This window comes from Xenophilus arseniciresistens (assembly GCF_028023875.1).
Taxonomy (GTDB): Bacteria; Pseudomonadota; Gammaproteobacteria; order Burkholderiales; family Burkholderiaceae_C; genus Xenophilus; species Xenophilus arseniciresistens.
This window is the reverse complement of the sequence record NZ_JAQIPB010000011.1, coordinates 1-115,343: the sequence shown is the minus strand read 5'-3', so window position 1 is coordinate 115,343 and position 115,343 is coordinate 1. Positions and strand designations below refer to the sequence as shown.

90 protein-coding genes and 1 pseudogene (1 of these 91 running past the window's edge) are annotated in these 115,343 nt (G+C 70.1%); 36 read left to right on the top strand and 55 right to left on the bottom strand.

Annotated features, from left to right (window positions below; all coding sequences use genetic code 11):
* Positions 1–566 carry the 3' portion of a glycosyltransferase family 25 protein gene (locus PGB34_RS20405; protein WP_271429951.1) on the top strand. Its footprint begins 331 nt before the window's first position, so 566 of the gene's 897 nt are visible here — the last part of the coding sequence; its start codon lies off the left edge, out of view; the stop codon is at positions 564–566.
* Here PGB34_RS20405 and PGB34_RS20400 read toward each other — a convergent pair.
* The 5 genes from PGB34_RS20400 to PGB34_RS20380 all read right to left on the bottom strand — a co-directional run bounded on the left by PGB34_RS20400 (position 563) and on the right by PGB34_RS20380 (position 12,393).
* Positions 563–5,857 (bottom strand): beta strand repeat-containing protein, encoded by a 5,295-nt coding sequence (locus tag PGB34_RS20400; protein ID WP_271429950.1) that lies wholly within the window; start codon positions 5,855–5,857, stop codon positions 563–565. The genes PGB34_RS20405 and PGB34_RS20400 overlap by 4 nt on opposite strands.
* An 8-nt stretch (positions 5,858–5,865) precedes the next feature.
* Positions 5,866–7,632 (bottom strand): ShlB/FhaC/HecB family hemolysin secretion/activation protein, encoded by a 1,767-nt coding sequence (locus PGB34_RS20395; protein WP_271429949.1) that lies wholly within the window; start codon positions 7,630–7,632, stop codon positions 5,866–5,868.
* A gap of 5 nt (positions 7,633–7,637) precedes the next feature.
* Complete coding sequence (locus tag PGB34_RS20390) at positions 7,638–9,686, bottom strand: CHAT domain-containing protein (protein WP_271429948.1); 2,049 nt, start codon at positions 9,684–9,686, stop codon at positions 7,638–7,640.
* 294 nt (positions 9,687–9,980) lie between these two features.
* The gene (locus PGB34_RS20385; protein WP_271429947.1) at positions 9,981–12,188 is read right to left on the bottom strand and encodes a catalase; all 2,208 of its coding nucleotides are present in this window, start codon (positions 12,186–12,188) and stop codon (positions 9,981–9,983) included.
* Positions 12,189–12,246: 58 nt separating this feature from the next.
* Positions 12,247–12,393 carry a hypothetical protein gene (locus PGB34_RS20380; RefSeq protein ID WP_271429946.1) on the bottom strand — a complete coding sequence of 49 codons (147 nt, stop codon included), beginning with the start codon at positions 12,391–12,393 and terminating at the stop codon, positions 12,247–12,249.
* 306 nt (positions 12,394–12,699) lie between these two features.
* Here PGB34_RS20380 and PGB34_RS20375 point away from each other — a divergent pair, with 306 nt between their 5' ends.
* Positions 12,700–13,521: a transglutaminase-like domain-containing protein gene (locus PGB34_RS20375; protein ID WP_271429945.1), complete on the top strand. Its 822-nt coding sequence runs from the start codon at positions 12,700–12,702 to the stop codon at positions 13,519–13,521.
* 10 nt (positions 13,522–13,531) lie between these two features.
* On the opposite strand, the gene ligD is transcribed toward PGB34_RS20375, so the two are convergent.
* The 3 genes from ligD to PGB34_RS20360 form a co-directional block, all read right to left on the bottom strand.
* Complete coding sequence (gene ligD / locus PGB34_RS20370; RefSeq protein WP_271429944.1) at positions 13,532–16,138, bottom strand: DNA ligase D; 2,607 nt, start codon at positions 16,136–16,138, stop codon at positions 13,532–13,534.
* Between the two features lie 9 nt (positions 16,139–16,147).
* A complete protein-coding gene (ku, locus tag PGB34_RS20365; protein WP_271429943.1) occupies positions 16,148–17,134 on the bottom strand; it encodes a non-homologous end joining protein Ku in 987 nt (328 codons plus the stop codon).
* A gap of 135 nt (positions 17,135–17,269) precedes the next feature.
* A complete protein-coding gene (locus PGB34_RS20360; protein WP_271429942.1) occupies positions 17,270–18,247 on the bottom strand; it encodes a succinylglutamate desuccinylase/aspartoacylase family protein in 978 nt (325 codons plus the stop codon).
* Between the two features lie 133 nt (positions 18,248–18,380).
* Here PGB34_RS20360 and PGB34_RS20355 point away from each other — a divergent pair, with 133 nt between their 5' ends.
* Entirely contained in the window at positions 18,381–18,656 is a 276-nt protein-coding gene (locus PGB34_RS20355; protein ID WP_271429941.1) for a hypothetical protein, read from the top strand.
* A gap of 24 nt (positions 18,657–18,680) precedes the next feature.
* On the opposite strand, the gene rpe is transcribed toward PGB34_RS20355, so the two are convergent.
* On the bottom strand, positions 18,681–19,367 hold the full coding sequence (gene rpe, locus PGB34_RS20350; RefSeq protein ID WP_271429940.1) for a ribulose-phosphate 3-epimerase: 687 nt from the start codon (positions 19,365–19,367) through the stop codon (positions 18,681–18,683).
* A 51-nt stretch (positions 19,368–19,418) separates the two neighbouring features.
* On the opposite strand from rpe, the gene apaG reads away from it, so the two are divergent.
* From apaG to PGB34_RS20330, 4 genes are all read left to right on the top strand, one after another.
* Positions 19,419–19,835 carry a Co2+/Mg2+ efflux protein ApaG gene (gene apaG / locus PGB34_RS20345; RefSeq protein WP_271429939.1) on the top strand — a complete coding sequence of 139 codons (417 nt, stop codon included), beginning with the start codon at positions 19,419–19,421 and terminating at the stop codon, positions 19,833–19,835.
* A gap of 112 nt (positions 19,836–19,947) precedes the next feature.
* Positions 19,948–21,936, top strand: coding sequence for a site-specific recombinase (locus PGB34_RS20340; RefSeq protein WP_271429938.1), 1,989 nt, complete (start codon positions 19,948–19,950; stop codon positions 21,934–21,936).
* A 43-nt stretch (positions 21,937–21,979) separates the two neighbouring features.
* A complete protein-coding gene (locus PGB34_RS20335; RefSeq protein ID WP_271429937.1) occupies positions 21,980–23,251 on the top strand; it encodes a cation:proton antiporter in 1,272 nt (423 codons plus the stop codon).
* A gap of 80 nt (positions 23,252–23,331) precedes the next feature.
* On the top strand, positions 23,332–24,450 hold the full coding sequence (locus PGB34_RS20330; RefSeq protein ID WP_271430007.1) for a YbdK family carboxylate-amine ligase: 1,119 nt from the start codon (positions 23,332–23,334) through the stop codon (positions 24,448–24,450).
* A 29-nt stretch (positions 24,451–24,479) separates the two neighbouring features.
* Here the strand turns inward: PGB34_RS20330 and PGB34_RS20325 are convergent, their stop codons facing one another.
* The gene (locus tag PGB34_RS20325) at positions 24,480–26,870 is read right to left on the bottom strand and encodes a hypothetical protein (RefSeq protein WP_271429936.1); all 2,391 of its coding nucleotides are present in this window, start codon (positions 26,868–26,870) and stop codon (positions 24,480–24,482) included.
* A 91-nt stretch (positions 26,871–26,961) separates the two neighbouring features.
* Complete coding sequence (locus PGB34_RS20320; RefSeq protein WP_271429935.1) at positions 26,962–28,092, bottom strand: helix-turn-helix transcriptional regulator; 1,131 nt, start codon at positions 28,090–28,092, stop codon at positions 26,962–26,964.
* Positions 28,093–28,187: 95 nt separating this feature from the next.
* Between PGB34_RS20320 and thiL the strand changes: the two genes are divergently transcribed.
* On the top strand, positions 28,188–29,171 hold the full coding sequence (gene thiL / locus PGB34_RS20315) for a thiamine-phosphate kinase (protein ID WP_271429934.1): 984 nt from the start codon (positions 28,188–28,190) through the stop codon (positions 29,169–29,171).
* On the opposite strand, the gene PGB34_RS20310 is transcribed toward thiL, so the two are convergent.
* Complete coding sequence (locus PGB34_RS20310; RefSeq protein WP_271429933.1) at positions 29,159–30,076, bottom strand: LysR family transcriptional regulator; 918 nt, start codon at positions 30,074–30,076, stop codon at positions 29,159–29,161. The genes thiL and PGB34_RS20310 overlap by 13 nt on opposite strands.
* 96 nt (positions 30,077–30,172) lie before the next feature.
* Here PGB34_RS20310 and PGB34_RS20305 point away from each other — a divergent pair, with 96 nt between their 5' ends.
* Genes PGB34_RS20305 through PGB34_RS20285 form a run of 5 tightly spaced genes read left to right on the top strand, consistent with a single transcriptional unit; the run spans position 30,173 to position 34,373 of the window.
* The gene (locus PGB34_RS20305) at positions 30,173–31,183 is read left to right on the top strand and encodes a Bug family tripartite tricarboxylate transporter substrate binding protein (protein WP_271429932.1); all 1,011 of its coding nucleotides are present in this window, start codon (positions 30,173–30,175) and stop codon (positions 31,181–31,183) included.
* An 11-nt stretch (positions 31,184–31,194) separates the two neighbouring features.
* A complete protein-coding gene (locus PGB34_RS20300) occupies positions 31,195–32,907 on the top strand; it encodes an FAD-dependent oxidoreductase (protein WP_271429931.1) in 1,713 nt (570 codons plus the stop codon).
* A 24-nt stretch (positions 32,908–32,931) separates the two neighbouring features.
* Positions 32,932–33,477, top strand: coding sequence for a phosphatidylglycerophosphatase A family protein (locus PGB34_RS20295; RefSeq protein WP_271429930.1), 546 nt, complete (start codon positions 32,932–32,934; stop codon positions 33,475–33,477).
* Positions 33,478–33,488: 11 nt separating this feature from the next.
* Positions 33,489–34,025 (top strand): CinA family protein, encoded by a 537-nt coding sequence (locus tag PGB34_RS20290; RefSeq protein WP_271429929.1) that lies wholly within the window; start codon positions 33,489–33,491, stop codon positions 34,023–34,025.
* 30 nt (positions 34,026–34,055) lie between these two features.
* Complete coding sequence (locus PGB34_RS20285) at positions 34,056–34,373, top strand: GNAT family N-acetyltransferase (protein ID WP_271429928.1); 318 nt, start codon at positions 34,056–34,058, stop codon at positions 34,371–34,373.
* 33 nt (positions 34,374–34,406) lie between these two features.
* Here the strand turns inward: PGB34_RS20285 and PGB34_RS20280 are convergent, their stop codons facing one another.
* Together PGB34_RS20280 and PGB34_RS20275 are read right to left on the bottom strand one after the other, a co-directional pair.
* A complete protein-coding gene (locus PGB34_RS20280) occupies positions 34,407–35,207 on the bottom strand; it encodes an SDR family oxidoreductase (protein WP_271429927.1) in 801 nt (266 codons plus the stop codon).
* A gap of 71 nt (positions 35,208–35,278) precedes the next feature.
* On the bottom strand, positions 35,279–36,157 hold the full coding sequence (locus PGB34_RS20275; RefSeq protein WP_271429926.1) for a class I SAM-dependent methyltransferase: 879 nt from the start codon (positions 36,155–36,157) through the stop codon (positions 35,279–35,281).
* Between the two features lie 115 nt (positions 36,158–36,272).
* Here PGB34_RS20275 and PGB34_RS20270 point away from each other — a divergent pair, with 115 nt between their 5' ends.
* The gene (locus PGB34_RS20270; protein WP_271429925.1) at positions 36,273–36,971 is read left to right on the top strand and encodes a winged helix-turn-helix transcriptional regulator; all 699 of its coding nucleotides are present in this window, start codon (positions 36,273–36,275) and stop codon (positions 36,969–36,971) included.
* 35 nt (positions 36,972–37,006) lie between these two features.
* Here the strand turns inward: PGB34_RS20270 and PGB34_RS20265 are convergent, their stop codons facing one another.
* Positions 37,007–37,789 (bottom strand): YecA/YgfB family protein, encoded by a 783-nt coding sequence (locus PGB34_RS20265; RefSeq protein WP_271429924.1) that lies wholly within the window; start codon positions 37,787–37,789, stop codon positions 37,007–37,009.
* Positions 37,790–37,856: 67 nt separating this feature from the next.
* Between PGB34_RS20265 and PGB34_RS20260 the strand changes: the two genes are divergently transcribed.
* The 4 genes from PGB34_RS20260 (at position 37,857) to mtlD (ending at position 45,340) form a co-directional block, all read left to right on the top strand.
* Positions 37,857–39,527 carry an FMN-binding glutamate synthase family protein gene (locus PGB34_RS20260; RefSeq protein WP_271429923.1) on the top strand — a complete coding sequence of 557 codons (1,671 nt, stop codon included), beginning with the start codon at positions 37,857–37,859 and terminating at the stop codon, positions 39,525–39,527.
* 56 nt (positions 39,528–39,583) lie between these two features.
* Positions 39,584–40,477, top strand: coding sequence for a BUD32 family EKC/KEOPS complex subunit (locus PGB34_RS20255; protein ID WP_271429922.1), 894 nt, complete (start codon positions 39,584–39,586; stop codon positions 40,475–40,477).
* Between the two features lie 234 nt (positions 40,478–40,711).
* On the top strand, positions 40,712–42,925 hold the full coding sequence (locus PGB34_RS20250) for a TonB-dependent siderophore receptor (RefSeq protein ID WP_271429921.1): 2,214 nt from the start codon (positions 40,712–40,714) through the stop codon (positions 42,923–42,925).
* 213 nt (positions 42,926–43,138) lie between these two features.
* Positions 43,139–45,340, top strand: a complete 2,202-nt coding sequence (gene mtlD / locus PGB34_RS20245; RefSeq protein ID WP_271429920.1) for a bifunctional mannitol-1-phosphate dehydrogenase/phosphatase — start codon at positions 43,139–43,141, stop codon at positions 45,338–45,340.
* A gap of 31 nt (positions 45,341–45,371) precedes the next feature.
* Here mtlD and PGB34_RS20240 read toward each other — a convergent pair whose 3' ends face one another.
* The 9 genes from PGB34_RS20240 to argS all read right to left on the bottom strand — a co-directional run bounded on the left by PGB34_RS20240 (position 45,372) and on the right by argS (position 56,141).
* Positions 45,372–45,791, bottom strand: coding sequence for a PIN domain-containing protein (locus PGB34_RS20240; RefSeq protein WP_271429919.1), 420 nt, complete (start codon positions 45,789–45,791; stop codon positions 45,372–45,374).
* On the bottom strand, positions 45,788–47,062 hold the full coding sequence (locus PGB34_RS20235) for a THUMP domain-containing class I SAM-dependent RNA methyltransferase (protein WP_271429918.1): 1,275 nt from the start codon (positions 47,060–47,062) through the stop codon (positions 45,788–45,790). Before PGB34_RS20235 ends, PGB34_RS20240 begins: the two co-directional genes overlap by 4 nt.
* A 131-nt stretch (positions 47,063–47,193) precedes the next feature.
* Positions 47,194–49,365, bottom strand: coding sequence for a TonB-dependent receptor (locus tag PGB34_RS20230; protein ID WP_271429917.1), 2,172 nt, complete (start codon positions 49,363–49,365; stop codon positions 47,194–47,196).
* Between the two features lie 234 nt (positions 49,366–49,599).
* The gene (locus PGB34_RS20225; RefSeq protein WP_271429916.1) at positions 49,600–51,210 is read right to left on the bottom strand and encodes an RNA polymerase factor sigma-54; all 1,611 of its coding nucleotides are present in this window, start codon (positions 51,208–51,210) and stop codon (positions 49,600–49,602) included.
* Between the two features lie 19 nt (positions 51,211–51,229).
* Complete coding sequence (gene lptB, locus PGB34_RS20220) at positions 51,230–52,036, bottom strand: LPS export ABC transporter ATP-binding protein (RefSeq protein WP_271430006.1); 807 nt, start codon at positions 52,034–52,036, stop codon at positions 51,230–51,232.
* Between the two features lie 2 nt (positions 52,037–52,038).
* Positions 52,039–52,749, bottom strand: coding sequence for a lipopolysaccharide transport periplasmic protein LptA (lptA, locus tag PGB34_RS20215; RefSeq protein ID WP_408647932.1), 711 nt, complete (start codon positions 52,747–52,749; stop codon positions 52,039–52,041).
* A gap of 136 nt (positions 52,750–52,885) precedes the next feature.
* Positions 52,886–53,533, bottom strand: coding sequence for a thiol:disulfide interchange protein DsbA/DsbL (locus tag PGB34_RS20210; RefSeq protein WP_271429915.1), 648 nt, complete (start codon positions 53,531–53,533; stop codon positions 52,886–52,888).
* Between the two features lie 134 nt (positions 53,534–53,667).
* Positions 53,668–54,426: an SPOR domain-containing protein gene (locus PGB34_RS20205; RefSeq protein WP_271429914.1), complete on the bottom strand. Its 759-nt coding sequence runs from the start codon at positions 54,424–54,426 to the stop codon at positions 53,668–53,670.
* A gap of 14 nt (positions 54,427–54,440) precedes the next feature.
* Positions 54,441–56,141: an arginine--tRNA ligase gene (gene argS, locus PGB34_RS20200; RefSeq protein ID WP_271429913.1), complete on the bottom strand. Its 1,701-nt coding sequence runs from the start codon at positions 56,139–56,141 to the stop codon at positions 54,441–54,443.
* 130 nt (positions 56,142–56,271) lie between these two features.
* On the opposite strand from argS, the gene PGB34_RS20195 reads away from it, so the two are divergent.
* Positions 56,272–56,658 (top strand): PsiF family protein, encoded by a 387-nt coding sequence (locus tag PGB34_RS20195; RefSeq protein ID WP_271429912.1) that lies wholly within the window; start codon positions 56,272–56,274, stop codon positions 56,656–56,658.
* A 73-nt stretch (positions 56,659–56,731) separates the two neighbouring features.
* On the opposite strand, the gene PGB34_RS20190 is transcribed toward PGB34_RS20195, so the two are convergent.
* From PGB34_RS20190 to PGB34_RS20170, 5 genes are all read right to left on the bottom strand, one after another.
* Complete coding sequence (locus PGB34_RS20190) at positions 56,732–57,184, bottom strand: DUF2214 family protein (protein ID WP_271429911.1); 453 nt, start codon at positions 57,182–57,184, stop codon at positions 56,732–56,734.
* Positions 57,185–57,283: 99 nt separating this feature from the next.
* Positions 57,284–57,907: a DUF3016 domain-containing protein gene (locus PGB34_RS20185; protein ID WP_271429910.1), complete on the bottom strand. Its 624-nt coding sequence runs from the start codon at positions 57,905–57,907 to the stop codon at positions 57,284–57,286.
* Positions 57,904–58,932, bottom strand: a complete 1,029-nt coding sequence (locus tag PGB34_RS20180; protein WP_271429909.1) for a LysR family transcriptional regulator — start codon at positions 58,930–58,932, stop codon at positions 57,904–57,906. Before PGB34_RS20180 ends, PGB34_RS20185 begins: the two co-directional genes overlap by 4 nt.
* A 30-nt stretch (positions 58,933–58,962) precedes the next feature.
* Positions 58,963–60,156, bottom strand: a complete 1,194-nt coding sequence (locus PGB34_RS20175) for a CaiB/BaiF CoA transferase family protein (protein ID WP_271429908.1) — start codon at positions 60,154–60,156, stop codon at positions 58,963–58,965.
* Complete coding sequence (locus tag PGB34_RS20170; RefSeq protein WP_271429907.1) at positions 60,149–61,171, bottom strand: hydroxymethylglutaryl-CoA lyase; 1,023 nt, start codon at positions 61,169–61,171, stop codon at positions 60,149–60,151. Before PGB34_RS20170 ends, PGB34_RS20175 begins: the two co-directional genes overlap by 8 nt.
* A gap of 123 nt (positions 61,172–61,294) precedes the next feature.
* Here PGB34_RS20170 and PGB34_RS20165 point away from each other — a divergent pair, with 123 nt between their 5' ends.
* The 6 genes from PGB34_RS20165 (at position 61,295) to PGB34_RS20140 (ending at position 69,033) form a co-directional block, all read left to right on the top strand.
* Positions 61,295–62,038, top strand: coding sequence for an IclR family transcriptional regulator (locus PGB34_RS20165; protein WP_271429906.1), 744 nt, complete (start codon positions 61,295–61,297; stop codon positions 62,036–62,038).
* A 308-nt stretch (positions 62,039–62,346) separates the two neighbouring features.
* Positions 62,347–63,432, top strand: coding sequence for an ABC transporter substrate-binding protein (locus PGB34_RS20160; RefSeq protein WP_271429905.1), 1,086 nt, complete (start codon positions 62,347–62,349; stop codon positions 63,430–63,432).
* Between the two features lie 10 nt (positions 63,433–63,442).
* A complete protein-coding gene (locus tag PGB34_RS20155) occupies positions 63,443–64,345 on the top strand; it encodes an ABC transporter permease (RefSeq protein ID WP_271429904.1) in 903 nt (300 codons plus the stop codon).
* Positions 64,342–65,142 (top strand): ABC transporter ATP-binding protein, encoded by an 801-nt coding sequence (locus tag PGB34_RS20150; protein WP_271429903.1) that lies wholly within the window; start codon positions 64,342–64,344, stop codon positions 65,140–65,142. Before PGB34_RS20155 ends, PGB34_RS20150 begins: the two co-directional genes overlap by 4 nt.
* A complete protein-coding gene (locus PGB34_RS20145) occupies positions 65,139–66,680 on the top strand; it encodes an amidohydrolase family protein (protein ID WP_271429902.1) in 1,542 nt (513 codons plus the stop codon). The genes PGB34_RS20150 and PGB34_RS20145 overlap by 4 nt, the downstream gene beginning before the upstream one ends.
* A gap of 160 nt (positions 66,681–66,840) precedes the next feature.
* The gene (locus tag PGB34_RS20140; protein ID WP_271429901.1) at positions 66,841–69,033 is read left to right on the top strand and encodes a malate synthase G; all 2,193 of its coding nucleotides are present in this window, start codon (positions 66,841–66,843) and stop codon (positions 69,031–69,033) included.
* 75 nt (positions 69,034–69,108) lie between these two features.
* Here the strand turns inward: PGB34_RS20140 and PGB34_RS20135 are convergent, their stop codons facing one another.
* Positions 69,109–69,525, bottom strand: coding sequence for a surface-adhesin E family protein (locus PGB34_RS20135; protein ID WP_271429900.1), 417 nt, complete (start codon positions 69,523–69,525; stop codon positions 69,109–69,111).
* A gap of 110 nt (positions 69,526–69,635) precedes the next feature.
* On the opposite strand from PGB34_RS20135, the gene PGB34_RS20130 reads away from it, so the two are divergent.
* Positions 69,636–69,896, top strand: a complete 261-nt coding sequence (locus PGB34_RS20130) for a cysteine-rich CWC family protein (RefSeq protein WP_271429899.1) — start codon at positions 69,636–69,638, stop codon at positions 69,894–69,896.
* 10 nt (positions 69,897–69,906) lie between these two features.
* Here the strand turns inward: PGB34_RS20130 and PGB34_RS20125 are convergent, their stop codons facing one another.
* Positions 69,907–71,202: a zinc-binding metallopeptidase family protein gene (locus tag PGB34_RS20125; protein ID WP_271429898.1), complete on the bottom strand. Its 1,296-nt coding sequence runs from the start codon at positions 71,200–71,202 to the stop codon at positions 69,907–69,909.
* A gap of 130 nt (positions 71,203–71,332) precedes the next feature.
* On the opposite strand from PGB34_RS20125, the gene PGB34_RS20120 reads away from it, so the two are divergent.
* The 4 genes from PGB34_RS20120 (at position 71,333) to PGB34_RS20105 (ending at position 77,254) form a co-directional block, all read left to right on the top strand.
* A complete protein-coding gene (locus PGB34_RS20120) occupies positions 71,333–72,832 on the top strand; it encodes a DHA2 family efflux MFS transporter permease subunit (protein WP_271429897.1) in 1,500 nt (499 codons plus the stop codon).
* Positions 72,833–72,944: 112 nt separating this feature from the next.
* Positions 72,945–74,087 carry an ABC transporter substrate-binding protein gene (locus tag PGB34_RS20115; RefSeq protein ID WP_271429896.1) on the top strand — a complete coding sequence of 381 codons (1,143 nt, stop codon included), beginning with the start codon at positions 72,945–72,947 and terminating at the stop codon, positions 74,085–74,087.
* A 63-nt stretch (positions 74,088–74,150) separates the two neighbouring features.
* Positions 74,151–74,924 (top strand): class II glutamine amidotransferase, encoded by a 774-nt coding sequence (locus PGB34_RS20110; RefSeq protein ID WP_271429895.1) that lies wholly within the window; start codon positions 74,151–74,153, stop codon positions 74,922–74,924.
* Between the two features lie 131 nt (positions 74,925–75,055).
* On the top strand, positions 75,056–77,254 hold the full coding sequence (locus tag PGB34_RS20105; protein WP_271429894.1) for a TonB-dependent receptor: 2,199 nt from the start codon (positions 75,056–75,058) through the stop codon (positions 77,252–77,254).
* A 66-nt stretch (positions 77,255–77,320) separates the two neighbouring features.
* Here PGB34_RS20105 and gshB read toward each other — a convergent pair whose 3' ends face one another.
* The 10 genes from gshB to putA all read right to left on the bottom strand — a co-directional run bounded on the left by gshB (position 77,321) and on the right by putA (position 93,303).
* Positions 77,321–78,274, bottom strand: coding sequence for a glutathione synthase (gene gshB, locus PGB34_RS20100; protein ID WP_271429893.1), 954 nt, complete (start codon positions 78,272–78,274; stop codon positions 77,321–77,323).
* Positions 78,271–79,536 (bottom strand): benzoate/H(+) symporter BenE family transporter, encoded by a 1,266-nt coding sequence (locus PGB34_RS20095; RefSeq protein ID WP_271429892.1) that lies wholly within the window; start codon positions 79,534–79,536, stop codon positions 78,271–78,273. The genes gshB and PGB34_RS20095 overlap by 4 nt, the downstream gene beginning before the upstream one ends.
* A gap of 52 nt (positions 79,537–79,588) precedes the next feature.
* Positions 79,589–81,457, bottom strand: coding sequence for a potassium transporter Kup (locus PGB34_RS20090; RefSeq protein WP_271429891.1), 1,869 nt, complete (start codon positions 81,455–81,457; stop codon positions 79,589–79,591).
* Between the two features lie 149 nt (positions 81,458–81,606).
* A complete protein-coding gene (gene gshA, locus PGB34_RS20085) occupies positions 81,607–82,890 on the bottom strand; it encodes a glutamate--cysteine ligase (protein WP_271429890.1) in 1,284 nt (427 codons plus the stop codon).
* A gap of 164 nt (positions 82,891–83,054) precedes the next feature.
* Entirely contained in the window at positions 83,055–84,521 is a 1,467-nt protein-coding gene (locus PGB34_RS20080; protein WP_271429889.1) for a TrkH family potassium uptake protein, read from the bottom strand.
* Positions 84,522–84,540: 19 nt separating this feature from the next.
* Positions 84,541–86,004, bottom strand: a complete 1,464-nt coding sequence (gene trkA, locus PGB34_RS20075; RefSeq protein WP_271429888.1) for a Trk system potassium transporter TrkA — start codon at positions 86,002–86,004, stop codon at positions 84,541–84,543.
* 33 nt (positions 86,005–86,037) lie between these two features.
* On the bottom strand, positions 86,038–87,321 hold the full coding sequence (locus tag PGB34_RS20070; protein ID WP_271429887.1) for a glutamate-5-semialdehyde dehydrogenase: 1,284 nt from the start codon (positions 87,319–87,321) through the stop codon (positions 86,038–86,040).
* An 82-nt stretch (positions 87,322–87,403) separates the two neighbouring features.
* Positions 87,404–88,405 (bottom strand): isopenicillin N synthase family dioxygenase, encoded by a 1,002-nt coding sequence (locus tag PGB34_RS20065; protein WP_271429886.1) that lies wholly within the window; start codon positions 88,403–88,405, stop codon positions 87,404–87,406.
* A gap of 63 nt (positions 88,406–88,468) precedes the next feature.
* Entirely contained in the window at positions 88,469–89,275 is an 807-nt protein-coding gene (proC, locus tag PGB34_RS20060) for a pyrroline-5-carboxylate reductase (protein WP_271429885.1), read from the bottom strand.
* 50 nt (positions 89,276–89,325) lie between these two features.
* Positions 89,326–93,303, bottom strand: coding sequence for a trifunctional transcriptional regulator/proline dehydrogenase/L-glutamate gamma-semialdehyde dehydrogenase (gene putA / locus PGB34_RS20055; protein ID WP_271429884.1), 3,978 nt, complete (start codon positions 93,301–93,303; stop codon positions 89,326–89,328).
* Between the two features lie 442 nt (positions 93,304–93,745).
* Between putA and PGB34_RS20050 the strand changes: the two genes are divergently transcribed.
* The 3 genes from PGB34_RS20050 to PGB34_RS20040 are packed head-to-tail and all read left to right on the top strand — an operon-like array spanning position 93,746 to position 96,103.
* Entirely contained in the window at positions 93,746–94,609 is an 864-nt protein-coding gene (locus PGB34_RS20050) for a transporter substrate-binding domain-containing protein (RefSeq protein ID WP_271429883.1), read from the top strand.
* Positions 94,610–94,625: 16 nt separating this feature from the next.
* Positions 94,626–95,300, top strand: a complete 675-nt coding sequence (locus PGB34_RS20045; RefSeq protein ID WP_271429882.1) for an amino acid ABC transporter permease — start codon at positions 94,626–94,628, stop codon at positions 95,298–95,300.
* Positions 95,297–96,103: an amino acid ABC transporter ATP-binding protein gene (locus tag PGB34_RS20040; protein WP_271429881.1), complete on the top strand. Its 807-nt coding sequence runs from the start codon at positions 95,297–95,299 to the stop codon at positions 96,101–96,103. The genes PGB34_RS20045 and PGB34_RS20040 overlap by 4 nt, the downstream gene beginning before the upstream one ends.
* Positions 96,104–96,175: 72 nt before the next feature.
* Here PGB34_RS20040 and PGB34_RS20035 read toward each other — a convergent pair whose 3' ends face one another.
* From PGB34_RS20035 to PGB34_RS20010, 6 genes are read right to left on the bottom strand one after another with little or no spacing between them, the layout of a single operon-like run.
* On the bottom strand, positions 96,176–97,627 hold the full coding sequence (locus PGB34_RS20035) for an aldehyde dehydrogenase (RefSeq protein ID WP_271429880.1): 1,452 nt from the start codon (positions 97,625–97,627) through the stop codon (positions 96,176–96,178).
* A 28-nt stretch (positions 97,628–97,655) separates the two neighbouring features.
* Positions 97,656–98,375, bottom strand: a complete 720-nt coding sequence (locus tag PGB34_RS20030; protein ID WP_271429879.1) for an ABC transporter ATP-binding protein — start codon at positions 98,373–98,375, stop codon at positions 97,656–97,658.
* Positions 98,368–99,123 (bottom strand): ABC transporter ATP-binding protein, encoded by a 756-nt coding sequence (locus tag PGB34_RS20025; protein ID WP_271429878.1) that lies wholly within the window; start codon positions 99,121–99,123, stop codon positions 98,368–98,370. The genes PGB34_RS20030 and PGB34_RS20025 overlap by 8 nt, the downstream gene beginning before the upstream one ends.
* A complete protein-coding gene (locus PGB34_RS20020; RefSeq protein WP_333909039.1) occupies positions 99,120–100,037 on the bottom strand; it encodes a branched-chain amino acid ABC transporter permease in 918 nt (305 codons plus the stop codon). The genes PGB34_RS20025 and PGB34_RS20020 overlap by 4 nt, the downstream gene beginning before the upstream one ends.
* Positions 100,038–100,039: 2 nt before the next feature.
* Positions 100,040–100,915: a branched-chain amino acid ABC transporter permease gene (locus PGB34_RS20015; protein ID WP_271429876.1), complete on the bottom strand. Its 876-nt coding sequence runs from the start codon at positions 100,913–100,915 to the stop codon at positions 100,040–100,042.
* Positions 100,912–102,150 carry an amino acid ABC transporter substrate-binding protein gene (locus PGB34_RS20010; protein ID WP_271429875.1) on the bottom strand — a complete coding sequence of 413 codons (1,239 nt, stop codon included), beginning with the start codon at positions 102,148–102,150 and terminating at the stop codon, positions 100,912–100,914. The genes PGB34_RS20015 and PGB34_RS20010 overlap by 4 nt, the downstream gene beginning before the upstream one ends.
* Before the next feature lie 190 nt (positions 102,151–102,340).
* Here PGB34_RS20010 and PGB34_RS20005 point away from each other — a divergent pair, with 190 nt between their 5' ends.
* On the top strand, positions 102,341–103,315 hold the full coding sequence (locus PGB34_RS20005; protein ID WP_271429874.1) for a helix-turn-helix domain-containing protein: 975 nt from the start codon (positions 102,341–102,343) through the stop codon (positions 103,313–103,315).
* Here the strand turns inward: PGB34_RS20005 and PGB34_RS20000 are convergent.
* The 8 genes from PGB34_RS20000 to PGB34_RS19965 all read right to left on the bottom strand — a co-directional run bounded on the left by PGB34_RS20000 (position 103,308) and on the right by PGB34_RS19965 (position 112,247).
* Positions 103,308–104,264: an arginase gene (locus PGB34_RS20000; RefSeq protein ID WP_271429873.1), complete on the bottom strand. Its 957-nt coding sequence runs from the start codon at positions 104,262–104,264 to the stop codon at positions 103,308–103,310. The two genes, PGB34_RS20005 and PGB34_RS20000, sit on opposite strands and share 8 nt — an antisense overlap.
* Positions 104,265–104,278: 14 nt before the next feature.
* The gene (locus PGB34_RS19995; RefSeq protein ID WP_271429872.1) at positions 104,279–105,361 is read right to left on the bottom strand and encodes an ornithine cyclodeaminase; all 1,083 of its coding nucleotides are present in this window, start codon (positions 105,359–105,361) and stop codon (positions 104,279–104,281) included.
* Between the two features lie 154 nt (positions 105,362–105,515).
* Positions 105,516–105,992: an Lrp/AsnC family transcriptional regulator gene (locus tag PGB34_RS19990; protein WP_271429871.1), complete on the bottom strand. Its 477-nt coding sequence runs from the start codon at positions 105,990–105,992 to the stop codon at positions 105,516–105,518.
* 19 nt (positions 105,993–106,011) lie between these two features.
* Positions 106,012–107,061: a DNA polymerase III subunit delta gene (holA, locus tag PGB34_RS19985; RefSeq protein ID WP_271429870.1), complete on the bottom strand. Its 1,050-nt coding sequence runs from the start codon at positions 107,059–107,061 to the stop codon at positions 106,012–106,014.
* A gap of 5 nt (positions 107,062–107,066) precedes the next feature.
* Positions 107,067–107,594: an LPS-assembly lipoprotein LptE gene (locus PGB34_RS19980; protein WP_271429869.1), complete on the bottom strand. Its 528-nt coding sequence runs from the start codon at positions 107,592–107,594 to the stop codon at positions 107,067–107,069.
* A gap of 2 nt (positions 107,595–107,596) precedes the next feature.
* On the bottom strand, positions 107,597–110,227 hold the full coding sequence (gene leuS, locus PGB34_RS19975; protein ID WP_271429868.1) for a leucine--tRNA ligase: 2,631 nt from the start codon (positions 110,225–110,227) through the stop codon (positions 107,597–107,599).
* 116 nt (positions 110,228–110,343) lie between these two features.
* Positions 110,344–111,336 (bottom strand): tripartite tricarboxylate transporter substrate binding protein, encoded by a 993-nt coding sequence (locus PGB34_RS19970; protein WP_271429867.1) that lies wholly within the window; start codon positions 111,334–111,336, stop codon positions 110,344–110,346.
* Complete coding sequence (locus PGB34_RS19965) at positions 111,333–112,247, bottom strand: LysR family transcriptional regulator (protein WP_271429866.1); 915 nt, start codon at positions 112,245–112,247, stop codon at positions 111,333–111,335. Before PGB34_RS19965 ends, PGB34_RS19970 begins: the two co-directional genes overlap by 4 nt.
* A gap of 125 nt (positions 112,248–112,372) precedes the next feature.
* Between PGB34_RS19965 and PGB34_RS19960 the strand changes: the two genes are divergently transcribed.
* Positions 112,373–115,090 (top strand): tannase/feruloyl esterase family alpha/beta hydrolase, encoded by a 2,718-nt coding sequence (locus tag PGB34_RS19960; protein ID WP_271429865.1) that lies wholly within the window; start codon positions 112,373–112,375, stop codon positions 115,088–115,090.
* Between the two features lie 86 nt (positions 115,091–115,176).
* Positions 115,177–115,343: pseudogene (locus PGB34_RS19955) on the top strand (tripartite tricarboxylate transporter substrate binding protein BugD); the annotation flags it as partial.

The window sequence follows — 115,343 nt, the reverse complement described above, 5'->3', positions numbered from 1 at the left end:
TGTTCCTGGAGTGCATGCCCTACACCTCGGCGCCCGCCCTGCTGCCCTTGTGGCGCAGCCTCAGGCAGCACCTGCCGCCGGCCGCTGCCGGCGCGCCGCGCGAGGCGCTCGCGGGCATCGAGATCCTGGAAGCCAAGGGCCTGTACAACTGGGGCGCCGTGGCCTACCTGGCCACCCCGCGCGGGCTGCGCAGCCTGCCGGGTCTGCTGCGCCAGGCGCTGGCCGCCGGCCCGGCCCAGGCCCTGGACCTCACGCTGAGCACGCTGATCGAGCAGGGGCGCCTGCGCGCGGCGGTGCTGGCCCCCTTCCTGGCCACGCCGCGCCAGGGCGAACTGGGCCACAGCACCATCACCGACCGCGACCGCGCGAGCGAGAACGAGGTGCTGGGCCACGCGCTGCGGCGCCTGTTCTTCGCCGGCCCGGTCGACGGCCTGGAGGCCGAGGTGGCGCCCTATCGCCATGCGCCGCTGACCGACGACCCGCAGCTGCGGCTGCTGGCCGACCTGATGGCGCAGCTGTTCGTCATCACGGCGCGCCAAGGCAGAGAAGGCGCGCCGCGTGACTAGAAGTCCGCGCAACCGTTCTTGCGCTCGGTGTCCACGCAACTGGTGAGGTTGGGGCGCGAGCGCACGCGCGACCATTCGCGCGCCAGCAGGTCGCTGCCGCCGCGGGCCTGGTCCGAACCCAGTGCGCCCGTGGCAAAGCACATGGGCAGCGGGCCGATGTTGCGGTCGAAGGTGTAGGTGTTGGGCATGTCGCGCACCACGTCGGGCACGGGCATGACCGGGCGCACGAAGGTCGGCGGCTCCGGCTGTGGCGTGACGACCGGTGGCGTGACGACCGGCGGCGTGACCACCACCGGCCCTGTGGCGTAGATGAACTGGCTGCTGTCCCCGATGATGCCGGCGCACGCGCCCGGGTAGGGGCAGCGGAAGACATCGGGCGCCGTGCCCGCCAGGCCGCCGCGCGACTCGCCTTCCCAGGTGTAGGCCCAGATGCGCCAGGGCGCACCGCTGATGCTGCCGCCGCCCGGGTTCTGGAAGCGCGAGGCCGCCACCAGCTCGGTGCCCGAAGCGGTGGTGATGGGCGTGTCCAGCGTGAGATCGCCCGAGAGCGTGCGCACGAAGACCGTGTTGGCCGACATGGAGGTGGCCGACACCACCTGCGACTGGTTGGCCGCCGCATCGAAGCCCGTGACCGACACGCTGCCCAGCCGCACGGCGTCCACGTCCTGGTAGCGGAAGTCGCCGGAGGCGCCGCCGCCCAGCGTGTTCTCGCTCACGTTGTTGGGCGCCTGGTCCAGCAGCACGCTGCCGCCGCCCGAGCGCGCCAGCAGGTGCTGGGCCACGATGGGCGCCTGCGCCGTCTGCCTGATGTCGCCCCACGACAGCAGGCCCAGCCGGTCCGCCGTGATGCCGCCGTTGAGCACGATGCCGCTGGCCGCGAGGCCGCCTGCGCTCACGCCCTGGTTCTGCAGGGTCAGCGCACCGGCCCTGGACACCGGGCCGGCCACGGTGATGGTGGCCGCATGCGTGTTGCTGCCGATCACCACCGAGGGCGCGTTCAAGCGCGCCAGCATCGCGTCGGAGACCGTGAAGCCCGACCCCGCCGCGCCGCCCACCGTGATGGGGGTTTCCGTGGCGTCGAAGGTGGTCAGCGAGCTGTCGTCGAGGCCGCCCGGGCGCAGGTTGATGGTGCCTGCGGCGCTGACGGGCGCATCGATCACCAGGGCCTGCCCGCCGTTGCTGGACGCGCGCAGGATCAGGTTGCCGCCGGACTGCACCACCGGCGCCGCGCCGGGCAGCGAGGGCGTGCCGCCTGGCTGGATGGACAGGCCGGGGGTGTCCGTCGTGGAGCTGCCGGTCAACTCGATGTCGCCACCGCGCGTGATCAGGCTGGCGCCCTCTTCCAGGCGCACGCCGCTGTCGGTGCCGTCGAAGCTCGTTCCGCCGAAGGAGCCCTGCAGGCGGATGCTGCCGGCGCCCGTGGTGATGCCGCTGCCGCCGCCCACCACCACGCCATGGCTGGCAAAGAAGGCCGACGACGGGTTGGCGCGCACCACGCCCTTGACTTCGACATTGCCGCTGGTGGTGCTGATCTGGCTGTCATTTCTGATCGACACGCCGGGACTGCCGTCGAAGCTGCCCGTGCCGACGATGGACACATTGCCGGTGGCCGTGGCGATCTGCGTACCCGACAGCGTCACGCTGCCGCTTTCGATGGTCAGCGCGCCGCCCGCGCCCGCGTCGGACTGACCCACGCGCGTGTCGATCTGCGCACCGCCGATGTAGACCGTGCCCGAAGGCGCGTCGGTCTGGCCGGTGAGGATGGACACCGCGCCGCCGTTGGTCGTGAGCTGGGCGCTGGAGCTCAGTTCGACGGAGGAATTGGCGCCGCCATAGGCCGTGATGGAGGCATTGCCGCCGCCGGTCGTCACTGATGCGTCCAGATAGACGCGCGAAGAGTCCCCAGCGACACCTGCAGTGCCGCTTTGCAGATCGAGGTTGCCGCCACCGGTGTTGATGCTCGTGTCGTAGACCGATATCGAGGACGAAGTGCCCCCGGCCCGCATGATCACATTGCCACCCTGCGTGGAAATGGTGGCCCGGTCGGCCGCCGACGAGCCACCGAAGTCGATGGAGCCGAACTTGCCGCCCAGGCTGGCATTGAAGATCACGTCCATCGGCCCCGTGGTGGAGCGGATGGTGGGCGCCGCCCAGCTCGATGAGAAGGTCTTGCCGATGTTGTTGGCTGCGTCGAGCTGGAAGGCAACGCGGTTGGACCCCACCGTGCGCTCGATCACCACGCCGCTGCCGAAGCGGATGTCGCCCGGGTCGGTGCCGCTGGTGCCGGTGGTGAGGGTCACGCTGGTGCCGCTGTCCAGCGCGGCGTTGATGTCGCCGTCCTGCACGAAGGAGGTGAACACCGGATCGAAGGGGTTGGAAGGCAGCGAGCCGCTGGCATTGCCATCCACGATGGTCACGTCGTAGGGGTCGATCGTCCACTTGCCGGCCTGGCCCGTGCCGGAGGGCGCCGAGGCGTCGATGCGCACGCCGCTGATGTCGAAGCTGCCGCCCGAGGTCTCGATGCTGCCGCCATTTCCGCCGGCCGAGCCGCCTCTGGCTTCGAAGCGGCCGTGGGCGCGCAGCGAACGCTGGCCCACCACGCGGATGGTGCCGCCGTTGCCGGTCTCGCCCGTGGTGTTGGCGCTCAGAAGCACGTCGGAGCCGATCGCGACCACGCCGGTGTTCTCATTGCCCGCGCCCGCCACGGCGTTGCCTTCGAGGGTGATGCTGCCGCCGCCGGTCTTGCCGCTGGCATCGGCCAGCCAGGGCAGGTCGGCCGCGGAGTCGACCAGGATGTTGCGGCCGCTGACGTGGATCTTGCCACCCAGGCCCGTGGTGCTGGCCACGTTGAGCACCGGCGTGTCGTACAGCCCGGCCGTCAACCGCAGGTCGCCCGTGCCGCCGACGAGGGTGATGGCGCCGCCTTCGGCCGCCAGGCGCGAGCCCGCGCCCACGCGCACGGCCCAGGCCTTCATGCGGTTGTCCACCGGGCCATAGGTCAGCGGGTTGCCGCCGCTGTCGAAGCCGAAGCCATCGCTGCCGGCCGTGCCCGTGATGCTGATGCTGCGGCCCGCGCCCGCTTCCACGCTCGTGCCCTCGATCACCACGCCCTGCGAGGCCGCGACCTCCGCATTGAAGACCGCGCCCGAGGCCGCCGCGCGCTGCAGCTCGGGGGCCATGCCCGAGAGATCGCCTCCCGTGCCCGTGATGCTCACGTCGCCGCCAGCCTGGACCGTGGTGTTGCCGATGTGGACCCCCGCGCTGGCCCCGCTGCCCGCGGACAGGTTGCCCACGGGCTCGCCCGTGGCCCAGTCGCGCGTGGAGCCCACGACCGTGATGTTGCCGCTGGTGGTCTGCAGGCTGGTGAGGCGCCCGTCGCCCAGCACGCGCACGCCCGTCGCACCCAGCGCGCCGGCTCCGCTCAGGCTGATGGCGCCCGCACCGCTCTTGAGCGTGCTGGTGCCCTCGATGCTCACGCCGTGCGTGGCGCTGTAGACGCCGCTGCCCACCGAGGCGATGCCGCCCGTGCCCTTCATGGCGATGACGCCACTGCCGGTGGTGCTCAGCTGGCTGTCGCTGATGAAGATGCCGCTGCGCACGTCGCCCACGCCGTCTGCCTCCAGCCCCTTGACCTGGCCGCCGACGGCGCTGCCGTCGAGCTTGCTCTGGCCGAAGAAGAGGATGTCGCCGCCGTTGGCGTTGATGACGGCGTTGTCCAGCCGGATGGCCGCGGCGGCGCCGCTGGGCAGGCCCTCGTCGAGGATGGCCAGGCCCTGCGCGTCGGCGTTGAATTCGACGTTGAGCTTGCCGGTGGTGGAGCTGATGCTCACGCCACCGGGAACGCCCGTGTTCGCCAGTTCACCGTCGAAGCGCATGTCGATGTTGCCCACCGAATTCACGCGCAGCGTGGCATCGGGCCCGCCGTCCTTGACGATCTGCGCGCCGCCTTCGAAGAACACGCCGTCGTTGACCTGCGCTCCGGTGCCGGAGGAGCGCGTGGTCAAGGTCACGTCGGTGCCCTGGCTCAGCGCGGCCCCGATGGTCGCGGCCGACACACTGCCCGTGCGGTTCGCGCCCACGACGCTGAGCGTGTTGCCTGATTCGGCTGTCCAGCGACCGTTCGCGCCGCCCGCGCCGCCACCGGCCTTGATCTTGGCGTCCGGCGCCACGTACAGATTGCCGGCCGTGGTGCGGATGCTGCCGCCGGCCACGCCGGCTTCCACGGCGCTCGCATCCAGGGAACCGCTCACCGAGAGGCCGGCGCTGCTGTCCACATTGGCGCCCACGGCCTCCAGCACGATCTCGCCGCCGCGGCTGGCCAGCGAGCGCGCGCGAATGGTGCCGCTGTGGTTGACCACCTGCTGCGCCACGCCCGACGCGCCCATCAGCACGATCCGGCTTCCATCGCCCGAGATGCTGCCCGCGTTCATCACCTGCGCCGTGGTGCTGGCGTTGAGCGCGGTTTCTTGCGCGTTGGTGCCGGAGCTGGTCTGAACGTCGGCCACCGAGATGTTCATCATGCCGCCGGGCACCGAGAACTTGGTCAGGCCGTCGCCCTCGAAGTCCAGCGTGACGCGCGAGCCCGACACCAGGCCCACCGAGCCCTGGGCCACGCTGATCTGCCCCTCGTTGCGCACGAGTCCACCGATCAGTCCCACGGTGCCCTTCTCGCCCACCTCGATGAGGGCATTGGGTTCGAGCCTCACGCGCGCCGTGCTGTTGGCGTCGCTGAGGCCGCCGCCGAAGACCAGTTGCTTGCCACCGGCCATGAAAGTGGCGTTGCGCCCGGCTTCGTCCGGGCCCTCGATGTCCAGCGTAGAGGCGATCAGCCCGCCCGTGCTGACGCTGGAGCCGGCCGAGAACACCACGCCCGAGGGGTTGATCAGGTAGACCGAGCCGCCCGAGCCGGGCACGCTGGAGCCGGCCAGCGTGCTGGTGAGCTTGCCCTGGATCACCGAAGCGGTGCCGCCGGTCACGCGGTTGAGCAGCACGCTGGCCACGCTGGGCTGCACCACGTTCACGGTGTTGTTCGGGGCGATGGAGAAGCTGCCCCAGTTGACGATGCCGCGCTGCGAGGCCTGATTGATGGTCATCAGCCCGCCCGCGGGTGTGCCGATGGTCACCGTGCCGCCGCCCACGGGCACGGATCCGTTCATCGGGAAGCCCGCCACGTTCTGCGCCAGGGCGGGCGCCATGCCCATGCAGGCCAGCGACAGGGCCAGGGGCCGCAGGCGCCAGTGCCGCGGCAGGGTCTTCTTGGTCTTCAACGCATCAATGTGACGGTGTCTCATGGCGGCTCTCAGAAGGTCTTTTGCGCCTGCACGTACAGCCGCGGGTTGCGCCCGCCGCCATCGGTGCGGCCGGGTTCGGTGCCGGCGCGCCAGGCCAGCGTGGCGTTGATGGCGAAGTTGCCCGGGCGCGTCCAGCTCAGGCCGATGCCCGCGCCGCGCAGGCTGCGCGAGTTGGGCACCGCGTCAAAGATCGTCGGGTCCTTGACCTGGCGCCCGCGCGCGGCGTCGTAGAACACGAAGGGCGTGAATTCGTCGTTGAGTGCCCAGCGCCACTCCACCATGCCGATCAGGCCCTGGTCGACCAGCACCTCGCCCGAGGCATAGGCCCGCACGGCGCGCGCGCCGCCCAGAGAGAGCTTTTCGGACGCGTCGAGGTTCTTGTTGGCCCACTGCCCGCCCAGCGAGAGGTACAGCGAATGGCCCGGGAACATCCCCTGCAGGCGCGAGAACTGGAAGGTGGCCTTGCTGAAGCCGCCGGCCGTGTTGTGGCCGCCCACGCCGGCGTCGAACTGCTGGCTGTCGAAGTCGCGCAGCGAGAGCTTGCCGTGATAGAGCGTGCCGGCGCTGGCCCAGTAGCCGCCGCCCAGGAAGTCGTCGCGCAGCTCCCAGGCCCAGCCCAGGCCCAGCCCCCGCACCCGCTTGCGGGCCTGGAAGTACAGCGCCGTGTATTCATCGGTCAGCTGCTTGCTGTCGGCCGCCAGGCGCAGGTACAGGTTCTGGCGGCGCTGGCGGATCAGCGGGTAGCTCAGCGAAACGTCGAAGACGTCGGCCTTGCCCTGCGCGCCGAGTTCGGCGAACTCGCCGCCCACGTCGTAGCTCACGCGCGCCGCGCCCACGCCCATGCGCAGGCCGCTGCCGCCCAGCGGCGCCTCGTAAGAGACGCGCCCGAGGTTCAGCGCATTGCCGTTCGAGACCAGCAGCCGCACGTCGAGGTTGTCGCCGATGCCGAAGGGGCTGTTCAGGCGGGCCGTGCCGCCCACCCTGAAGCGCCCCGATTCCTTGGTGCCGTGGTTGTCGGCCTCGGCGCTGAACTGCCAGCGCGGGCCGGGGTTGACTTCGACGTTCAGGTCGCTGGTGCCGGGCGTGGAGCCTTCGGACAGCGTGGAGCCCACGCGCAGGCCGGGCTGGTCGGCCAGCAGCAGCATGGCGCGCTCATAGGCCGGCGCGTTGATGACCTGCCCGGAGGCGACGGGGGCCAGCAGCGCGCGCACGCGCGCCTCGCTGATGGGCGCATCGGGCGCGACGATCACCTCCACATTGCCGATGCGGCCTTCGATGATGCTGATCTCCACCACGCCGTCGCGCACGGTCTGCACCGGCACCACGGCCTGGGCCAGGAAGTAGCCGCGGTCGCGGTAGCGCTGGGTGATGGCCTGGGCCAGCGCCTCCAGGTCGGCCAGCGCCACGTCGCGGCCGATGTAGGGCGCGGTGGTGCTGCGCAGTTCCTCGGCCGACAGCGCTTCGGCGCCGTTCAGCCGCAGGTCGTTGAGGCGGAAGGTGGCGCCGGCACCGGCAGCGGCGGCGGCCGGCTGGCCTTGCGGCACGGCGGGCGCGCCCTGGCCCGTGGGCGCGGCGCAACTGCTGCACGGGTCGGCCGTGGGCAGCAGCGGCGTGCCGCCGGGCAGGCTCTGCGAAGGGTTCTGGGCCCAGCCCGGCAGGGCCATCAGCGCGCACAGGGTGCCCGCGGCCCAGGCCAGGGAGTTTCGGTGGCGCGGCTTCATGGTCGGCTCGCTCTGGCTGTGGGTGGTGCGGTGGCTCGGGTGGCGGGGGTTCATGCGCGTCATGCCCCGGCTCCCACGGTCAGGCGCCAGTTGCCGATGAGGTTGAACGGGGCCCAGAAGAAGGGATGGGCCATCTTGGGATTGCGCAGCACGGCCAACTGGCCGGCCTGCATGGCTTTCTGCAGGTCACGGCCCTTGGCCAGTTCGCCGTACAGCGTGGTCATCAGCACTTCGGTGGCGTCGTCAGACACCGGCCACAGCGAGGCGATCAGGCTGGAGCTGCCGGCCGTGAGGAAGGAGCGCGTGAAGCCCAGCACCTCGTCGCCCTGCGCGATGCGGCCCAGGCCCGATTCGCAGGCCGAGAGGGTGACCAGCGCGGTGCGCTGCATGGGCATCTCGAGGATCTCGTGCGCTTCGAGGAAGTTCTGCTTGCCGCCTTCGTTGGCCAGCAGGATGCGCGAGTACAGCGGGTCGACCTCGTCGGCCTCGGCATGGGCGGCCACGTGCATGATGGGCGCGCGGCTGGCCACGTCGCGGAACTGGGTCTTGGTGGCCTGCGCGCCCATGAACACGTTGTTGCTGGGGAACAGCTGCGCCAGGCGCTTGACCTCGGCCTCGGAGCCCGGCAGGTCGTACTTGGCCTCGATCAGCGGGTTGCCGAAGGCCGTGAGCGTGGGCGGCACCTGCGGCGAGCGCTGGGCCAGCTGCACCGCCAGGCTCATCGATGGCGCCACGGCCACGGGGTGATCCTCGATCAGGTAGCGGCCGTTCAGGCGCAGGGCCTGGAAGGGCAGGTAGTGCAGCGCGCCGTGCGGCACGAAGATCAGGCGCTGGCCGCTCTTGAGGCCCAGCGAGCCCAACAGGCCCTGGCCCATGCGCTCGGCGTTGGTGACGGCCACGCGCCGGCCACGCACCACCGAGTTGCGGAAGGTGTCGACCAGTTCCACCAGCTCCTCGCGCTTGATGGGCAGGGTCTTGGCCTCGAGGCTGTCGGGGCCGATCACCCACACGCGCAGCTGCTGCGGCAGCGAATGGAACTGCACCACGCGCTCGTCGGGGCGCAAGGTGCGCTGCAGCTGGGCCAGCTCGACGGTCTGCGCCGCATCGGTGGGCACGGCGGCGCGGCCGCGCACGGCGTCCAGCAGCGCGCGGGCGCGGCTGCGCTCGCTCACCTCCAGCGCACGGCGGGCGTCGCCCATGTCGCTGTAGAGGTCCACCGCGCGCTCGAAGACCGACTGCAGGTCGGAGAACACGCCCATCTTGAATTCCTCGCTGCGAAAGCGGGAACGCACCTTGTCGAAGCCGTCCAGCGCGCGCTGCATGGCGGCGGCGGCTTCGGTCTTGTTGCCCAGCGCGAGTTCGCTGCGCGAGACGCCGTCCCAGGCCCACAGCCGGTAGTACTCGGTCTCGGTGTCCACGCGCCGCTCGGTCAGGGAGCGAAACAGCGCCAGCGCCTCGGCGGGCCTGGCTTCGGCCAGCAGCAGCCGGGCGCGGGTGCGGTCCATCTGCGCGGCCAGCGTGGCCTCGCGCGGCGTGGGCAGGCCGTCGAGCAGGGTGCGCGCGCGTGCGGTGTCGCCCTGGTCGATCAGCGCGCGCACCAGCGAGGCCTGCACCAGCGGCGCGTAGCGCGGCGAGCTGTTGGCCAGCGCGGTTTCGTAGCTGGCCACGGCGCCGGCCGCATCGCCGCGGCGCACCTGCACGTCGCCGATGACCTTGTGGGCGGGGCCCACGACCAGCTGCGGCTCGCGTGCCTGATGGCGCAGAGCCTCGCGCGCGAACTGCTCGGCTTTCTCGGACTGGCCCGCGTAGCTGAAGACGATGGCCAGGTCGCGGTTGGCCAGGGCCAGCAGGTTCGGGTCTTTGGTGGTGTTGGCCAGGTGCAGGGCCTTGCTGGCCGCGCGCACGCTCTGGCGGAACTCGCCCTTTTCGGCCAGCGCGACGGCCTGGCTGCAATACTGGTAGCCGCTGAGCTTGACCTTGTCCTGCGCGTAGAGCACGGCGCCTTCGTTGGTCAGCGCCAGCAGCGTGTCGCTGTCTGCCAGCCGCGCCTCGGACTGGCGCGTGGCCACGGCCTCGGCATCGGCCGGCACGGCCGGTGCCTGGGCCATCGCTGCCGTGCAGCCCGCCCACAGCAGCCAACCGATCCACTTGCGCTTGAACCCCGGCCGCGCTGCGACCAGCCCCTTTTCTTGCCCACTTGACCCGTGCATTCGACCCCCGCGATACCGTTCGTGGCGGGGCATGCCACAGTCATGCAGCAGCACTCCGGCGGCGCCGGCGCCCGGATGAACGATGGGCGGGAGTCTAGGAATGGGCGGGCGGGCGGCCCATTCTCAAGATGGCCTAGATGCGGGGGATGCGGGCTAGTGCGAAGGGCATAGGGGATGTCTCAGAACCTGTTCTCAGGCCGCCACGCGGTCCACGCCGGCCCGCTCCCAGTGGCGGTGCCGGCCCAGGGCCTGCACGAACTGCTGCACGATCAGCGCGGCGGCCTCGGTGTCACCCGTGCTCACGGCCGGCGTGGGGCAGATCAGCACGCCGGCCGGCGCTTCGCGCGCGTCGGCGGTCACGCCCAGCCCGGCCAGCAGTTGCGCGCCCTCGCCCACGGCGCACACGGTCTTGCAGTGCTTGAAGGCCTCATGCACGAAGTGCACGGCCTCGCCCATGCCCAGCAGCGCCTGCGCGGCCTGCGCGCCCGCGGGCAGCAGCACGGCGTCGAACATCACCGAAGGCATGCCGGCGAAGGTGGCGTCCACTTCGAGCTTGCGCTGGCTGGCGCTGCGCACCGCGCCCAGCCAGGGGCCGACCACGGTGCACTGCGCGCCCGCGGCCGTCAGGCCCTCGCGCAGCACCTTGAGCGAGGCGGAGTCCACGCCATCGGCCGCCAGGATGGCGATCTGGCGCGTGCGCACCGAGCCGTCGCCCGTGCCGACCATGCGCAGCGAAGGCGCTTCCTCCAGCGGCAGCTCGGCCTTGCCGTGCCTGAAGCCCGCGCGGCCCGCGGCGGCCTTGGCGTCGGGCGGGTTGATGCCCAGCGCCTCGGCCACGCGACGCGCGAACTTCTCGTCCACATGGGCCAGGTTGTCCACCACGCGCTGCCGGATCGCCGGCACGCTCACCTTGCCCAGCTCGAAGCGGAAGGCCGCGACGATGTGCTCGCGCTCCGCGGCACTCTGGCTGGCGAAGAACAGGCGCGCCTGCGAGAAGTGGTCGTCGAAGCTGCTGCTGCGCACGCGCTGCTTGGGCGACTCCACGGCCTCGGGCCAGCTCACGAAGCCCTCGCTGTCGCCATCGACGCGGAACTCGCCGCCGTTGCCCAGGGTGTTGGGTTCATAGGCCACGTGGCCCTGGGGCACGCTTTGCTGGTGCATGCCGTCGCGCTGGAAGTTGTGCACCGGGCACACGCCGCGGTTGATGGGCAGCTGGTGGAAGTTGGGGCCGCCCAGACGCGAGAGCTGGGTGTCGGTGTAGCTGAACAGGCGGCCCTGCAGCAGCGGGTCGTTGCTGAAGTCGATGCCCGGCACCACGTGGCCCGGGTGGAAGGCCACCTGCTCGGTCTCGGCGAAGAAGTTGTCGGGGTTGCGGTCCAGCACCAGCTTGCCCACGGGCGTGATGGGCACCAGTTCGGCCGGCACCAGCTTGGTGGGGTCCAGCAGGTCGATGCCCAGGCTGTGTTCCTTGTCCTGCGGAATCAGCTGCACGCCCAGCTCCCATTCGGGGAAGTCGCCGCGGGCGATGGCGTTCCACAGGTCGCGGCGGTGAAAGTCCGGGTCCTTGCCGGCGATCTTCTGCGCCTCGTCCCACACCAGGGCGTGGCTGCCCAACCTGGGCGTCCAGTGGTACTTGACGAAATGGGCCTCGCCGTGGGCGTTGACCCAGCGGAAGGTGTGCACGCCAAAGCCCTGCATCATGCGCAGGCTGCGCGGGATGGCGCGGTCGCTCATGGCCCACATCAGCATGTGGGTGGTTTCGGGCATCAGCGAGACGAAGTCCCAGAAGGTGTCATGCGCGCTGGCGGCCTGCGGCATGCCGTGGTGCGGCTCGGGCTTGACGGCATGGATCAGGTCCGGGAACTTCATCGCGTCCTGGATGAAGAAGACCGGGATGTTGTTGCCCACCAGGTCGTAGTTGCCGGCGCGCGTGTAGAACTTGACGGCGAAGCCGCGCACGTCGCGCACGGTGTCGGCCGAGCCGGCGCCGCCGGCCACGGTGGAGAAGCGCACGAACACGGGCGTCTTCTGGCCCGGCTCCTGCAGGAAGTCCGCGCAGGTGAACTGCGACATGGACTTGTAGACCTGGAAGTGCCCATGCGCCGCGCTGCCGCGCGCATGCACGGCGCGCTCAGGAATGCGCTCGTGGTCGAAGTGCGTGATCTTCTCGCGCAGGATGAAGTCTTCGAGCAGCGTGGGGCCGCGCGCACCCGCACGCAGCGAGTTGTGGTTGTCGGCGATGCGCACGCCCTGGTTGGTGCTCAGGTGCGGCAGGGGCAGCTCGCTGCCCTGGCTGGCCTGGGCCAGCTGGGCCTGCTTGGCCTGGGTGGCGTCGGCCGGCGCGGCCGCGGCGCGGCGCGAGGATGAGGGGCGGGAAGGGGAAGCGCTGCTTCTGGGCATGGATGGGAAGAGGAATCAACAGGCCGCGCCCAGCGCAGCGGAACACGGGATCAGCGGATCAGGACATCTCGCTGTCGAAGAAGATCTCCAGCGCATTGACCAGGGCCACCACGGCGATGCAGGCGGCGGCACCGGCCACCCCCCAGATCAACCATTCGTCGAGGTGCGGGGGCCACTGGGAGAAGAGGCTGGCAGCGAAGTCCATGGGGGCTCCTGGAAAGATGGACATGTACAAGGACGTTGAAGAGGCGCCGCGCTTCGTTGTGCCGGTCAGGCCGGTTGCCCTGCTGCTGCGGTGTGACCGGAAGCTTAGGGGCGCCGCGCTCGCGCGCCCGTAGTGGCGGCGCGCCCGCGACCGTGGGAAACGCCGACTGCCCCAAGTAGGAAAACGCCGACCCGGGGGCCGCGCTGCCTACGCGCACCCGGGCCTTGCGAGTGCAGGCCGCAGGCCCGGGCTGCGCCAAGATCGGGGGCGCCTCACTTTCTTTCTTCTTCATCCGCAGGCACCAGCATGCTCATTCGCATCGGCTACGACATCGAACTGCAACTGCAGGGCCCCACCGCGGTGGTGGCGCTGCTGCAAGTGCATGGCTCGCGCGCGCACGATCTTCTGCAAGGCAGCGATGCGCCGCAGCTCGATCCGCCGCTGCCGCGCGAGCACTACGAGGACAGCTTCGGCAACCGTTGCCTGCGCGTGCAGGTGCCTGCGGGCGTGAGCCGCCTGGGCCTGCATGCGCGGGCCACCCTGCATGACAGCGGCCAGCCCGAACGCCTGCCGCTGGGCCTGGCCGCCTGCGCGGTCGAGCAGTTGCCGCCGCACACCCTGGGCTTTCTGCTGCCCAGCCGCTATTGCGAGGTGGACAGCGAACTCATGGCCCTGGCCTGGGCGCGCTTCGGCCACCTGCCGCGCGGCGGGCCGCAGGTGCAGGCCGTGTGCGACTTCGTGCATGCGCACCTGCGCTTCGACTACCAGCGCGCCCACGCCCAGCGCAGCGCCCTGGGCGCCTGGCGCGAGGGCGTGGGCGTGTGCCGCGACTTCACGCACCTGGCGCTGACGCTGTGCCGCTGCCTGAACATCCCGGCGCGCTACGTCACGGGCTACCTGGGCGATATCGGCGTGCCGGCCGCGCCCTACCCGATGGATTTCAGCGCCTGGTTCGAGGTCTGGCTGGACGGCGCCTGGCATGCCATGGACGCGCGCCACAACCGCCCGCGCATCGGCCGCATCCCGATCGCGCATGGGCGCGACGCGGCCGACGTGCCCATCACCATGGTCTTTGGCGAACACCAGCTGCGGCACTTCTCGGTGCTGACCGAGCTGGTGGCGCCTTGAGCCCGGCGCGTCAATCCGCGCCGGGCGTGTAGCCCAGCACGCGCATCGCGCCGCCCAGGGCGCGGCTTGAACGCGCCATCGCCGCCCAGGGGGTGTTGCCCACGGCCAGCCGGGCCGGCGCGTCGCGCAGGCCCCAGTGGGCGCCGCTGCGCAGCTGGGGCAGCTCGTCCCAGCCCACGGGCACCGACACGCCCAGGCCGGGCCGCGCGCGCACCGACCAGGCACAGGCCGTGGTGGCGCCAAAACCGTTGCGCAGGTAGTCCACGAAGATGCGGCCCACGCGGTTGCGCGGGCCGCTCTTTTGCACGAAGCGATCGGGCAGCGTGCGCGCCAGATGCGCCACCACGGCCTGCGCAAAGCCCTTGGCCGTATCCCAATCCGGGCCGCGGCGGATCGGCACCACCACATGCAGGCCCTTGCCGCCACTGGTCTTGAGGAAGGGCACCAGGCCCAGCTCCTCCAGCATCGTGCGCAGCAGCAGCGCGCCTTCCTGCACGCACTCCCAGGCCACGCCTTCGCCCGGGTCCAGGTCGAAGCACAGGCGGTCGGGCTGGGCGATGCGGTCTGAGCGCGCGTTCCAGGTGTGCAGCTCGATGGTGTTGAGCTGCGCGAGCTGCAGCAGGCCGGCGGCCTGGTCGATCTGCAGCAGCGGCGCGTGGCCCGGATCCAGCGCCGGGTCGAGCTGGCGCACGCCGGGCAGTTGCTGTTCCTTGGCATGCTTCTGGAAGAAGACCTCGCCGCCCACGCCCGCGGGCGCGCGCAGCAGCGCCACGGGCCGGCCCTTGAGGTGCGGCAGCATCTGCGCGGCGGCCTGGGCATACCAGGCCACCAGTTCGCCCTTGGTGGCGCCACTGTGTCTGTCGATCACGCGCTCGGCATGGGTGATGCGCGGGGCATGGCGGACCGTGGGCACGGCCCTGGCCTGCGCCGGTGCCGGCGCCGCAGCGGGCTCAACACCGGGCGCCTCGCGCACGATCTCGCGCGCAGGCTTGTCCTCGCGCAGGCCCTGGAACACGGCATGGCGCACGCGGCCCTCGCGCGTCCACTGCCCGAACGCCACCTCGGCCACCAGCACGGGCCGCACCCAGTGCGCGCCGCGCGCGTGCATGCCGGCCGGCGGCGGATCGAAAGGACAGCGGCTGCTTTCGTGCGCGCGCAGGCGCTGGTGGATCACACCCAGCTGCCGCGCATCGAAGCCCGTGCCCACGTTGCCGCACCAGCGCAACACGCGGCGGCTTCCCTCTTGCGCATGCACGCCCAGCATCAGCGCGCCGAAACCGCTGCGCGCGCCCTGTGGCTCGGTGTAGCCGCCGATCACGAACTCCTGGCGCAGCCGGTGCTTGAGCTTGATCCAATGAGGCGAACGCTGCGACTGATAGGGCGCGTCCACGCGCTTGCCGATCAGGCCCTCGAAGCCCAGCTTCGCGGCCGCGGCCAACAGTGATTCGGGCGGCGCGTCGAAGACTTCGCTCAGGCGCAGAAGGGGCGGCAGCGGCACCGCCTGCATCAGCGATTGCAGCTGCGCGTGGCGCAGCGCCAGCGGCTGGTCGCGCAGGTCCTCGCCCGCCAGGAAGGGGGCGTCGAAGAGCCAGTAGACGATCGCCTCGGTCCGGCCCTGGTCGAAGGCGTTCTGCAGGGCCTGGAAGTCGGGCGCGCCCTGCTCGCCCTCGACCACGATCTCGCCGTCCAGCCAGCACGCGCGCACGGGCAGTTGCTGCAGCGCGCGCACCAGCGGCTGCAGCCGCGCGCTCCAGTCATGGCCGTTGCGCGTGAAGCAGCGCACGCGGCCGGCCGCATCGATGTGCGTGAGCAGGCGGTAGCCGTCGTACTTGAGCTCCCACAGCCAGTCGGCCCGCTGCGCGGCGGCGGGCGGGTGATCGGCCGGTGTGGCCAGTTGGGGCTGCAGGGTGTCGGGCAGGGCTGCGCGGCGGCTGGCCCTGGCGGGTTTGGGGGCGGTTTCCGGCGCGGGTTCGGGTGCAACCGCCCCCGGCGCCGCCGGCAGGCTGCGCACGCTGTCGGGCTCGGCCTCGGTCAGGTCGTACTCGTCCAGCGGGCGGGCCTGCGCGTCCTGCTCCTTGATCAGCAGCCAGGCCGGCTGGCGTTCCTCCTGCCGGGCCTTGCCGTGCATGCGCACCAGCGTCCAGCGGCCCTGCAGCTTGTGGCCGCGCAACTCGAACTTGAGCTTGCCGCTGCGCAGGCCGCTGCGCGCATCGCCCTCGGGCAGCCACTGGCCCTTGTCCCAGACGATCACGTGGCCCGCGCCGTACTGCCCGGGCGGGATGTCGCCTTCGAAATCGCCATAGGCCAGCGGATGGTCTTCCACCTGCACCGCCATGCGCTTGACCTTCGGGTCCAGGCAGGGGCCCTTGGGCACGGCCCAGCTCTTGAGCGTGCCGTCCAGCTCCAGCCTGAAGTCGTAGTGCAGGCGGCGCGCATGGTGCTTCTGAACGACGAAGCGCAGCCCGCCCACGCCGGCATCGCCGCCCTGGGCGGGCTCGCGGGTCTTGGCGAAATCGCGCTTGCGGCGGTAGGGGTCCAGCGCGGCCTTGACGGCTTGTTCTGCGGCCGTCTTGGCGCTGCCGGCCGTCGTGGCGCTGCCTTTGGCTGCCCTGGCCATCGCGCAGCCTCAGGCCGCCTTGCGCGCGGGCGTGCGCGACGCGCTGCTGCCGCTCTTCTTCTTGCGCGCGGCGGTGGAGGTGCTTTTGCGGGCGGGCGCGCGCCTGGCCGGCGCGGCTTTTTCGGGTTCGGCCTTGTCGGCGGCCGCCTTGGCCGGCGTGCGCTTGCCGCCCCGCAGGCTGCGCTGCAGCAGCTCGGTCAGGTCCACGATCTGCGCGCCGGCCGGGGCCTGGCCCTCGGCGGCTTCGGGCTGGGTCACGGCCTCGGTCTGGCCAGCCTTCACCTTGCGCGCCACCAGCGCCAGGATCTGCTCGCGGAACTCGTCCTCGTAGTCGTCGGCGTTCCAGTCGGCCGCCATGTCGTCGATCAGCGCCTGCGCCATCTTGAGTTCGCGCTCGCTCAGGCCCGCCTTCTTGATGCCGTCCGCGGGCAGCGGCAGACCTTCCCAGGGCCGGATCTCGGCGCCCCAGCGCAGCAGGTTGAGCACCAGCCCTGGCCCCATGGGCACGAGCGCGGCCAGGTGCTGGCGCGTCTGGATCACCACGCGCGCCACGCCGATGCGGCCCGACTTGCGCAACGCCTCGCGCAGCAGCGCATAGACCTTGGCGCCCTTGTGGATGGGCGCCACGTAATACGGCCGTTCCAGGAACAGGAAGGGGATGCCGTCGGCCGGCACGAAATGCTCGATCTCGATGGTCTGCGTGGTGCGCGGATAGGCGGCCTTGATCTCGGCGTCGCTCAGCACCGCGTAGTGCCCGTCTTCCTGCGCCACGCCGCGCACGATGTGCTCGCGCGAGATCTCGCGGCCCGTGCGCTTGTTGATGCGCTTGTAGCCCACCGGGTCCATGCTGCGCTTGTCCAGCCAGTCGAAGTCGATGCCGCTGTCCTGCGTGGCCGAGTACAGCGCAACTGGAATGTGGACCAGGCCGAAGCTGATCGCGCCCTTCCACAGCACGCGCGGCGCGGGGGCGGAAGTGTGGGTGGACGAGGAAGCCATGGGCATGCTTGAAGAGGGCGAAGGGCAGCCCCCGGGGGGCACCTTGTTGCACCCTAGTTCATGCGCGGCAGGCCCCGCTGTAGGAGTGCCCGCGTTCGCGGCGTGAGTGGCAGCCGCAGCGCCAGCGGCTGTGGTCTATTCGTCGTCCAGCCGCCGCTCGCTGGCCGTGGCGAAGTAGAACCATTCGGCGCCCGGCAGCGCCAGCGTGTTGGGGAACACGATGAAGCCGTCGCCCGGGGCGGCCACGGGCGTGCCGTCGGCGCGGTGGCCCACGGTCTGGCCGGCGTGCACGGCGTCGAAGGTGGCCCATTCGCGCACGAAGCGGTCGTCGGCATGCAGGCGGTCTACCACGCTTTGCAGCTGCAGCACGCGCGGCGTGCGCGGCCGGGCCTGGGCCAGCGCGGGCGGCAGCGCGGCCATGCCCAGCAGCGCCAGCGTGCGGCGGATGGCCTGCCAGGCCACCTCGGGCGCCTGCGCATCCAGGTGCTGGCCGCATTCCAGCGTCACGGCATAGCCGCCGCAGCTGCGCATGTATTCGTTGGTGCCCAGGCCGAAGGCCAGTTGCTCTGGCGTGGGGGCCTTGCCGCCGCTGCGCTGGGCCAGGCCGTCGGCGTAGATCTGCAGCCAGCCTTCGACGATGGTGGGCGTGCCGATGTGCCAGGCCAGCCGGCCTTCTTCCTGCGCGCGGGCGAAGGGCTCGAGCGGGCCCGGGTTGTCGCGCGGGCCGATCATCGAGAAGGCCTCGCCCGGGCTTTCGAAGGAATGCAGGTCCAGCAGCACTTCGTGGCGCGCGATCACGGGGGCCAGTTGCTGCGTGAGCCGGTCTTCGTTGTCCTGCGGCTGGGCGGTGGGCGCGAAGCTGCGGTTGAGGTTGCGTTCGCCCTCGCGCGCCAGGCGCCGGCGCGCCAGCGGGTTGGCGATGGGCACCAGCGTGAGCTGCCCGCGCTGCAGCGCCAGCGCGCCGCTTTGCAGTTCATCCAGCAGGCGTTCGATGCCCGCGGTGCCGCAGGTCTCGTCCCCGTGCACGCCGCCCATCACCAGCAGCCGCGGCCCGGGCTGCAGGGCGTGGAAGCTCAGGACACGCAGGGTGTCGTCAGTGGGCGTGCGCGGCATGCGGCCATTATGGGGTGTGGCATCCGCCGGCACGGCTGACAGGCGCTGCCCGGCAAGTCCTACCGGCGGCATGCGCCCGCGGCGCCAGCATGGGAAGCCAAGCCCTTTTCACATCCAGGACAAGGAGGCCGCCATGAGCGACAGACCCCACCCGCCACATCCCGTGCCCACCGACCCCGCCCACAAGGACGACGAAGCGGTCAAGAACGGCGACACGCGCGCCGAACAGGACGGAGACCCCGCGCCGCGCCTGCCGCACGAGCACGACCAGTCGGCCGACAGCCAGAGCCCGACCGACGGCCAGCCCACGCGCGTGGGCCGCCAGGCCCATGAGGACGTGGAGCGCGGCCTGCAGGACACCGACCGCGGCCCCGTGATGGACAAGCTGCGCCGCAAGCTGGCGCCTTGACGAAGGCGCCGTGCGCGCGGCGGATCAGCCCGCCAGCTGCGCGCGCATGGCGCTGATCACGCCCGCGTAATCGGGCGCATTGAAGATCGCGCTGCCGGCCACGAAGGTGTCGGCCCCTGCGGCGGCCACGCGCGCGATGTTCTCGGTCTTGATGCCGCCGTCCACTTCGAGGCGGATGTCGCGTCCGCTCGCCTCGATGCGCTTGCGTGCCTGCTCGATCTTGCGCAGCGCCGAGTCGATGAAGCTCTGGCCGCCGAAGCCGGGGTTCACGCTCATGATCAGGATCAGGTCGATCTCGTCGATCGCCCAGTCCAGCGCTTCGAGCCCCGCGCCGGGGTTGAACACCAGCCCGGCCTTGCAGCCCGCGGCCTTGATGGCCTGGATGCTGCGGTGCGTGTGGGCCGAGGCGTCGGGGTGGAAGCTGATGTAGTCGGCGCCGGCCTTGGCAAAGGCGGCGGCCAGCGCGTCCACCGGCTGGATCATCAGGTGCACGTCGATGGGCACGGCCTGACCAGCGGGCGTCTTGGCATGGGGCTTGAGGGCTTCGCACACCATCGGGCCGAAGGTCAGGTTGGGCACGTAATGGTTGTCCATCACGTCGAAATGGATCCAGTCGGCACCGGCGGCGATCACGTCGCTCACTTCGGCGCCCAGGCGGGCGAAGTCGGCCGACAGGATGGACGGCGCGATGCGGAAGGTGGGGCTGCTCATGGGCGCGGATTCTCGCAGGCAGGCGCGAAGGCGGTTGTTAACATCGCCGCCATGTCCACCCCACCCCTGCGCATCGAGGTCGAACCGCGTTATCTCGCGGACCAGTCCGCGCCCGAGGCGGGCCTGTACACCTTCTCGTACACCATCACCGTGACCAACGTGGCCGCCGTGGCCATGCAGCTGATCGCGCGGCACTGGCTGATCAACGACGCCTCGGGCCATGCGCAGGAGGTCAAGGGCCTGGGCGTGGTGGGGCAGCAGCCGCTGCTGGCACCGGGCGAATCCTTCCGCTACACCAGCGGCTGCCGGCTCAAGGCCGCCAGCGGCACCATGCACGGCAGCTTCTTCGTGGTCAGCGAGCATGGCGAGCGCATCGACGTCGACGTCCCGCTGTTCCTGCTCGAGGCCGAAGCCCTGCACGGCAGCGGCGGCCATGGCGGCGGCAGCAGCCCGCGCGTGCTGCACTGAAAGCCTGAACCCGTTCTGAGGCCCCTGCCGAGGGCCGTGGCCGGCCAGGGGCCTGCCGCCTTGTTCTTCCGGGTCTTTTTCCCGCCCTCTTCTTCAGGAGCCCTGCCGAGCCATGCCCGCCGCCGCGCGCGACCTTTCCAGCCTGCTGAGCCAGATCGACCCCGAGGCCAGCCTGGCCCGGCGCCACCTGTGGCTGATCGGGCTGTTCGACTGGATCCGCGGCGACGGCAAGGCGCCCGAGGCTGCGGCGGGCCGCGTGGAGCTGCTGCTGGACGCGCTGGAAAGCCGCCCCGAGCTGGGCCCGCGCGTGCGCCGCTGGTGGGACCGCTTCACGCGCGAGGTGGACCTCACGGCGCTGCTGGCCGACCACGGCTTCGCGCCGCGCACCGCCTTCGTCAGCGAGCTGGCGCTGCGCCTGCGCCGCAAGCTGCTGCCCGGCACGCCCGAGACGGCCGACGCCAACGAGCTGTTCCGGCTGGTGCTGCCCGGCGAGTTCGACGCGCGCTGGATCGCGCTGCTGCCCGAACGCCAGCTCGCGCGCATCGGCACGCTGCTGCGCGAGCCCGAACCCGCGGCCGGCACGGGCGAGGCCCCGCGCTGGCGCCACATGCTGGTCGATGCGGTGCTCTACTGCACCAGCCAGGTCGCGGCCGCGGGCTTTTCGCCCGAGCTGCGGCTGCGCATGAGCGAGGCCGCGCGCCAGGCCCGCCCCTTCCATGCGCTGATGAACGACCTGGAACGCCTGCACCACGAACTGCTGCGCAGCCCCGTGGACGAGGCCGCGCTGCAGGCCGCCTTCACGGCCTTCAGGGAACGGCTGGAAGCCTGCCGCGCGGCTTCCGCCACGGTGTACGAGCACTTCGAGGACAACGGCATCTCGGTGGGCCTGGTGTTCCGCCTGCGGCAGCTGCGCGAGCGCATCCTGCGCATCCGCGAACTGCTCGATGGCCTGATCGCGCCCCAGCCCGGCCCCAGCGTGGCGCGGCTGATCACGCGGCTGATCGCCGCCGGCGGCGAGCGCCACAGCGTGCGCGCGCTGATCGCCAGCAACTCCTCGCTGCTGGCGGCCAAGGTGGCCGAGCGCAGCGCCGAAACCGGCGAGCACTACATCACCCGCGACCGCGCGGCCTACGGCCGCATGCTGCGCCAGGCCGCGGGCGGCGGCGCCATGACCAGCCTCACGGTGCTGATGAAGTTCGCGCTGCTGGCCTTGGGCCTGTCGGCCTTCTGGGGCGGGCTGGCGGCGGGGCTGATGTACGCGGGCAGCTTCATCGCCATCCAGCTGCTGCACCTGACGCTGGCCACCAAGCAGCCGGCCATGACCGCACCCGCCATGGCGGCCAAGCTGCGCGACCTGCACGATGACGCGGCCATCGAGGACTTCGTCAGCGAAGTGACGCACCTGGTGCGCTCGCAGGTGGCGGCGGTGCTGGGCAACGTGCTGGTGGTGGTGCCCGCGGTGCTGGCGCTGGCCGGGCTGCTGCACCTGACGCTGGGCCGGGCCATGGTCGAGCCGGCCTACGCGCACAAGGTGCTGCACAGCCTGTCGCTGGCCGGCCCCACGGCGCTGTTCGCGGCCTTCACGGGCGTTCTGCTCTTTTCGGCCAGCATCGTCGCGGGCTGGGTCGAAAACGCCTTTGTCCTGCACAGGCTGGACTCCGCGCTGCGTTACAACCCCCGCATCGTGCGCCTGCTGGGGGAGGCACGTGCCGACCGCTGGGCCACTTTCATGCGACAGAACATCTCGGGTTTGAGCTCGAACACGGCGCTGGGCCTGATGCTGGGCCTGGCACCGCCCGTGGCGGCCTTCTTCGGCCTGGGGCTCGATGTGCGCCACGTGACGCTCTCGGCCGGGCAGATCGCCGCCGCGGCGGCCGCGCTGGGGCCGGCTATCCTCCAGAGTCCCGCGCTGTGGTGGGCCCTTGCGGCCATCCCCGTGATCGGCGCGATCAACGTCAGCGTAAGCTTCTACTTCGCCTTCCGGCTCGCGCTGCGCGCCCACAACGTGGGGCAGGTGCAGCGCTCGCGCATCCACGCGGCCATCTGGGCGCGCTGGCGCCACCGGCCGCTGAGCTTCTTCATTCCCTCGCGCGGCATCTAGCGGGCCCCAGACAAGCGCGACAGACCACCACAACCACGCACGCATGCCCTTCCTGCCACCCGAACTCAACGGCTTCTGGGCCGAATGGATCCGCCCCACCGCCGGGCTGCCCACCGTCTGGTGGGCCCTTCTGGTGGCGGTGGCGGCGGCCGTGGGCCACCTGGTGCAGCGCTACATGGGCCTGCCCAAGGTGGTGGGCTATTCGGTGGTGGGCGCGGTGGCGGGGCTGGCGGGTTTCGAGGGCGCGCTGTGGCCGCTGCAGGGCACGGCGCTGTTCCTGCTGGAGCTGGGCGTGGCCATCGTGCTGTTCGAGGCCGGCGGCCGGCTGCCGCTGAACTGGTTCCGCCACAACCCCATGGTGCTGGTGCAGAGCATCGTGGAGGCCACGCTGACCTACTTCGCGGTGTTCTGGACGCTGCACCTGTTCGATGTGCCGCATCCGGTGGCCGCGCCGCTGGCCATCATGGCCGTGGCCGCGGCGCCCGCGGTGCTGATGCGCGTGACCATCGACACCCGCGCCTCGGGCCCCGTGACCGAGCGCGCGCTGGCCCTGTCCACGCTCAACACGCTGTACGCGCTGGTGCTGGGCTACACCCAGGCCAGCTGGATCGAGCGCGGCCCGCAGGGCATCACGCAGACCCTGCATGCCGTGATGGTGGTGCTGGGCCTGTCCTTCGTGGTGGGCGCGCTGATGGCGCTGGCGCTGCGCTCGGCGCTGCGCGTGATGAGCCCGACCAGTGAGAACACCTCCATCCTGCTGCTGGCCATCATCGGCGCCGGGGCGGCCGTCTCCACCTACCTGGGCGGCGCCTCGCCGCTGGCCGCGCTGCTGGGCGGGGTGCTGCTCAAGCTGCTTTCGCCGCGCCCCTGGGCCTGGCCGCGCCAGTTGGGCACGGCGGCCTCGCTGATCACCATGCTGATGTTCGTGCTGGTCTCGATGGTGGCCGCGCAGGCGCCCTGGAACATCCACGTGGCCACCACCGTGCTGGCGCTGGTGGGCGTGCGCGCGGTGGCAAAAATTGCCGGCGTGGCGCTGGCCAGCCCGGGCAGCGGCGCCAGCTGGAAGCAGGCCGTGTGGATGGGCTGCGCGATGGCGCCGCTGTCGTCCATCGCGCTGCTGATCACCTCCAACTTCGTGCTGGCCTCGCCGCTGCTGGGCGCCATGATCACGCAGATCGCGCTGCCCGCGATCCTGCTGATGGAGGTGTTCGGCGCCGTGCTGGCCACCGTGGCCATGTACGGGGCCAGGGAAAGTTCGCGCCCCTGGGCGCCTGAAGCCTTCAAGGCCGCGCCCGCGGAGGACACGACCCGATGAGCACCTCACCCTTTTCCACCGCGCCGCTGCCCGAGGCCGAGCTGCCGCCGGCCGTGCTGAGCCAGGCCGACGCGCGCATGATCCCGCTGGAGCCTTTTTCCAGCTCCAAGGCGCTGTCGCTGGGCGTGGAACTCGAGCTGCAACTGGTCAACACGCACGACTACGACCTCGCACCCTACGCCGAGGACATGCTGCGCGGCATGGCCCAGTTCGACCTGCCCGGCAGCGTGGTGCCCGAGATGACCTCGAGCATGATCGAGATCTCCACCGACGTGTGCCACTCGGCCGAAGAGGTGCTGGCCCAGCTCACGCCGATCCGCGACGCGCTGGTCAGAACCGCCGACAAGCTCAACATCGCGGTGCTGGGCGGCGGCACCCATGCCTTCCAGATGTGGCACGAGCGGCGCATCTACGACAAGCCGCGCTTCCAGGAACTGTCGCAGCTCTACGGCTACCTCTCCAAGCAGTTCACCATCTTCGGCCAGCACGTGCACGTGGGCTGCCCCGACGCCGATTCGGCACTGCTCATGCTGCATCGCATGAGCCGCTACATCCCGCACTTCATCGCGCTGTCGGCCTCCTCGCCCTTCGTGCAGGGCCAGGACACGCAGTTCGATTCGGCGCGGCTGAATTCGGTCTTCGCCTTTCCGCTGTCGGGCCGCGCGCCCTTCACGCTGAGCTGGAAGGAGTTCGGCCACTACTTCGAGCGCATGACGCGCACGGGCGTGGTGCGCAGCATGAAGGACTTCTACTGGGACATCCGGCCCAAGCCCGAGTACGGCACCATCGAGATCCGCGTCTTCGACACGCCGCTGACGGTGGAGCGGGCCGCGGCGCTGGCCGGCTACGTGCAGGCCCTGGCCTCGTACTTCCTGCAGGAGCAGCCCTTCATGCCCAGCGAGGACGACTACCTGGTCTACACCTACAACCGCTTCCAGGCCTGCCGCTTCGGCCTGGAAGCCGTGTACGTGGACCCGGCCACGGGCGACCACCTGCCGCTGCGCGAGCACATCCTGCGCACCATGACCATGCTCGAATCGCACGCCGCCACGCTGAACGCGACGCGCGCCTTCACGCAGCTGCGCACTTCGGTGGAAGCCAGCCAGAACGACGCCCGCTGGCTGCGCGAGCGCCAGGGCCGCGAGCGGCTGCTGGCCGAGGTGGTGCGGCAGGCGGGGCGGCGTTTCAGGGGCCACTGAGGCGCACGCCCCTCAGAACACTCACGGTCTCAGGACGAAGCGGCCGTGCACTGCGGCCACTGCCGCGCCAGCTCCTGCATGACCAGCGCTTCCCAGCGCATCGCCACATAGGCGCACACCGCCGCGGGATGGATGCCTTCGCAGGGCCAGTCCAGCGCCAGTTGCCCCGCATCGGCGGCCCGGATGCTGTTGCCCCCGCCGTCGCTCTGGCGAGCCGTGGTGGCCGCCTCGCGGGCCGATTGTTCGAGCTGCTGAGCCTGCTGCTGAAGCTGCGCCTGCGTCGCGCCCTTGCGTCGCAAGTCGCCCAGCACCTTGGCGGGTTGCAGGTCCAGGATGGCCTGGCGGGCCTCGGCCAGCGCAGGCGCACGGTAGGCGCGCAGTTGCGGGGCCAAATGCGCCATGGTGGCGCTGCAGGCGCCGGGAGCGGCAGGCAGTGCCGCGGAGCGCGCGAGGGCCGGCAAGGGGGTGGCGGCACCCGCCGAGCCTGGTACGGACGCTGCCGTGGCCGGGGTTGCGGCGCGTTCGGATGCTGCGGCCCGGACCCGGGCCGGCGCGGGCCCGGCCGGCAGCGCCAGGCGCTGCAGGCTGCCGTCGGGCATCTGCACGCTGGCCTCGCGCAACTCGACGAAGTCATCGTCCAGCACGCTCAGCAGGCCCTGCACCCGCACCTCTGACAGGCCGTCCAGGCGCCGGGCCTGCGCGGGCGGCATGGGCAGGGTCAGCGCCTGTTCGCGCCAGCTTGCCGTGAAGCGCGCCCGGTCTGCGTCGTAGTCGTGCAGCTTCACGGTCAGCGAATGCGCCCGCGCCAGGGCGGCCACGCGCACGCGATGCTCGGCCGTGGTTTCGTAGCGGTCCTTGCGCATGGCCTTGAGGAAATCGCCCAGGCCCGCGGCAGCCGGTTCTGGCTCGCGCCAGCGCCAGACCTTGTTGCGCCACAGACTGTTGGCGCTGTCATGGCTGTAGTGCAGCAGATGCTCGCCCCAGCGCATGCCAGGCGGCACTTGCGCCACCAGGCGCCCGGCAGACAGGTCGATGAACCAGCCCGGCGTGTCCTCCGACCCCACGCTGAGCAGCACCCGCTCGGGCGCCCCGGGCGTGGCCTGGAAGTGGGGGTAGTAGTTGCCCGGCGTGGCGCCCGCCTTGCGAAAGGGCGTCTCGAGGCTGGCCCGCAACTGCCACTGTGCCCGGTCGAAGATCTGGATGCGGCCACTCTCGTAGTCATGCAAGACGGCGCCTTCCTTGAGCAGCGTGAGCACACCGGGCCCGGTGCCCACGCGCGTCAGGCTGCAGTCCTGCACGTTCAAGCGGGCCGCCGGCTGGCGCACGTAGACCTCGCCCGATTCATCGGCAATGGGCCTGCCAAGAATGTGGCCGGGCAGCTCGCACAGCAGCCGGCCCTGTACCGTGTCCCAGAGCCGGAACCGGTGCGTGCTGCTGTTCCAGTTGCCCACATCGCTGACCGCATAGGGCGTCTGGCCCAGCCAGTGCAGCCCCCGCTGCGCGTACTGGCCCAGGCTGCGGGTGTCGCCGGCGAACTGGTTGGCCACCTGCCCCTGCACATGGCGGGTGAACTGCCCGTCCTGATGCACCAGCACCTCGGTGCGCCCCTGCGCGTCGATGCGCGCGGCACACGCATCCGCCCCGGGCACGCGGATGCGCTCCAGCACCTGGCCCCGGGCGTCGTAGTGGAGCACCTCATCGCAGCGCAGGGGTTCGCGCCCACTCACATGCGAGATGGCGACAGGCCCGGGCTCGACGCGCGGCTGCGGGTAGTAGCCGCCCTTGGCGAAGCGCTGCAGCGTGTTGCCCTGCATGTCGACCAGCTCGCTGCCCTGTTCGTAGTCGTAGATCAGCAGCGCGCTCTCGCCCACGAAGGCCAGCGAGCGCGAGTGCTTGCCGGCCGAGCGACCCAGCGAGCGCTGGCTGCCATCGCGCAGGTTTCGCAGCTCCAGCGTGCCGGCGGCGTTTTCCCACGCCAGCCATTGCCCCTGGGGCGACAGGCTGGCGATGCTGCGGGCGTCCACCACCAGGTCGGGCGGCGGCGGCGGTGCGGCCGGCTCGGGCGCCTCCAGGGCCCGTCGGTGCAGCACGAGGCGCCCGGCCCATTCGGGCGGGGCCTGCATCGCGGCCACGTCGGCCTTGCGGGTCGCCGCATCCTGTTCGGCCTTCTGCTGGCGCTGCAGCGCCGCCGTGCGCTCGCGCTCGGCACGCTCGGCCGCCCGCTGGCGCGCCTCCTGCGCCTCGCGCTGTTCCTCCTGCTGCCGACGAAGCTGGCTCGCACGCTCACCCTGCTCCAGCACCCGGCCTATTTCGCGGATCAGCAGCGTAGGATCGTTGGCCTGCACCGCCGGTGCATGCAAAAGCATCGCAAGCGCGAGCACGGCGGCGCTTGCGCCGGAACAACAGGCAGTACGGGACACGGCTCCTCCTCCAGGGCACGAGGCTCGAGCCTAGACCGCAGCGGCCTTGCTCGCCCATCCCACAAGTGGGGTAGCGCCAGTCCGCCCGTGTTCAGCCCGCCAGGCCGCGCACCAGCGTCACCACTTCGAGCTGGCGCTTGCTGCCGGTCTTGCGCAGCACGTTGCGCAGGTGGGTGCGCGCCGTGTGCCAGCTGGCGCCTTCGATGGCCGCGAAGTCCTTGATGGTGCGGCCCTGCGCCAGGTGCACGGCCAGCCGCGCCTCGGTCGGGGTCAGCCCGAGCAGCGACTCCAGCTGCGCGGCCGACAGCAGATCGGCACCGGCCGGCGGCGCCAGCACCAGCAGCGCCAGCGCCTGCGGCGCGCTGTGCGTGACCGTATGGTCTGCATGCAGGGGCAGCACCGTGAATTTCAGCAGGCCCGCCGCACTGCGCGCCACGAAGCCGCCTGCACGTGCATGCGGCCCGGCCATGGCGCCCGCCAGTTGCGCCAGCCAGGCGGCCTGGGCCTGCGGCTCCCTCATGCACAGGCGCCCATGGCGCACGTCCAGCGCTGCGCCCGATTGCATGCGCACCGCAGCGGCCCGGTTGGCCTGATGCACGCGCGAGCCCGCATCCACCACCCACACCGCATGGCCCAGCGCGTCGAGCGCGGCCATGCCGGCGCTGGCCGCGACTTCGAGCCCGACCAGCCGATGACGCAGCCCCTGGGCCCGCGCCAGGTGCGGCGCCACGCGCTGCGCGAAGCGGCGCGCCTTTTCGTCGAAGGCCGGCGCGCGGTGCTCGCGCAGCGCGGCATAGAAGTTCAGATGCGTGTCTTCGCGCCCCAGCATCATGCCCAGCGTGTGGTACAGGCCCACCGAGGGCAGCCACTGCGCATAGATGGGGTGCCGGCTGCGGGTGCGGGCGTCGAAATGCTCATGGTCGAGCATGAACTGGCCAGGCTGCAGCGCCAGGCCGGCCTGCAGCCGCAAGTCACCGGCCGCGTGGTGTTCGTTGTACTCGCGCGCCTTGGCTTCGGGCGCCTCGTGGCTGACCAGGCTGTTGGTCACGCGCTGGCCCAGCGGGTCGGCCTCCACCCAGTGGAAGAAGGTGGCGTCCACACCGGCCCTGAAGGCGTCGAGGGCCGCGTACCACTGCTCGGAAGAGGTCACGCCCTCATAAGCCTTGGCAATCGCTCCATCGATCACGTCTTCGCCGCGCACCTTCTGGTCCTTCGCAGGCAACCCTGCCCTGGCCAGAATGTTACTGGCCGTTTCCTCGGCGCAGCAAGCCAGGGGATGCGCCAGGCGACGTACCTCGGCTGGCCTATGCTCGGGCCATGGCTTCCTCTTCTTCGGGCGAATTCGACCTGATCGCGCGCTACTTCAGCCGCCCCGTGCGGCGCTCGCCGCTGGGTGGCGGCGACGACTGCGCATTGCTCGCGCCGGCCGCAGGCATGCAGCTTGCCGTGTCTTCAGACATGCTGGTCGAGGGCCGGCATTTTTTGAGCACGGTGGACCCGGCGAGCCTGGGCCACAAGGCGCTCGCAGTGAACCTCAGCGACCTCGCCGCCTGCGGCGCGAAGCCGCTGGCGTTCACGCTCGCGCTGGCGCTGCCGGCCATGGACGGCGACTGGCTGCAGCGCTTCTCGCAGGGGCTCTACGCGCTGGCCGATGCCCATGGCTGCGAGCTCGTGGGCGGCGACACCACGCGCGGGCCGCTGAACATTTGCATCACGGTCTTCGGCGAAGTGCCCGCGGGCCAGGCTCTGTTGCGCAGCGGCGCGCGTGCCGGCGACGAGCTGTGGGTCAGCGGCACGCTGGGCGATGCGCGGCTGGCACTGGAAGTGTTCCGCGGCACGGCCCAGGTGCCGTCCGAAGTCTTTGCCGCGGCCCGTGCGCGCATGGAAGGGCCCACGCCGCGCGTGGCGCTGGGCCTGGCGCTGCGCGGTGTGGCCAGCAGCGCCATCGACCTGAGCGACGGCCTGGCCGGCGACCTGGGCCATGTGCTCAAGGCCAGCGGCGTGGGCGCCACGCTGGACGCCGACGCGGCGGCACAGTGCGTGGCCGCGCGCGCGCAGCAGCCCGCGCTGCTCGATGCCGCGGGCTGGCGCCAACTGGCGCTGGCCGGCGGCGACGATTACGAACTGGCCTTCACCGCGCCGCCCGCTGCGCATGAAGCCGTGCTGGCCGCGGCGCAGGCCAGCGGCACTGCGGCCACGCGCATCGGCCGCATCGAGGCCGAGCCGGGCCTGCGCATCGTCGATGGCCGCGGCCAGGCCATCGCCAACGAACGCTTCGCCTCCTTCGATCACTTCGGCTGAGCGGCCGGCCGCAGCGTACGGGACAGCGTGTCGACAAAGCTCTGCGCGGCCGCCGACAGCGAACGGCCGCGCTTGGTCACCACCATCACGTCGCGCGAGACGCGCGGCGCCGACAGCGGCCGCACCACCAGCGAGGGGTCATTGGCCGCGCGCGCATAGGCCGAAGGCATGAGCGAGGGCCCCATGCCGCTGGCCGTCATCCACAGCGCCGTGGAAAGAAATGACACCTCGTTGACCACCTCCAGCGCCACACCCGCGCGCCCGGCGGTCGCGTCGATCAGCGGCCGGATGCCGTAGCCTGGGCGCACCGTGATCAGCGGCTGCCCGGCCAGGTCGGCCCAGCGCACCGTGCGCCGGACGGCCAGCGCGTGGTCGGCGCGGCACACCACGGCCAGGTGGTCGCGCAGCAGGGTGCGCGTGTCCACCTCGGCGCCCGGGCGCTCGGGCGTGCCGATGCCGAAGTCCGCCTGCTCGCCCAGCACGCGGGCCACGAACTGGTCGGGCGCGCAGTCGTCGATCACCAGCCGCACCTGCGGGTGCTCGTGGCTGAAGCGGCGCACGGCCTCGGGCATGACGAAGCCCGCCAGCGTGGGCGTGATGGCTACGCACACGCGGCCGCGCTCGAGCGCGCCCAGTTCCCTGAAGCCCGTGCTCAGCGCGTCCACGTCGCGCAGGATGCGCTCGGCCATGGGCAGCATGTCCTGTGCCGCCGCGGTGGGCTGCAGCGAGCGCGTGCTGCGGTCGAACAGCCGCGTCTGCAAGCCATCTTCAAGCTGGCGAATCAGCATGCTCACTGCCGACTGCGTGACGAACAGCCGCTGCGCGGCCGCCCCAAGCTTGCGCAGTTGGTGCACGGCGACGAAGGCACGCAACTGGCGGATGGTGGGGCTGAAGTTCGGATTCATCAGGTCATCTGAAATTTGGTTCGCAATATTTTGATTTACGGATGAATGGACGCAACGTCCAATGACGCCCGGAGACACGCAAAAAGGAAGATCCGAATGAGCCACAAGAGCACCTGGGCCCGTGCGGCCCGCTGGGCACTGCTGCCGGCCGCCTTCATGGCGGCCATGGCCGCGGCCCAGGCACCAGCCAACCCCAGCCGCCAGGCCGGCTACCCCGACAAGCCCGTGCGCATGGTCGTGACCTTCCCGCCCGGCGGCAGCGCCGACGCAGTGGTGCGCATGATCACGCCGCGCCTGAACGAGAGCCTGGGCCAGCCCGTGGTGGTGGACAACCGCCCCGGCGCCGGCGGCAACGTGGGCCTGGGCATGGTGGCCAAGGCACCGGGCGACGGCTACACGCTGGGCGTGGGCGCGGCCGGCGCGCTGGCGGCCAACAGCAGCCTCTATGCCGACATGCCCTTCGACCCGCTCAAGGACTTTGCGCCCGTGGGCATGCTGGCGGCCATCCCGTTTGTGATCGTGGGCCACCCGAGCCTCCAGGCGCGCACGCTGCAGGAGCTGATCGCGCTGGCCAGGCGCACGAGCGGCAACCTGTCGATCGCGCATGGCGGCAACGGCACGGCCATGCACCTGTCGGCGGCGCTGTTCGAGCAGATGGCCAACATCAAGCTGGTGGGCGTGCCCTACAAGGGCTCGGGGCCGGCCGCGCTGGCGGTGCTGGCCAACCAGGTGCCGCTGGCCGTGGTGGACCTGCCGGCTTCGCTGCAGCAGATCAAGGCTGGCAAGCTGGTGGCTTATGCCGTGACCAGCGCGCAGCGGCTGCCCATGCTGCCCGATGTGCCCACGGCCTCCGAGGCGGGGCTCGACGGCTATGACGCGGTGGGCTGGTTCGGCGTGGTGGCGCCGGCCGGCACGCCGCCGGCCATCGTCACGCGCCTGAATGCCGGCATCGGCCAGGCCTTGAAGGACCCGCAGATCCAGACGGCCATGCGCAACCTGGGCGTGGAGCCGGCGCCCGGCAGCCCCGACCAGTTCTCGCGCTACATCCACACCGAAACGCGCAAGTGGGGCCAGGTCATCCGCAGCGCCAACATCAAGATCGACTGACTTTTTCGCCCATGACTTCCAGCCAAGCAGCAACGGCCCTTGAGGCCGACGTGATCATCGTGGGCGCGGGCCCGGTGGGCCTGACCCTGGCCATGGACCTGGCCTCGCGCGGGGTGCGCGTGCTGATCGCAGAGACGCGCGAGTACGCGCAGCCGCCCAGCGTCAAGTGCAACCATGTGTCGGCGCGCACGATGGAGCAGTTCCGCCGCCTGGGCGTGGCGCAGAAGCTGCGCGACGCCGGCCTGCCCGAGGACTATCCGAACGACGTGGTGTTCCGCACCCGCATGACGGGCACCGAGCTCACGCGCATTCCCATTCCGAGCCGGCGCGAACGCTACACGCGCACCGACGGTCCCGACGGCTGGTGGCCCACGCCCGAGCCGCCGCACCGCATCAACCAGATCTACCTGGAGCCGATCCTGCTGGAACACACGGCGGCCCTGCCGGGCGTGACGCTGCTCAACCGCACGCAGGTCACCGAGTTCACGCAAGACAAGCACGGCGTGCAGGCGCAGGCGCTGGACCTGGACGGCGGCGCCACGCGCACCCTGCGTGCGCGCTACCTGGTCGGCTGCGACGGCGGCAGCTCGGGCGTGCGCAAGGCCATGGGCGCCCGGCTCGAAGGCACGCCGGTGATCCAGCGCGTGCAGTCCACCTACATCCGCGCGCCCGAACTGGGTGCGCGGGTTGCGGGCCAACCGGCCTGGTGCTGCTACGCCGTCAACCCCGACCGCTGCGGCACGGTGTTCGCCATCGACGGCCACAGCACCTGGCTGGTCCACAACCACCTGAACGCCGAGGAGCCCGAGTTCGACTCGGTGGACCGCGACCGCGCGATCCGCGACATCCTGGGCGTGGGCGAAGACTTCCACTACGAAGTCATCAGCAAGGAGGACTGGGTGGGCCGGCGCCTGGTGGCCACGCGCTTTCGCGAAGGCCGGGTCTTCATCGCGGGCGATGCCGCGCACCTGTGGGTGCCCTATGCGGGCTACGGCATGAACGCCGGCATTGCCGACGCGCTGAACCTGTCCTGGCTGCTGGGCGCCTGCATCCAGGGCTGGGGTTCGCCGGCCATGCTCGACGCCTACGAAGCCGAGCGCCAGCCCATCACCGAGCAGGTGTCGAACTTCGCGATGGACCATGCGCAGAAGATGATCCGCGCGCGCCGCGCGGTGCCGCCCGACATCGAGGCCGAAGGTGCCCAAGGCGAGGCCCTGCGCGCCGAAGTCGGCCGCGAGGCCTATGACCTGAACGTGCAGCAGTTCTGCTGCGCGGGCCTGAACTTCGGCTACTACTACGCGGGCTCGCCGCTGATCACGCACGAGGCCGAAGCCCCGCCGCCCTACACGATGGGCGACTTCACGCCCTCCACCGTGCCGGGCTGCCGCGCGCCGCACCTCTGGCTGGCCGATGGCCGCTCGCTGTATGACGCCTTCGGCCCGGGCTACACCCTGCTGCGCTGCGATGCCTCGGTGCCGGTCGGCGCGCTGGTCGATGCGGCCGAGGCCGCCGGCATGCCGCTGGCGGTGGTGGACCTGGCCGATGCGCGCGACGCGCTGCCCGAGGCCTACACGCATGCGCTGACGCTGTGCCGCGCCGACCAGCATGTGGCCTGGCGCGGCGCGCGACTGCCGACCGATGCGCAGGCGCTGGTGGCCCGGCTGTGCGGCCGCGCGGCCCGCATGCCCGAGCCGATACCATCCGAGGCTTGCGCCGCGGGCTGACCGCCCCTTGCGGCGCCCTGCCGCATGACGACCGACGCCGCCTCCATCCCCGCTCCCGCGCGCCGCCCCAACGCGCGCTTCCTGCTTTCGCACCCGGCCCACTTCATCGCGCTGGGCGCGGGCACGGGCCTGTCGCCCATCGCGCCCGGCACCGCGGGCACGCTGTGGGCCTGGGTGGCGTTCCTGGTGCTGCAGCAGTGGCTGTCGCCGGCCGCGCTGGGCTGGTTGATCGTGGCCGGCCTGCCCATCGGCTGGTGGGCCTGCAGCGTGACGGCGCGGCACATGAACGTGGCCGACCCGGGCGCCATCGTCTGGGACGAGGTCATCGCCTTCTGGCTGGTGCTGTGGCTGCTGCTGCCGGCCGGCTTCGTGGCGCAGGTGCTGGCCTTCGCGCTGTTCCGCTTCTTCGATGCCGCCAAGCCCGGCCCCGTGGGCTGGGCCGACCAGCGCTTCAAGCCCATGCCCGGCCAGCCGCGCTGGTGGCGCGCGGGCTGGGGCATCCTCTTCGATGACCTGGTGGCCGCGTTCTGCACGCTGCTGGTCATTGCGCTGTTCACGCGCTTCTGGTGAGGCCTTTGCCCATGTCTTCTTCTTCCGCGAGCTTCGACGCCGCCGCCGACGACACCCGCGACGTGCCCGGCCTAGTGGCCCGCGCGGCGCAACTGCTGCAGTCGCGCGGCTGGATGCTGGCCACGGCCGAAAGCTGCACCGGCGGCCTGATCGCCGGCGCCTGCACCGACCTGGCGGGGTCCAGCGCCTGGTTCGAGCGCGGCTTCGTCAGCTATTCGAACGAGGCCAAGACCGAGCTGCTGGGCGTGGACGCGGCGCTGATCGCGGCCCATGGCGCCGTGAGCGAGCCGGTGGCCCATGCCATGGCCGGCGGCGCGGTGGCCCGCTCACGCGCGCAGGTGGCGATCGCGGTGACGGGCGTGGCCGGCCCCACGGGCGGCTCGCCCGACAAACCCGTGGGCACCGTGTGGTTTGGCTGGCAGCTCGATGGCCGGGTGCGCACCGAACGGCGCCGCTTTGACGGCGATCGCGCCGCGGTGCGTGCGGCCACGGTGGAACATGCCATCGCAACGCTGGTACAACTGCTGCAGGCGACCGCCTTGCGCTGAGCGCATGCGCGCGCGCCCCGGAGACCGACGATGACCGATATTCCCGCCCTGCACTTTTCGAACAACGTGGCCGAGCACCGCTACGAAGCCCGTCATGGCGACACGCTGGCGGCCTATGTGGAGTACAGCCAGTTGGCCAACGGCGTGCTGTTCAGCCACACCGAAGTCCTGCCCGAATACGAGGGCCGGGGCGTGGGCTCGGCCATCGCGCGCCATGTGCTGGACAGCGCGCGCGCCGACGGCCAATTCGTGATCCCCGCCTGCCAGTTCATCGCAGGCTACATCCGCAAGCACCGCGAGTACGTGGACCTGGTGCAGCCGCAGGTGCAGCAGGCCTTCAAGATTTGACACGCAGCGCGCGCCGCGCGCTGCGGTTCTTCTTCAGACCACCGTCGGCACCATCGCCCCGTCCATGGCGATGACGGCACCGGTGATGTAGCTCGCGCGTGCCGAGGCGAGGAACAGCACCGCATCGGCGATCTCGCGCGGCTGCGCCACGCGGCCCAGCGGCTGGCGGCGGTTGGCGCGCGCCAGCGCCTCCTCGGGGCTGATGCCCAGCAGTTGCGCCTCGGCCTTGGCGCCTTCGTGCAGCCGCTCGGTGGCAACCGGGCCGGGGTTGACCACGTTCACGCGCACGCCGCGGGCCGCATAGGCATTGGCCAGCCCCGTGCTCGCCAGCATCAGCGCCGCATTGGCCGCGCCGCCCGCCAGGTGCGTGGGGCTGGCCACCTTGCCGCCGGCGCCCACCACGTTGACGATCACGCCCGTGCCACGCGCAGCCATGCGCTTGACCAGCGGGTCCATGACGTGGACGTAGGTGAAGTACTTGGCCTGCATGGCCGCATGCCATTTGTCGGCCGTCAGCTCGTCGGGCGGCGTGCGCCGGGCGGCGCCGGCCGAGTTCACGAGCACATCGACCGGCCCGTGCGCCTGCTCGATGCGATCGAGCGCCGCGAGCGTCGCCCGCGGGTCGGCCAGGTCGACCGCGAAGGTGGCGATCAGGCTGTGGGCATCGGCCCGCGCATCCGCCAGACCGAGCGCCGCCTGTGCCAGCGCGTCGGGATTGCGCGCCACCAGGCTGACCCGGGCGCCCTCCTGCAGGAAGCCGCGGGCACAGGCCAGGCCGATGCCCCTGCTGCCGCCGGTGATGAGAACGTGTTTGCCTGCGAGTTCGAGGTCCATGCGCGCATTGGGGCGCAAGGCTGCAGCGGTGTCAAACGGGGGGCGCAATGCCCCCACCGCCGCGCGAGCGCCTACGCCTGCGCCACGCGCCCCACGCCGACCAGCATCTCGCAGGGGCCGACGAAGCCGTCGCGGGTCTCGAAGGCGCGCAGGGCCTCTTCGATGTCCTGCCAGACCTTTTCCTTTTCAGCCGCGTCGAGCTTGACCATCATCTGGTGCAGGGCGCCGAAGGACTCCCGCTCGAAGCGCACGCATTCGGCCGCCGAGGGCAGCTTCACGGGCGACGGCACCCGGCGCACCTCGATCTCGCGCAGGCCGGCCTTCGCGAAGACCGCTTCGAGCACACCGTCGGCGCCCAGCGAGAAGGGACTGGGCTGCCCGGGCAGCGGGGCCGGCAGCTGCGCGCGCTCCCGGATGATCTTGACCGGGATCGAGAAGAAGCCGTTCCTGTCGGGCGTCGAATAGACGACGGCGGCGACCCTGCCACCGGGCTTGAGGGCGCGGCAGATGCCGGCCAGCGCGCGCTGCTGGTCGGGAAAGTAGATCAGGCCGACGCGGCTGATGGCGGCGTCGAAGCTTGCGGGTGGCAGCACCTGCAGCGCCTCGCCATCGAGTTCGCGGGTCTGCAGGTTCGACAGGCCGGCCTGCCGGGCGTCGGCCATGGCGCGTTCGAGCAGGGCCGGCGCGATGTCGGTCGCCAGCACATGGCCGCCAGGGCCCACGCGCCGCGCCGCCGAGATCGACTGCTCGCCCGCGCCCGCCGCCACGTCGAGCACGCGGCTGCCGGGGCCGATGTGGGCCAGGTCGAACATGGTCTCGGTGGCTTCGCCGAGCCAGCTGCCGATGAAGCCGCCCCAGCGGTGCCATGCGTCGGCGGCGGCCTGCCATTGGGCGCGGGTGGTGGTTTTGTAGGCGGCCGCGTCGAATGCGGCATTGACGGCGGTGTCCATGGTGAGCCTCCAGCTCTGGGTTGGGATGGACACAGCATCGTTGCGTGCCGCCGCGGCTTCCAGTCCAGAATTTGTACTGGTTCCGGCTGCGCGAAGCGGTTAGGCTGGCGCCACCATGATCGATTACGGCCAGTTCTGTACCGTGGCCCGCGGCGCCGAGGTGCTGTGCGAGCGCTGGACGCCGCTGGTGGTGCGCGAGCTGATGTGCGGCAGCACCCAGTTCAACGAGATCCGGCGCGGCGTGCCGCGCATGTCCGCGTCCTTGCTCGCGCAGCGGCTGCGCAAGCTGGAGGAGGTGGGCGTGGTCAAGCGCGTGCAGGGCCAGGGCACTTCCGCCCAGTACCACCTGACCGGTGCCGGCGAGGAGCTTCGGCCGATCGTGATGGCGCTGGGCCACTGGGGCGCGCGCTGGATCGGCAGCCGCCTCAAGCGCGGTCAGCTCGACGTCGGCTTCCTGATGTGGGACATACGCCGCTTCATGCGGCTGGACGAATGCCCGGCCGGGCGCTGCATCGTGATCCACTTCCTCTTCACCGATGCGGCCGAAGGCGAGCGGCGCTGGTGGCTGCTGGTGGACCAGGGCCACGCCAACCTGTGCCGCGACGATCCGGGCACGGACGTCACGCTGATCGTCGAGTCTTCGGTGCTGGCGCTGACCGAGATCTGGACGGGCGACTGCGATGCGCAGGAGATGCTGCGCGAGCGCAAGCTGCGGGTGATCGGCCCCGCGCGCGAGGCCCGGGACCTGTGGCGCTGGCTGGGCCGCAGCGCCTTCGCCGAAACCCGTGCCTCGGCGCGCGCGGCCGCGCACTGAGAACGCAGGGACGTTCTCAGGCCGTGTTCACGGTCTCAGGCCCCGTGGCACTTCTTGTATTTCTTGCCGCTGCCGCAATGGCAGGGGTCGTTGCGGCCGGGCTCCTCGGCCTTGCGCAGGGCCTGCACGCGCGGGCCCAGGCTGCGCCAGAGCTGACGCAGGTCGTACACGGCCCAGATGGCCTCGCCGAAGTCGTTCAGGCGCTGTTCGCTCACGGTGGGCGGGCCTTCCTCGTCGTACATCGACAGCGCGGGCGGCTCGGTGTCGTCGCCGGCCAGCACCTCGATGGCTTCCAGGCCGTCGGCCAGCATCTCGGCCACTTCCTTGTCGCGCGGCGGCGCCCAGTCCTCGGACCAGTTCTCGACCGCGGACAGAAAACCCAGCGCCCACACCTGCGCGAAGGACGGCAGGTCGCCGTCGCCCGTGAGCGCCTTCTCGCGCTCTTCCTCGGGCAGGGCCGCGATGGCGCCGCGCAGGTCCAGGCATTCGGGCTGGAAGCAGCGCTCGTCGTCCAGCGATTCGACCTTCTGCGCATCGAGCGCGGTCTGGATCTCGGCCCAGCGGCGCTTCCAGCGCCAGACGAATTCCATGTGCCGGGCCGGCGCGAAGTCGGGGCCGAACAGGGCCGGCCAGTACTCTTCGGGCGCGACCTCGCGGCGCGTGCAGATCAGGGCCGTCATGAAGCCCTCGCAGAACTCCCACTGCGGCACGTCCTCGTCATGCTCGCGCATCGCGTCCAGCGCATCGTCGAGGGCGTCGAAGTCTTCCGGCGTCAGGGCGTCGGTGGGAGGGGTGGGGTTCTCGGGCGTGCTTGTCATGGTGGGCGCTATTGTCCGCCCTATCATCGCCTCGGCCGCGCCTGCGGCGCCTCATGAGCCTGACACGATGACGCCCTCCCCGCTGCGCCCGTTCGTCTCCCGCTACACCGCTTTCGGCCTGTGCGTGGCGGGCCTCGCGGTGTGCCTGGCGGTGGCGCTGCGCCACCCCCACCTGTGGGGCGCCTGGCTGGGCGTGGTGGGGTTCGCCGTGCTCACGGGCACCGGCGTGCACGACCTGCGCCAGACCCGCCACGCCATCCTGCGCAACTACCCGGTCATCGGCCACCTGCGCTTCCTGCTGGAGTTCATCCGGCCCGAGATGCGGCAGTACTTCATCGAAAGCGACACCGAAGCCGCGCCCTTCTCGCGCGCGCAGCGCTCGCTTGTCTATCAGCGGGCCAAGGGCGATCCCGACAGCCGCCCCTTCGGCACGCAGCTCAACGTCGGGCAGGCCGGCTACGAGTGGATCAATCATTCGCTGCAGCCCTCGCGCATTCCCAGCCACGACTTCCGCATCACCATCGGCGCCGACTGCGCCCAGCCCTACAGCGCCAGCGTGTTCAACATCTCGGCCATGAGCTTCGGCGCGCTGTCGGCCAACGCCGTGCTGGCGCTGAACCTGGGCGCCAGGCTGGGCCAGTTCGCGCACGACACGGGCGAGGGCTCGATCAGCCGCTACCACCGCGAGCATGGCGGCGATCTGATCTGGGAGATCGGCTCGGGCTACTTCGGCTGCCGCGACGAGCGCGGCCGCTTCGACGAGGCGCGCTTCATCGCCAACGCGCGCGAGCCGCAGGTCAAGATGATCGAGATCAAGCTCTCCCAGGGTGCCAAGCCCGGCCATGGCGGCGTGCTGCCCGGCCCCAAGGTGACGCCCGAGATCTCGGCCGCGCGCGGCGTGCCCGTGGGCGTGGACTGCATCTCGCCGGCCTCGCACAGCGCTTTCTCCACGCCGCTGGAGATGATGCATTTCATCGCCCGGCTGCGCGAGCTTTCGGGCGGCAAGCCGGTGGGCTTCAAGCTGTGCATCGGCCACCCGTGGGAATGGTTCGCGCTGGTCAAGGCCATGCTCGAGAGCGGCATCACGCCCGATTTCATCGTGGTCGACGGGGCCGAGGGCGGCACCGGCGCGGCGCCCGTGGAATTCATCGACCACGTGGGCGTGCCGCTGCAGGAAGGGCTGGGGCTGGTGCACAACACGCTGGTGGGCGTGAACCTGCGCGCACGCGTGAAGATCGGCTGCGCGGGCAAGGTGATCACGGCCTTCGACGTGGCGCGCATGATGGCGCTGGGCGCCGACTGGTGCAATTCGGCGCGCGGCTTCATGATGGCCCTGGGCTGCATCCAGGCCCAGAGCTGCCACACGGGCCACTGCCCCACGGGCGTGACCACGCAGGACCCGGTGCGCCAGCAGGCGCTGGTGGTGCCCGACAAGGCCAGCCGCGTCCACAACTTCCATCGCAGCACGCTGCATGCGCTGCAGGAGCTGGTGCAGGCCGCGGGCCTGGACCATCCGAGCAGCATCACGGCCCACCACATCGTGCGACGCATCTCCGACACCGAAGTGCGCCTGCTCTCGCACCTGGTGATGCAGGTCCAGCCCGGCGCGCTGCTGGGCGCCCTGGACGCGCAGCACAACGTGTTCCGCAGCTACTGGCCGCTGGCCAGCGCGCACAGCTTCCAGGTGCAGCCGGCCGCCCCCTCGGCGACCTCCGCCCTGCACGCCGTGGCCGCCTGAGGCGGCGGCGCGCGCGCCGCGCAGCCTGCTATCGTCGCAGGCGTGAGAGGACAAGCATGAACCCGCTGCGCCGACCGGCCAGCCCCAGCGCCAGGCGCGGCCCCGCGAGCACGCCGGCCGCCCTGGGCAGCCAGGCCGAGCCTGCCCCCGGCCACGAGGACTACGTCGCCTTCGTGCGCCGCATGCTGCCGCAGCAGGACCAGGGCGTGGCCAGCCACCGCATCGGCAACGAACGCGTGTGGCTCAAGAAGGCGGGCCCGCGCCACAGCCGGCTGCGCTACCAGCTGCTGGCACTCATCTCGCGCACCCTGCGGCTGGACATGCTCACGCCCGTGCCCAACCTGGGCGGCGAAACGGCCATTGCCACCGAAGCGCGGCGCCTGCGCGCGCTGGCCGAATCGGGCCTGCGCGTGCCGCGCGTGCTGGCACAGACGGCCGATGGCCTGCTGATCTCCGACCTGGGTCGCGATGGCCGTCCGGCCACGGTCTTCAATGAACGGCTGGAGCAGGCCGCGGCCAGCGGCCCGGTGGCGCTGCTGGCCGCCTGGCGCGAAGGGCTGGAAGCCATCGCGGCCGTGCACGCGCGCGGGGCCTACCTGAGCCAGGCTTTTGCGCGCAACCTCATGCACTGCCCCGACGGCGTGATCGGCTTCATCGACTTCGAGGACGACCCCGGCGAAGCGCTGTCGATTGCCGAATGCCAGGCGCGCGACTGGCTCAGCTACCTGCACTCCACGGCGCTGCCGCTGCGCGCTTCCAAGCCCGAGGGTGCGGGCGAGGCCTGGCGCGCCACGCTGGCGCAGGCCGACCCGGCCGTGCGCGAGCGCATTGCGCTGGCCGCGCGGCGCGTGCGCTGGCTGCGCAACCTGCCGGCCCACCGACGCTGGGGCCGCGACACGCAGCGCGTGCGCGCCGTGGCGCGGCTGCTGGGGCAGTGGTATCCGGACTGAGCCGCGCGCTGACATAATTTAACCTTCTTCGCACGGGTTCGAGATAGCCGCCGCCACATCGTTGCTTGCCTGCGAAGACTTGCAAGCACCACGCTTCTTTCCGCAGGCCATGGCGGCTTTCTCGCGGGCTTAGGGCGCGCGCGCAGCCACTGCTGCAGCGCAGGCCCGGCCTGCCACGGGCGCGCGCCATCGCATCGGACGGACAGCGTTTCCACACGCCGGAGTCTTCTTCTGATGCCCTTTCCTGCCCATCGCCACCCCGTGGCCCTGGCCGCCGCGCTGGCGGCCGCATTCCCCCTTCTCGCCCAGGCCCAGCAGGGCAACGCCCCGGCCGCCACCGGCACGGCGCTGCCTGCCGTGACCGTGGAGGCCACGGCCGACGCCAACCCCTCCAGCGAGGGCACGGGCCGCTACACCAACCGCTCCACCAGCACGGGCACGCGGCTGAACCTGTCGGTGCGCGAGACGCCGCAGTCGGTCACCGTGATCACGCGCCAGCGCATGGAGGACCAGGGGCTGACGAACCTCGGCGAAGTGCTCGCCGCCACCACCGGCATCACCATGAACACGGGCGACAGCAACACGCGGCCCACCATCAACGCGCGCGGCTTCGGCTCCAGCGTGTATCTGACCGACGGCGTGGCCGAAGCGCCCAACTACGTGACCCAGTCCTGGGGCGACATGGCGATGTACGACCGCGTGGAAGTGCTGCGCGGCGCAGCCGGGCTGATGCAGGGCTCGGGCAACCCCTCGGCCGCGGTCAACCTGATCCGCAAGCGCCCGCTGCCCGAGTTCGCGGCCTCGGTGGGCGCCAACGTGGGCAGCTGGGGCGGGCGGCGCGTGGAGGGCGACATCTCCACGCCGCTGAACGCCGCCGGCACGGCACGCGGCCGGCTGGTGGCCGCCTACGAGCGCACGGGCGCCTACCTCCCCGTGGTGCGCGGCGAGAAGGCGCTGGCCTACGGCGTGCTCGAATTCGACCTGGGACCGCGCACCCTGCTGAGCGTGGGCGGGCATCTGCAGCGCGAGAACACCATGCCGCTGGCCTACCTGCCGCGCCTGAGCAACGGCGCCGACCCGGGCCTGCCGCGCAATACCTTCCTGGGCGACGACTACAACTTCTGGGACAAGGACAACCGCAACGTCTTTGCCGAGCTGGTGCACCGCTTCGACAACGAGTGGAAGCTGCGCGCCATCGCCAGCCGCTCCAACAACCGCATGGACATGGTCAGCACCTTCGCCACCGGCACGCTGGCCAACATCGGCAGCAAGGTGTCGATCTACGACTACGCCTACAACTACAACCAGAGCCTGTTGTCGGGCGAGCTTTCGGCCAGCGGCCCGTTCTCGCTGCTGGGACGCAAGCATGAGCTGGTGGTGGGCATCAACGCGCGGCGCCAGAGCATGCCGGGCGCGTGGTCGTCCTGGGGGGCCGGCGCCAACGTGATGAGCATCAGCCCCTTCCTGTACCACATGGACCTGCATGCCTGGGCACCGCTGAACTACTGGCACGGCACGGGCCGCAGCTTCAACAAGGACAGCGAGACCGGCGTGTTCGCCACCACGCGGCTGAACATCACCGACGCGCTGAAGGTGATCGCGGGCGTGCGCGTGAGCAACTTCCAGTCGGAGGCCAACACCTTCTCCAACCTCACGGGCCGGCTGACCAACCAGACCAAGTACGCCGTCAAGGAGCGCGTGACGCCCTACGCAGGCCTGACCTACGACCTGGGCCGCCAGCACACGGCCTATGTGAGCTACTCCGACATCTTCGCGCCGCAGGCGGCCATCGACGCCAGCGGCAGCGTGCTGCCGCCCATCGTGGGCTCCAACTACGAGGCGGGCGTGAAGGGCGAGTACCTGGACGGCCGGCTCACGGCGTCCATCGCGGCCTTCCGCATCACGCAGAAGAACCGCGCGCAGGACGACGTCAACGGCCCCTCGCCCTGCCCCAACTCGGTCAGCTCCAGCAACGCGCAGTACTGCAAGATCGCCTCGGGCAAGGTGCGCAGCCAGGGCGCGGAGCTGGAGATCAACGGCGCGCTCACGCCCAGCTGGCAGATCGCGGCCGGCTACACCTACAACGACACCCAGTACGTCAAGGACAGCGCCAACGAAGGCCGCGGCTTCAGCGAGATCACGCCGCGCCACCTGCTGCGCGTGTTCACCCACTACCGGCTGCCCGGCGAACTCAGCGCCTTCAGCATCGGCGGCGGCGTGAACTTCCAGAGCCGCACCACGTACGGCAACGGCCGCACGGTGATCGCCGAGCAGGGCGGCTACGCGCTGTGGAGCCTGAACGCGGGCTACCGCATCAACGCGCGCACCGACCTGAGCCTGAAGGTGGACAACCTCTTCAACCGCGACTACTACGAGTACCTGGGCAGCAGCGGCTACCGCTGGGGCTCGCCGCGGCGCCTGACCTTGGCGCTGCGCGCGAAGTTCTGAGCGCCGCAGGGCGCCGGGCGCCATGCCCCGCCGCGCGGCGGGGCATGCACCGTTTTCGCGCATCAACTGGCTGTCAACGCGCGCGATTAACACGCATCCGCTTCGATCCCCAGCGCAACGCACAGTTCACGCGCGCACCCAATGGAATTGGGGAGCGGATGTTCTCAGTGCTTCAAAATGTCTTTTTGTGCACTGCAACGGAACCCCCAACGGATGATCCATTTCAAGGGAAAAGACATCGATTGTGCGATCTTCGACATGGATGGCACCATGTTCGACACGGAGCGCCTGCGCTTTCAGACGCTTTCCAAGGCCGCCGAAGAACTGTTCGGCAAGCCCTTCACCGAAGACGTGCTGCTGGGCTCGCTGGGCCTGAGCGCCAAGCGCGCTGAAGAACTTGCCAAACAGCACTACGGCCAGGACTTTCCCTATGCGCAGATCCGCCAGCGCGCCGACGCGCTGGAACTGCAGCATGTGCGCACCCACGGCGTGCCCATCAAGCGTGGCCTGCTGCCGGTACTCGAGCGGCTGCGCAAGTCGGGCCTGAAGATGGCCGTGGCCACCTCCAGCCGGCGCGCGATTGCCGAGGAGTACCTGATCAATGCCAACATCTTCAAGTACTTCGACATCACGGTCTGCGGTGACGAGGTGGTGCAGGGCAAGCCCCACCCCGAGATCTTCCTGCGCGCGGCCGAGGCACTGAACAGCCTGCCGGCACGCAGCCTGATGTTCGAGGATTCGGAGAACGGCCTGCGCTCGGCCGCCGACGCGGGCGGGTTGGCGGTGCTGATCGAGGACATCAAGGCGCCCAGCCCGCAGGTGGCGGCGCGCGCTTTTCTGGCCTACCGCAGCCTCACGGACTTTCTGCAGGACCTGGCGGCCTGCACACCCAAGCTGCCCGTGCCCGCACTGGCCACGGCCTTCCCGCAGGCCGTCAATCAGCTGTGCGCCGGCATCCACGGCTTCGGCGCGATGGGCGGCGGCTACCTCGCGCAGGTCTTCTCGCACTGGGACGGCTACACCCGGCCGGGCCGCATCGTCGCCTCCACCGGCAACGCGCTGCTGCGTGAAGCCGTCAACGCCTTTGGCAACTACAGCGTGCGCTACGGCCATGAGGCCTTCGACCAGACCATCCCGAATGTGCAGCTGATCGACGCGGCAGACGCAGCGGCGGTGTCGGCCATGTACCGCGACTGCGAGATCGTGGCGTTGTGCCTGCCCGAACAGGGCCTGGCGCCGCAGGCCGGCGTGATCGCCGACGGCCTGGCCGCACGCTTCGAGGCCCGGGGCCGCGCGCTCACCATCCTGGTGGTGCTCAACAAGGTGGGCGGTGCGCAGTTCGTGCAGCAGCGGGTGGCGCAGGCGCTGCGCGAGCGCGTGGGCGAGCGCCAGTGCAGGCAGATCCTGGAGCGCACCCATTTCTCCGAAACGGTGGTCACCCGCATCGTGACCAAGCTCAGCGACGAGGCCCTGTTGCGCCAGCTGCGCATCAAGCACGACCTGTACGAAAAGAACATGGCGCGCCGGCGCGCCCTGGCCACGTCGGCCGCCGCGCCCGGCGCGCCCTGGGCCGATGGCATCAGCGCGGAGCAGGCGCAGGCGCTGGCCCCCATCGTCAGCACCCTGCGGGAGGCGGCCGAGCCGGCCAACGCGCTGGAGCCGCTGCACCTGATCCTGTTCAACAGCGAAGTGGACATGGCGCTGTACGCCCAGCAGGGCAGCGACCTGCTGGAGCACCTGTGCCAGGTCGAGACGGTGGGCGACATCGGCGAGATCCAGACGCTGAAGAACCGGCTGTGGAACGGCCCGCACGCGGTGCTGGCCTGGTACGCCGCGCTGCTGGGCTATCCCACCATCGGCCATGCGATGGGCGACGCGCGCGTGCAGAGCCTGCTGGACCAGTTGCTGGACCATGAGCTGATCCCACTGCTGGCGCGCCAGCACCCGGGCCTGCAGCCGCGGCTGGCCGGCTTTGCCGCCACCTTCCGCCAGCGCTGCGCCCATGCCTTCAAGGACCCCTGCGCGCGCGTGGGGCGCGACCCGCTGCGCAAGCTGCAGCGTGGCGAGCGCGTGATCGGCAGCCTGCGGGCCGCGCATGCGCATGGCGTGCAGGCGCCCTGCCTGGCGCTGGGCGCGGCCCTGGGCCTGTGGTACGCGCTGCAGCACCCGGAAGCGGCGCAGGATGCCGAATGCGCCACCCTGCGCGCGCTGCATGCGCAGCACGGCACGGTGGAGGCCCTGCTGTGCTGGCAGGGCGACTACCACGGCCAGCCCTACGCCGGGCTGGACGCCCAGGCCGATGCGGCCGTGATCCAGGCCGTGGCCCGGCAGTTCGCGGCGCTGGAGTCCAACGCACAGCGCCACCTGAGCCACTGGAGCGTGCGGCCGGCCTCGGCGCTCGGGCTGGCGGCCTGAACGCGCAGGGGCGGCGCGCGCTGGCCGCCGCTCAGGGCCGTTCGGCCAGCGCGCCCAGGCGCTCCATGCGCCGGCGCATCACCAGCACGGCCTTGTCCTTGCTCAGCAGCCGCGCGCCATGCGCCACGGCCAGGTCGATGAAGCGCTGGTCGTCCGGGTCCTTGCAGGTGATGGGCGCCTTGTCGGCCGCGGGCACGAGTTGCGCCCAGCGGTCGAACTGCGCCAGCACTGCATCGGCCGCGCGGCCGTGGAACGCCAGGCGCGGCACGATCTGCGGATAGGCCAGCACGCGGGCCAGCTCCTCGCGCATGGGCGCCGTGGCCAGCCAGCGCCACGCGCCCGACTCCACCGCCGCGCGCACCGGCCGCGCGGGCGGGTCGTCGAAGAGGTACAGGTCCAGCACGATGTTGGTGTCCAGCACCACGGCCGGCGATGCCGCGGCCTGCGTCACGCGCCGGCTTCCTTGGGGGCGCGTGCCGAGCCGGCCACCATGTCGAAGCGGAACAGCCTGCATTCGATGGGGCCGTTCCACATCGGCACGCGGCGCGATTCCTTCAGGCGCATGCGCTGCGGCAGCTTCAGGTCGGGCGTGAGCACCCAGGCCGTCCAGCCCGGGAAGTTCTTCTTCCAGTGCGTGGCCAGGCGCGGGAAGAAGTCGCCTGCGCCATCAGCGTCGTCGCCCTGCATCTGCGCGGCCTCGCGCGCGCCCGTGCGCCCGGCCTGCCCCGCATGGCCCTGGCCCGCAAAGCCGCCGACGGCGATGCGCTCGCCGTAAGGCGGGTTCAGCACGATCACGCCCGATTCGGCCGGCGGCATGCGCTGCAGCGCGTCGCCGCCGCGCAGCTGCACGGCATCGGCCACGCCCGCGCGCTCGGCGTTGCGCTGCGCGAAGTCGACCATGCGGTGCGACACGTCGCTGCCGAACACGGCCACTGCATCTGCCTGCGGTGCGCGCTGCGCACCCGCGCGGATGCTGTCCCACACATGCGGCTGGAAGGGCAGCAGTTTTTCGAAGCCGAAACGGCGCAGCGAGCCCGCGGGGATGCCGAGCGCGATCTGCGCGGCCTCGATGGCGATGGTGCCGCTGCCGCAGCAGGGGTCGTACAGCGGCGCGTCGGCCACTTCGCCGGTTTCAGGGTTCCACCAGCCGCTGGCCGCCAGCATGGCGGCGGCCAGCGTCTCCTTGAGCGGTGCGTCGCCCTTGTCCTGGCGCCAGCCGCGCTTGAACAGGGGCTCGCCGCTGGTGTCGATGTAGAGGGTGCAGAACTCGGTGTCCAGGTGCGCGAAGACGCGCACGTCGGGCCACTGCGTCTCGATGCTGGGGCGCACGCCGCCGGCCTTGGCGCGGAAGCGGTCGGCGATCGCGTCCTTGATCCGCAAGGTGGCGAAGTTCAGGCTGCGCAGCGGGCTGTGCTGCGCAGTCGTTTCGATCTTGAAGGTCTGGCGCGGCGTGAACCAGATTTCCCAGGCCACGCCGCTGGCGATCGCATAGAGATCGTTCTCGCCGCGGTACTGCCCGCGGGCCAGCTCGATGAGCACGCGCTGGGCCAGGCGGCTGTGCAGGTTCAGCTGCAGCGCCTCGCGCCACTGCGCGCGCACGCGCACGCCGCCGCGCAGCACGCGCAGGTCGTCGCCCGCGCGGCCCGTGATGGCGTGTACTTCCTGGGCCAGGAAGTCCTCCACGCCGGCGGCGCAGGGCAGGAAAAGGGTCAGGTCGTTCACGGCGAAGAAGCGGGCAAGGGGCTGCGATTGTCGCCGCAGGGTGCGAATGACAAAGGGCAGGTGCCGTGAAGCACCTGCCCTGCGATGGGATGCATGGGCCGCTCAGCGAAGCGGCCAGCTCAAGCGAGCGATCAGAAGTCGACCGAAGCCGACAGCATCAGCGTGCGGCCCGCGCCCACGGCCACGTAGTTGCCGGTGGTCAGCCAGTAGTTCTTGTCGGCCAGGTTCTCGATGTTGGCGCGCAGCACCACGGCGCGGCCCGAAGCCTCGAAGCGGTAGCGGGCGCCGATGTCGAAGCGCGTCCAGCCGTCGAAGCGCAGCGCGTTGCTGTTGGTGAGGTAGGCGCCCGAAGCGTGGACGACGCGCCCGTTCAGGGCCAGGCCCCGCACGCCGGGAACGTCCCAGTCCAGGCCCGCGCTGAAGCGGCGGTTGGGCACGCCGGCGGCGTCGTTGCCCTGGTCCACGCCATTGATCGTCTTGGTCAGCTTGGGGTCCATCAGCGCCAGGCTGGCGTAGCCGCGCAGGCCGCGCGTGATCTCACCCGTGGCATTCAGCTCGATGCCGCGGTTGCGCTGCTCGGCGATGTAGCCATAGACATTGGTGACCGGGTCGGCGCCGCCGATGGGGCGTTCGATCTGGAACACGGCCGCCGAGGTCTGCATGCGGCCGATGTTGGCCTTGATGCCGGCTTCGAGCTGCTTGCTGCGGTAGGGGGCCAGCACTTCGCCGCGGTTGGCGTACTGCGTGCCCACGGTCTGGCCGCGCGACAGCGCCGTGCTGTAGTTGCCGTACACCGACAGGTTGGGCGTGAAGCGCCAGACGATGCCGGCCAGCGGCAGGTTGGCCGACGAGTCGTAGCGCGTGGTCTTCTGGCCCGTGGTGGTGCTGTAGCTTTGCACGTCCACGTTCTGGCGGCGCACGCCCACGGTGAGCAGCAGGCGGTCGTCCAGGAAGCTCATGGTGTCGGCCACCGCGAGGCTGCTCAGGTCGGTGTCGGATGCCCGGGTGGGGTCCGTGCGCGCCAGCGTGATCGGCGCGAGGGCCGCGGGGTAGTAGATGCTCGATGCGACGCTGCCCGGCTGGGCGATGTACGCATTGCCCTCTTCCAGTTGCAGCGCCGAGTAGCCCACGGTGAACGTGTGCTTGACCGGCCCGGTGGCCACGCGCCAGCGAAGGCCGGCGTTGCCGCTCAAGGCCTTGGAGTACGCGTCATACCAGGAGCTCTGCACGCGGAAGCGGCCGTCGGGCTGCATGGAGCCGCGCACGGACACGGGGAAGAGCTGGTCGTTGATGCCCTTGCGGTAGCCGATGCCGCCGTAGACCGTGAGCGCGTCGTTCACGTCGTATTCGATGCGCGTGACGATGGTCTTGTCGTCCTGGACCAGCGTGGTGCCCGGGTACCAGTTGCTGCGCGCGTCCGGCGGCTCGGGGATGTAGCTGGTGACCGTCTGCAGGCTGATCTGCGGGCGGTAGTTGTCGGTGTCGTCGCGCTTGGCAAAGGCGTCGAGCGACCAGCGCAGGCCGCCGCGGTCGTACTCGAGCGCGACCGAGCCCAGGGCGGTCTTCTGGTCGCCGCCCTCGGTCGAGCCTTCGCCGCCGCGCACCAGGCCGTTGACGCGGATGCCCCATTCCTTGTCGGCGCCGAAGCGGCGGCCCACGTCGGCATGCAGGCCGAAGTTCTTGCTGCCCACATAGGTGGTGGTCAGACGCGTGAGCGGCTCGTCGCCCGCGCGCTTGCTCACGATGTTGATGCCGCCGCCGATGCTGGCGCCGGGCGACATGCCGCTCAGGAACGAAGCCGGGCCCTTGAACAGTTCCAGCCGCTCGATCAGCTCGGCGGACACGCGGTTGGTCGGGATCAGGCCGTACAGGCCGTTGAAGCCGACGTCATGCTCGCTGAACGCGAAGCCGCGCACCTGGTAGGTATCGGCAAAGCCGCCGCGGCCGGTGGTCATGGTCACCGAGGCGTCGTTGATCAGCGTGTCGGCAGCCGTGCGGGCCTGCTGCTCTTCCATGAACTCGGCGGTGTAGTTCTGGGTGCTGAACGGGATGTCCATGTTGTCGGACGTGCCCAGCACGCCCAGGCTGCCGCCCTTGGCGGTCTGGCCGCCCGGGTTGACGGCGGGCAGGTCACCCAGCGTGTCGCCCACCACGGTGACGGCGGGCAAGGCATTGGGGGCGGTGGTGACGGTCTGGGCCAGGGCGCCGCTGGAGGCCAGGGCCAGCGCCACGCCGATCAGGCGAAAGGGAGGCAGGGAAGCAGGGCGGCCAGGCGCAGCCGGCGCGGCAGAACGAAGACTCATGGGGGGAGGCAGGAATGCGGGTGAACGAAGCCGAAGCCGATGCCGCCTGGACACAAATGTTCTGCGGTTGGCTACAAGAGTTAAAAATCATAACGCGAATCACTCTTATCATTCAAAAAGATGACAAAGTGTGTCGTTCGCGCAACCCGCCAGGCCGCTGCGGGCCTGCAGGCTCGCGGCGGTGAGTGATGGTGATGGGAGAAAGGCAGGCCGGGCTGCCTGCCAGGCAGCGGCCTAGAGTGCCTTGCGCAGGTTGGCCGGCGCGATGCGCAGGGCCTCGCGGTACTTGGCGACGGTGCGGCGCGCGCACTCGATGCCCTGCTCCTTGAGCATCTCGGAGATCTGGCTGTCCGACAGCGGCTTCTTGGCGCTTTCGGAACCCACGAACTGCTTGATCAGCGCCCGCACGGCGGTGCTCGACGCATTGCCGCCAGTCTCGGTGCCCAGCGCCGAGCCGAAGAAGTACTTCAGTTCCACCGTGCCGTAGGGCGTGGCCATGTACTTGGCGGTGGTCACGCGGCTGATGGTGGATTCGTGCAGGCCCAGTTCGTCGGCGATCTCGCGCAGCACCAGCGGGCGCATGGCCAGCTCGCCATGCACGAAGAAGTTCTTCTGCCGCTCCACGATGGCGTTGGACACGCGCAGGATGGTGTCGAAGCGCTGCTGGATGTTCTTGATGAACCAGCGCGCCTCCTGCAGCCGCTGGCCCAGGGCCTGGCTGCCGTCGCTCTTGTGCGACTTGAGCGCGCCGGCATAGATGTCGTGCACGCGCAGGCGCGGCATCACGTCGGGGTTGAGCTGCACGCGCAGCTTCATGGAAGCGCCGCGGCCCGTGCGCGTGACGATCACGTCGGGCACGATCACGTTGCGCTCCACGTCGACAAAGCGGCGGCCCGGCTTGGGCTCCAGCCGCGCGATCAGTTGCAGGGCCTGGCGCACCTGCTCCTCGCGCGTGTGGGTGAGCACGGCCAGGCGCTTGAAGTCGCGCTTGGCCAGCAGGTCCAGCGGCTGCCTGCACACGGCCAGCGCCACCTGCAGCGCTTCGCGGCTGTCCTCGTCGTCATCGTCGTTGGCCTGCTCGCGCGCCAGCGCGCGCAGCTGGATGGTCAGGCATTCGCCGAGGTCGCGCGCGCCCACGCCCACCGGCTCCAGGCTCTGCAGCAGGCCCAGCGCCACCTGGAAGTGATGCACCAGCTCATCGAACTCGTCGTTGTCGTCGCCGGCCAGGCCCGAGGCCAGCGCGGGCAGCGAATCCTCGAGGTAGCCGTCCTCGTTGAGCGACTCGATCAGGAAGCGCAGCGCCGCCGAGTCCTCGGGCGACAGCCGCAGCGCCAGCGCCTGGCGATGCAGGTGCTCCTGCAGCGACTCCTGGCTGCGCGCCAGCTCGGTCGCGTCGGCGCGGTCGTCGTCGCCGCTGCTGTTGTTGTTGCGCGCGGGCGCGTCGCCGCCCCATTCACTGTCGTCGGGGGCCACGTCGATGGTGCCGTCGCCATCCCAGTCGGGCTCGGATTCGGGGCCGTCCGCGCTGGCGATCTCGGCATCGCCGGTGCTGTCGACAGCCCCATCGCCGGCGCTGCTGGTGGTGCTGGTGCTGGACGGGGCGGCGCTGTAGTCGGCGCCGTCCTCGCGCTCTTCGCGCGGGGGGGGCGCGTCGGCCTGGTCCACGCCGAATTCCTCGCGCGCCGCTTCCTCTGCCAGACGCTCCAGGAAGGGGTTGTCATCGAGCATCTGCTCGATTTCCTGGCTCAGCTCCAGCGTCGAGAGCTGCAGCAGCCGGATCGACTGCTGCAGTTGGGGCGTCAGCGCCAGATGCTGCGAAACGCGAAGGGAAAGGCCCTGTTTCATGGGAAAGCAGAAGCCTGCGTTACATGCGGAAGTGTTCGCCCAGGTACACGCGGCGTACCTCAGCGTTGTCGACGATCTCCGATGGCGTGCCCTGTGCCAGCACCTGCCCGTCGCTGATGATGAAGGCGTGGTCGCAGATGCCCAGCGTCTCGCGCACGTTGTGGTCGGTGATGAGCACGCCGATGCCGCGCTCCTTGAGGAAGCTGATGATGCGCTGGATCTCGATCACGGCGATGGGGTCGATGCCCGCGAAGGGCTCGTCCAGCAGGATGAAGCGCGGCTGCGTGGCCAGGGCACGCGCGATTTCGACGCGGCGGCGCTCGCCGCCCGACAGCGCCAGCGCCGGCGAGGCGCGCAGATGGTCCACGCGCAGGTCGGCCAGCAGCTCGCTCAGGCGCTCCTCGATGCGGGCCTTGGTCAGCGGCAACATGCGGCCGTCGGCGTCGGGCTCGCGCTGCAGTTCCAGCACGGCGCGCACGTTGTCTTCCACGCTGAGCTTGCGGAAGATGGAGGCCTCCTGCGGCAGGTACGACAGGCCCATGCGCGCACGGCGGTGGATGGGCATGTGCTCCACGGCTTCGCCGTCGATGGTGATGCTGCCCGCATCGGCGCGCACCAGGCCCACGATCATGTAGAAGGAGGTGGTCTTGCCGGCGCCGTTGGGGCCCAGCAGGCCCACCACTTCGCCCTTGCGCACTTCGAGCGAGACGTTCTTGACCACCTTGCGGCTGCCGTAGCTCTTCTGCAGGCCGCGCGCCTGCAGCAGGCTTCCGCCGGCCAGGGAGGCAGCGGGCACCGCGCCTGCGGCGCTGTCTGGAAGCGTCATGCTCACGGGCGGGACCCCTCGACCGCAGGCGCGCCGTCCAGGGTGGTGCTGGGCCGCAGGCTGCGGCCGGTGCCCGTCCCGGAGGCAGGCGCAGCGGGCGCTGCAGGCTGAGCGCCCTCGGTGCCGGCGCGCGGCGCCAGCACGGCGCGCACGCGCCCGCCCGAGCCGGGCGCAGACACGCTGGCATCGGGCGGCAGCGCCGCGCCGTTGACGGTGAAGGTGTCGTTGCTCTGGTCGTAGACGATCAGCGGACCCGTGGTCTCGTCGTTGACCTGCGCGCCCACCAGGCGGCGCATCACGGCGCGGCGGATGAACTTCACGTTGTCGGCCCGGCCGTCGTACTCGATGACCTCGGATTCGCCCTCGATCCACTCGTCGGTGCCGGCGTCGCGTTTCTGCTTGTAATAGGCACGCTGGCCCGGCGCCGCCGTGACCACGCCGTACTGGTAGCCCTCCGGGTCCTGGCGCACGTCGATGCGCGCGCCGCGGATGATGATGGTGCCCTTGGTGACCACCACGCGCCCCGTGAAGACAGTGGTCTGCTTCAGGTCGTCGTAGCGCATCGAATCGGCTTCGATGTTCATGGGCTTGTTGCGGTCGGCCCGCTCGGCCATGGCCGCACCCGCGGCACCCAGCGCCAGCAGCGCACACAGCGCGGTGGCGGCCCAGCGGCGCGGCTGCGAAAGAAAGCGAAGGGAAAAGAGCGTAGTCATAGAGGCACGAAACTTGCGTCCATTCTAAGCAGCACCCTCGCCCGCGCACCCGGAAAGACGAAGCCCGCAGATGCGGGCTCGGATTAGGTTGACAAAGATGAAGCGAGGCTCCCTTTTTGGGAGCGCGGGGCCTTCTTCAGGCCTTGGCCGCCTGGCCCACGAGGTAGTCGCAGATCTGCAGCATGCGCGGCAGGGTCTTGCCCATGCCGCCGTCCACGAACCAGCGGCCCGCCACGCCCATGGCCGGGGTGCCGGGGATGTCATAGGCCTGCGTGAGCTGGCCGGCGCGCTGCACCTTGCCCGCCACGCCGAAGGACTTGAAGGCCTCTTCGAACTTCTTGCCGTCGATGCCGGGCTGCTTGGCGGCCCACTCGAGCACGGCGGCATCGCCGAACAGGCGCTGGCGGTCCACGTGGATGGCCTGGAAGACCTTCATGTGCAGCTCATCGAGCTTGCCCATGGCTTCGAGCGTGTAGTAGAGCTTCTGCTTGGTCGCGACGTCGTTGCCCACGAAGGGCACGGGCACGCGGCGCAGCACGGCGTTGGGCGGCATCTTCTTGGCCCAGGCTTCCAGCGCAGGCTCGAAGGTGGCGCAGTGCGGGCAGTTGTACGAGAAGAACTCCACCACCTCGACCTTGCCGGCCGGGGCATCGGTGGGCGCCGGCTTGCGCAGCACGGCGTAGTCCTCCCCGGCCGCGAAGGGCGCGCCCTGGGCGTGGACGGAAGGGCTCAGGGCGACCAGGCCCAGGGAGGCCGAGGCCAGCGAAAAATCACGACGGTTCATGGACATGCATGCTTCTCCTATGCAGCTGACAGAGCCGGCGCGCGGCGCCGAGTTCCCTGGACGAAGAGGTTGTGCGTGAAGCGTTTGACGTCTGGCGTTTTTGCTCAACGCTGAACGCCAGACGCCGGGCGGCTTCAGCGCTGGACGCGCACCAGCGCCGATTCGAAGCCCTGGCCTTCGAGGCGGCCCTTGGCGCGGTCGGCCTCGTCCTTCTTGGCGAAGGGGCCCACCCGCACACGGTAGACGGTGGCGCCGGCCTGCTCACGTTCGGTCACGCGCGCTTCCACGCCCATCAGCGAGAGCTTGGCGCGCTGGGCGTTGGCATCGTCCTGCGTGCGGAAGGCACCGGCCTGCACGAAGTAGACGAAGGGATCGTCGCTGGGCGTGTTGGCGGCCACGGCTGTGCCACCGCCCCCGCCCGAACGCGCACGGGCGAAGTCGCCCAGCGGATCGGAGCCCGCGCCCTGCGAGCCGGGACGGATGGGGTTGACCGTGATCGGCGCCGTGGAGCGGGCCGGCGCAGCCGCCGTAGGGGCGGGTGCCGGGGCCGGCGCGGGCACCGTGACGGGGGCAGGCACCGCGACCGAGCCGCTGGCGACGGGCCCGCCGCTGGGCGGCACGGCCTCGCTGGGGGTCGGTGCCGCGGCGGCCGGCGCAGGCGCGGGTGCGGGCGCCGCCGCACGCGGCCGGCTGCCCAGCGGGGAGTTCGGGTCCCAGTCGCGGTTTCTACGGGCTTCGGCTTCGTCCTGATCGGCGCTGCGCGTCTGCGGCTTGCTGATGAAGGGAACCGGCACCTTGGTGACGTACACCGCCACCCCCAGCGCCAGGCCCAGGCCGAGCACGCCGCCCACGATCAGGCCGATGAGGAAGTTGCCCTTCTGTCTGGATCTCATGACTGGTCTTTTGCTCACATCTTGCGCGGCGCGCTCACACCCAGCACCGCCAGGCCATTGTGCAGCACCTGCGCGGTGGCAGCGACCAGCGCCAGGCGGGCCTTCTTCACGGCTTCGTCCTCCACCAGGATGCGCTCGGCGTCGTAGTAGCTGTGGTAGGCCGCGGCCAGCTCGCGCAGGTAGAAGGTCACGTCGTGCGGCGCGAAATCGCGTGCGGCCGCCGTGAGCATCTCGGGGTACTTGCCCAGCAGCAGCATCAGCGGTTGCGCGGCCTCGGTGGCCAGCGGCGAGAGGTCCACGTCGCGCAGCGACGCCACGTCGGTGCCTTCCTTGTCCAGCACCGAGCAGATGCGCGCATGCGCGTACTGCACGTAGTAGACCGGGTTGTCGTTGTTCTTGGCCACGGCCAGGTCGACGTCGAAGGTGTATTCGGTGTCGGGCTTGCGGCTGAGCAGGAAGAAGCGCACGGCGTCGGTGCTGGTCCACTCGATCAGGTCGCGCAGGGTCACGTAGCTGCCGGCGCGCTTGCTGATCTTGACCTCTTCGCCGTTGCGCACCACGCGCACCATGGTGTGCAGCACGTAATCGGGGTAGCCCTCGGGAATGCCCACGTCGGCCGCCTGCAGGCCGGCGCGCACGCGCGCGATGGTGCCGTGGTGATCGGTGCCCTGGATGTTGACCACCTGGTGGAAGCCGCGCTCCCACTTGGCGATGTGGTAGGCCACGTCGGGTACGAAGTAGGTGTACGTGCCGTCCTGCTTGCGCATGACGCGGTCCTTGTCGTCGCCGTAGTCGGTAGACCTGAGCCACAGCGCGCCGTCCTGCTCGTAGGTCTTGCCGTTGGCGATCAGGCGCTGAACGGCCTTCTCGACCCGGCCCGAGGTGTAGAGGCTGGATTCGAGGTAGTACTGGTCGAACTTGAGCTGGAAGGCCTGCAGGTCCTTGTCCTGCTCGTTGCGCAGATAGGCGACCGCGAACTGGCGGATGTTGTCCCAGTCTTCCACATCGCCGTTGGCCGTGAAGCTGCGGTCGTCGGCCTGCACCGTCTTCTTCGCCAGGAAGTCGTTCGCGATGTCCTGGATGTAGTCGCCGTTGTAGAAGGCCTTGCTGGCCGGGTTCTCCGGATCGGTGGGCCAGCACTCGTCGCCGGGCTTGAAGCCCTTGGCGCGCAGCTGCGTGCTCTTGGTCAGCGTGTCGATCTGCACGCCCGCGTCGTTGTAATAGAACTCGCGGTGCACCTGGCGCCCCTGCGTGCTGAGCAGGCTGCAGATGGCGTCGCCCAGCGCGGCCTGGCGGCCATGGCCCACGTGCAGCGGGCCGGTGGGGTTGGCCGAGACGAACTCAACGAGCACACAGTCAGTACTGACTACATCTTTGGCGCCAAAGCGGGCACCCTTGGCCAGCACCTCCTTGACCACCTGCTGCTTGGCAGCCGGCTTGAGGCGGATGTTCAGAAAGCCCGGGCCGGCGATCTCGATGGCGTCCACCCACTGCACGTAGGCCGGCTGGGCCAGCAGGGCGCTGCGCAGCTCTTCGCCCAGCTGGCGAGGGTTCTTCTTGAGCGGCTTGGCCAGCTGCATGGCGGCCGTGCAGGCAAAGTCGCCATGGGCGGCAACCTTGGGCGATTCGAAGGCGGCCTTGGCGCCGGCACCGGGCACGAGCGCTTCCAGCGACTGTGCCAGGGCGGCCAGCAGATCCTGTTTGACGGTAAGCATCGGCTGATTTTATCGGGGGCAAACCCGAGGGTCGGCGTTGTCGTCCGACCCATGGCGCCAGACGTTGAGTGCCAGGCGGCGTCCTGCCGCCAACCCTTTGTCAGTACGTCAATTGGAAGGAAACAACAGCATGAAGAAGATCCTCGCCCTTTGCGCCCTGGGCGCCTGCCTCAGCCTGAACGCCCTGGCCCAGACCACTGCCACCCCCGCCACGCCGGCTGCGCCTGCCACGCCGGCAACCCCGGCCAAGCCCGCGGCAGCAGCCACCCCGGCCACCCCTGCCACCGCCGACAAGGCCCCCACCGCGCAGCAAAGCAAGATGAAAAGCTGCAACGCCGAGGCCACCGGCAAGAAGGGCGACGAGCGCAAGGCCTTCATGAAGGAATGCCTGTCGGCCCAGAAGGCCACCCAGCAGGACAAGATGAAGAGCTGCAATGCCGAGGCCGGCACCAAGGCGCTCAAGGGCGATGCACGCAAGGCCTTCATGAAGACCTGCCTGAGCGGCGCAGCCGCCTGATCGCGCGCCACCCCTGAAGAGGCAAACAAGAAAGAAAGCACGGCGGCCTGCGGGCCGCCGTTTTCTTTCTTGTTCAGCCGCCGAAGCCCCGCGCCAGGAAGACGGCGGCCAGCGGAATCAGCGCCACGATGTGGGCCTCGATCATCACGAGCTTGCGCGTGGCGCGGATCTCGGCTTCAGTGGGCAGCGCGCCGGTGGCGCGCAGCTGGCGGCGCCAGCGCAAGAAACGCATCGTCGGGCCGATGGACAGCAGGCCTACCACGATGAACAGCGTGAACTTGATGTGCAGCAGCGGATTGCTCCAGTACCAACTGCTGCCCTTGACGCCCCACACCGTGCGCGCCACGCCCGTGGCCAGCACGGCGATGGAGGCAATGCCGTAGACCATGTCGACCCGGGCCAGCCGCTCCACCACCTTGGCGTTGAGCCATTCCACGCGGCACAGCGCCGCCTCGCTGGCCAGGAACACGACCATCGTCAGGATGGCCAGAAGGTGCAGGTAGGCAAGGATGGCTTCGAGGGTCATGGCTCGCTCGTGGCTGAAGAAAGGCGGCAGCCCCGTGCCGCCGCCGCGCATTGTCCACGCCTTGCCCGGGCCTGGCGGCGCGCATCAGCGAAAGCGGCCTTATCCGCGCCGGGCCTCGAACTCCTTGCGCAGCCACTCGTCGATCAGTCCCTTCTCGTAGCGCAGCGGATCGTCGCGCGAATGCAGGTTGGGCCGCATGAGGAAGGCCGCATCGCTCAGTGAGCGCTCGCCTTCGCGCAGCACCTGGCCGTCGGCCTTGCGCAGGCGGAAGTGCAGGTCGATGCGGGGCGGGTAGATGTCGCGCACCACGCGCAGGTCGGCCGCCTGCGGGCCGCGCCAGGGTTCGGTGCTGCCTGCGCGCTGCACGCCGCGCAGGTGGACGTCAAGCCGCTGGCCCTCGGGCAGCAGCCGCGCGGCACGTTCGGCCAGGTAATCGGTGAGCGAGTCGACCCAGGCCCGGCGTGCCTGTTCGCTTTCGAGCGGGGCGGGCCGGCCGGCCTCGAGCCGGCGCAGCTCGGCATGCGTGACGCGCACGATGCCGGGCTCCACCGAAGCGGCTGGAGCGCCGCCCGTGGCGCCGGGGCCCACCAGCCCGGGCGCCGTGGCGCAGCCCGCGGCCAGCCAGGCGGCCAGAAGCCAGGCGCCGCGCTGCAGCAGCGGGCGGCTGGCCGCGCGCGCGGCGCGGCCGCAGGTCGAAGAAGCCCGGGAACCAAGCGTGTTCATGCCGCCATTGGGCCGGCCGGCCGGGCGGCCTGCAAGCTTTCGCTCCAGAAACCTGGCTGCGCATACTGATGCTTGAGGAAATCCAGCCACAGCCGCACGCGCAGCGGCAGGTGCTTGCGCTGCGGCACCACGGCATGGATGCCGTTGGGCGGCGCCGCGAATTCATCGAGCACGGCCACCAGCGCACCGCTGCGGATCTCGGACTCCACCTCCCAGGTGCTGCGCCAGGCGATGCCGTGGCCGGCCAGGCACCAGTCGTGCAGCACCTGGCCGTCGGAGCAGTCCATGGGGCCGTGCGGCTTGAGGTGGATGACTTCGTAGTCGCCATCGGCCGTCCCCTGGGCGGTCCGCGGCACGCCCGCGCCCGCCAGGGCGCTTTCAGCATTCCGCCCCAGGGCGGTCCGCGGCACGCGGAACGCCCAGCCGCGCGTTTGCGAGGCGTCGCTGCTGAGCGTGAGGCAGGCAAAGCGCAGCAGCTCCTGCGGATGCTGCGGCACGCCATGGCGGCGCAGGAACTCGGGCGTGGCCACGCAGCGGCGGCGGTTGTCGGCCAGGCGGATGCTGACCAGCGAGGAATCGGGCAGGTCGCCCACGCGCACCGCGCAGTCGAAGTTCTCGCCGGCCATGTCGATCACGCGGTCGCTGAGGTTCAGCGAGATCGTGACCTCGGGATGCAGCCCATGGAAGCGCGGCACCAGCGGCGCCACATGCCGCCGCCCGAAGCCGGCCGGCGCCGTCACGCGCAGGTGGCCGCTGGCCTTCACGCCGCCCGCGCTCACGCTGGCTTCCGCGTCGGCCAGTTCAACCAGCAGCCGCTGGCAGTGCTCCAGGAAGGCCACGCCCTCGTGGGTGAGCGTGAGCCGGCGCGTGGTGCGCAGCAGCAGCTTCACGCCCAGGCGTTCCTCCAGCGCGTCCAGCCGGCGCCCGATCAGCGCGGGCGCCACGCCTTCCGCGCGCGCAGCGGCCGTGAGGCTGCCGCGCGTGGCCACGGCCACGAAGGTTTCGAGCTGCTTGAGGCGATCCATGCGGCAAGCGTAAGCGATGCCGCGCAGCGCTTATTGCGCCTGTGCGCGCCCGCTGGCGATCAGCGCCTCCACCGCCTCGGCGCTGTAGCCGGCGGCCAGCAGCAGCTCGCGCGTGTGCTCGCCGGTCAGCGGTGGCTGCAGGCGGATGCCCGGCCGCGCACCGTCCAGCGCCAGCGGCAGCAACGGGATGGGCGAGAAGCTGCCGTCGTTCATGCGCACCGGCGCCATGCCGCCGCTGGCCTTGAGGTGCGGGTCCTCGAACAGGTCCTGCGGCTTGGCGATGGGCGCGAAGGGCAGCTCGTGGGCCTCGAAGATGGCCGACAGCTCGGCCACGCTGCGCGGCGCCACATGGGCGCGCAGCAGCGGCATGAGCCAGTCGCGCGCGCGCACGCGGTCGTTGTTGCTGGCCAAACGCGGATCGGCGAAGAGCTCGCCCAGGCCCAGCGCCTCGCAGAACACGGCCCATTGCTTGTCGCTCACGGCGGCCAGGAAGATCTGCTCGCCGCCCTGCACCGTGAACACGTCGTAGATGCCCCAGGACGAGATGCGGTTGGGCATGGGGTCGGCCGCCTGGCCCGTGGTCGCGAACTGCATCATGTGCTGCGCGACGAGGAAGATGTTGTTCTCGAACAGCGCCGACTGCACCTCGCAGCCCTCGCCCGTGAGCTCGCGCTGGCGCAGCGCGGCCATGGCACCGATGGCGCCGAACATGCCGCCCATGATGTCGTTGACGCTGGTGCCCGCGCGCAGCGGATCGCCCGGGCGCCCCGTCATGTAGGCCAGGCCGCCCATCATCTGCACCACTTCGTCCAGCGCCGTGCGCTGCTCGTAGGGGCCGGGCAGGAAGCCCTTGTGGCTCACGTAGATCAGCCGCGGGTTGCGCGCCTTGAGCGCCGCGTAGTCCAGGCCCAGCTTCTTCATGGTGCCGGGCTTGTAGTTCTCGGTCACGATGTCGGCGCTGTCGGCCAGCGCCAGCGCGGCGGCCAGGCCTTCGGGCGTCTTGAGGTCGAGCACGATGCTCTTCTTGTTGCGGTTGAAGGCCGGGAAGAAGCCCGCGCCCGAGCCCAGCAGCCGCCGCGTGCTGTCGCCGCCCACGGGCTCGACCTTGATCACTTCGGCGCCCAGGTCGCCCAGCAGCAGGCCGCAGGTCGGGCCCATGACCATGTGCGAGAACTCGACCACGCGGACGCCCGCATAGGGCAGCGGGGCCATCGAATCAGACATTGCGCATCTCTCCTGTGGATGTGTCTCTTGAATGGGCAGGCGCCGCCGCGGGCGCGAAGCCCTTGGGCAGGCCCGCTTCGGGGGTCATGCCGTAGATCGGCTCGCCGGGCAGGCCGGCGCGCAGCGCCTCGCGCGCGGCCAGCAGGCGCGCGAGGTCCACGCCGGTGGCCACGCCCATGGCCTCGAACATGAAGACCAGGTCTTCGGTGACCACGTTGCCCGAGGCGCCCGGCGCGTAGGGGCAGCCGCCCAGGCCGCCCTGGGAGGCGTCGAAGGTGCGCACGCCGGCCTCGTAGGCGGCCAGGCAGTTGGCCAGGCCCAGCCCGCGCGTGTTGTGCATGTGGGCGGCGCCTGCCTTGTCGCCGAGTTCGGAACGCAGGCGCGTGAACAGCCTGCGCACCTGCGCCGGGTTGGCGTAGCCCACGGTGTCGGACAGGCCCACTTCGTCGGCGCCCGCCTCGGCACAGGCCACGGCCAGGCGGATCACGGCGTCTTCGTCGACCCGGCCCTGCAGCGTGCAGCCGAAGGCGGTGGAGATGCCGGCCTCGAGCCCGGCCATCGGCCCGCTGCCGGCCAGCCCGCGCCGCAGCGCGTCGATGGCCCGAACCTCATCGACCATCGCCATGGGCGTCTTGCGCACATTGGCCAGCGAATGCGCCTCGCTGGCCGACACGGGCATCGTGAGCTTGTGCGCCCCGGCCGCCAGCGCCGCCTGCGCGCCGCGCAGGTTGGGCACCAGCGCCATCACGCGCAGGCCCGGCAGGGCGACGGCATGGCGCACCACCTCGGCCGCATCGGCCATCTGCGGCAGCAGACGCGCGGGCACGAAGGAGGCGACTTCGATCTCGCGCAGCCCGGCCGCATGCAGCGCCGCGATCCAGCCTTGCTTGGCGGCCGTGGGCATGGTGGCGGCCACCGACTGCAGGCCGTCGCGCGGGCCGACCTCGCTGATCAGGACGGCGGGCGCCAGCGTGGAAGAGGGGGCGGAGTCGGGATCGGGATCGGAGGCGGTCATGCGCGAACGAAACAGCAGAGATGTGGCCGATCGTTCTATCTTGCAGAACGATGTTCCAGAAGTCAGAATTAGACCGTTGCTGCGCCTGCGCTGTCAACGTCAACCCTTTTTGTGCCGCCCGCCATGCCCCGCCCTGCCCGCACCGAATCCCTTGCCGACCACAGCGCCGCCGCGGGCGGCGTGGCGGCGGTGGACCGCGCGCTGACGCTGCTGGCGGCCTTCCGCGAAGGCGATGCGGCGCTGGGCCTGGCCGAGCTGGCGCAGCGCACGCGCCTTTACAAGAGCACGGCCTTGCGCCTGCTGGCCTCGCTGGAGCATGCGGGCCTGCTGCACCGGCAACCCGACGGCCGCTATGCGCTGGGCGCCGAGATCGCGCGCCTGCATGCCGTGTACGCGGCCGCGTTCTCGCTCGACCGCGTGGTGCTGCCCGTGCTGCAGGCGCTGGTGCGCGAGACCGGCGAAAGCGCGGCCTACCACGTCCGGCAGGGCCAGGGCGCCAACGCGATCCGCGTCTGCCTGTTCCGCGTCGATTCGCCCCACCCCGTGCGCGACCACATCAAGGCCGGCGACGTGCTGCCGCTGTCGCGCGGCACGGGCGGGCGCGTGCTCTCGGCCTGGGACGCGGCCAGCCAGGCCGGCGCCAGCGCGCGCGACAAGGCCCTGTACGCCGCCATCCGCAAGGCAGGCGCCTATTGCGCCGCCGGCGACCGCCTGGCGGACGTGGCCGGCATCTCGGTGCCGGTATTCGACACGCACGGCGCCGTGGTGGCGGCCGTGACGCTCACCATGCCGGTGCACCGCTACGACGCAGGCTATCTGAGCGCCGTGACACGCGCGGCGCAGGCCTTGCACGGACGCACCGGCTGAGGGCGGGCATCGGCGGCACGGCGCAGGCAGGCGCGCGCCTCGCCGGGGCGCCCGCGCTGCTGCGGGCCGATGCACGCACCCCCGTGGTGCATACGCCCGGCAAATCAGGCCGACGTATGCACCTGGGCCAGGCACGCTCTTTGCTCAGCGACTGTCAGCGCAGGCGTTGAGCTTCTACGGTTGGCGTGCCGATTCTGGGCCTGATCCGGAATCCGGCCCGTGAGCCAGTCGCTGCAGCACTGGCGCACGTTCGCCGGGTTCCGAAGAGGGTGGATTCATGAATCTCTCGACTTGGACGAGGTATTGGTATGTGCGAACGTAATGGCGGGGCCTTTGCCGCCCTGCAATCTGCATCTTCTTCAAACCCGGGCCGCCGTGACTTCCTGAAGTCCCTTGGGGGCACAGGCGCGGCGGTGGTCGTGCTGCCCACGGCGCTGGCGGCTGCCATGGGCGCCAGTGGCACGCAGGCCGCAGGCAACACCCGCGTGCGCGCAACCCACGGCGCCGGCCTGTGCAATCTGGGCATCTTCATCGCCAAGGAGCGTCAGCTCACGCGCAGCGACGGCGTGGACCTGGAGTTCGTGGTCACGCCAACCAACACCGACATCGTGACGCTGTTTGGCGTGGGCGCGGTCGATGTCTCGATGATCCCGTACTCGAACCTGCTCTCGCTGTATGACGCAGGCGCGCCTGTGGCCGTCGTGGCTGGCGGCGGCGTCAACGGCTGCCTGATCGTGGCCAAGGAAGGCATCGCGAGCGCAGCCGACATGCGCGGCAAGACGCTGGGCACCTTCCAGGCCGACACGCTCGAAGTGCTGCCCTACGACTGGCTCAAGAAAGCCGGCCTGAGCTTCAAGGACGTGCAGGTCCGCTACTTCAACACCTCGCCGGAAATGGCCCAGGCCTTCATTGGCGGCGCGGTGGACGCCATCTGCGCAGTGGAGCCCTATGCCAGCCAGTGCGCCGCCGCGCGCAAGGGCGCGCGCGTGCTCAGCGACGGCACCGACCTGTACGGCCCGCAGTACGCCGACTGCGTGCTGGCGGTGCGCACGCCCCTGCTGCAGAAGCAACCCGCCGTGGTGCGCGCGGTCATCAAGGCGCTGCTCACGGCGCAAAGCCAGATCGAATCCACCCCCGCTGCTGCGCTGTCGCAAACCGTGGGCAGCTACTACAAGACCACGCTGGAAGCAGCCACCGCCGCGGCCCGCCGCCAGCCCGTGATGGTGGACCAGCGCAACCAGGCCCCGTTCATCCTCGCGCGAGCCCAGTCGATGAAGGAGATGGGCTACATCAAGAAAGTGCCCGGTGCCGGCATCTTCGACTGGAAGCCGCTGGAGGACGTCATCGCGGCCAACAAGACGATGTTCGACACGCTGAAACTGAAGTCCGCATGAGGCACCGCGCATGAGCACCAAGGCTGTCACCCCCGCGGCCCCGCCCCGCGCCGACAGGCCGGCGCGGGCCGGCTGGCTCACACCGACCTGGCAGCGCAGGCTTCATTCGGCCGCCTGGTCGTTCGCGTCCATCGGCATCATCATCGGCCTGTGGGAATGGGCTGCATGGATGGGCTGGGCCGATCCGCTGCCGGCGCCGCACGTGTTTCTCGGCGCATGGCACCAGCAACTGCATTTTTTCGATCGCGCCAATACCATCGGCTCCAGCGGCGAAGGCGGAAGCTGGCTCGGCGTCATGAGCGTGGTGCTGTGGACGTCCATGCGCGTGCTGCTGGGCCTGACTCTGGGCTTCGTGCTGAGCCTGGCCACGGGCATCGCCATCCGCTACTGGTCGCTGTTCGGCAAGCTCGCGCTACCGGCCGTGACGATGTTCGCGCCCATTTCGCCCGTCGCATGGCTGCCTGTGGCGGTATTCCTGTTTGGCATCGGCGACAGGCCGGCGATCTTCATGGTGTTCGTGGCCATCTTCTTCGTGATGGTGATCGCCACGCTGGCCCAGATCGACGAGGTGCCTGCCCCCTACATCCACATCGCCCGCATCCTGGGCGCGAGCAAGCGGCAGATCTACACCAGCGTGATCCTTCCGGCCATCCTGCCGGGCCTGTTTGTGACGCTGCGCATCAACCTGTTCGCGGCATGGATGGTGGTGCTCATTGCCGAGGCCGCGGGTGTCGGCAGCGGGCTGGGGCAGATCGTCATGATGGCGCGCAACACCTTCAATGCGAGTCTGGTCTTCTTCACGATGACCCTGATCGGCCTGTCGGGTTTCCTGTTCGATCAGGCCCTGGGCTGGATACAGCGGCGGATGCTGTGGTGGCTGGACGCGCGAAAGGTGGGAGGAAGAAACGCATGAACACGCAATACGCACCGGCCATCGAATGCCGCGGCATCGGCAAGACCTGGAACGAAGCCGAGGCGCCTTTCGTGGCGCTGCAGTACGTCAGCTTCGAAGTGAAGTCAGGCGAGTTCGTGGTGCTGCTGGGCCCTTCGGGCTGCGGCAAGAGCACGCTGCTTTACATGCTCGCGGGCCTGGAACGGGCCACGCGCGGCGCCCTGCTCAGCGATGGCGTCCCCATCACCGGCCCCAGCCCCGAGCGCGGTATGATCTTCCAGGAGGCAGCGCTGTTCCCCTGGCTCGACATCCGCGACAACGTGGCCTACGGGCTCGCGCTGCAGGGCGTTCCCAGAGCGCAGCGGGAACGCCGGGCGATGGAGCTGCTGGCCCGCGTCGGCCTGAACGGCTTTGAACTCAAGCGGCCCTCGCAGCTGTCGGGCGGGATGCGCCAGCGTGCCGCGATGGCGCGCGCCCTGGCGCTACAGCCCAAGGTTCTGATGATGGACGAACCCTTTGCTGCGCTGGACATCCAGACCCGCGCGAAGATGCAGGCCTATCTGCTGCAGCTGTGGCGCGAAAGCGGCGCTTCGGTGCTGCTGGTGACGCACTCGATCGAGGAGGCCATCGGACTGGCCGACCGCATCGTGGTCTTCACTGCCCGCCCCGGGCGGATCAAGGAGATCGTGCCCGTCGATCTGCCCCGGCCGCGCAACCCGCGCGACGAGGCTTTCCATGCGCTGCACGACCGGCTGGCCGAGTTGCTGGCCGACGAGGTGGACCGCGCCTTCGCCGAGCAAGAGGCACTGGCCCGATGAGCGCCGCGGACCACACGCACAGCGGGCCCGCCGGCTCGCTGCTGATCAGGGGTGCGCGCGTTCTGAGCCTGGACAAGCGCGACCGTGAATGGCCCTGCGCGGACATCCTGGTGAGCGGAGGCAGGATCCAGGCGATCGGCCCGAACCTGCAGGCGCCCGCCGAGGCCCAGTGCCTGGACGCGCACGGCATGCTCGCCATGCCTGGGCTGATCAACGCGCACTTCCATTCGCCCGGCAACTTCATGCGCGGGCAGCTCGACGGGTTGCCGCTGGAGCTGTTCATGCTCTACGAAGTGCCGCCGCTGGCCCAAAGCGGCGACAGCCAGCGCATGGCCTATCTGCGCACGATGATGGGCGCGCTTGAAATGCTCGAGCGCGGCATCACCGCGGTGCACGATGACGCCTACCATGTGCCGCTGGCGACGCCGCAGGGCATCGATGCCGTCATGCAGGCCTACGCGGATGCCGGCATCCGCGCCACTGTCGCGATCGATCAGCCCAATGTGGTCGAGTACGACAAGTTCCCCTATCTGCGCGAGCTGCTGCCGGCCGACGTACGCGCCGAAATGGAGGCCGCGCCGCTGCAGGGCATGGACGAGCTTTTGACGCTGTACAGCCACCTCATCGACCGATGGCACGGCTGCGCCCGTGGCCGGCTGTCGGCGGCGGTGTCCTGCTCGGCACCGCAGCGCGTCACGCGGCCCTACCTGCAGGCGCTGAGCGAGCTCAGCCGCAGCCACGACCTCCCCTACAACCTGCACGTGCTCGAAACCAAGCTGCAGCGGGCCACGGGGCTGGAGCGCTTCGGCCAGTCGCTGTTGCGCTACATCCATGAGGCCGGCGTGCTCGACGAGCGCTGCGAAATCATCCACGCCGTGTGGATCGATGACGACGACCTGCGCCTGCTGGCCGACAGCGGCGCCGTGGTCGCACACAACCCCGTGTGCAACCTGCGCCTGGGCAGCGGTGTCATGCCCTGGCGCGCGCTGCACGACGCAGGCGTTCCCATCGCCATTGGCACTGACGAACTGTGCACCGACGACACGGCCAACCTGTGGGTCGCGGGCAAGATGGCGGGGCTGATCCACAACCTCAGCCACGCCGACCCAGCGCACTGGCCGCGCCATGCCGAGGTCCTGCGCGCGCTGACGGCCGGTGGCGCACGCGCGCTCCGGCGCGAAGGCGAACTGGGCCAGCTCGCGCCCGGGGCACTGGCCGACATCGTGCTGCTCGATCTGGACCGATGGTCGTTCACGCCCTGCAACGACCTGCGGCGCCAGTTGGTCTACAGCGAGGATGGCAGCTCGGTCAGGCATGTGGTGGTCAATGGCGAGCTGGTGGTGCGCGATGGCGCCCATGTCTCGATCGACGTGGCTGCGATCCGCGAGGAGATTCGCACGCTCACGCCAGTCATGCACAGCCAGTGGGCCAGCAGCCATGCGGCTGCATCGCGGCTGTGGCCCTATTACCAGCGGATGCTGGCGCAGGCGCATGCATTGCCCAGCGGACTGACCCGTCGCGTGATCGCAGCTGACTGAGCGTCAGCAACGCGGGGGCTGTGCGGCCAGATTGCCAACGTTTTTGTCACGAATCAGTGGCCGATCCTGCGGTTAATCTTTTGGCAAGTATCAAATACAGTGGAGCTTCAGCGGGCCCGGCGGCCCGCGCCCACCCTTTGCCTTTTCTTCGCACATCACCATGACCGCACGCACCACGACCCAGCGCCTCCAGGTGGCCACCGAGCTGTACCGCTTCATCGAAGACAAGGTGCTGCCTTCGGTCGGCCTGCAGAGCGAAAGCTTCTGGAAGGGCTTCGACGCCATCGTCCATGAGCTGGCGCCCAAGAACGCCGCCCTGCTGGCCGAGCGCGACCGCATCCAGCTGGAGATGGACGCCTGGCACAAGGCCAACCCCGGCCCCATCGCCGACATGCCGGCCTATCGCGCCTTCCTTGAAAAGATCGGCTACCTGCTGCCGCAGCCCCAGGGCGTGAAGGCGACGACGGCCAACGTGGACGCCGAACTCGCGCTGCAGGCCGGCCCGCAGTTGGTGGTGCCCATCCTCAATGCCCGCTACGCCCTGAACGCGGCCAATGCGCGCTGGGGCTCGCTGTACGACGCACTCTACGGCACCGACGCGATCTCCGAAGAAGGCGGCGCCGACAAGGGCAAGGGCTACAACCCCGTGCGCGGCGCCAAGGTGATTGCCTTCGCCCGCGAGGTGCTGGACCAGGCCGCGCCGCTGGAAAACGGCTCGCACAAGGAAGCGACCGGCTACAGCGTCAAGGACGGCCAACTGGTCATCGCGCTGCACAGCAGCAGCACGCGCCTGAAGGACGCTTCGGCCTTCGTGGGCTACCAGGGCGACGCGGCGGCCCCCTCCTCGGTGCTGCTCAAGCACAACGGCATCCACCTCGACATCCAGATCGACCGCAGCACGCCCATCGGCAAGACCGATGCGGCCGGCGTGAGCGACGTGGTGCTCGAAGCCGCGCTGTCCACCATCCTGGACCTGGAAGACTCGGTGGCCGTGGTGGACGCCGAAGACAAGGTGCTCGCGTACAGCAACTGGCTGGGCATTCAGCTGGGCACGCTGACCGAGGAAGTGGCCAAGGGCGGCAAGAGCTTCACGCGCCGCCTCAATGCCGACCGCGTCTACACCGCGCCCAATGGCAGCGGCGAAGTGAAGCTGCACGGCCGCTCGCTGATGTTCGTGCGCAATGTGGGCCACCTGATGACCAACCCCGCCATCCTGTGGGGCGAAGGCAAGGAGATCCCCGAAGGCATCATGGACGCGGTGATCACCACCGCCATCGCGATGGCCGACCTGCAGGGCAAGGGCGCCAACGGTCTGCGCAACTCGCGCACCGGCAGCATCTACATCGTCAAGCCCAAGATGCACGGCCCGGCCGAGGTGGCCTTCGCCAACGAGCTGTTCGGCCGCGTCGAACAGCTGCTGGGCCTGGCGGCCAACACCGTCAAGCTGGGCATCATGGACGAGGAGCGCCGCACCAGCGTGAACCTGCAGGCCTGCATTGCCGCCGCGCCGGCGCGCGTGGCCTTCATCAACACCGGCTTCCTGGACCGCACCGGCGACGAGATGCACACCGCCATGCAGGGCGGCCCCATGCTGCGCAAGGGCGACATCAAGGGCACGAAGTGGATCGCCGCCTATGAGCGCAACAACGTGCTCACGGGCCTCAATTGCGGCCTGCGCGGCAAGGCGCAGATCGGCAAGGGCATGTGGGCCATGCCCGACCTGATGGCCGACATGCTCAAGCAGAAGATCGGCCATCCCAAGGCCGGTGCCAACACGGCCTGGGTGCCCTCGCCCACGGCCGCCACCCTGCACGCGCTGCACTACCACCAGGTCAACGTGGCCGACGTGCAGAAGGAGCTGGAAAAGGCGGATGCCGAAAGCCAGCGCGACGCCATCCTGAACGACCTGCTGCAGGTGCCGATCACGGCCACGCCGAACTGGAGCGACGCCGAGAAGCAGCAGGAGCTGGACAACAACGTGCAGGGCATCCTGGGCTACGTGGTGCGCTGGATCGACCAGGGCGTGGGCTGCTCGAAGGTGCCCGACATCCACGACGTGGGCCTGATGGAAGACCGCGCGACGCTGCGCATCAGCAGCCAGCACATCGCCAACTGGCTGCTGCATGGCGTCGTCACCAAGGAACAGGTCAACGCCACCTTCGAGCGCATGGCCGCCGTGGTGGACGCGCAGAACGAAGGCGACGCGCTATACCGCAAGATGGCCGGCAACTTCGCCACCAGCGCCGCCTACCAGGCCGCACAGGACCTGGTGTTCAAGGGCGTGGAACAGCCCAGCGGCTACACCGAGCCGCTGCTGCACGCCTGGCGGCTGAAGGTGAAGGCAGCGGGCTGATTGGCCTTCCTGCGGCGGCCCCCGCCATCACGACAACGGCGCCGCGAGGCGCCGTTGTTGCTTGCGTGCCCAGCCTCAGCTGGCCGGGCAGGCCGCGCGGATGATGCGTTCGGTGGGGTTGGGTTCGACGTCCTTGAACAGCATGGGCGGGCGCGGCTCGTCGTAGCCAGCTTCCTGCACCGGGCCTACCCACAGCGGCTGCAGGTACATGCGCAGGTTCAGGTATTCGCCGCGCCGCTCCTCGCAACGGATGCGCACCTGGGCGGTGTAGGAGCGATAGGGCACGCCCTCCCAGTTGCGGCGCGTGCGCGAGCGGTTGACGCGGATGTCCAAAGTGCGCGCCTGGGCGCTTCGCTCCACGGCGATGGGGTTGACCTGCACGGTGTCGACCTCGGGCCGCGCAGGGTCGCCGCTGAGGGTGAGCCACTCGCCCTGGGCCCATGCAGGCGAGCCGGCCAGCATCCACGCGCACAACAAATACACCCGTTTCATCTCGTTGCCACTCCAGCGAACCGGCAATTCTAGAAAACGGGGCCTGTGTCTTTTGATGTACAGCAGGTCTTGCGCGCAGCGCATTGGCTCGCAGACGCACAATCGGCGCCATGTCTGCCCCCACCGCCACACCGACTGTCGATCCGCAGCGTTGCCCTCTGTGCGGCAGCGACAACCAATGCGGCGTGCAGGCGGCGCGCGATGCGCAGGCCGCCACAGGCGATGGCGGCGTGCTGTGCTGGTGCATGACGGTGTCGGTGCCCGAAGCGCTGCGCGAGCGCCTGCCCACCCAGGCGCGCGGGCGAAGCTGCATCTGCCCGGGCTGCGTGGCCGCGGCCCATCGCGAAGCGGCTTCGGCTCCGCAACCCTGATTCGCGGCGCTCAGGCCGCGGCAGCGACGGCCTCGCCGGAAGGCCCCTGCTGCTGCGGCGCCGCCGCCTCCACATCCGGCGCCGCTGCGGTCCCCCCGCGCTGCGCAGCCACCAGTTGGTGGATGAACTGCAGCTTGCCCACGGCTGCGTGCGGAAGCACAAAGGGGTAGTAGTCGGGCTGGCCCATGCTGCGCGACAGCTCGTTGAGCACGCTGGTCAGCCGCACCCAGCCGTTGAGGAAGTCCAGGAAGGCCGGCGCGCCTTCATGCTCGGGCTGCCACAGGTCCTTGAGCTCGAACAGGTCGCGGCTGAGTTCCACGTTCGCGGCATTCACGCCGAAGCTCAGCGCCGTGTCCACCGTGTCGGCCATGTGCAGGTAATGGGCCCAGGTCTCGGCCCAGTCTTCCCAGGGATGGGTGCTGGCATAGCTGGTCACGAAGCGCAGGGCCCAGTCGGGCGGCGGGCCGTTGTCGTAGTGCGTCTGCAGGGCCACGCCGTAGTCCTGCGTCTCGTCGCCGAAGAGCGCGCGAAAGCCTTCCTGCCAGGGCGTGCCGGGGATGAGCAGGTCCCAGTAGTAGTGGCCGATCTCGTGCCGGAAGTGGCCCAGCAGGGTGCGGTAGGGCTCGCGCATTTCGGCGCGGATGCGCTCGCGCACCGCGTCCTCGGCCTCTTCGGCATTGAGCGTGATCACGCCGCTCTGGTGCCCCGTCATCACGTGCGACTGGCCCGGCATGCTCGAGAGAAAGTCGAAGCTCATGCCATGCACGGGGTCGGTGAAGCGGGTGTGCACGGGCAGGCCCAGCGCCAGCAGTTGCGACAGCAGCCGGCGCTTGGCGCTTTCGAGCTTGCGCCAGAGTTCGTCGTTGCCCGGCACCGAGAGATCGGGGATGGTGCGCGTGGTGCTGCAGGCCAGGCACAGGCCTTCGCCCAGATCGTCCGCATGGTCGCCCGTGCCGCCCTGCCCCTGCGGCAGGGGCACCATCCAGTTGCAGCCGGCGGCGCTTTCGAAGTTGGCGCAGCGGCGCCAGGCCGGGCCCTGCGGGTCGTCGTGCACGGCCCAGGTGTCGGGCTCGGCACCCGGGGTCAGCGGCACCACGCCCAGGCGCTCGATCACGTAGCCCAGCGCCGTGCCGCAGGCCAGGCAGCGGCTGTTGCGCAGGTAGACCGGGCGGCCGCACTGGCATTCGTAGGCCCGGCTCACGCTGGGCGCCGATTGCGGATCGGCCAGCGGCGCGGGCGCCGGGGCGGCAGCCGGCGCATCGGCCGCAGGGGGTTCCAGGGTTGATGCCGAAGGCGAGGCGTTCATGCGCGGGGTGTCTTTGTGCGAAGGTTCCTGGGCCGGCTGCCGCCGCTGGGCGGTGTGGCGGGCCATTGTGTGCATGGCCCCGGGGCAGCCGCCGCGCCACAAGCCCGATATGCTCGTAGGACAGCCGCCGATGATGAACAGCAACAGCACGCCCGCCCCGTTTCCGTCCCCGCCCCTGTCGATGCGCGAAAAGCACGGCCCCCGCTACCGCTGGCTGCTGCTGGTGTCGGTCATGGTGGGGGTGATGGCGTCGATCATGTCCTCCACCATCGTCAACGTGGCGATCCCGGACATGAGCCACCACTTCCAGCTCGGGCAGGAGCGCGCGCAGTGGGTCAGCTCGGGCTTCATGGTGGCGATGACGGTGTCGATGCTCACCACGCCCTGGCTGCTGGCCCGCTTCGGCTACCGCAGCACCTACATGGGCACGATGCTCGCGCTGCTGGCCGGCGGCCTGATGGGCGGCCTGGCGCAGCACTACCCGCTGGTGCTGGCCGCGCGCGTGATCGAAGGCCTGGCCGCGGGCGTGGTGCAGCCCATTCCGGCCATCATCATCCTGCGCGCCTTCCAGCCCCACGAGCAGGGCCGTGCCAGCGGCATCTTCGGCATGGGCGTGGTGCTGGCGCCGGCCATCGGCCCCAGCGTGGGCGGCCTGCTGGTGGACTGGTTCGGCTGGCGCTCGATCTTCTTCATGGTCGTGCCCTTCTGCCTGGCCTCGCTGTGGCTGGCCTGGAAGTTCGTTCCCACCACGGCGCCGGGCGGCGTGGCCGCCGGCCGCGGCAGCCAGCTGGACTGGCGCGGCATGCTGATCGCCACGGCGGGCACCCTGTGCCTGCTCAACGGCCTGGTGGAGCTGCGCGGCAGCACGCCCTGGCACGGCGCGCTGCTGATGGCGCTGGCCGCAGGCGCGCTGGCCCTGTTCGTGGCCTGGCAGCGCCGGCTGGCCGCGCGCGGCGGGCAGCCGCTGATGGCCATGGCGCTGTTCCGCTTTCGCGCCTTCGCGATGGGCTGCGTGGTGGCCTTCATCTATGGCACCGCGCTGTTCGGCTCCACCTACCTGCTGCCGGTGTACATGCAGGTGGCGCTGCACCTGTCGGCCTCGCACGTGGGCACCATCATGCTGCCGGCAGGCATCGTGCTGGCCTTCACCATCGCGGGCGTGGGCCGGCTGGCCGACCGGCAGCCCACGCGCCGGCTGGTGAGCATCGGCCTGGCGCTGCTGGCGGCCTCGTTCGCGCTGATGCTGCTGCTGGGGCTGGACGCCTCGCTGTGGTGGCTGGCGGGCTTCGTGATGATCGGCCGGCTGGGCCTGGGCTTCATCCTTCCCTCGCTGAACCTGGGCGCCATGCGGCCGCTGGACAGGCCGCTGATCCCCCAGGGCGCCAGCGCCATCAGCTTCCTGCGCCAGCTCGGCGGTGCGGCGGGCGTGAGCCTGTGCGCCGTGGTGCTCGAATGGCGGCTGGCCGCGCATGGCGATTCGCTGAGCACGATGGCCAGCAGCCCGGCCCGGCTGGCGGCCTTCAACGAGGTCTTCCTCGTGCTGGCCGGCCTGTGCCTGCTGGCCCTGTGCGCCGCCTGGCAGCTGCGCGACAAGGCGGCCCCCGCCGCGGCAAGCCCTGCCGTGCGCTGACCCCTCAAGGCGGCGCCCGCCTTGCGGGGAAACACTGAGTGTGAATTAGTTCATATAAGTTTCCAATTGTTTCTCAATCGGCCCAGCAGGCCTCAATAGAACGAGAGACAGCATGGAACGAAGGAGTTTCCTGGCGGCGGGCGCCGTCGCCGGCGGCGCCGCCCTGGGCGGCAGCCGTGCGTGGGCGCAGGCCGGTGGCGCGCCCGACACCGACATCGTGCTCGGCCAGACCGGCATCCTCAATGGCCCGCTGGGCGCCCCGATCCGCGTGGTGCTGGCCGGCGCGCAACTGGCCTTTGACGCCGTCAATGCCCAGGGCGGCGTGGCCGGCCGGCGCGTGCGCATGGTCTCGCTGGACGACGACCTGTCGCCCGAAAAGGCCGTGGCCAACTACAACACGCTGCTGAGCCAGCACCACGCCTTCGCCTTCTTCTGCTGCGTGGGCTCCGGCACGACGGCAGCCGCGGCTTCGCTGCTGGCGCAAAGCGGCGCGCCCATGGTGGCGGGCTATGCGGTGTCGGACTCGGCCCGCGCCAAGGCGGGCGGCGCCGCCTACTTCGTGCGTGCCACCTTCGCGCGCGAGGCGCAGGCGCTGGTGCAGCACCTGAACACCATCGGCGTGACGCGCATCGCCATCGCGGCGCTGGACAACCCCGGCGGCGCCGAAGTGATCCAGCTCGGCGAGGCGGCACTGGCCGCGCAGCAGCTCAAGCCGGCGGCAGCCGTGTCGGTGAAGGGCGACGCCTCCAACGCCGCCGCCGCGGGCAAGGCGCTGGCCGAGAGCAAGGCGCAGGCCGTGATCATGTACCTGGGCGGCACGGTGGGCGGCGAAGTGATGAAGGGCGCGGCCGCCGCGGGCGGGCAGAGCCAGATGTTCTACGGCATGTCCATCGTGCCGGGCGACCTGACGGCCAAGCTGGTGGGCAAGCAGACCAGCGGGCTGGCCATCTCGCAGGTGGTGCCCTATCCCTGGAGCGAAGCCGATGCGCAGACCCGCGAGTACCGCCAGCTCGCCGAGCGCTCGCAGGTGCCCGTGGGCTACCTGAGCTTCGAAGGCTATGTGAACGCGCTGGTGATGGTCGAGGCCCTGCGCCGCGTGGGCCGTGAACTCACGCGACCCAGGCTGCATGCCGTGCTCAAGACCCTGAAGCTGCGCGTGGCGGGCATGGAGGTGGACTTCACGGGCAACGCCAACACCGGCTCGCGCTTCATCGAGCTGGTGCGCGTGACGCCGGAGGGGCGCTTCCTGCGCTGAAGGCCCCAGGCCGCGCGCGCCCGTGGGGCTCGCGGCGGCGCACATGCGTGTCTAATCGGCCCCATGTGCCAATTGCTAGGGATGAACTGCAACACCCCGACTGACGTGCAGTTCAGCTTCACCGGTTTTGCCCAGCGCGGCGGCCGCACCGACCACCACGCCGACGGCTGGGGCATCGCCTTCTTCGAGGACCGCGGACTGCGCCACTTCGTGGACCACGCGCCGGCCTGCGATTCGCCGGTGGCGCAGCTGATCCGCAGCTACCCGATCAAGAGCCGCAACGTCATCGCCCACATCCGCAAGGCCACGCAAGGCCAGGTCAACCTGCAGAACTGCCACCCCTTCGTGCGCGAGCTGTGGGGCCGCTACTGGGTGTTCGCGCACAACGGCGACCTCAAGGACTTCCATCCGCGGCTGCACGGCCATTTCCGGCCGGTGGGCAACACCGACAGCGAACGCGCCTTCTGCTGGCTGATGCAGGAGCTGGTCAAGTCGCATGCCGACGTGCCCAGCGTCGACGAGCTGACGCTCACGCTGCGCGAGCTGGCCCCCCGCATCGCGCGCCACGGCACCTTCAACTTCATGCTCAGCAATGGCCAGGCCCTGTGGGCGCATGCCTCCACGCACCTGTGGTCGGTCGAGCGCCAGCACCCCTTCGCCGAAGCCCGGCTGGCCGACGAAGACCTCTCCATCGACTTTGCGCAGCACACCACCCCGCAGGACCGCGTGGCGGTGGTCGTCACCTCGCCGCTGACCACCAACGAGACCTGGACGCCCTTCGCCCCCGGCGAATTGCGCGTGTTCCGCGACGGCCGGCAGATCCTGGCGGCGACCTAGGCGCGCCTCCCGGGGCGATGCCAAATTGTGGCCAGGGCGCCGCAATCGGCTGACCTTTGCAACAAAAGCATGAGCCGCAGCGCCCCGCAGTGGAACAATAACGGTTCTCATTCTCTCTGCCGGCCCTGCGCATGCCTTTTTCCGCCCCCCTCCGCCCCCTGAGCCTCGCCCTGCTGCTGGCCCTGCCGACCCTGGCCGCCCAGGCCCAGACCACCACCGCCACCGCCGAGGCCGGCACGCTGAACACGGTCACCGTCGAAGCCAGCGCCGACGCCAGTGCCGAAGGCCTGGCCAAGCCCTTTGCCGGCGGCCAGGTGGCGCGCGGCGGGCGCGTGGGCATCCTGGGCACGCAGGACGTGATGGAAACGCCCTTCTCCAGCACCAGCTACACCAACGAACTGATCCAGGACCAGCAGGCCCGCAGCGTGGCTGACGTGCTGCTCAACGATCCCTCGGTGCGGCAGGCGCGCGGCTTCGGCAATTTCCAGGAGCTGTATGTGGTGCGCGGCTTCCCCGTGTACTCGGACGACGTGGCCTACAACGGCCTGTACGGCATGCTGCCGCGCCAGTACATCGCTTCTGAATTCTTCGAGCGCGTCGAAGTCTTCCGTGGCGCCAACAGCTTCCTCAACGGCGCCGCGCCCTTTGGCAGCGGCATCGGCGGCGCGATCAACCTGTTGCCCAAGCGCGCGCCCAACGAGCCGCTCACGCGCATTGGCGCCGGCATTCAAAGCGGCGGCCAGGCCTATGTGAATGCCGACCTGGCGCGCCGCTTCGGGCCCGACCAGAGCACGGGCATCCGCATCAATGCCGTGCGCCGCGACGGCGGCACGGGTGTGGGCGACGAGGCGCAGGCACTCAGCGCGCTGGGCGTGGGCTTCGACTGGCGCAGCCGCAGCGTGCGGCTGTCGGCCGACATGGGCTACCAGGACTACGAGCTGCGCGAAGGCCGCCCCAGCGTGACGCCGTCGGCCACGCTGCCCATTCCACGCGCGCCGGGCTCCAGGACCCACTACGCCCAGCCCTGGACCTATTCGCAGGAGACCGACAAGTTCGCCACCGTGCGCGGCGAGGTCGACATCACCGACAACATCATGGCCTGGGCCGCGGGCGGCATCCGCCGCAGCACCGAAGACAACGTGCTGTCCAACCCCACGCTCAACAACGCCTTCGGCGGCACCAGCAATACCCGCTTTTCCAACACGCGCGAAGACAAGGTGAGCACGGGCGAGATCGGCGTGCGCGCGCGCTTTGCCACCGGCCCGGTGAGCCACAGCATGGTGGCCTCGGCCGCCACCTTCAGCAATGACCGCGACAACGCCTACGCCATCTCTGCCGGCAGCGTGCGCAACAACATCTACCAGCCCTACGACTCCTTCTACCCCGTGGCCAACGGCGCCTTCGTGGGCAACCAGCTCAGCGACCCGCGGCTGACCGACAGGATCAAGACCTCCAGCGTGGCCATTGCCGACACCCTGGGCTTCTTCGACGAGCGGCTGCTGGTGACGCTGGGCGCGCGGCGCCAGACCATCGACCAGAAAAACTACGCCTACAACACGGGTGCGCTCAACAGCAGCTACGACAAGAGCCGCACCACGCCCGTGGCCGGCGTGGTGTTCCGCGCCACGCCGCAGCTGTCGGTGTACGCGAGCTACATCGAGGCGCTGGTCAAGGGCAACGTGGCGCCCACCACGGCCAACAACCTGCCCGTGACCAACGGCGGCGAAATCTTCGCGCCCTACCGCTCCAGGCAGAAGGAAGTGGGCCTGAAGTGGGACGGCGGCAGCTTCGGCGCCAGCGCGGCCTTCTTCACCACCGCGCAGCCGCAGTTCTATGTGCTCAACCAGACCTACGGCGAGAACGGCGAACAGCGCAACCGCGGGCTGGAACTGTCGGTTTATGGCGAACCGCTCAAGGGCCTGCGCCTGCTGGGTGGCCTGACGCTGCTGGACGCGCAGCAGCGCCGCACCCAGGGCGGCCTCACCGATGGCCGCGACGTCATCGGCGTGCCCAGCCAACAGCTGAACATCGGCGCCGACTGGGACGTGCCCGGCGTGCGCGGCCTGGCCCTCAACGCGCGCCTGCTGCACACGGCCAAGCAGTACGCCAACGCCGCCAACACGCTGGAAGTGCCGGCCTGGACGCGCTTCGACCTGGGCGCGCGCTACCTGATGGACATCGGCAACGGCCGCGTGCTGACCCTGCGCGCCCGCATCGACAACCTGTTCGACAAGAACTACTGGGCCTCCGTGGGCGGCACGCAGGGCTCCAACTACCTGATGATGGGCAGCCCGCGCACCTTCTCGCTCAGTGGCAGCGTCGACTTCTGAAGCACGACGCGCCAGAACGAACAAGGCCGGGTCATGCCCGGCCTTGTTGTTTTGGTGTGCGTGGCTTCAGCGCGGCTTTGCCAGCTGCCGCTCCACCGCATCGATGAACATCTTCGGCACATCAAAGCCGGTCTGCTCGGTGATCTCCTGGAAGCAGGTGGGGCTGGTGACGTTGATCTCGGTCACCGCATCGCCGATCACGTCCAGGCCGATCAGCAGCAGCCCGCGCGGCGCGAGCTGCTTGCCGATGGCTTCGGCGATCTCGCGGTTGCGCGGCGTCAGCGGCTGCGCCACGCCCTTGCCGCCCGCGGCCAGGTTGCCGCGCACTTCGGTGCCCTGCGGGATGCGCGCCAGCACGAAGGGCGCAGGTTCGCCGTCGATGATGAGGATGCGCTTGTCGCCTTCCACCACCTGGGGCACGAAGCGCTGCACCATGATCGTCTGCGCGCCGTCCTTGTTGAGCGTCTCGATGATCGAGCCCAGGTTCAGCGCATCGGCCTTGACGCGGAAGATGCCCATGCCGCCCATGCCATCGAGCGGCTTGAGGATGACGTCCTGGTGCTCGGCATGGAAGGCGCGCACCTCGGCCGCGCTGCGCGTGACCAGCGTGGGCGTGACGAAAGCTGGAAACTCCATGATCGCGAGCTTCTCGGGGTGGTCGCGCAGCGCGCGCGGGCTGTTGATCACGCGCGCGCCTTCGCGCTCGGCCTGCTCCAGCAGGTGGGTGGCGTAGATGTACTCGGCGTCGAAGGGCGGGTCCTTGCGCATCAGCACGGCATCGAAGTCCTTCAGCGCCACGCGCTCGACGGCGTCTTCGGTGAACCAGTTTTTCTTGTCGCCCGTGAGCGTGATGCGCCGCACGCTGGCCGTGACCAGGCCGCCCGAGGTCCAGCTCAGATCCTGCGGCAGGCAGGCCGCCACGCGATGGCCGCGGCGCTGCGCCTCGCGCATCATCGAGAAGGTGGTGTCCTTGTAGATCTTGAAGTGCTCGAGCGGATCGGCGACGAAGAGGATGTTCATGGTGTGTTCTTTTGCGCGGCCGCCGAGCGGGCCGCTTCTTTTTCAACTGCCTTGATCTTGCACGCAGGCGCAATGGCTTTGCCGGCCTGGGTGCTCTTGCGGCGGCCCAGCTGCTGCACCGCCAGTGCCACGGCGCCGGCCACCACGCCCCAAAAGGCCGAGCCGATGCCCGCGATCGTCACGCCCGAGAGCGTGACCAAAAAGGTGATGAGCGCAGCCTCGCGGTGCGGCTCTTCCCGCACGGCTGCGGCCAGGCCGCCGCCGATGGTGCCCAGCAGCGCCAGGCCCGCGATGGCCGCCACCAGCTCCTTGGGGAAGGCTGTGAGCAGGCCCGTCACGGCCGCGCCGAACAGGCCGATCAGCACATAGATGGCGCCGCAGCTCACGGCCGCCGTGTAGCGGCGCGCCGGGTCTTCATGCGCCTCGCGGCCCATGCAGATGGCGGCCGTGATCGCGCTGAGGTTCAGCGCATAGCCGCCGAAGGGCGCGAGCACCAGCGTGGCCAGGCCCGTGAGCGAGATCAGCTTGCTGATGGGCATGTCGTAGCCCGCAGCGCGGATGGCGGCCACGCCCGGCAGGTTCTGCGAAGCCATGGTCACGACGAACAGCGGCAGCGCCACGCTCACGGCCGCCTGCCAGCTGAAGCTGGGCATCGTGAACACCGGCGTGGCCAGGCGCAAGTGCACGGCCGACCAGCCCAGCTCGCCGCGCAGCGCGCAGAACACGATGGCCACCAGCAAGGTCAACGGCACCGCATAGCGCGGCACGGCGCGCCGTCCCACGAGGTAGGTGCCCAGCATCAGCAGCACCAGCGGCAGCGCCGTTTGCGCGGCCTGAAAAGCGGCCAGTCCGAAGCGTGCCAACACTCCGGCCAGCAACGCCGAGGCGATGGCCATCGGGATGCGGTTCATCACGCGCTCGAACCAGCCGGTGACGCCGGCCAGCGTGATCAGCGCCGCGCACAAGATGAAGGCGCCCACGGCCTCGTTCATCGAAAAGCCCAGCCCCGCCGTGGCCAGCACCGCCGCGCCGGGCGTGCTCCAGGCCACCATCACGGGCTTCTTCAGCCACAGCGAAGGCAGGGCCGAGGTCAGTCCCATGCCGATGCCCAGCGCCCACATCCACGAGGCGATGACTTCGGGCGTGGCGCCGAAGGCCTGCGCAGCCTGGAACACGATCACCACCGAACTCGTGAAGCCCACGAGCACCGCCACAAAGCCCGCGGTGAAGGCCGAGAGGCTCAGGTCTCTGAAAAAGCGCATCGCGCGATTGTGCCGAGCTTGGCCAGCAGCCGCAGCGGCGCGGCAGGGGAGCTCAGATCTCGACCTTCGAGCCCAGCTCCACCACCGCGTTGGTCGGCAGACCCAGGAACGACGCCGCGCCGCTGGCGTTGTGGTGCATGTGCGCAAAGAGCTTTTCGCGCCAGGGCGCCATGCCGCTGCCCAGGGTGGGGATGACCACGTCGCGCGAGAGGAAGTAGCTGGTGGTCATGGGCTCCATCTGGCAGCCGCGCAGGCGCGCATGCTCCAGCGCGCGCGGCAGGTCGATGTCGTTCTTGAAGCCGTAGTGCACGATCACCTGCCAGCAGTGGTGGCCCAGCGGCTCCATCTCGATGCGCTTGTCCATCGGCACCCAGGGCACCTCGTGGTTGCGCACGGTGACGAACAGGTTCTGCTCGTGCAGCACCTTGTTGTGCTTGAGGTTGTGCAGCAGCGCGTTGGGCACCACGCCGGGCTCGGCCGTGAGGAAGACCGCCGTGCCGTCCACGCGCATGGGCGGGCTGATGAACACCGATTCGAGAAAGCTGCGCAGGTCGATGGCGTCGGCGCGCTGGGCCTGGCTCATCAGCTGCCGGCCCCGGTGCCAGGTGATCATCAGCGTGAACATGGCCAGCCCGATCATCACGGTGAACCAGCCACCCTGCGGCAGCTTGAGCATGTTGGAGGCGAAGAAGGCCAGGTCGATGAGGAAGAACAGCGAAGTGGAGGCCAGGCACAGCGCCAGGGGCAGCTTCCAGGCGAAGCGGATCACGAAGAAGGTCAGCACCGTGGTGATCAGCATGTCGGTGGTCACGGCGATGCCGTAGGCCGCGGCCAGGTTGCTGGAGTTGCGGAACATCACCACGGCCAGCACGATGGCCACGAACAGGCCCCAGTTGATGAAGGGGATGTAGATCTGGCCGGCGGTGCGCACGCTGGTGTATTCGATGCGCAGGCGCGGCAGGTAGCCCAGCTGGATGACCTGGCGCGTGACGCTGAAGGCGCCCGTGAGCATGGCCTGCGAGGCGATCACCGTGGCCGCCGTGGCCAGCAGCACCAGCGGCACCAGCGCCCATTGCGGCGCCATCAGGAAGAAGGGGTTCTTCACGGCCTCGGGGTTGCCCAGCAGCAGCGCGCCCTGGCCGAAGTAGTTGAGCACCAGGCAGGGCATGACCACCAGGAACCAGGCGATGCGGATGGGCTTCTTGCCGAAGTGGCCCATGTCGGCATACAGCGCCTCGGCGCCGGTCACGCACAGCACCATGGCACCCAGCACGATGAAGCTCACGCCCGGGAAGTCCCAGATGAAGCGCAGCATGTACAGCGGGCTGATGGCCTGGAGGATCTCCGGGTGGGTGGCGATCTGCGCCACGCCCAGCAGCGCCAGCACCAGGAACCAGCTCAGCGTGATCGGGCCGAAGAAGCGGCCGATGCCCGCCGTGCCGCGCTTTTGCACGGCGAACAGGCAGAACAGCACCACCAGGGTGATCGGGATCACGTAGTGCTTGAAGTGCGGCGAGACGATCTCCAGGCCCTCCACGGCCGAGAGCACCGAGATGGCCGGCGTGATGACGCCGTCGCCATAGAACAGCGCCGTGCCGAAGATGCCCACCACCAGCATGCCGTTGCGCAGGCGCGGCCGGTCGGCCACTGCGCGCGAAGCCAGCGCCAACATCGCCACCAGCCCGCCTTCGCCCTCGTTGTCGGCGCGCAGCACCAGCACCACGTACTTGATCGAGACGATGGTGGTCATCGTCCAGAAGATCATCGAGAGCATGCCGTACACGTTCTCGATGGTGAAGGGCACGTGGCCGTGGCCGAAGATTTCCTTGATGGCGTACAGCACGCTGGTGCCGATATCGCCATAGACGATGCCGATGGCGCCCAGGACGAGCGCAGGGAGAGGAGTTTTGGGGGCAGACACGAAGCCAGGGACCAGCGAAACGGCGCGCTGTCCTTTGATTGGGGTTCGCTATTGTGCGTGCCGGGCCCCCGCCCGCAAACCCGCGGGCCGGCCCGCGGCGCGCCGGTGTGGGCCGGCCACCACGCCGCAGCGGGCGCGGCCTTGGCCGGTTACTCGTAGACCTCGGCTTCGGGGTTGGTGGCTTCCAACTCGTAGGCCGCAGCCACCATGGCCAGGCGGCCGATCACGCCGTACATGTAGAAACGATTGGGCGCGCTGGCCGTGAGCCGGGCGCCGGGCTGCGGCAGGTGGGCGCTGTCGGGGAAGCCCAGCGGCACGAAGCTGGCGCCGGCGATGGCGAGGTTCTCGTCGCTGCCGCGGTCGGGGTGCACGCGGTAGAAGCCGCCCACCACGTAGCGGTCCATCATGTAGACCACCGGTTCGGCCACGCCGTCGTTCACGCGCTCGCTGGTGCGCACGCCTTCCTGCACGATCACGTCGATGTCGCCTTCGCTGTCGCCCTTGCCCTTGAGCGAGGCCACCAGCGACTCGAACTCCCGGGCATCGCGCACCGTCAGGATCGGCATGGTGCTGGCACCGTTGTCGGCCTTGACGATGACGAAGGGCTTCTCGTTGATGCCGTATTCCTTGTACTTGCGGCGCACCTTGGCCAGCACCGCATCCACCTGCGTGGCCAGGCCCTCGGTGCCGCTGCCGCGCGTGAGGTCCACCTCCTCGGCCTTGGCCCAGATGGGCTGGATCAGCCAGGGGTCGATGCCCAGCAGCTTGCCGAAGCGCTTGGAGATTTCCTCGTAGCTGTGGAAGTGGTTGCTCTTGCGCCGCACCGACCAGCCCGCGTGCAGCGGCGGCAGCAGGTACTGCTCGTGCAGGTCTTCCAGGATGCCGGGCGAGCCGGCCGCCAGGTCGGTGTTCAGCAGGATGGTGCAGGGGTCGAAGTTCTTCAACCCCAGGCGCCGCTTGCTGCGCACCACGGGCTCCAGCAGCAGCAACTCGCCGCTGGGCAGCTCGATCTTCTTGGCCGACTTGATCGCCGGGTCGATGGAACCCACTTTCACATTCAGCCCCGCCATGCGGAAGATGTGGGCCAATCGGGCCAGATTGCTGTAGTAAGAGGTAGTTTTGAGCTTGTTGTCCGCAACGATGAGCAGGTTGCGGGCTTCGGGGCAGATCTTCTCGATGGCCGCCTGGGCGGCCTGCACGGCCAGCGGCAGCATGGGCTGCGTCAGGTTGTGCCAGCCGCGCGGGAAGAAGTTGGTATCCACTGGCGCCAGCTTGAAGCCGGCGTTGCGCACGTCCACCGAGGTGTAGAAGGGCGGCGTGTGCTCCATCCATTCCAGGCGGAACCAGCGCTCGATGGCCGGCATGCCTTCGAGCACGCGCTGCTCGAGTTCGTTGAGGGGGCCGGTCAGGGCGGTGATGAGGTGGGGAACCATTCAGGCGACCTTGTTGGACTTGTGCTGGGCGGCATTGAAATCTTGAGTGCGATTCTAGGAAATGGGGATGACGGCTTGGCTTGCAAGCGACGCCGCCATCGCGCAAATGCACCCCCGCCTACCGAGTCAACGCATTCCCGGGGAGCCCGACGAACCGCCGTTGCCTAATGCCGCCAGAAAGAAGGCGTCAAAAGGGCGATCAGGCTCAGCATTTCCAGCCGCCCCAGCACCATCGCGATGGTGCAGACCCAGATCTGGAAGTCCGTCAGCACGCCGAAGTGCGCCGCCGGCCCCACTTCGCCCAGGCCGGGCCCCATGCAGTTGACGCTGGCGATGACGGCGCTGAAGGCCGTGACCGGGTCCAGGCCCGAAAGCACCATGGCCATGCCCAGCACCACGATGGTCCCGCCGTAGACCAGCATGAAGGCCAGCACGGCAAAGATGTCACGGTGCTCCACGATGCTCGGGCCCAGGGTGACGGGCTGCACCGCGCGCGGATGGGCCAGGCGCGTCATCTCGCGCCGGGCCTGCTTGAGCAGGATCAGCACGCGCACCATCTTGATGCCGCAGCCGGCCGAGCCCGCGCTGGTGGCCACACCCGAGAGCAGCAGCAAAAACAGCGGCGCGAAGGCCGGCCAGAGCAGGAAGTCCTGAGAGGCATAGCCGGTGGTGCTGGCGATGGAGATGGTGTTGAAGAAGCCGTGCCGAACGGCCTGAAGCGGCGCCTGGTTGTGCTGCAGCACCAGCACCAGCGACACGATGACGCTGCCGCCCAGCAGCGTCAGCATGGTGGCGCGCCATTCGATGTCGCGCCAGCAGATGCGCAGGCTGCGCTTGCGAATGGCCACGAAGTACAGCGCGAAGCTGCCGCTGCCCGCGAGCATGAACACCATCGCGATGGCCTCCAGCAGCGGCGAGTCGAAGTAGGCAAAGCTCGCATCGTGCGATGACAGGCCCCCCAGGCTCACCGTGGAGAACATGTGCATCAGCGCGTCCATGACGGTCATGCCGCCCAGCCAGTAGGCGAAGAAGCAGCTCACCGACAGCACCACGTAGATGCCCCACAGGCCCTTGGCGGTCTGCGTGATGCGCGGCGTGAGCCGGCTGTCCTTGATGGGGCCGGCCACCTCGGCGCGGAACATCTGGCTGCCGCCCATGCCGAACATGGGCAGCACGGCCACGGCCAGCACCAGGATGCCCATGCCGCCGATCCACTGCAGGAAGGTGCGCCACACGTTGATGGACATCGGCAGCGAATCCAGTCCCTGCAGCACCGTCGCGCCCGAGGTGGTCAGGCCCGAGACGGCCTCGAAGTAGGCATAGGAAAAATCCAGCTCGCGCCCCAGCGCGTGGAAGCTCATCATCAGCGGCACGCAGGCCACCAGCGGCAGCACCAGCCAGGTGGCCGACACCAGGATCACGCCATGGCGCGCGCGCAGCTCGCTGCGGTACGCATGCAGGCCGGCCCAGAGCCAGGCCCCGCCGCCGAAGCTCACGCCGGCCGCGCCCAGCCACAGGCCCAGCAGGCCGTCCTCATGCACCCACGACACCGCGGCGGGCAGCAGCAGGGCCAGCGAGAACATCGTGGTCAGCGCGCCCAGCAGGCGCAGCACGGGAAGCAGGTCGGACATGTTCCGGGCCGGGCGGCAGTCAGAAGAAGGTCGGCGCGACGCGGAACAGCTTCTCCACCTCGCGCACCAGCCGCTTGCGCGGCATGAAGATGACCACGTGGTCGCCGCTCTCGATCACCGTGCCTTCATGGGGCACGATCACCTCGGGTTCGGGCAGCTCGGCCTCGCCGGCATCGCGCTCGGCGTCCAGGTCCGGCAGGCCGCGCAGGATCAGGCCGAAATGCGCCTCCCTGGGCAGCTTGATGTCGGCCACGCGCCGGCCCACCACGCGCGAGGTGCGCGCGTCGCCGCGGGCCACGATCTCCATCGCCTCGGCCACGCCGCGGCGCAGGCTGTGCACCACCTGCACGTCGCCCCGGCGCACGAAGGCCAGCAGCTCGCCCAGCAGGGTCTGCGAAGGCGTCAGCGCAATGTCGATCTGCGTGCCGTGGATCAGGTCTGCATAGCTGCGCCGGTTGATCAGCGCCAGCACGCGCCGCGCGCCCAGGCGCTTGGCCATCAGCGCGCCCATGATGTTGTCTTCGTCGTCGTTGGTCAGCGCGAGGAAGAAGTCGGTCTCGCCCACGCTTTCGTCGCCCATCAGCTCTTCGTCGGTGGCGTCGCCCTGCAGCACCATCACGGCCGAGGGCAATTGCGCGGCCAGGGAGACGCAGCGCTCGGGGCTGCGTTCGATCAGCTTGATCTGCAGGCCCGGGAACTCCTCGTGCAGCTGCTGCGCCAGCCGAAAGCCCACGCGCCCGCCGCCCGCGATGGTGACGCGTTGCACCGTGCGCGGCGTGTTCGCGTCGCGCCGGTGCAGTGCCGCCAGCGCGGCGCGCAGGTTGCGCCGCGCGGCCAGCACGAAGACCTCGTCGCCGGGCTGGATCACGCTGCGGTGCGAGGCGGGCAGGAAGCGGTCGGGGCCATCGTCCTGGCGCCGGTACAGGGCCACGATGCGCGTGCCCTCGGCCGGCGCATGCACGCCCAACTCGTCCACGTGGCAGCCCACCAGCGGCGCGCCGGCCACCGCGCGCACCGAGATCAGGCTGGCCAGCCCGCCCGCGAACTCGTGCACCTGCAGCGCTTCGGGGTAGTCGATCAGCCGCACGATGTAGCGGGTCAGCGATTCCTCGGGACGGATCACGCGGTCCACCGCGAAGCCTTCGCGCGACAGCAGCGGCGAGTCGCCGGCGAAGGCCTCGGAGCGCACGCGCGCGATGCGCGTGGGGATGTTGAAGACCTGCTGCGCGATCTTGCAGGCCACCAAGTTGGTTTCGTCCTGCGCCGCGCAGGCGATGAGCATGTCGGTGTCGCGCGCGCCGGCTTCCTCGAGCAGCGCCGGCTCGATGCCGTTGCCCACCACGCCGCGCAGCTCGAAGCGGCTTTCGAGCTCACGCAGGCGCGGCCCATCCTGGTCGATGACCGTGATGTCGTTCTGCTCCGAGACCAGCGTGGCGGCCACGCTCTCGCCGATGCGGCCCGCGCCCAGGATGATGATCTTCACGCGCCCTCCCTGCCCTTGTGCGGCAACGCGCTGTCAGCTTCGAATTTCGCCCTGGCCGAGAACGACGTACTTGAGCGAAGTCAGCCCTTCAATGCCCACGGGCCCGCGCGCATGGAACTTGTCGGTGCTGATGCCGATCTCGGCGCCCAGCCCGTACTCGAAGCCGTCGGCAAAGCGCGTGCTCGCGTTGACCATCACGCTGGCCGAGTCCACCTCGCGCAGGAAGCGCTGGGCGTTCACATGGTCGCGCGTGAGGATGGCGTCGGTGTGGTGGCTGGAGTAGTGGTTGATGTGCGCGATGGCCTCGTCCAAACCCGCTACCACCTTGATGCTGATGACGGGCGCGAGGTACTCCTCGAACCAGTCCTGCTCGCTGGCAGGCACGATCCGGGGCTGGCCGGCCAGGCCTTCGAGCAGCGCGGCAGCCTCGGCATCGCAGCGCATCTCCACGCCCTTGGCCGCAAAGACCGCGCCGATGCGCGGCAGGAAGGCCGCGGCCACGCCGCGCGCCACCAGCAGGCCTTCGGTGGCGTTGCAGGGGCTGTACTTCTGGGTCTTGGCGTTGTCCACCACCACCACGGCCATGTCCAGGTCGGCCGTGTCGTCCACGTAGGTGTGGCAGTTGCCGTCCAGGTGCTTGATCACGGGCACCTTGGCGGAGGCAGAGATGCGCTCGATCAGGCCCTTGCCGCCGCGCGGGATGATCACGTCCACGAAGGCCGGCATGGCGATCAGCTGGCCCACGGCCTCGCGGTCGGTGGTGGCCACCAGTTGCACGGCATCCTCGGGCAGGCCGGCCTCGGCCAGCGCGGCGCGCACCATCTGCGCCAGCGCCTTGTTGGAATCGATGGCCTCGGAGCCGCCGCGCAGGATGGCCGCATTGCCGCTCTTGATCGCCAGGCTCGCGGCCTCGATGGTCACGTTCGGCCGGCTCTCGTAGATCATGCCGAAGACGCCGATGGGCACGCGCATCTGGCCCACGCGGATGCCGCTGGGCTGCTCCTTCAGGCCCACGATGTCGCCGATCACGTCGGGCATGGCGGCCAGCTGCTCGCAGCCCTGGGCCACCGTCTCGATGACCTTGGGCGTCAGGCGCAGCCGGTCGACCATGGGGGCCGCCAGGCCGGCGGCTTCGGCGCGGGCCAGATCGAGTGCGTTGGCCTGGGCCAGCGGCTCGCCGGCCTCGCGCAGGCGGCGCGCCAGGGCGCGCAGCGCGGTGTTCTTGGCCCGGGCGCTGGCCTTGGCCATCTGCGCGGAGGCCGCGCGGGCCTGCAGGCCCAGGGCCTGCATGTATTCGGCGACGTTGAAGGCGTTCATGGGGCCCGATTGTCTCACCGCCGACCTCCGGGCGCAGCCGCACCGCCGGGCCTGCGGCCGCGCGCGGGCGCCGCCCCGCCGCTTACTTGTACTGTGAGAAGTTCTTGCGGTTCTTGCCGTGGATGTAGTCCGAGGCGGTGATGGGCGGGTACTTGTCCACGCCCTCTGGGAAGCCCAGCTCGGCCGGATCGACCACGGCGTCCGGGTCCGGGTCGAAGAAGATGGCGATGGAATGGCGCTCGTTGCCCGAGCGGTTGATCACGCGGTGCAGGTTGGAGCTGAGCGTCTCGTTGGACCAGCGGTTGAGCAGATCGCCGATGTTGCACACCAGGGTGCCCGGGATCGGCGTGGCCGCCACCCATTCGCCCGCGCGGTTGCGCACCTGCAGGCCGCCGTTCATGTCCTGCAGCAGCAGCGTGAGCACGCCGAAATCGGTGTGCGGGGCCGAGCCGAAGCGCTCTTCGCTCTCGTCCTTGGCCGTGGAAACGGGGTAGTACACCAGCTGGCCGCGCGCCATGGGGCTGGTGTATTTGCCTTCGAAGAACTGGCTGTCCAGCTTCAGGCCCACGGCGATGGCGGACAGCAGCTTGCGGCCCACGCGCTGGATCTCGTCGTAGTAGGGCAGCAGGTCCTGGCGCAGGCGCGGGAAGGCCGCGTCGGGCCACTGGTTCTGCGCCACCAGCGAATCCACGCCCTTGCGCGCGTCCAGCCGCGGGTGCCAGCTTTCGGGGCCCCAGAAGAAGATCTCCTTGAGGTCGTGCGTCTTGGAGCCTTCGAGCTTGGCCATGCCGGTGGCCATCCAGCCGCGCTGGCTGGTGTTCACGGGCGTCTGCGCCTTGGTGTCGGTCGGCAGCGCGAAGTAGTCGCGCATGGCGGCGCTGGCGCCATCGATCACCGACTGCGCGATGCCGTGGTTCTTCACGTAGAAGAAGCCGATGCGCTGCGAGGCGTCCACGATCTGCTGCGCCACGGTTTCGATGGCACCGGGCTTGCCGGCCACCAGGTCGGCCAGGTCGATCACCGGAATATCGTCCAGAGCCACCGTCTTGGCGTCTGCGTAGCTGTTGTTGGAGGAAGAGCTCATGTCAGGCTTTGGAGTGAAGAGCGAACAGGAAAAAGGAGGAAGAAGATGAAAGTGGCGCCCGCCTCAGGCGGCGCTGGAAAGCTCGATGGCGCGGCGGTGCGCGGCCTGCGCGGCCTTCAGCACCAGCTGGCGCAGCGCCTCGTCCTGCTCGAAGACGGCAATGGCCGCGGCCGTGGTGCCGTTGGGCGAGGTGACGGCGCGGCGCAGCGCGGCGAAGTCCGCCCCCGGTGCGCCCTGCTGCGCGGCGGCGCCCGCGGCCGTGCCGGCCGCCAGCGCGCGTGCCAGCTCGGCCGGCAGGCCCAGCGCCTGGCCGGCCTGCGCCAGCGCTTCGCTGAACAGGTGGTAGTAGGCCGGGCCGCTGCCGCTGATGGCCGTGACCTGGTCGATCTGCGCCTCGGCCTGGAGCCAGTGCACCGAGCCCACATGGCGCAGCAGCGCGCCCAGTTGTTCGCGCGCGGCCTCATCCACGTCGGCCTCTGCGAACAGGCCCGTGCAGCCCAGGCCCAGCAGGGCCGGCGTGTTGGGCATGGCGCGCACCAGGCGCAGGCCCGCAGGCGCCGCGGCGCGCAGGCTGGCCAGGCGCACGCCGGCCGCAATGCTCAGCAGCACGGCGCCCTGCATCCACGGGTGCGGCAGCGCGCGCAGCGCATCGGCGGCCATCGCGGGCTTGACGGCCAGCACGATCAGGTCGAAGGCACCGCCCTCACCGGCATCGGCCAAAGCCTGAGCCGATGCAAAGCCATGCGCGGCGGGCCGGGTGGCAAAGGCCGGGTCGATGGCCAGCACGCGCGCGCCTTCGCTGCGCGCGCGCCAGGCTTCGCCCAGGGCCGCGCCCATGTTGCCGTAGCCGATGAACAGGATCTTCTTCATGGAATCAACGGGAGAGAAAAGGAAGTCAAAGGAAGGACGGCCGCGGCGCTTCAGCCGATGGTCATGAGGTTGGCGTTGCCGCCCGCGGCGGCGGTGTTGACGCTCAGGCTGTGCTCCTGCACCAGGCGCTCGAGCACGATGTCGGTCTCGCCGGGTGCCAGCGCCTGCAGGCTCACGATCGGGCCCGGGCGTTCGGCCAGCACTTCGCTGATGGTGCGAAGCTGGTCCGAATCGCCGTGGTGCAGCACCGCGCCAAAGGCCGAGCCATCGCTGCGCCAGCCGGCGCTGAGCAGCACGCATTCCTGCACGGCCGGCGGCAGGGTTTGCAGCAGCGCGCGCGGCGCGGCCGCATCGGGCCAGAGGGCGCGCGCGCCCACGGCCAGCACGGCCGCCAGCTGGCACAGCAAGTCGGCCGGCTGCGTGGCGATGCACAGCACCTGCTCACGCGCCCGTACGGTGTAGACGTTGCGCTCGCCGGTGGGGCCGCTGAGCAGGCGCTGCTGGCCGCTGGGGCTTTGCTGCGCGAAGCGCTCACACAGCGGCGCCACGGGCGCGAGTTCGGCACCTGCCGCTTCGCACCAGCGCTTGAGCGCCTCGAGTGCAGCGCGGCGCGGCAGGCCCTCCACGCCATCCATCTCCTGCGCCGGCACCGCCAGCGGCGTGCCCAGGCGCAGCTGCGTGCCGGCCGGGCGATGCGCGAGCAGGCGGTACAGGTACAGCGGCCCGCCGGCCTTGGGGCCGGTGCCCGACAGGCCCTCGCCGCCAAAGGGCTGCACGCCCACCACGGCGCCCACCATGTTGCGGTTCACATAGGCATTGCCCACATGCACGCGGCCGGTCACGTGTTCGATGGTCTCGTCGATGCGCGAATGCACGCCCAGCGTCAGGCCATAGCCCGTGGCGTTGATGCCGTCGATCAGCGCGTCGAGCGCCTCGCGCGGGTAGCGCAGCACATGCAGCACGGGGCCGAAGACTTCCTTGTCCAGCGCATCGACGCGGTCGATCTCGATCAGGGTCGGCGTCACATAGGTGCCGCCGCGCACGTCGTCGCCATGGGCCAGCGCGGCCTGGAAGACTTCGAAGCCGCGCCCGCGCATGGCCTCGATGTGGGCCAGCAGGCCCTGCTGCGCCTGCGCGTCGATGACCGGGCCCACGTCCACGGCCAGGTGCTCGGGGTTGCCCAGCGTGGCCTCGACCATCGCGCCCTTGAGCATCTCCAGCAGCCGGTCGGCCACGTCGTCCTGCACGCACAGCAGGCGCATGGCCGAGCAGCGCTGGCCCGCGCTGTCGAAGGCCGAGGCCATCACATCGGCCACCACCTGTTCGACCAGGGCCGATGAGTCCACCACCATCGCGTTCTGCCCGCCGGTTTCGGCGATCAGCGGCACGGGGTGGCCCAGCGCATCCAGCCGGCCGGCCAGCGCGCGCTGCAGCAGGCGTGCGACCTGGGTCGAGCCCGTGAACATCACGCCCTGCACCCGTTCATCGGCCACCAGCGCGGCGCCAATGGTCTCGCCGGGCCCCGGCAGCAGCTGCAGCGCGCCGGGCGGCAGGCCGGCCTCGTGCAGCAGGCGCACGGCCTGCGCGGCGATCAGCGGCGTCTGCTCGGCCGGCTTGGCCAGCACGGTGTTGCCCGCCGCCAGCGCGGCCGCCACCTGGCCCGTGAAGATGGCCAGCGGGAAGTTCCAGGGGCTGATGCAGACCACGGGGCCCAGTGGGCGGTGCGTGTCGTTGCTGAACTCGGCGCGCACCTGCTCGGCGTAGTAGCGCAAAAAGTCCACCGCCTCACGCACCTCGGCCACGGCATTGGCCAGGGTCTTGCCGGCTTCGCGCACGATCAGGCCCAGCAGCATCTGCATCTGGCCTTCCAGCGCATCGGCCGCGCGCTCGAGCACGGCCGCGCGTTCGGCCGGCGGCGTGGCGCGCCAGATGTCGAAGGCGGCCTCGGCGGCGTCCAACGCCGCCGACACGTCGGCCAGGGTGGCGTCCTGCACCTGGCCCACTACGTCGTCATGGCGGGCCGGGTTGCGCACCGGCTGCAGCGCGCCGGGCGCCACGGGTTCGGCCAGCATGGGCGCGGCCTGCCAGGCGGTGGCGGCGCTTTGCAGCAGCGCGCTGGAGAGCGAACCCAGGCGCTGCTCGTTGGCCAGATCCAGCCCCTGCGAATTGACGCGCGCACACTGCTCGCCCTGGTAGAGCGCGCGCGGCAGCGCAATGCGCGGATGCGGCAGGCCCACGCGGCCTTCGGCGGCACCGGCCGCTTCCACCTGCGCCACGGGGTCGGTCACCAGGTCCTCGATGCGCAGGCTGCGGTCGGCCACGCGGTTGACGAAGGAGGTGTTGGCGCCGTTCTCCAGCAGGCGGCGCACCAGGTAGGCCAGCAGCGTTTCGTGCGTGCCCACGGGCGCGTAGATGCGGCAGGGCCGGTTGAGCCCGCCCTTGGCCGTGGCGCCCACCACCTGCTCGTACAGCGGCTCGCCCATGCCGTGCAGGCACTGGAATTCGTACTGGCCTTCGTAATAGTTCTGGCCCGCGAGCTGGTAGATGGCCGCCAGCGTGTGCGCGTTGTGCGTGGCGAACTGCGGGAACACGGCCTCGGGCGCGGCCAGCAGCTTGCGGGCGCAGGCGATGTAGGCCAGGTCGGTGTGGGCCTTGCGCGTGTAGACCGGGTAGTCCTCCAGACCGTCGATCTGCGCGCGCTTGACCTCGCTGTCCCAGTAGGCGCCCTTGACCAGTCGGATCATCAGCCGATGCCGGCTGCGGCGCGCCAGGTCGATCACCCAGTCGATCACGTGCGGGCAGCGCTTCTGGTAGGCCTGGATCACGAAGCCGATGCCGTTCCAGCCGGCGAGCGAGGGCTCGTGGCACAGGCGCTCGAGCAGGTCCAGCGACAGCTCCAGCCGGTCAGCCTCCTCGGCGTCGATGTTCAGGCCGATGTCGTAGCGGCGCGCGAGTTCGGTCAGGGCCAGCAGGCGCGGGTACAGCTCGTCCATCACGCGCGCATGCTGGGCGCGGCTGTAGCGCGGGTGCAGGGCCGAGAGCTTGATCGAAATGCCCGGGCCGCGGTAGATGCCCGCGCCCGCGGCGGCGCGGCCGATCGCGTGGATGGCCTGCTCGTAGGAGGCCACGTAGCGGCGCGCGTCGGCGTCGGTGAGCGCGGCCTCGCCCAGCATGTCGTACGAATAGCGAAAGCCCCGCGCCTCGTGCCGCGCGGCGTTGGCCAGCGCCTTGCCGATGGTCTCGCCGGTCACGAACTGCTCGCCCATCAGGCGCATGGCCATATCCACGCCCTTGCGCACCAGCGGCTCGCCGCCGCGCGAGAGCACGCGGCCCAGCGCGTTGGAGAGGCCGGTCTCGTTGTGGGTGGCCACCAGCTTGCCGGTGAACATCAGGCCCCAGGTGGCGGCGTTGACGAACAGCGAACTGCTCCTGCCCACGTGCGGCTGCCAGTTGCCGCCGCTGAGCTTGTCGCGGATCAGCGCATCGCGCGTGGCGCGGTCGGGGATGCGCAGCAGCGCCTCGGCCAGGCACATCAGCGCCACGCCTTCCTGCGAAGACAGCGAGAACTCCTGCAGCAGCCCCTGCACCAGCCCGGCCTTGCCGCCCGACTCGTGCGCACGCAGGCCTTCGCTGAGGCGGCAGGCCATCTGGTGCGCGGCTTCGGCCCGGGCCGCATCCAGCCGCGCGCCGGGCAGCAGCATGGCCACCTGCTCGGGCTCGGGCCGGCGCCAGGCGGCGGTGATGGCCGCGCGCAGCACGGTCTGCGGCAGCACGCTTTCGGCAAAGGACAAAAAGGGCGGCACGGGCTGGGCCGCTCGCTCGGCCTCGGGCTGGCCGTCTTCGTCGGCCGCCAGGGGGGCCGCGCCGGGCAGGCCGCCCACGGGCTCGCCGCGCTCGATCGCCTCGAGCTGGGCGTAGATGGATTGCTTGATCAGCCAATGCGGCGTGCGGTCCACCTTCTGGGCCGCCGCCTTGAGGCGCTCGCGCACCGCATCATCGAGTTTGACCCCCAATGTCACCAAGGGCATGTTCGCTCACTGTTTTGAAATTGAATTGCGCGAATGCTAGTCAAGAGCGAGAAAAGGTGCAACCCGATTTCAATCTAATTTCCAATAGGTGCAACCCGCCAGTAAAACCAGGCACGCGACTTGCAGACGCTCCGCCGCATCGCCGCAGGCTCACCTGTTCCCAAGCGCCACCGCCCAATCATGCACCGCACTGGTGCAAATGCCCAGAGTTCGCACCGGAATCGAGGGTTAACACCAGTGCAACCGCGTTGACAAGGCTCACGCAACATCTTCAAAATCGCCGCCGACGAGGTGCAACCCGATTCCTTTCATCGCGCATTTCCATTCCTCTTTTTGCCGCCGCCTCTCACCCGTCATTGCTTCGATGATGCGGTGAATTCAATTTGCGCCTTGTTTTTTCAATAAGGCCGCGCCCACCCCTTCAATTCACGGAATTACGAACATGCAACGCAGACAGATCTTCAACCACGTCGCCGCTGCCGGCGTGGTGGCTGCCACCACCACCGCGGCCATCACCACCCCGGCCCAGGCCCAGGGCACGGCAGGCGCCGCCTCGGGCTCGACGCTGGACAAGGTGCAAAAGAGCGGCGTGCTGCGCGTGGCCGTGATCCCGGGCCAGGAGCCCTACTTCCACAAGGACCTGGCTTCGGGCCAGTGGAGCGGCGCCTGCCTGGAGATGGCCGGCGACATCGCGGGCATCCTGCGCGCCAAGGTGGAACCGGTGGAATCGAGCTGGGGCAACCAGATCCTGGACCTGCAGTCGGGCAAGGTGGATCTGGCCTTCGCCGTCAGCCCCACGCCGCAGCGCGCGCTGGTGATCGACTTCTCCTCGCCGCTGCTGGTGCATTCGTACACCGTGATCGCGCGCAAGGGCTTTGCCAAGGTCGACACCTGGGAGCAGATCAACAAGAAGGAGGTCAAGATCGCGGTGGACATCGGCTCCACGCACGAGACCATCGCGCGCCGCTACTGCCCCAAGGCCACCATCGTGGGCTTCAAGACCCGTGACGAGGCCATCATGGCCGTGGCCACGGGCCGCGCCGACTGCAACGTCTCGCTGGCCGTCATCGCGATCTCGACGATGAAGAAGAACCCCAACGTGGGCACGCTCAACATTCCCAAGCCCACGCTGACCATGCCCACCAACCTGGGCATCCGCATCGAGAGCGATCCGCGCTGGAAGAACTTCCTGAGCGTGTGGGCCGACAACAACCGCTTCAGCGGCCAGACCCGCGAGTGGATGAGCAAGGGCTTCGCCGCGCTGTCCATCAAGCCGGAAGACATCCCGGCCGAGATCCAGTTCTGATTCTTCTTCCTCACGCATGCAGAACGCTTACAGCTGGGACTTCGGCGCCCTCCTGCCTTATGCGCCGGTCTTCTGGAACGGCCTGCTGGTCACGCTGGGCTTCACCGTCTCGACGGTGCTGGCCGGCCTGGTGGTGGGCCTTTTCACGGGCCTGCTGCGCCTGCCCAAGGTCACCCGCTGGGTGTCCGTCCCGGTCCAGGTGTGGACCGAGATCTTCCGCTGCACCCCGCTGCTGGTGCTGCTGGTGTGGGCCTACTACGCGCTGCCGGTGCTCATCGGCGTGGATCTGTCGGCCGGCACGGCCTGCTTCATCGCGCTCACGTTCTACGCCGGCGCCTTCTACGCAGAGATCTTCCGCGGCGGCATCGAGGCCATCGACAAGGGCCAGTGGGAAGCGGGCCGCGCCATCGGCATGCGCCGCGGCAAGATCTTTGCCCGCATCATCCTGCCGCAGTCGGTGCCGCTGATGATCCCGGCGCTGATCAACCAGACCATCCTGCAGCTCAAGAACACCTCGCTGGTCTCGGCCGTGGCCGTGGGCGACCTGCTCTACCAGGGCACGGTGATCACGGGCGCGAGCTTCCGCCCGCTGGAGGTCTACACCGTCATCGCCGCCATCTACTTCGCGATCCTCTTCCCGTTGACCCTGGTGGCCAACCGCATCGAGAAGCGCCTCGGAGCCTCCAAGTGACCACCGCCGCCTCCTCTTCTTCTTCCGCCCCCATCCTGCAGGCGCAGGCGATCCACAAGTCCTTCGGCAGCCACCATGTGCTCAAGGGCGTCACGCTGTCGGTGAACCCCGGCGAAGTGGTGACGCTGATCGGCTCCAGCGGCTCGGGCAAGTCCACCTTCCTGCGCTGCATGAACCTGCTGGAGATGCCCGAGGAAGGCGAGCTGCATGTGGCCGGCCACGACTTCCGCTTCGGCAAGAAGGGTGCGCGTGCGCCCAAGGACCCGGCCCTGGCCGCGCTGCGCAGCGACATCGGCATGGTGTTCCAGCACTTCAACCTGTTCCCGCACAAGACGGTGCTGCAGAACATCATCGAGGGGCCGGTGCAGGTCAAGGGCGAGTCCGTGGCCACGGCCCGCGCCCATGCGATGGAGCTGCTGGGCAAGGTGGGCCTGGCCGAAAAGGCCGACCAGTTCCCCAGCCGCCTGTCCGGCGGCCAAAAGCAGCGCGTGGCCATTGCCCGCGCGCTGGCCATGCGCCCGGCCGTGATGCTGTTCGACGAACCCACCTCGGCACTGGACCCGGAACTGGTGGGCGAGGTGCTCAATGTGATCCGCGACCTGGCGGCCGATGGCATGACCATGGTGCTGGTGACGCATGAGATGGCCTTTGCCGAGCAGGTGTCCGACCGCATCGGCTACATGCGCGATGGCGTGATGGCCGAGCTGGGCCCGGCCCACGAGGTGATGCATGCGCCCAGGGACCCGAAGCTCGCAGCCTTCCTGGAGCGCTTCCACCAGGGCCGCGAACGCGCAGCGGCCTGACCGGCCCACGGCAGGAAAAAAAAGCGGCGGCCCGCAAAAGGCCGCCGCTTTTTTCATGGAGGAGGCGCTGTATCAGAACGGGTAGTGGCGCGGCGCGGTCTGCACCGTGATCCAGCGCAGCTCGGTGAAGGCCTCGATGCCGGCGCGCCCGCCGAAGCGGCCGTAGCCCGAGGCCTTCACGCCACCGAAGGGCATCTGCGCCTCGTCGTGCACCGTGGGGCCGTTGACGTGACAGATGCCCGACTCGATGCGCTGCGCCACCGCATAGGCGCGGCCCGCATCGCGGCCAAAGACGGCGGCCGACAGGCCGAACTCGTTGTCGTTGGCGCAGGCGATGGCTTCTTCCGTGCCATTGACGCGCACGATGGGCTTGACGGGGCCGAAGCTCTCCTCGCGGTAGATGGCCATCTCGGGCGTCACATGGTCCAGCAGGGTGGCCGGCACCAGGGTGCTGTCGGCCTTGCCGCCGCACAGCAGCTTGGCGCCCTTGGCCAGCGCGTCGTCGATCAGGCGGTTGCAGCGCTCCACGGTCGCCATGTCGACCACCGAACCCAGCACCACCGGACCCTGGCGCGGGTCGCCCAGCGGCAGGGCCTTGGACTTGGCCACGAACTTCTCGACGAAGGCATCGGCGATGGCCTGGTCCACGATGATGCGCTCGGTGGACATGCAGATCTGGCCCGAGTTCATGAAGCTGCCGAAAGCGCAGGCATCCACGGCGGCATCGAGGTCGGCGTCATCCAGCACCACGAAGGGCGCCTTGCCGCCCAGTTCGAGCACGCACTGCTTGAGGTACTTGGCGCCCAGCTGCGCAATGATGCGGCCCACCTTGGTGGAGCCCGTGAAGTTCACGCGGCGCACCGCAGGGTGCGCGACCATGGCCTCGACCACCGGGCCGGCGTCGGCCGGTGCGTTGGTCACGAAGTTCACGACGCCCGGCGGCAGGCCGGCTTCCTGCAGCGCCTCGATGATCAGGCCGTGCGTGTGCGGGCTCAGCTCCGAGCCCTTGAGCACCACCGTGTTGCCGCAGGCCAGCGGCGTGGCGATGGCGCGCGTGGCCAGGATGACCGGCGCGTTCCACGGCGCGATGCCCAGCACCACGCCGACCGGCACGCGCTGCGCCATCGCCAGGCTGCCGGGCACGTTCGAGGGAATCACTTCGCCGCTGATCTGCGTGGTCAGCGATGCGGCCTCGCGCAGCATGTCGGCCGCCAGGTGGGCATTGAAGCCGGCCCACAGGGCGGTGGCGCCGGTTTCGGCTGCCATCGCGGCGATGAAATCGGGCGTGCGCGCATCCAGCGCGTCGGCCGCCTTGAGCAGCAGCGCGCGGCGCGCGCCCGGGCCCAGCGCGGCCCAGGCCGGGAAGGCCTGCGCCGCCGCATCGACGGCGGCCTTCGCGTCTTCGGCCGTGGCGGCCGGCGCGGTGGTGGCCACGCTGCCGTCCAGCGGGTTGCGGCGCGTGAAGGTGGCGCCGTTGGACGCGGCGCGCGGTGCGCCGCCGATCAGCATCTGGATATCGCTCATGGTTGCTTCCTTGGGGATCAAGAGGGGTTCAATGAACGGCCGCCGCGCCCAGATAGGCACGACGGACCGCGGGGTCGTTCTGCAGGTCGCGGGCACTGCCGGCGCCGACCAGGCGGCCGGTCTCGATCAGGTAGCCGCGGTCGGCGATGGCCAGGCTCTGGCGCGCGTTCTGCTCCACCAGCAGCACGCCCACGCCCAGGCTGCGGATGCGCGCCAGCGCCGCGAACAGCTCCTTGCACATCAGAGGCGACAGGCCCAGCGAAGGTTCATCGAGCAGCAGGATTTCGGGCTGCGACATCAGCGCGCGGCCCACGGCCACCATCTGCTGCTCGCCGCCGCTCATCGTGCGCACGGCCTGGTTCAGCCGCTGCGCCAGCTTGGGAAAAAGCTGGAACACGCGCTCGCGCATCTGCGCCTCGCCGGCGCGCGCGCGGGCCGGGTGCGCGCCCAGCTGCAGGTTCTCGCGCACCGTCAGGTCGCCGAACACGCCGCGGCCTTCGGGCACCAGCGCCAGGCCGGCCTCGACGATGCGATGCGCGGGCAGCTGCATGAGGTCGGCGCCGCCGAGGGTGGCGCGCGCGCCGGGTTCGGCCTTCACCATGCCGCCCAGCGCCTTGAGGAAGGAGGACTTGCCGGCGCCGTTGGCGCCCAGCATGACCACGATCTCGCCCGGCGCCACGTCCAGCGATACGCCATGCAGCGCCTCGTGCTGGCCATAGCGCACCGACACGTTGCGCACTTCAAGCATGGGCCGCCTCCGCCTGTGCGTCGTTCTCGTCCTCGCCCAGATACGCGCGGATCACCTGCGGGTCCGACAGCACCTCGCGCGTGGGCCCGTCGGCGATCTTGGTGCCCGCGTTCATCACCACGCAGCGCGTGCACAGCGCATGCACGGCGTCCATCACATGCTCCACCAGCAGCAGCGTGAGGCCGTCGGCGCTCAGCGAGCGGATCAGCGCGATGCCCTGCTGCAGCTCGGTCGGGTTCAGGCCGGCCAGCCATTCGTCCAGCAGCAGCAGGCGCGGCGCCAGCGCCAGCGCGCGCGCCAGTTCCAGCCGCTTCTGGTCGATGTAGGTCAGCTCGCCCGCGGGCAGCACGGCCTGGGTGCCCAGGCCCACGCGTTCGAGCAGCTGCTGCGCCCTTTCGCGCGCGGCGCGGCCGTGCAGGCCCTGCGGGCGGAAGGCCAGGCCGGCCTCCACGTTCTCCAGGCAGCTCATGCCGCCCAGCACGCGCACCAGCTGGAAGGTGCGCGCCACGCCCAGCCGCGCGATCTGGTGGCTGGCCAGGCCGCTGATGCGCCGGCCATCGAAGACGATCTCGCCGCCGTTGCAGGGCAGCGCCCCCGAGACCAGGTTCATGGCCGTGGTCTTGCCCGAGCCGTTGGGCCCGAGCAGGCCCACCACCTCGCCGGCCTGCACCGAAAGGCTCAGGCCGTTGACGGCCACCAGCCCGCCGAAGCGGCGCGTGACGCCCTTGAGTTCCAGCAGCGCGCTCATCGCGTGCTCCTGCGGCGCTGCACAAGGCTGGCCAGCCCCCGGGGCACCAGATAGACGATCACCATGAACACCAGCCCCAGCAGGATCGAGAAGTGGTTGGGGAAATGCGCCGACAGATATTCGAACAGCAGCACCAGCGGCACCGCACCCAGCAGCGGACCGAAGAGCGCGCCCGCGCCACCCAGCAGCGCCATGATCAGCGTCTGGAAGGAGATCACCGGCGCGAAGGCGATGCTGGGGTCGATATAAGTCCAGCGCGGGGCCATGACGGCACCCGTCACCGTCATGAACACGGCCGACAGCGCGAACAGCAGCACCTTGGCGCGCGTGGTGTTGATGCCCACGTGCACGGCCACGGTTTCGTCCTCGCCGATCACGCGCAGCGCCAGGCCAAGCCGCGTGCGGTTGATGAGCGCACGCAGGCCCAGCACCAGCGCCAGCAGCGCGAGCAGTTGCCAGTAGATGTGCTGCTGCGTGATCTCCACGAACACGTAGCGGCCGATCTCCTTGGTGATGTTCACTTCCCACCAGGTCACGAGCTGCTTGGTCAGCTCGGCCAGCCCGAAGCTGAAGATCACGAAGTACACGCCCGACAGCCGCAAGGTGGCCAGCCCCACCAGCAGTGCGAGCACCGCGCCCAGCACCAGCGCCACGCCCAGCACCGCGGGCCAGGGCAGCGATTCGCTGAGCACGGCCGTGGTGTAGGCACCCAGGCCGAAGAAGGCCACGGTGGCCAGCGACACGTAGCGCGTGGGCCCCGAGAACAGCGCCCAGGCCGTGGCCAGCACGCTGTACATCAGCACGCTGATGAGCAGCGAGAGCACGTAGTCGCTTTGCAGCCACAGCGGCAGCACGGCCAGTGCCGCGACCACCAGGGCGCCCAGGCCCCAGCCGAACAGTTCCTTGCGATTCATCATCATCGCGCCGCCCTCCCGAACAGGCCCGTGGGCCGCACCAGCAGCACGACCAGGAACAGCGCGTAGTTGACGGCCAGCGTCAGGCCCGGGTCGACGAAGCTGGCGACCAGCGTTTCGGCAAAGCCCAGCAGCAGGCCGGCCACCAGGCAGCCCATGAGGTTGCCCACGCCGCCCATGATGACCACGATCAGCGCCTTCATCGCGAACAGCGTGCCCATGGCGGCCGAGAAAGGCAGGAACATGCTGACCAGCACGCCGCTGCAGGCCACCAGCGCACCGCCCAGGCCGAAGGCCAGCGCCGCGGTCTGCCGCACCTGGATGCCCACCAGCGGCGCGAAGCGCGGCGCCACCGCGACGGCCCGCACCACCGTGCCCATGCGCGTGCGCGTCATCAGCAGGTACAGGCCCACGCCCAGCACCAGCGCCGCCACCAGCACCAGCAGCCGGTTGGCCGCCACCGTGCTGCCCAGGATGTTCACCGGCACCGAGAGGTAGTCGTAGCTGTGGTAGTTGCCGCCGAAGATGACCAGCATCACGCCCTGCACCACGAAGAGCAGGCCGAAGGTGGCGAGGATGGAATCGACTTCGAGCTGCGGGCCGGCGCCCGTGCGGCGCACCAGCGGCGTCAGCAGCAGCTGGTACACGCCCCACTGCACGGCAAAGCCCAGCGGCAGCGCCAGCAGCAGCACCGCCAGCGGCGACCAGCCCAGGCCCGTGACCAGCACATAGGCCAGGAAGGCCGGCGCGATCAGGAATTCACCATACGAGAGATTCATGATGCGGGCCACGCCGTATTGCAGCGTGAGCCCCATCGCGACCAGCCCGTACAGCCCGCCCAGCGTGGCGCCGGCCAGCAGCACATCCAGAAAGTTCATTTCCAGGCGGGCTTGGGCAGCACGGCGGGCTTGGCGCCCTTCTTGTTCGATGGCGCGACGGCGTAGAACTCGCCGCTTTGCCACTGGCCCACCCACCACAGGTTGTTGAAGAGCTGGTTCTCGAGCTTCAGCGGACCCAGGATGGTGTCGAAGCTGCCGCTTCGGATCTCCTGCGTGACGGCCTCGCGGTCGATCTTGCCCACGCGTTCGATGGACTGCTGCAGCACCTGCAGCGCCGCGTACTGCACGGTGCTGGCGAAGCGGTCGGGCTCCTGGCCCGAGAAGGCCTTGTGGCGCGCGAAGTAGTCCTTGATGGCGGGGCTGTCGAAGTCCACGCCGCCCGGGCCCATGATGCCTTCGGCCGCGGCGCCGAACTTGGCCTTGTACATGGGGAACTGCGTGCCCACGCCCGTGAACATGACCTTGGGGTTGAAGCCGATCACGCGCGCCTGGTCGGTGATCATCACCGTGTCGGGCGGGTAGGAGAAGGCCACGAACACATCGGCGCCCTTGCCCTTGACCTCGTTGAGGATGGGCGTCATGTCCTGCGTGCCGATCGGGTAGCTCTTGTCGTAGACCAGCGTGAAGCCATGCCTGGCGGCGGCCTTGCGCGCGGCGTTGGACAGCTCCACACCGAAGCCGTCGGCGATGTTGACCATCGCGATCCTGTCGCCGATCTTGCCGGCCTTCCTGGCTTCTTCGAGGTAGCCCACCAGCGCCTCGGCGTACTGCGTGCCGGTGCCCAGGAAGAAGAAGGCGTGCTTCCAGCGCTTTGCCAGATCGGGCGCCTTGTCGGTCACCGAAGTGGCGGCCAGCAGCGGGTACTTGTGCTTCTCGTAGGTGGGGCCCACGGCCAGGTTGTTGGCCGTGCCCCAGGGCGGCAGCACGAAGTCCACCTTGTCCTGCGTGATCAGGCGCTCGGTGGCGCGCACGGCCTCTTCGGAGCTGGAGCGGTCGTCGTACTCCACCACTTCGATGGGCACGCGCTTGCCATGGGCCTTGAGCATCAGGCCGCCCGCGTCGTTGATCTCCTTGACCCACATCTGGTAGTTGGGCGTGACGGTGGTGGCCGTGCCGCCCGCGTTGGGGCCGGTCTTGGCGATGGCCCAGCCGATGCGCACCGACTTGGGCGCCTCCTGCGCCTGCGCCAGCGGCACGCCCGCCAGGCTCAGCGTGGCGGCGCCCAGCAGCAGCCGGCGCGCAAGGTTCGGGGTCTTGTGGTTGTTCCTGCTCATGGCGCTTGTCTCCTCATCGGCCCCGGCGGGGCACGGCTGGCGCAAATGGTGGCGCAGCCGCGCGCAGCCGGCTTGGCCGGCGGCGCACCATTGGCTTGACCGGCGGCGCACGATGCCCGGGGTTAACCCTGACCGTGAATGCAACCACACGGCGAATCGGAGATGGCTTTGCGCTCCATACTCGGCGGCCATGTCCACCGCCCTGTCCCTGAGCACCGACGGCATGCCCGCGCGCGAGACCGTGGGCGCCTGGCATGACTGGATGGCCGGGCTGTTCTACGGCCTGCAGTCGGACGTGTATGGCGACACCGAGTTCGACGGCCACCTGCACAGCACCCGCGCGGGCGACGTGCTGATGGTGCGGCTGGAAGCCAACCGCCACCGCGTCACGCAGATGGCCACGCGCAGCGCGCAGCACAGCGATGCGCCCTACCTCAAGATCGTCGCGCCCTGGCAGGGCCTGGCCAGCGTGGAGCAGCACGGCCGGCAGGCGCGCGCGCGGCCCGGCGCCTGGGCCATCTACGACACCACGGGCCGCTACGTGGTGCAGAACCCCGAACGCTCGCAGCACCTGATCGTGATGGTGCCCAAGGAGCAGCTCGCGGCCTCGGGGCTGCGGCTGCAGGAACTGATGGGCCGGCTGGTGGGCGGCACGGCGGGCATTTCGCGCGTGGCGCTGGAGGCCATGCGCAGCACCTACCTGGAGCTGCCCAGCATGTCCGCGCAGGCCGCGCGCGGCGCGGGCGACCTGATCACCGAGCTGGTGCGGCTGTCGCTGTGCGACCTGGCCGGCCAGGGCACGGCGGCCACGCAGGCCGAGGCCATGCGCGACCGCATCCGCGCCCATGTGGGCCGGCACCTGCACGACGCCTCGCTGTCCATCGAAGGCATCGCCCAGGCGCTGAACTGCAGCAAGCGCCTGCTGCACAAGAGCTTCGGCGAGCACGAAGGCGAGGGCGAAGGCACGCTGGCGCAGTACATCCTGCAGCGCCGCCTCGAAGGCTGCATGCGCGAGCTGCGCGACGCCACCCAGGCCACGCGCAGCATCACCGAGATCGCCTTTTCCTGGGGCTTCAACAGCAGCGCGCACTTCAGCCGCGCCTTCCGCGCGCACACGGGCCTTTCGCCCTCCGACTACCGGCGCCAGGGCGCGGCCGTCAACTGAGTTCGGCGCAGGCTTGCGCGGCCGCACACGGCGCCGGCCGGGCCCCGCGCCCCTGCGGCGCCGTCATCGCCTTGAGCAGCGCAAAGGCGGCGCGGGCCGTGCGGCCATCGGCATCGTGCAGCGGGTTGTATTCCACCAGCTCCAGCGCCGCGCAGGCCGGGTCTGCCGCGCAGCCGCGCAGGGCGGCCAGCGCATCGGCCAGCGCGATGCCCGCCGCCACGGGCGTGCCGGTGCCGGGCGCGTCGGCGGGGTCCAGCGCGTCGAGGTCGAAGCTCAGCCCCCAGGCCACGGTGTGGCGCTGCACCAGCGCCAGCGCTTCAGCAAAGCAGGCGCCAAAGCCGCGCCGCGCCACCTCTTCCATGTACATCACGCGCACGCCCAGGCGCGTGAGCAGCGCCTGTTCGCCGGCTTCGAAACTGCGCGCGCCGAGGATGACGAGGTTGTGCGGCTTGAGCTTGCCGGCCCAGCCCTGCAGCAGGGCCAGGCCCGGGCTGCCATGCCCCAGCAGCGCGGCCACGGGCATGCCGTGCGGCGCGCCGCTGAGCGAGGTGGCCGGCGTGTGCGCGTCCAGGTGCGCGTCGATCCACACCAGGCCGATGTCGCCTTGCGCGCGCCAGTGCTCGGCCACCGCGCTCCAGGTGCCGACGGCGCAGGAATGGTCGCCCCCCACCACCACGGGCAGCGCGCCCGCGCGCGCCGGCCCCAGCACCTGCTGCGCCAGCGCGGCGCTGAAGTGCTCCACCGCGCGCAGGCGCTGCGCGCTGTGCCGCGCCGCGGGCGCGCGCACCATGCCGGTCCACCGCGCAGCCCGCCCGCTGGCGCGCAGATGCGCGGCCAGGCCCCGCTCGCGCAGCGCCTGCGAGCCCCACTTGCAGCCGGCATCGCTGGCGCCTTCGCCGACTTCGGCGCCGATCAGCGCCAGCGGGCGCGGGAGCATGTCGTGCTTCATCGTGGCATTCCTCCTCAGGCTGGAAAGTCTTCGATCAGTTGCGCGGCCGCCGCCTGCGGCGCCAGCAGCGCGCCGAACAGGTCCTTGGGGTCATCGAGGGCCGGCACCAGGTCGATGCCCCGGCCCACGCCATGCGCCTGGGCCAGGCCATGCACGTAGCGCAGGGCCGAGAAGTCCTCCAGCGCGAAGCCCACCGAATCGAAGAGCGTGATCTGCTGCGCCTGCGTGCGCCCCGCCGCGCGGCCGGCCAGCACCTGCCACAAGGGCATTGCGGGAAAGTCCTGCGGCATCTGCTGCAGCTCGCCTTCGATGCGGGTCTGCGGCTCGTATTCGACGAAGACATCGCTGCGCGCCACCAGCGCGGGCGCCAGCTCGGTCTTGCCCGGGCAGTCGCCGCCCACGGCATTGAGGTGCGTCCCCGGGGCCACCATGTCTGCACTCAGCACGGCGGCGCGGGCCTTGCGGGCCGTGGCCGTGGTCACGATGTCGGCGCCCTGCACGGCTTCGGCCACGCTGGCGGCGCGGTGGATCTTTTGCAGCGCGCCGCTTTGCACCCAGGGCGCCAGGTTGGCGGCTAGCTTGGCGCTGGCCTGCGGATCGACGTCGAACAGCCGCAGCTCGCGGATGCCCAGGCCGTCCATGAAGGCCAGCGCCTGGAATTCGGACTGCGCGCCGTTGCCGATGAGCGCCATGCTGCGCGCGCCCGGCCGCGCCAGGGCCCGCGCGGCCAGTACTGAGGTGGCGGCCGTGCGCAGCGCCGTGGTGAAGGTCAGTTCGCAAAGCAGCAGCGGGAAGCCCGTGCGCGCTTCGGCCAGCACGCCGAAGGCCATCACCGTGGGCCGGTGCAGGCGCGGGTTGCCGGGGTGGCCGTTGACGTACTTGAAGGCGTAGTGCCGCGCGTCGGACACCGGCATCAGCTCGATCACGCCCACGGGCCAGTGGTGGGCCGTGCGCGCGCTCATCTCGAACGCCTCCCAGCGCAGGAAGTCCTCTTCGATGCAGGCGCGCAGCTCGCGCAGCATGCGCGGCACGCCCAGCAGGCGTGCCAGCCGCTGCAGGTCGTGCACATCGACATAACGGGTGGTGACGGCAGTCATGACGCACTCCTGAGGTCACAGGCCGCCAGGGCCTGCGCACACAAAAGTCTAGGAGTGGCAGCGCCCCGCAATGGACGTTGCGAGGGCGCGCAGCCGCGGATTCGGCGCCTGGCGGCGGGGCGGCGCTTCCGTTTCGGAAGCGAGCGGCCGGGCGCTACGCGGGCGGCAGCGGAAAGCCCGTGAACTCCTTGACCGTCTGCAGCTCGGTCAGGCTCACGATGCGCTCGATGCCAAGGCCCACGTCGGCCAGCCAGGCGTCCGTCAGGGCGCGGTAGTGCGCCAGGTCGCGGCAGCCCAGGCGCAGCAGGTAGTCATAGGCGCCGCTGACCAGCCAGCAGCCCACCACCTCGCGGCAGGCGGCCACATGGCGCTCGAAGCGCTGCACCGTGGCCGGGCGCTGGTCCTTGAGCGTGACTTCGGCGAACAGCGCCACATGCTCGCCGAGTGCGGCGCGCTGGATGTGCGCATGGCAGCCTTCGATGAGGCCCTCTTCCTGCAGCCTGCGGATGCGGCTGAGCGTGGCGCGGGCCGAGAGGTGAACCGCCTCGGACAGCGCCTGCGCGCTCTGGCGCGCGTCGGCCTGCAGGCTTTGCAGCAACTGGCGGTCGATGCGGTCCAGCGGCGCGCTCATGGCTTGCGGATGCGGATCGTCAGCGCGCGCAGACGCGGCACAGCATCAGCGCCAGCCGGTGCAGCGCCTGCCAGCCGCTGGCCGGCCAGTCGCTCTGCCTGAGGCCCTTGACGATGCCGTCCACCACATGGGCCGCGCGCAGCAGCCGGGCGAGCTGGCGCGCATCGAGCTGCGGCAGCACGCGTTCAAAAGCGCGCTCGCGCACGCCCCAGATGCGGTTCTCGCGCAGCGCCATGGGCAGCGGGCGGCCGGCGTTGATCGCGTCCTTCACGCGCTTGAGCGCGCGGATGTCTTCGGCCAGCTGGTAGTGCACCAGCACCTCGGCCTCGCCCTCGGCCTGCAGGCCGTCGAGCATGCGCGCGGTGCGCGCGGCATTGCCGGCCAGCACGGCTTCGGAGAGCTTGAACACGTCATAACGCGCCACGTTGTTGACGGCCGCTTCCACCTGCGCCAGGGTGAGCTCGCCCGCCGGGTACAGCAGCGCGAGCTTCTGGATCTCCTGGTGCGCGGCCAGCAGGTTGCCTTCCACGCGATCGGCAAAGAACTGCAAGGTGCGCTGGCCTTCCTCGTCGCCCTTGACGCGCTGGCCCTGGCGGTCGAGCCGGTCGCGGATCCACATGGGCAGTTGCGCGCGCTCCACCGGGTCGACCTGCAGCGTGACGCCATGGCCCTCGAGCGCGCCGAACCAGGCGCCGCTCTTGGTCTGCTTGTCCAGCCGCGGCAGCAGCACCAGGGTGAGCGTGCTGTCGTTGCCCACGGCGCTCTCGGCGATCTGCTGCAGCGCGGCGCTGCCGTCCTTGCCGGGCTTGCCCGAGGGGATGCGGATCTCCACGATCTGCCGGTCGGCGAACAGGCTCAGCGAGCCGCCCGCGGCCAGCACGGCGCTCCAGTCGAAATGCGCGCCGGCCACCTGGTGCGTGCTGCGCTCGGTGTGGCCGGCCGCGCGCGCCGCGGCGCGGATGGCATCGGCCGCCTCCTGCACCAGCAGCGGCTCGTCGCCGTGCACGGTGTAGAGCGAGCGCAGGCCCTTGCCCAGATGGGCCGCGAGTTGCGCGGGCGCCAGTTGCATGGGGCTCAGGCGGCCTTCACGAAGGCCAGCTGGCGCACGATCTGCTGGGCGATGTCCACGGTCATGTCGCGGTACAGCAGCTCCTGCTCGTTTTCCTTGGCCAGGGCCGAGGTCTCGTTGTAGCTGATGTCGCGCGTCTGCTGCACGGTGGCCGGCGCGATCAGCACCGCGCCGCCCTGCGTGCGCGTGAGCTGGAAGCGCACGCTCAAAGTGAGCGTCAGCTCGCGGATCTGGCCGCCCGAGGTGCTGGCCGCAATGCCGCTGTTGCGCGAAGTCTCCAGCACCTCGAGCACCACTTCGGCGCCCTGCGCGTCGGCACCTTCGGCCAGCACGCTGACCGTGCCCTGGCCCTTGAGCTCGCGCCGGATGATGGCCTGCAGCAAGCCCTTGCCCTTCACGGCGATGGACTGGAAGGAATAGGTGGCGGCACGGCGCAGTTGGAAGCCGCAGCCGGAGGCCAGCAGCGCCAGCGCGGGCGCAGCGGCCAGCAGTGCGCGGCGGCTTGCGAGGAGGGGAGCAGCCTGGCGCGACATGCTCAGCCCACCACCACGTTGACCAGGCGGCCCGGCACCACGATCACGCGCTTGATGGCCTGCCCCTCGGCGAACTTGAGGAACTCTTCGCTGCCCACGGCCAGGGCCTCGATCTGCGCCTTGTCGGCACCGGCGGGCACCACCAGCGAGCCGCGCAGCTTGCCGTTGACCTGCAGCATCAGCGTGACTTCGTCCTGCTCCAGCGCTTTCTCGTCGACCTGGGGCCAGGGCGCATCGAGCAGCTCGCCGGCCTCGGCGGCGTAGCCCAGTTCATGCCAGAGCTGGTGCGTGAGGTGCGGCGTGGCCGGGTACAGCACGCGCAGCAGGATGCCGAAGCCTTCCTTCACGGCCGCTGCATCGCCGGCATCGCCATCCTGCGACTTGAAGCCTTCGAGCGCGTTGAGCAGCTTCATCGCGCCCGACACGACGGTGTTGTATTGCATGCGCTGGTAGTCGTAATCGACCTGGCGCAGCACGGTGTGCACCTCGTGGCGCAGCGCCTTGGCGTTCTTGCCGAAGACCGCATCGCCAGCCACAACGGCACGGCCCTTGAGCGCCGAGCCGAAGTTCCACACGCGGCGCAGGAAGCGGAAGCTGCCTTCGACGGCCGCGTCGTTCCATTCCAGCGTGGCTTCGGGCGGGGCCGTGAACATGGTGTACAGGCGCGCGGTGTCGGCGCCGTACTTCTCGATCAGGTCCTGCGGGTCCACGCCGTTGCGCTCGCTCTTGCCCATCTTGCCCACGCCGCCGTATTCGACCTGCCGGCCATCGGCGGTGGTGCCGCCGACGATGCGGCCCGAGGCGTCGAGCACGGGCGTGACTTCCAGCGGCGGGTGGTAGTGCTTGCCGCCCTTCTCGTCGCGGTGGAAGTAGATGTGGTTGAGCACCATGCCCTGCGTGAGCAGCTTGGTGAAGGGCTCGTCGATGGTGACCAGGCCCATGTCGCGCATGACCTTGGTCCAGAAGCGCGCGTACAGCAGGTGCAGGATCGCGTGCTCGATGCCGCCGATGTATTGATCCATCGGCATCCAGTACTGCGCGCCCTCGCCCACCATCGCCGTGTCCAGCTTGGGGTCGCAATAGCGCATGAAGTACCACGAGCTGTCCACGAAGGTGTCCATCGTGTCGGTCTCGCGGCGCGAGGCCTTGCCGCAGATCGGGCATTCGCAGGCGAGGAAGTCTTCGCGCTTGTTCAGCGGGTTGCCGCTGCCGTCGGGCACGCAGTCGGTGGGCAGCACCACCGGCAGGTCCTTCTCGGGCACGGGCACGGCGCCGTGCTCGGGGCAGTGGATGATCGGGATCGGCGTGCCCCAGTAGCGCTGGCGGCTCACGCCCCAGTCGCGCAGGCGCCAGGTGGTCTTCTTCTCGCCCAGGCCCTTTTGCGCCAGCGCATGGGCCACGGCGTCCACCGCTTCCTTGTGGCGCATGCCGCTGAAGTTGTCGGAGTTGATGGTGACGCCGCGTTCCTTGTCGGCGTACCACTCCTGCCACTGGTGGTAGTCGAAGGCCGGTTCGTCGTCGACCAGCACCACCTGCTGGATCTCGATGCCGTACTTGTTGGCGAAGGCGAAGTCGCGCTCGTCATGGCCGGGCACGCCCATCACGGCGCCGTCGCCATAGCTCATGAGCACGTAGTTGCCCACCCACACGGGCACCGCCTCGTCGGTGATCGGGTGCGAGACCACCAGGCCCGTGGCCATGCCCTTCTTTTCCTGCGTGGCCAGCTCGGCCTCGGTCACGCCGCCGGCCTTGCATTCCTCGATGAAGGCCGCGATCTCGGGGTTGCCCCGGGCGGCGTGCGCGGCCAGCGGGTGTTCCGGCGCCACGGCGCAGAAGGTCACGCCCATGATGGTGTCGGCGCGCGTGGTGAAGACGTACATGCGGCCGTCGCCGATGAGCTGGCCGTCTTCGCCGCGGATGTCGTGCGTGAAGGCGAAGCGCACGCCCTCGCTCTTGCCGATCCAGTTCTCCTGCATCAGCTTCACCCGCTCGGGCCAGCCCGGCAGCTTGTGCTGCGTGTGTTCCAGCAGCTCGGGGGCGTAGTCGCTGATCTTGAGGTAGTAGCCCGGGATTTCGCGCTTTTCCACCAGCGCGCCGGTGCGCCAGCCGCGCCCGTCCACCACCTGCTCGTTGGCCAGCACGGTCTGGTCCACCGGGTCCCAGTTCACCACCTGGGTCTTGCGGTAGGCGATGCCCTTTTCCAGCATCTTGAGGAACAGCCACTGGTTCCACTTGTAGTAGGCCGGGTCGCAGGTGGCGATCTCGCGGCTCCAGTCGATGGCCAGCCCCATGGCCTGCAACTGGCCCTTCATGTAGGCGATGTTTTCGTAGGTCCACTTGGCCGGCGGCACGCCGTTCTTCAGCGCCGCGTTCTCGGCCGGCAGGCCGAAGGCGTCCCAGCCCATGGGCATCAACACGTTGTAGCCGTTCATGCGCAGGTAGCGCGTGAGCATGTCGTTGATGGTGTAGTTGCGCACATGGCCCATGTGCAGCTTGCCGCTGGGGTAGGGCAGCATGGAGCAGGCGTAGTACTTCTTCTTGCCCGCTTCTTCGGTGACGCGGTAGGCATCGGCGGCCTTCCAGTGCGACTGGGCGGCCGATTCGACCTCGCTGGGGGTGTAGGTGGGATTCATGGCTTGGGACACGCAAAGCCCGGCGGCTGCCGGCCGGGAAAGCGGGGATTATCGGCCCTGCGCCTGCGTGGCATGGCGCACAGGCACGGGCGCCGATGGCGCTTCTCGCCGCGCACTTATCGGAAGTTCTGGGCACCACCGGCCACCAGCGCCGCGTTCAGCGCCCGGTCGGCCTCGATCTCGTGCGCGAAGTCGGCCGGGCTGCCGCCGGCCGGCAGGTTGTGGGCCTGGCGCAGCATCTCGGCCATCCTGCGGCTGCCCATCAGCGCGTTGATCTCGTGGTTGAGCCTGTGGACCACCGCCTGCGGCGTGCCCGCGGGCGCGAAGAGGCCGAACAGCGAGTCGCGGTTGGCCGTCCCGAAGCCCAGTTCCGCGAGCGTGGGCACCTCGGGCAAGGCGTCCAGCCGCGAAGGCGCCCCCACGGCCAGCGCACGCAGCCGCCCGGTGGCCACATGCCGCAGCTGCGGCGCCGCCACGTTGGTGGAGAGCACCTCGAAATGCCCCGCCAGCGCGTCATTGAGCTGCGGCCCGCCGCCCTGGTAGGGCACGTGCGTGATGGCCGCGCCGCTTTGCCGGCGCACCTGGGCCAGCACCAGGTGGCCCACGGTCGCCACGCCGGAGGTCGCCCATCGCACGGCGTTGGGGCGCTCGCGGGCCTGCGCGATCAGGGCCTGGAAGTCGTGCCCGCGCAAGGCCGGCGTGCCCACCACCAGCACCGGCGTGCGCATCACGGCCGCCACGGGCGCGAAGGCATGCTGCGGGTCATAGGACACATGGCCGATCAGGGGCTGCAGGCTGAGCGGGCTGATGGCCGAAAAGGCCAGCGTGTGGCCGTCGGGTGCCGCGCGCGCGAGCGCCGCCATGCCCACGGCGCCGCCCGCGCCGGCCCGGTGCTCCACCACCACGGGCACGCCCAGCGCGGCCGACAGCGGCTCCGACAGGGCGCGCGCGATGCTGTCGCTCAGCCCCCCGGGCGGGTACGCCACCCACAGCCGAACGGCCCGCCAGGGCCAGGTGCGCTGCGCGCCCTGCTGCGCCAAAGCGCGCCCGGCGGCCAGCGCCAGCGCGCCGAGCACCCCGCCGAGCACCCATTGCCGGCGCGCAGTCATGGTTGCGCCGCCATCGCGCGAAGCAGGTCCACGAAATGCCGCGCAGGCAGGTTGTCTTCGCTCTCGCGCCACACCAATGTGAGCGGCGCATCGAGCGCGCCGCCGTCGGCCAGCGGCATGTAGTGGATGGCATGGGCATGCACGCCGGTCATGGAGGCCGGCACGATGGACACACCCGCCCCGGCGGCCACGAGATTCAGGTTGGTCATCATGCGGTCGACCTCGGCCACCACGCGCGGCTCGTGGCCCTGGGCGCGGCACAGGCTCAGCAAGTCCGCGTACAGCCCGGGCGCGCCCGAGCGGCGCACGAGGATCAGACCCTCCTCGCACAGCTTGGCCAGGGGCAGTGCTGCGCGCGCCGGCTTGCCGGCCTCGCGCGCCAGCGGGTGGTCGCTGGGCAGCGCCACCATCACGGGCTCGCGCAGCAGGGTCTGGAAGCACAGGCCCTCGGGCCGCGCCACGGGCACGCGCAGCAGGGCGCAATGCAGGCGGCCCTGCGCCAGCGCCTCGGTCAGCTCGGCGGCGTTGTCCTCGCGCAGTTGCAGCTCCACGCCCGGGTACTGCTGACGGTAGGCGCGCAGCGCGCCGGGCATGAAGCGGTGCGCCGCGGCCGAGCTGGTGAAGCCAAAAGCCAGTTGGCCGGCCTGGCCGCTGGCGATGCGCGCCATGCGCTGGCGCATCGCCTCCAGGTCCTCGAGCATGCGCAGCGCCTCGGCCTGGAAGGCGCGGCCGGCATCGGTGAGCGACACGCCGCGCGGATGGCGGCGCAGCAGCATCACGCCCAGCTCGCGCTCCAGCGCCTGGATCTGCTGGCTCAGCGGCGGCTGCTGGATGCCCAGCTGCTGCGCGGCCCGCGTGATGTGGCCGGTCTGCGCCACGGCCGCGAAGTAGCGAAGGGCCCGTATCTCCATATTTTTCTCATATCGAGTTGGTGCCGATATTTTATTTGACGCTATATCGGACCACTTCTAACGTCGCGCCTTCCCGAAAACAGCAGGTCCCAAGAACGTGTTCTGAGACCGACCGGAGACAAGACATGCTTTCTCGCCCCAGCGCGCACGCGTGCGCGCAGCCTTCCTTGCCCCTTTCAGCGCTTTGGCACCTGTGCGCCCTTTCGCTGGCATTGAGCCTGGCCGCCTGCGGGGGCGGCGGAGGCAGCGGCGCCGGCTTTTTTGCGCTGCCCGGCACACCCGGCACGCCGACCGAGCCTGGCGATCCGCCACCGCCCCCACCGCCTGCGCGCATCGCCTGCGCGGCACTGGCAGGCATGAGCGTGGAAGCCTCTCGCATCGGCGTCGCCTCGGGCGGCGCCGTGGTCACCGAAGCCACGCCCGTGGCGGCGGCCGACGCCGGCAACACGCTGGGCGAGCACTGCCGCGTGCGCGGCCGCATCGCGCCGGTGAACCCGGGCTCGCCGGTCATCGAGTTCGCCGTGAACCTGCCGCGGGCCTGGAACGGCAAGGCGATCCATTTCGGCGGCGGCGGCTTCAACGGCCGGCTGATCGACGGCACGGAGCCCGTGCGCTTCGGCCTGCCCGACAAGCCGGCCCCGCTGGCGCTGGGCTACGCCACCTACGGCAGCGACTCGGGCCACCAGTCCAGCAGCATCACCGACGCGCGCTTCGCGCTGGACGATGAATCGCTGGCCAACTACGGCGGCCTGGCGCTGAAGAAGACGCGCGACGTGGCCATCCATCTGATCGAGGCGCACTACGGCAGCGCACCGAAGAAGGCCTATTTCCTGGGCACCTCCACGGGCGGGCGCGATGCGCTGCGCCACATCCAGCACTGGCCGCAGGACTACGACGGCGTGGTCGCCAACGAGCCCGCGCTCAACTACACCGGCACGCGGCTGTCGAACGTGGCGGTGGGCCGCGCGCTCTACAACAACGGCGGCGCGGGCTGGCTCAACGTGGCCAAGACCCTGCTGGTGCAGCGCACGGCCCTGCAGACCTGCGATGCGCTGGACGGCGCGAGCGACGGCATCGTGAGCAACGTGGAGGGCTGCCGCCAGCTCAACGCGCAGGTGCTGGCATCGCTGCGCTGCAGCGGCGGTGTGGACACCGGCGACAGCTGCCTGTCCGACGCCCAGCTCGCCACGGTGCGCGCCATCGAGTCGCCGCTGGAATTCACGCACTACGAGCTGGCCCATGGCGTGCGGCGCGCGGGCGGCTACAACCTGCTCGAAGGCGCGCTGGTGGCGGGGCCCTACACCTCGCGCGACCTGGGCACGCGGCCCGTGCCCGCCAACCCCGCCACGTCGGCGGACGCCAACATGTACGTCACGGGCGACCAGTGGGCCAAGTTCTTCGTCGCGCGTGACCCGGGCTTCGACACCCTGGGCCTGGACCCGCTGAACCCGGGCCTGCTGACCGAGCGCGTGCGGGCGGTGTCGGCGCTTTCCGATGCGACGAACCCGGACCTGGCGCCCTTCCTGGCCCGCGGCGGCCGGCTGATCCTGCTGCATGGCCTGGCCGACGAGGTGATCAGCCCCAACTCGACCATCGACTACTACCAGCGGCTCAACAGCACGCTGGGCGAGGCGGCCGTGCGCGAGGGCGTGCGCTTCTACCTGGTGCCCGGCATGGGCCACGGCACGGGCGTGTTCCTGCCGGCCTGGGATTCGCTGGCCGCGCTGGAAGGCTGGGTCGAGAACGGCCTGGCCCCCGCGACCGGCACGGTCATGGACACGGTGGCCGGCACCTTTGGCCGCACGCGCCCGCTCTGCGAATACCCGAGCTGGCCCCGGTATCGCGGCAGCGGCAGCCAGGACGCGGCCATCAACTTCAGCTGCACAAGCGACGCGGGCAACCCGCTGAGCTGCCCGCACCTGCCCGCCGCCGCCACACGCTACAAGGGCGGCAACACGCTGGGCGAGGAACTCAGCGTGCAGGTGGACCCGCAGACGCTGGCGTACACCGTGACCATCGATGCGAGCAGCCTGCGGGCCGCAGGCGCGCAGCGCAGCGGCACCCTGATGGCGCAGGGCCCCTGCACCTATGCCAGCGCCGAAGGCGGCGCCAGCTTCACCTTTGCGGCGGGCGGCCTGCTGCAAGGCGGCGTGGCCGGCGCGGGCAGCGCCGCGTTCGCGCCGCTGGTGGCCTTTGAAAACACTTTTGACAACGCGGCCGCGCCCACCGACTTCCGCAGCGTGGCCGCCATCTTCAATGCCGTGGGCACGCAACAGGGCAGCGTGCACAGCTCGGCCGTGCGGCTGCGCAATGCAGGCACCTTCCAGTACTGCCGCGCCACGGCCAGCGGCGGCTTCGTCAACTACGAAGCCACGTGCCCCCACACCGAGAAAGGCTACATCCGCCATGTGCCGGGGCGCGGCGCGTTCGAGGTCTACACCACCCCGGCTGGCGACGGCGCGACGACCACGGGCGGCACGCTCAGCGGCTCGATGGTGATCGGCCTGGTGGAAGGCCTGGCCGTGCCCGTGCACCTGGTGCGCGAGAGCGGCGCCGCGAGCGGCCTGCGCCTGATGGCCTTGCAACAGAGCCTGGCCGCGGGCGCCGCCGACGGGCGCTATGCCATGGCCGACAGCAGCGGCGGCAACGGCGCAGCCACCGTGGCGGCGAGCAGCCTGAATGTGGGGGGCGTCGAAGCCACGCTGAGCTTCGACACCCCCGTGCCGGGTGTCGCGCAAGCCGGCGCCAGCCGGCCGGGCCACCTGGTCTTCAACCAGGGCCTGATCGGCTTTGTGCCTTCATCGGGCACGGGGCCCGCGCTGGAGCTGGGCGTGCGCCATTGACCCACCCGGGCTGCGCCGCAAGCGGCGCGGCCTCTTCCTTTCTCTTCCCTTCTCTCGACTCTCGACTCTCGAACAAAGGCAATCTGATGAAGACGCTGTTCCTTTTGTCCACCCTGGCCCTTGCGGCCGCAGGTGCGCACGCGCAGGACTTCCCGGGCGGCAAGCCCATCACCATCGTGGTGCCCTTTGCTGCCGGCGGCCCCACCGACCGCGTGGCCCGCGACCTGGCCGAGGCCATGCAAAAGCCCCTGGG

Bases quoted from the DNA above. Each gene is read 5' to 3' on its own strand.
- PGB34_RS20400 (WP_271429950.1), bottom strand. From the start codon at position 5,857: ATGAGACACCGTCACATTGATGCGTTGAAGACCAAGAAGACCCTGCCG.
- PGB34_RS20395 (WP_271429949.1), bottom strand. From the start codon at position 7,632: ATGAACCCCCGCCACCCGAGCCACCGCACCACCCACAGCCAGAGCGAG.
- PGB34_RS20390 (WP_271429948.1), bottom strand. From the start codon at position 9,686: ATGGCCCAGGCACCGGCCGTGCCGGCCGATGCCGAGGCCGTGGCCACG.
- PGB34_RS20385 (WP_271429947.1), bottom strand. From the start codon at position 12,188: ATGCCCAGAAGCAGCGCTTCCCCTTCCCGCCCCTCATCCTCGCGCCGC.
- PGB34_RS20380 (WP_271429946.1), bottom strand. From the start codon at position 12,393: ATGGACTTCGCTGCCAGCCTCTTCTCCCAGTGGCCCCCGCACCTCGAC.
- PGB34_RS20375 (WP_271429945.1), top strand. From the start codon at position 12,700: ATGCTCATTCGCATCGGCTACGACATCGAACTGCAACTGCAGGGCCCC.
- ligD (WP_271429944.1), bottom strand. From the start codon at position 16,138: ATGGCCAGGGCAGCCAAAGGCAGCGCCACGACGGCCGGCAGCGCCAAG.
- ku (WP_271429943.1), bottom strand. From the start codon at position 17,134: ATGGCTTCCTCGTCCACCCACACTTCCGCCCCCGCGCCGCGCGTGCTG.
- PGB34_RS20360 (WP_271429942.1), bottom strand. From the start codon at position 18,247: ATGCCGCGCACGCCCACTGACGACACCCTGCGTGTCCTGAGCTTCCAC.
- PGB34_RS20355 (WP_271429941.1), top strand. From the start codon at position 18,381: ATGAGCGACAGACCCCACCCGCCACATCCCGTGCCCACCGACCCCGCC.
- rpe (WP_271429940.1), bottom strand. From the start codon at position 19,367: ATGAGCAGCCCCACCTTCCGCATCGCGCCGTCCATCCTGTCGGCCGAC.
- apaG (WP_271429939.1), top strand. From the start codon at position 19,419: ATGTCCACCCCACCCCTGCGCATCGAGGTCGAACCGCGTTATCTCGCG.
- PGB34_RS20340 (WP_271429938.1), top strand. From the start codon at position 19,948: ATGCCCGCCGCCGCGCGCGACCTTTCCAGCCTGCTGAGCCAGATCGAC.
- PGB34_RS20335 (WP_271429937.1), top strand. From the start codon at position 21,980: ATGCCCTTCCTGCCACCCGAACTCAACGGCTTCTGGGCCGAATGGATC.
- thiL (WP_271429934.1), top strand. From the start codon at position 28,188: ATGGCTTCCTCTTCTTCGGGCGAATTCGACCTGATCGCGCGCTACTTC.
- PGB34_RS20310 (WP_271429933.1), bottom strand. From the start codon at position 30,076: ATGAATCCGAACTTCAGCCCCACCATCCGCCAGTTGCGTGCCTTCGTC.
- PGB34_RS20305 (WP_271429932.1), top strand. From the start codon at position 30,173: ATGAGCCACAAGAGCACCTGGGCCCGTGCGGCCCGCTGGGCACTGCTG.
- PGB34_RS20300 (WP_271429931.1), top strand. From the start codon at position 31,195: ATGACTTCCAGCCAAGCAGCAACGGCCCTTGAGGCCGACGTGATCATC.
- PGB34_RS20295 (WP_271429930.1), top strand. From the start codon at position 32,932: ATGACGACCGACGCCGCCTCCATCCCCGCTCCCGCGCGCCGCCCCAAC.
- PGB34_RS20290 (WP_271429929.1), top strand. From the start codon at position 33,489: ATGTCTTCTTCTTCCGCGAGCTTCGACGCCGCCGCCGACGACACCCGC.
- PGB34_RS20285 (WP_271429928.1), top strand. From the start codon at position 34,056: ATGACCGATATTCCCGCCCTGCACTTTTCGAACAACGTGGCCGAGCAC.
- PGB34_RS20280 (WP_271429927.1), bottom strand. From the start codon at position 35,207: ATGGACCTCGAACTCGCAGGCAAACACGTTCTCATCACCGGCGGCAGC.
- PGB34_RS20275 (WP_271429926.1), bottom strand. From the start codon at position 36,157: ATGGACACCGCCGTCAATGCCGCATTCGACGCGGCCGCCTACAAAACC.
- PGB34_RS20270 (WP_271429925.1), top strand. From the start codon at position 36,273: ATGATCGATTACGGCCAGTTCTGTACCGTGGCCCGCGGCGCCGAGGTG.
- PGB34_RS20265 (WP_271429924.1), bottom strand. From the start codon at position 37,789: ATGACAAGCACGCCCGAGAACCCCACCCCTCCCACCGACGCCCTGACG.
- PGB34_RS20260 (WP_271429923.1), top strand. From the start codon at position 37,857: ATGACGCCCTCCCCGCTGCGCCCGTTCGTCTCCCGCTACACCGCTTTC.
- PGB34_RS20255 (WP_271429922.1), top strand. From the start codon at position 39,584: ATGAACCCGCTGCGCCGACCGGCCAGCCCCAGCGCCAGGCGCGGCCCC.
- PGB34_RS20250 (WP_271429921.1), top strand. From the start codon at position 40,712: ATGCCCTTTCCTGCCCATCGCCACCCCGTGGCCCTGGCCGCCGCGCTG.
- mtlD (WP_271429920.1), top strand. From the start codon at position 43,139: ATGATCCATTTCAAGGGAAAAGACATCGATTGTGCGATCTTCGACATG.
- PGB34_RS20230 (WP_271429917.1), bottom strand. From the start codon at position 49,365: ATGAGTCTTCGTTCTGCCGCGCCGGCTGCGCCTGGCCGCCCTGCTTCC.
- PGB34_RS20225 (WP_271429916.1), bottom strand. From the start codon at position 51,210: ATGAAACAGGGCCTTTCCCTTCGCGTTTCGCAGCATCTGGCGCTGACG.
- lptB (WP_271430006.1), bottom strand. From the start codon at position 52,036: ATGACGCTTCCAGACAGCGCCGCAGGCGCGGTGCCCGCTGCCTCCCTG.
- lptA (WP_408647932.1), bottom strand. From the start codon at position 52,749: ATGACTACGCTCTTTTCCCTTCGCTTTCTTTCGCAGCCGCGCCGCTGG.
- PGB34_RS20210 (WP_271429915.1), bottom strand. From the start codon at position 53,533: ATGAACCGTCGTGATTTTTCGCTGGCCTCGGCCTCCCTGGGCCTGGTC.
- PGB34_RS20205 (WP_271429914.1), bottom strand. From the start codon at position 54,426: ATGAGATCCAGACAGAAGGGCAACTTCCTCATCGGCCTGATCGTGGGC.
- argS (WP_271429913.1), bottom strand. From the start codon at position 56,141: ATGCTTACCGTCAAACAGGATCTGCTGGCCGCCCTGGCACAGTCGCTG.
- PGB34_RS20195 (WP_271429912.1), top strand. From the start codon at position 56,272: ATGAAGAAGATCCTCGCCCTTTGCGCCCTGGGCGCCTGCCTCAGCCTG.
- PGB34_RS20190 (WP_271429911.1), bottom strand. From the start codon at position 57,184: ATGACCCTCGAAGCCATCCTTGCCTACCTGCACCTTCTGGCCATCCTG.
- PGB34_RS20185 (WP_271429910.1), bottom strand. From the start codon at position 57,907: ATGAACACGCTTGGTTCCCGGGCTTCTTCGACCTGCGGCCGCGCCGCG.
- PGB34_RS20180 (WP_271429909.1), bottom strand. From the start codon at position 58,932: ATGGATCGCCTCAAGCAGCTCGAAACCTTCGTGGCCGTGGCCACGCGC.
- PGB34_RS20175 (WP_271429908.1), bottom strand. From the start codon at position 60,156: ATGTCTGATTCGATGGCCCCGCTGCCCTATGCGGGCGTCCGCGTGGTC.
- PGB34_RS20170 (WP_271429907.1), bottom strand. From the start codon at position 61,171: ATGACCGCCTCCGATCCCGATCCCGACTCCGCCCCCTCTTCCACGCTG.
- PGB34_RS20165 (WP_271429906.1), top strand. From the start codon at position 61,295: ATGCCCCGCCCTGCCCGCACCGAATCCCTTGCCGACCACAGCGCCGCC.
- PGB34_RS20160 (WP_271429905.1), top strand. From the start codon at position 62,347: ATGTGCGAACGTAATGGCGGGGCCTTTGCCGCCCTGCAATCTGCATCT.
- PGB34_RS20155 (WP_271429904.1), top strand. From the start codon at position 63,443: ATGAGCACCAAGGCTGTCACCCCCGCGGCCCCGCCCCGCGCCGACAGG.
- PGB34_RS20150 (WP_271429903.1), top strand. From the start codon at position 64,342: ATGAACACGCAATACGCACCGGCCATCGAATGCCGCGGCATCGGCAAG.
- PGB34_RS20145 (WP_271429902.1), top strand. From the start codon at position 65,139: ATGAGCGCCGCGGACCACACGCACAGCGGGCCCGCCGGCTCGCTGCTG.
- PGB34_RS20140 (WP_271429901.1), top strand. From the start codon at position 66,841: ATGACCGCACGCACCACGACCCAGCGCCTCCAGGTGGCCACCGAGCTG.
- PGB34_RS20135 (WP_271429900.1), bottom strand. From the start codon at position 69,525: ATGAAACGGGTGTATTTGTTGTGCGCGTGGATGCTGGCCGGCTCGCCT.
- PGB34_RS20130 (WP_271429899.1), top strand. From the start codon at position 69,636: ATGTCTGCCCCCACCGCCACACCGACTGTCGATCCGCAGCGTTGCCCT.
- PGB34_RS20125 (WP_271429898.1), bottom strand. From the start codon at position 71,202: ATGAACGCCTCGCCTTCGGCATCAACCCTGGAACCCCCTGCGGCCGAT.
- PGB34_RS20120 (WP_271429897.1), top strand. From the start codon at position 71,333: ATGATGAACAGCAACAGCACGCCCGCCCCGTTTCCGTCCCCGCCCCTG.
- PGB34_RS20115 (WP_271429896.1), top strand. From the start codon at position 72,945: ATGGAACGAAGGAGTTTCCTGGCGGCGGGCGCCGTCGCCGGCGGCGCC.
- PGB34_RS20110 (WP_271429895.1), top strand. From the start codon at position 74,151: ATGTGCCAATTGCTAGGGATGAACTGCAACACCCCGACTGACGTGCAG.
- PGB34_RS20105 (WP_271429894.1), top strand. From the start codon at position 75,056: ATGCCTTTTTCCGCCCCCCTCCGCCCCCTGAGCCTCGCCCTGCTGCTG.
- gshB (WP_271429893.1), bottom strand. From the start codon at position 78,274: ATGAACATCCTCTTCGTCGCCGATCCGCTCGAGCACTTCAAGATCTAC.
- PGB34_RS20095 (WP_271429892.1), bottom strand. From the start codon at position 79,536: ATGCGCTTTTTCAGAGACCTGAGCCTCTCGGCCTTCACCGCGGGCTTT.
- gshA (WP_271429890.1), bottom strand. From the start codon at position 82,890: ATGGTTCCCCACCTCATCACCGCCCTGACCGGCCCCCTCAACGAACTC.
- PGB34_RS20080 (WP_271429889.1), bottom strand. From the start codon at position 84,521: ATGTCCGACCTGCTTCCCGTGCTGCGCCTGCTGGGCGCGCTGACCACG.
- PGB34_RS20070 (WP_271429887.1), bottom strand. From the start codon at position 87,321: ATGAACGCCTTCAACGTCGCCGAATACATGCAGGCCCTGGGCCTGCAG.
- PGB34_RS20065 (WP_271429886.1), bottom strand. From the start codon at position 88,405: ATGAGCTCTTCCTCCAACAACAGCTACGCAGACGCCAAGACGGTGGCT.
- proC (WP_271429885.1), bottom strand. From the start codon at position 89,275: ATGAAGAAGATCCTGTTCATCGGCTACGGCAACATGGGCGCGGCCCTG.
- putA (WP_271429884.1), bottom strand. From the start codon at position 93,303: ATGCCCTTGGTGACATTGGGGGTCAAACTCGATGATGCGGTGCGCGAG.
- PGB34_RS20050 (WP_271429883.1), top strand. From the start codon at position 93,746: ATGCAACGCAGACAGATCTTCAACCACGTCGCCGCTGCCGGCGTGGTG.
- PGB34_RS20045 (WP_271429882.1), top strand. From the start codon at position 94,626: ATGCAGAACGCTTACAGCTGGGACTTCGGCGCCCTCCTGCCTTATGCG.
- PGB34_RS20035 (WP_271429880.1), bottom strand. From the start codon at position 97,627: ATGAGCGATATCCAGATGCTGATCGGCGGCGCACCGCGCGCCGCGTCC.
- PGB34_RS20030 (WP_271429879.1), bottom strand. From the start codon at position 98,375: ATGCTTGAAGTGCGCAACGTGTCGGTGCGCTATGGCCAGCACGAGGCG.
- PGB34_RS20025 (WP_271429878.1), bottom strand. From the start codon at position 99,123: ATGAGCGCGCTGCTGGAACTCAAGGGCGTCACGCGCCGCTTCGGCGGG.
- PGB34_RS20020 (WP_333909039.1), bottom strand. From the start codon at position 100,037: ATGAATCGCAAGGAACTGTTCGGCTGGGGCCTGGGCGCCCTGGTGGTC.
- PGB34_RS20015 (WP_271429876.1), bottom strand. From the start codon at position 100,915: ATGAACTTTCTGGATGTGCTGCTGGCCGGCGCCACGCTGGGCGGGCTG.
- PGB34_RS20010 (WP_271429875.1), bottom strand. From the start codon at position 102,150: ATGAGCAGGAACAACCACAAGACCCCGAACCTTGCGCGCCGGCTGCTG.
- PGB34_RS20005 (WP_271429874.1), top strand. From the start codon at position 102,341: ATGTCCACCGCCCTGTCCCTGAGCACCGACGGCATGCCCGCGCGCGAG.
- PGB34_RS20000 (WP_271429873.1), bottom strand. From the start codon at position 104,264: ATGAAGCACGACATGCTCCCGCGCCCGCTGGCGCTGATCGGCGCCGAA.
- PGB34_RS19995 (WP_271429872.1), bottom strand. From the start codon at position 105,361: ATGACTGCCGTCACCACCCGTTATGTCGATGTGCACGACCTGCAGCGG.
- PGB34_RS19990 (WP_271429871.1), bottom strand. From the start codon at position 105,992: ATGAGCGCGCCGCTGGACCGCATCGACCGCCAGTTGCTGCAAAGCCTG.
- holA (WP_271429870.1), bottom strand. From the start codon at position 107,061: ATGCAACTGGCGCCCGCGCAACTCGCGGCCCATCTGGGCAAGGGCCTG.
- PGB34_RS19980 (WP_271429869.1), bottom strand. From the start codon at position 107,594: ATGTCGCGCCAGGCTGCTCCCCTCCTCGCAAGCCGCCGCGCACTGCTG.
- leuS (WP_271429868.1), bottom strand. From the start codon at position 110,227: ATGAATCCCACCTACACCCCCAGCGAGGTCGAATCGGCCGCCCAGTCG.
- PGB34_RS19970 (WP_271429867.1), bottom strand. From the start codon at position 111,336: ATGACTGCGCGCCGGCAATGGGTGCTCGGCGGGGTGCTCGGCGCGCTG.
- PGB34_RS19965 (WP_271429866.1), bottom strand. From the start codon at position 112,247: ATGGAGATACGGGCCCTTCGCTACTTCGCGGCCGTGGCGCAGACCGGC.
- PGB34_RS19960 (WP_271429865.1), top strand. From the start codon at position 112,373: ATGCTTTCTCGCCCCAGCGCGCACGCGTGCGCGCAGCCTTCCTTGCCC.